The sequence below is a fragment of the Glutamicibacter sp. St.4D3 genome (assembly GCF_059728615.1).
In genome coordinates, this window is sequence record NZ_AP039380.1 from 684,169 (window position 1) to 799,511 (window position 115,343).

Here is a 115,343-nt window from a genome sequence, read left to right on the forward strand (position 1 = left end):
GCCATATGTCAATCATCGAAAGCTCCCAGAAGCGTCCACGCATTCTCGTTGTCGGCGGCGGCTATGTCGGTCTGTACGTCGCGAAGAAGCTCCAGAAGAAGGTCAAGGCCCACGGCGGCATTGTGACCGTGGTGGACCCCAACCCCTACATGACTTACCTTCCGTTCCTGCCCGAGGTGGCCGGCGGCGGCATCGAACCACGCCACATCGTGGTCTCGCACCGCCAGCACCTGAAGGACTCGGAACTGATCAACGGTCGGGTCACCAGCATCGACCACGCCAGCAAGAAGGCCGTCATCGACCCGGTCAACGGCGAAAGCTTCGAACTGGAATACACCGACGTGGTGATGAGCGCCGGTTCGGTCACCCGTACCTTCCCCATCCCGGGCCTGGCCGAAGAGGGCATCGGGCTGAAGACCATCGAGGAAGCCACCGCGCTGCGCAACCAGGTTTCCGAGCGCATCGAATCGGCCTCCAACATGACCGACCCGGCCGAGCGCAAGCGTGCGCTGACCTTCGTGGTCGTCGGCGGCGGCTTCGCCGGCATCGAGACGATCACCGAAATCGAGGACATGGCCCGCTACGCCATCTCCTTGAACGACCGCATCGGCCAGGACGAAGCCCGCTTCGTGCTGATCGAGGCCATGGGCCGCATCATGCCCGAGGTCACCGAGGACCAGGCCGTCTGGGTTGTCGAGCACCTGCGCAGCCGCGGCATCGAGGTGCTGCTGAACACCTCGCTGGCCGACGCCACCGATGGCACCCTGAAGCTGATCAACATGGGCGACAAGTCCCCGGCCGGCGAATTCGACGCCGACACCCTGATCTGGTGCGCCGGCGTGATGGCCAACCCGATGGTTCGCTCCACCGACTTCCAGATCGAACAGCGCGGCCGCATCGAGACCCGCACCGACCTGCGCATCAAGGACGCCAACGGCGACCCGGTGGAGGGCGCCTGGGCGGCCGGTGACGTCTCGGCCGTGCCGGATGTGACCGGCGGGCTGCCCGACGGCACCTGCGTGCCCAACGCACAGCACGCCGTGCGCCAGGCCAAGCTGTTGGCCAAGAACCTGTACGCCGCCCGCTACGGCGTGGGCACCATCAAGGAGTACAAGCACAAGAACCTTGGTGCCGTTGCCGGTTTCGGCCGCAACAAGGGCGTGGCGCGCATCAAGTCGATCAAGCTGCGCGGCTGGCTGGCCTGGATGGCGCACCGCGGCTACCACGGCATGGCAATGCCGACCTTCGAGCGCAAGTTCCGCGTGCTCGGCGACTGGATGGTTGCCCTGTTCTTCAACCGCGATTCGCTGCAGCTGAACAACATGCAGAATCCGCGCAAGGCCTTCGAGGAGTCGGCCAAGCCGAAGAAGTAGCCTGCCGGCCGAAGAAGGCTGCATCAAGCGATGATTGACCCGACGGTGGGCCGACGCCACAGGCGCCGGCCCACCGATCCTTGCCGTTCCGGCGAAATTTCAGAAAATGGGAAAACATCGCGTAGGATTTTTCAAGCTGGCCCCTATGGTGGAATTGGCATACACGGCTGACTTAAAATCAGCTGCCGCAAGGCTTGTGGGTTCGAGTCCCACTGGGGGCACCAAAAGATACGCCGCTACATCCCCGGTTTTCGCGGGGCGGTAGCGGCGTTGTTGTTTTCTGTGGCAGGTTCAGGAGCATGCCGGTGCACGCTGCCAGGTACTTCGATCCGGCATCCGGGCGCCGCAGCCCGAGCCTCTGCGGCCGGGGCTGTGTTGGTGGTGGGCTAGAAGTCCTGCGCCTTGGCCCATGTCGTCCTGTCATAGTAGGCCCGGTGTTGACCGTTGCCGGTGGCCACTTCAACGGTCTTCAGCTCAGGGCTGGCAGGTGCCAGATTTTCCATGAAATCCCGCGCAATGTCCTCAAGGATCGCACTTGCCGCTGGTCCCGGCCACGCGGCGAAGACCGCCGCGTCCTCCACGCGAATCCGCAGCGTTCCAAGCTCACCTGCGGACCAGGAGTCAACGAAATAGTGCGGGATGGTGATCGCATCAGGGCACCGGGCCCGGTGAGCCTCGAGCCACTGCTGGCCCATCCGGTTCGCCCAGCGTTGCGGATCCGTAGCCGCCTGCGGGACCTGCCAGGCAATGCACTGCTTGTCCCACGCGGCCTCGGACCGTCCCTCGGCCAGCGCCCGGGAACGAGCTCGCTCCAGCTCGCTCGCGGTCCGTGGCACCGCCGATGCGGGGGCCGAAGCCGCGGCGGTGTTGCGTGTAGGGACAATGGGGGTCCCGGCGTTCGCCTCGGCGGTGAGCGCGGGATCGTTGCGCAGGAATTCGTCGGACATGGTGCTTGATATCAATAGCAGGAGGATCGCGGTCAGCGACGCAAGGACGGCGATGTTTCCTGCGATGCGCTTGACGCGACGAGACAAGGAACCCTCCAACCAGTGACGTACCGGCTGCTCACGGGTCCCTGCCGACCGGCAGCTGGCAACCGCGCGGCACGAGGAAGTGATCCACCCACCACGACGCCGCTGCCAGCGGATTTGCGAGCCAGCCGGTGAGAACGCGTGAGCCTGTGAATCCATTATGTGGCACCTGCAAGTGAACTGCCATTTCAGGGTTCCGATGGTGATCTCATCCGTAGGAATGAGCGCCGGGAACACGAACTGACGTAGTCTTAAAGCAACTGTCGTTAAGTAGCAACGAGGCACCCTCGCCGACGCTTCGCGACTTGACCTAATTGAGGGGAAAAGACCTTGAACGGAAACCCGATCTTCGACTCCAAGAACCAGGCCCAGGCCTGGGGCACCAAGCAGTCCCAGAATCCTGTGGGCTTCCAGAACGCTCCGCAGATGAGCGCTAGCCAGCTGGAGGATATGTACCGCCAGCCATCGGCCACCGGTGCCGATACCGGCCGGATGACCATCGGCGATGTCATTAACAAGACCATCCTGACCCTGGCCCTGGTGGCTGTGGGTGCTGGCATCGGCTGGATGTTCCCGGCCCTGATGCTTGTTGGCGCGATCGTCGGGCTGGTGCTCGGCCTGGTCAACGCCTTCAAGAAGATGCCCTCCCCGCCGCTGATCCTGGCCTACGCGCTGGCAGAGGGTCTGTTCTTGGGTGGTCTCTCGCAGGCCCTGAACTCGCTCTACCCGGGCGTGGCCGTGCAGGCGCTGGTCGCCTCCATTGCCGTGGCCGCCACCACCCTGGCGCTGTACCGTTCGGGCAAGTACCGGATGACCCCGAAGCTGAACAAGATGTTCTTCGTCGCGATGATCGGCATGCTGGTCTTCTCGCTGCTGAACTTCGTGCTGATGCTCACCGGCGCGGTTGATGGAATGTTCGGCCTGCGCAGCGCCGGCGGCGGCATGCTGGGCCTAGCCATTGGCGTGCTGGCGGTGCTGCTGGCGACCTACGCCCTGGTCTCCGACTTCACCATGATCGAGGACCTGTCCAACCGCGGCGCCCCGGCCATCATGGCCTGGCGCGGTGCGTTCGGGCTGACCATGACCCTCATCTGGATGTACGTGGAGATCCTGCGCATTCTGTCTATTCTGCGCGAACAGTAATAATCATATTGAGCGCTCAAACCGGAAGCGGTATCAAATTTGGATACTGCTTCCGGTTTTTTGTCACAATCGGTTCATAGACCACGGAAGCCGTGAAACGAAAGGGTAGCTTAGAGCCATGAAGAGCAGGATGTTTTCGTGGGCGCGCCGTTTGAGGGTGGCTCCACCGTCCGCTCCTACCTCCGCCATTGAGGAATTGGCGCCGGGACCGGCGGCCTTCCGTGATAGTGAGGACCTGCCCTACGGCATGCGCATCGCCGCGTCCTGGGCGTGGCGGTTCCTGGTCGTGGTGCTCGCCGTCGGCGTGGTCATCTGGCTGCTGTCGAAGATTTCGCTGCTGCTGATCCCGTTGATGGTCGCCGCGCTCCTCACTGGCCTGCTCGGGCCGGTGGTTGAGTTCATGCACGGCCGTCTGGCCGTGCCGCGGGGGCTGGCGGTGGGCATCACCGTGATCGGCTTCCTGGCGGTGATCACCGCCGGGCTGACGATGGTCGGCCAGCGGCTGAGCACCGGGTTCAGCGCCCTGTGGAACCAGGCCGTCATCGGCATCTACCAGGTGCAGGACTGGCTGTTCAACGGGCCGCTGCAGCTGAGCAACGACGACCTGGCCAATGTGGTCAACGACGCGCTGCTGCAGCTGCGCTCGAACGCCTCAAACATCCTGAGCGAGGCGCTGAGCTGGGGATCGGTGCTGGGCCAGATCCTGACCGGGATCCTGCTGGCGATCTTCGCGCTGATCTTCCTGCTGTTGGACGGGCGCAAGATCGGCACGTTCATGATCAACCTGCTGCCGCGCCGGGCCCGCCCGGCCATGGACGGGGCGGCGACCCGCGGGTGGAACTCGATGATCCGCTACGTGCGGGTCCAGGTGCTGGTGGCGTTCATTGACGCGGTCGGCATCGGCTTCGGGGCCTTCTTCCTGGGCGTTCCGCTGGCCCTGCCGCTGGGCGTGCTGGTGTTCCTGGGCTCGTTCATCCCGATTCTCGGCGCGCTGTTCACCGGCGCCGTCGCGGTGCTGCTGGCCCTGGTGGCCAACGGCTGGGTGAACGCGCTGATCATGCTGGCCGTGGTGCTGGCGGTGCAGCAGGCCGAGTCCAACATTCTGCAGCCGCTGATCATGGGCAAGGCCGTGAGCCTGCACCCGCTGGCCGTGGTGATGGCCGTGGCCGGAGGCACCATGGTGGCGCAGATCCCCGGGGCGCTGTTCGCGGTGCCGCTGATGGCGGTGCTGAACTCGATGGTCAAGTACATCGCCCACCGGTCGTGGGAACACGACCCGTTCGTGACCGAACACTACGGGCCGCAGCAACCCGCGCCCCGGCCGACGGAACCCGAACGTGAACCCACCGCAGGCATCGGCTCTTCAGACACCGCAACCCCCGTCCCGGCCGTGCAGCCGCCGCCCGGGGAACGGAATGAACCCGAACCGAACGAGGACCAACCGTGAGTACAGTGCAACAGCTACCCGTCACCCTGGAGGACATCGAGGCCGCCCGCAAGGTGCTGGCCCCGATCATTTCGCTGACCCCGGTGGAACACTCCCGGATGCTTTCCCGCCAGGTCGGCTCGGAGGTCTACCTCAAGTGCGAGAACATGCAGCGCGCCGGCTCCTTCAAGGTGCGTGGGGCGTATGTGCGCATGAGCAAGCTCAGCGACGCCGAGAAGGCGCGCGGCGTGGTGGCGGCCTCGGCCGGCAACCACGCCCAGGGGGTGGCCCAGGCCGCCAGCCACCTGGGCATCAAGGCGCGAATCTACATGCCGGTGGGGGTGGCGCTGCCCAAGCTGACCGCCACCCGCGACCACGGGGCCGATGTGGTGCTGCACGGCACCACCGTCGATGAGGCGCTGGCCGAGGCGCAGCGCTACGCCGATGAGACCGGGGCGGTATTAGTGCACCCCTTCGACCACCCCGACATCATCGCCGGGCAGGGGACCATTGGGCTGGAGCTGCTGGAGCAGCTGCCGGAGGTGGACACCGTGCTGATGGGCGTGGGCGGCGGCGGGCTGCTGGCCGGGGTGGCGGTGGCGCTGAAGGAAAAGGCGCGCCAGCTGGGCCGGCAGATCAAGGTGATCGGGGTGCAGGCGGAGAATGCGGCCGCCTACCCTCCCTCGCTGGCCGCCGACGCGCTGGTGCCGCTGGACACGGTGCACACCATCGCCGACGGCATCGCGGTGGGCCGCCCCGGGCAGCTGCCCTTCCAGATCGTCAAGGCGCTGGTCGATGACGTGGTCACCGTCTCCGAGGATGCGCTGGCCCAGGCGCTGGTGGTGCTGCTGGAGCGCAACAAGCTGGTGGTGGAGCCGGCCGGCGCGGTCGGGGTGGCGGCGCTGATGGAAAACCTGCTGGCCAAGCACGGCATTGAATCAAAGAACTGCGCGGTGATCCTCTCCGGGGGAAACATCGACCCGCTGCTGATGCTCAAGGTGATCCAGCGCGGCCTGGCCGCCGGTGGCCGCTACCTGACCATCCGGATGATGCTGCCCGACCGCCCCGGCGCGCTGGCCAGCATCTCGCGGATCATCGCTGAATCCGATGCGAACGTCACCCGGCTGGACCACACCCGCATCGGCGGGGCGCTGTCCATGGGGGACGTGGCGATCACCATCGACATGGAAACCCGCGGCCACGAGCACTCGGAGATGGTGCTGAACAACCTGCGCGCCGAGGGCTTCGAACCGGTGATAACCAGTTCGGCCGGCGGCTCGGTGGCCTAGCTGTAGTCTCCAGTGAGGTTGGGTACGCGGCTGGCTGGTGGTCGACCTTTGAGCGAGGTGTGGCCTCTGTGGTGATTGTAGCCGTGCAGCCATCCATGGAACGCTTCAACCCGCTCGGTTTCCGAGGCGTAGGGCCTGGCGTAGGCCCATTCTTCGAGCATCGTGCGGTTGAACCGTTCGACTTTGCCGTTGGTCTGCGGACGGTACGGCCGGATCCGCTGGTGTTTGATGGCCTGGCCCAACGCTTCGGCAAACATCTTTGAGCGGTAACAGGAGCCGTTATCGGTCATCACGCGTTTGACCGTGACCCCTACCGAGTCAAAGTATGCGTTGGCCCGCCTCCAGAACCCGGCCGCGGTTTCCTGCTTCTCATCAGTGAGGATCTCAGTGTAGGCCAGCCGAGAATGGTCATCGACCGCGTTGTGCAGGTACGCGTAACCAGGACGCCGGTTGGAGGGGGTGCCAGCCTTGTTCTTCTTCCCTGCCGGCCGGCCAAGGACCTTATGGCCACCGCCGTCAGGAATCCGCCCAAGTTTCTTGATGTCCACGTGGATCAGGTCCCCCGGGTTGGCGTGTTCGTAACGGCGTACTGTGCGTCCCGTGGCCCGGTCCTGCCAGGTGAGCTTCGATAGCCCGTAGCGCGAGAGCACACGATGAACTGTCGAGGGATGCAGGCCCAGTTTGTAACCGATGCGGTCCGGCCCCCACCGGTAATTCACTCGTAGGGAGATGATCCGACGTTCACGCCGTAGCGGGGTGCGTGCCGGACTGGTGTGCGGGCGGCTGGAGCGATCCTGCATGCCAGCTTCGCCCTCGAGCCGGTAGCGTTCGGCCCATCGTCTGGCCGTGCTGACCGCGACTTGGAACCGCTCAGCGGCCCGACGGTAGCTCCAACCATCGGTAACGATGCACTTAGCTAGTTCCAAACGTCCTTTGGGCGCAAGGAAGGCGTTAGAGTGGGACATGAAGACCTCCGGGTGAGAAGTGAACTCTTAGACAAGCTCCACCTCACCCGGAGGTCTTCTTTATGTCACCTAGCCACGCCGTGTGTACCTAACGTCCGTGGAGATTACACCTAGCCACGCCCGGACGCCGGAGCTTGCCACAGCGGCAAGCCGACTCAAAGACCGCACCCCCGGGCCCGCGCCGAAGCGCAGGCACCGGGGGTGCGGCTTGTTTTCGCGGGGCGGGGCCGGGACCGTGGTCCTGGGCCTCGCTGCCCTTGCGTGGCTAGAAGGGCTTGGCGGAGACAATCTCCACGGCGATGTCACGGCCGTTGGGGGCCAGGTAGCTCAGTTTGTCGCCGACCTTGGCACCATGGATGGCCTGCCCGATGGGGGACTGCTCCGAGTAAACTTCCAGTTCGCTGTCGCCAGCGACCTCGCGGCTGCCGAACAGGAAGGTGGTCTCGTCGCCGGCGATCTTGGCGACCACCAGCATGCCCGGCTCAACCACCCCGTCATCGGCGGGAGGCTCCCCGACATGGGCGCGACGCAGCAGGTCGGTCAGGTACACGATGCGGGCCTCGGCCTTGCCCTGCTCCTCGCGGGCGGCGTGGTATCCGCCATTTTCCTTCAAATCGCCCTCGGACCGGGCCTGCTCGATGCGGGCGACGATCTCAGCACGCCCCGGGCCGGAGAGGTAATCCAGTTCCTCTTTCAGGCGGTCGTAGGCTTCCTGAGTCAGCCACACGACAGGTTCGCTACTGTTGGTGCTCACGTTGTACTCCCTCATGATCAGTGAAAGACTTCGCCCTGCCGGCGCTCCACCCGGTAGGGGAGAACACCGACGGCGTCCACCGCATGCACGGAAGGACGCCGGGCGAAGTCTATGTTGTTACGTTTCTGCCGGCTCGACGCCAGGGGCGCCACAAGCAAAAGACCCCGCAGACGCAATGGAGCGAACCAGCGTGGTCCACTCCCTGGGCCGTTGCGGGGCGAATCGTACTTTCATCGATGATAGTCGCGATCGGGCAATAAACCCAATAGATCGACTGCCGTGCAAGAAACTTTCAGGAAATGTTACCGCCCCTAAAACCCCCTGGAACCGGGGCCGGGCGGCGCTAGAAGTCCTTGGGCACCTTGTAGCAGTCCTCGATGCCGGCGGTGGTGGCCAGGTTGTCCGTACGCAGCGGGACGTCGAGCTTCAGCTGCACGTGGCGCGGGTTCTCCTCGGCCTCCAGGACCACCGTCTTGAACCCGACCACCGCGTAGCTGTCGTTCATCGCCCGCACTTCGCACTGCACCCGGTTCTTCGAGTCGTAGGAGACCTCCACGGTGGCCACGGCCTGGGTGGGTGAGATGATCTCAAAGCCCACGTCCTGGGAGGAGATCGGGGTGAAGTTGTTGATCCCGGCGTATGCCGCACCCACCACGCCCACGCCCAGGGCCCCGGCAATCAGCCAATTGCGGGTCTTGGGCGACAGTCGTTTCTTGGGTGTGTGGTAACGACCCATTAAGCTGGGATCAGACATGCAGCGCCTCTTGGTACTCTCTCAACAATCCGAATGGGACCAGTCTCCAGTCTACTGGCCAACGCGCGGAAGGAATATTCCGCGGCCGGTGAGAGTTGTCATGACGGGGTGCCGCGCCGGGCTTTGCCCCGGCCCGAGGCACCAGAGAACGCAAAAGGAAAGAGCTTAGTGGAGAGTCACGACGTGAAGAAGATGGCCCCGTCCCAGGGACTGCGGCTGCTGGCAGTCCATGCCCACCCCGATGACGAGTCCTCCAAGGGCGCGGCCACCATGGCCGCCTATGTCGACGCCGGCGCCGAGGTGATGGTGGTGACCTGCACCGGCGGTGAACGCGGAGACATCCTCAATGCCGCCGCCGGGGAGCTGGCCCACGCCCACCGCGACCTGCCCGGGGTGCGCCGCGGGGAGATGGCCGAGGCCGCCGCCGTGCTGGGCATCGAACACCGCTGGCTGGGCTACGTGGATTCGGGGCTGCCCGAGGGCGACCCGGTGCCCGAACTGCCCTTCGGCGCGTTCGCGCTGCAGCCGGTGGAGGTTGCCGCGGCCGGGCTGATCAAGCTGATCCGCGAATTCCGTCCCCACGTGATCACCACCTACGACGAAAACGGCGGCTACCCGCATCCGGATCACATCCACTCCCACCGGGTGGCGCTGTTTGCCTTTGAGCACGCCAACAACCCGGACATGTACCCGGAACTGGGGCAGCCGTGGGAGGTGCGCAAGCTGTACTACGACCGCGCCTTTGCCCCCGAGCGCTTCCGCACCCTGCACTACGCCATGCTCGACGCCGGCTACGACTCGCCCTACACCGAACGGGTGCAGCGCTGGGAGGAGGACCAGCAGGACCAGATGTTCAGCTGGGTCTCCCCGCACACCACGACGACCCAGGTGTACTGCGCGGACTACTTCACGAAGCGTGACCAGGCGCTTTTGGCCCACCGCACGCAGATCGACCCTGAGGGCTTCTTCTTCGCCGTGCCCGAGTACCTCTATGCCGAACACTGGCCGTGGGAGGACTACACGCTGATCACCTCCAAGGTACCCACCGAGTTGCCTGAGTCCGACCTGTTCGCCGGGCTCAGATAGCGACCCGCCACGCTAAGATAGTAGTAGGGCACTAACGCTGTAGAAATGAGTTGTACTAACCCGTGAACCATCTGACCTTGCTGTTGGCCAGCGCACCGGCCAACGAGTCGACCTCCAGTTACAACGCGGTCAGCCAGACCGGGCCGGGCTTCCTTGGCTTCGTGTTCACCGCGCTGATGGTGATCGCCGCGATCTTCCTGATCCGCGACATGATCCGCCGGGTGCGCCGCGTGCGCTACACCTCCGAAGCCGAATCCCGCCAGCAGCGCCTGGTGGCCCGCGGGGAATCGCAGCCGCTGCAGAAGCCCGCCGGGAAGATCGACCCGAAAACCCGGGAAAAGTGATCTGACCCCAACCAGCGATCCGGTCACCGGGCGGCGGGCTTCGGCCCGCCCCCGGTGATCGTGCATTTAACGCCACCGGCGACCCGGGACGGTGGCGCCGGAACATTCCAGGGGTCGCAGAACGGGGCGGGGAGGAACAACATGAAACAGGTGCTGCTGTGGCTGCTGGCCGCGGCGGCGGTGGCCCTGGGCATCGCCGCGTTCATCTACGGCGGCTTTGACGATTCACCGGGGCTGCAGGGACTCGGTGCCCTGCTGGTACTCGGCACGCTGATCTGGCTGGCGCGCCGCCGACGCCGTTCCCGTGCGGGCGTCGGGCCCGGAGGCGACGGGCCCTGAGCCGACGGCCCCGGAGACGACGGTGGGTGCGGCGGGCTGGGTGAACCCTGGTGGCTGGCGCCCAACCCCCTGCGGCCGGCCCGCCGGCGGTAGCATGCCGGTATGGCCAATCGACTAGAGAACGCATCCAGCCGCTACCTCAGGCAGCACGCCCACCAGCTGGTGGACTGGTGGTCCTACTCGGCCGAGCCCTTCGCCGAAGCCCGGCGCCGGGACCGCCCGGTGATGCTCTCCATCGGGTACGCCGCCTGCCACTGGTGCCACGTCATGTCCCGCGAGTCGTTCGACGACCCGCAGGTTGCCGCCTACCTGAACGAACATTTCGTCTCAATCAAGGTCGACCGGGAACAGCATCCGCTGGTCGATGACACCTACATGCTCGCCACCCAGGCCCTGACCGGGGCCGGCGGCTGGCCAATGACCGTGTTCACGCTGCCCGACGGGCGCACCTTCCACGCCGGCACCTACTTCCCGCCCCGGCAGCGCGGCCGGGTGCCCTCCTTCATGCAGGTGCTCACCGCCGTCACCGAGGCCTACACCCAGCGCCGTGAGGGGGTCGAGCAGCAGGCCGCGGCGCTGGCCGAGCACCTGGTGGAACTCAGCCGCGGACAACACCAGATGATGAAGTTCTCCGCCGATCCCGCCACGGTCCAGGACGGGAACCAGGCCGAGGGGCAAGCCCTGGATGTTGCGGTGCACCAGTGGATCGAGACCACCCGCAGCGAGGGCGGGTTCACCCCCGCCCCCAAATTCCCGCCCACCCAGTCACTGGTGGTGCTCTGGCAGCAGGTGCTCACCCACCCCGAGCCGGTCCCGCTGTTCGACGCGGCCGCCACCACCACCGAGGCGATCGTGCTCGGCGGTTTGCAGGACCACGTGGGGGGAGGCTTCGCCCGCTACTGCGTGGATGAGCATTGGGCGGTGCCGCACTTTGAGAAGATGCTCTACGACAACGCCCAGCTGCTGCGGCTGCTGGGACTGTGCCAGCTGGCCTGCACCCAGCTGGCGGCCACCGGCACGGACCCCGCCCGGACCCAGCGCGCGACAGCGCTGGCCGAGGCCTGCACCCGCGCCGCCGCCGGCACCGCCACCTGGCTGCGGGATTCGATGCTCACCGGGCAGAGCGGGGACCGGCACCGGGCCCTGGCCGCCTCCCGGGACGCGGACTCGCTGCGCGACGGGCAGCACGTCGAGGGCGGGGCCTACACGCTGACCCGCGAGGAGTTCGACCAGGCAGCCGCCGGCCTGGACAGTCCGCTGCCCGAAGACCTGATCCGGCTGGCCGAGGTCGCCGAGGACCCGGGCCACTACTGCCTGTCCCTGCTGCGCATGCCCCGCGGGAGCGAGCGCGAAACCTGGCAGCGGCTGCTGCAGGCGGTGCGCGAGCTGGTGGCTGAGCGCCCGGCCCCCGCCCGGGACAGCAAGGTGGTGGCCGGGTGGAACGGGCTGGCCATCGAGGCGCTGTGCCAGGCCGCGATCGTGTTTGAGAACCCGGGGCACCGGCAGCTGGCCGAACAGGTGGCCCACACGGTGTGGGAGATCCACGTTGCCGCCGCCACCGGCACCCTGGCCCGGGTGAGCTTTGAAAACCAGGCCGAGCAGGGCAACGAGGGAACCCTGGAGGATTACGCGGGGATGGCCCTGGGCTTCGCGGCCCTGGCGCTCGCCGAGCCCTCCGGCCCCTGGGCCCTGCGCCGTGACCGGCTGCTGGAACAGGCGCTGGGCTTCATCGACGAACAAGGCCTGGCCCGGGACACCCGCGAACTGGACCCGGCGCTGGCCGCCCAGCGCGGGCAGCAGCCGGCGGCCACCGCCTTGGATGACGCGGTGCCCGCCGCCTCCTCCCTGCTGGCCCGGGCGCTGCTGCTGCGCGCCCAGCACACCATGGCCGTGCCGGACCAGGACGGCGCCGGGCCTGACAACGAAGAGCGGGTGGACCGGGACATGCAGGCCGCCCAGGCCCTGGTGGGGCACAGCCCTGTGGTGGCCGCGCGCTTCCCCTCCGCGGTGGCCGGCGCGCTGGAGGTGCAGGGGCTGCTGCACTCGCCCATCCAGTACCTGCGCATTTCCGGCGGCGAACCCCGCCAGCTTGGCGCCCTGCGCAGGCTGGCCACGGTGCTCGGCCTGCCGGTCGGGGCCGGCGACGAGCAGCAGCCGGCCGGGCCGGGCAACGCCCTGCGCATCTACCCGTGCCGGCACACCACCTGCCAGGCGCCGGTGGCCGACGCGGCCGCCCTGCTCCAGACGCTGCGCCGGGGGTAGAGGGAGAACAGGGACGGCGCGGTGGCGATGTGTGGCGGCGCGGATGCACGCCCCGGGGCGGTAAGGCGGTAAATTTAGACACAGTGCCGCACGGCACGGCGCGCATGCCGCCAGGTTTCACGCCATATGGACAAGAGGACACGTCAGGAGGAGCAGGTGGGCCTACCGTCCCTTGCCTATCGACTCTACGAGCGCCGGCTAGCCAGGTCGCTGCCGGGGGACAAGCTGCCGCACCACATCGGTGTGATGGTCGATGGGAACCGCCGGTGGGCGAAGCTGGCCGGAAGCACCACCGCCGCCGGCCACCAGGCCGGGGCGGAGAAGATCCTGGAGTTCCTGGAATGGTGTGAGGACCTGGGCATCAAGGTCGTGACCCTGTACATGCTCTCCACCGACAACCTGAACCGGGAACCGGCCGAACTGCGTGACCTGCTGGACATCATCGGCAACCTGCTCGACGAGTTGGGACACACCAACCGGGTGCAGGTGCAGCAGGTGGGGGCCCGGGACCTGCTGCCGGCGGACCTGGCCCAGAAGCTGACCGACCTGGAGGCTGCCACCGCCAACCGCAATGGCGTGCACGTGAACGTGGCCATCGGCTACGGGGGCCGGCGCGAAATCATCGACGCGGTCAAATCGCTGCTGAACGACGCGGCCAGCCGCGGCCAGTCCCTGAAGGACGTCGCGGACAACCTGGACGTGGACTCGCTGGGCGCCTACCTGTACACCAAGGGCCAGCCGGACCCGGACCTGGTGATCCGCACCAGCGGGGAACAGCGCCTGTCCGGGTTCCTGACCTGGCAGAGCGCCTACTCGGAGTTCTACTTCTGCGAGGCCCTGTGGCCGGACTTCCGGCGGGTCGACTTCCTGCGGGCGCTGCGGGACTTCGCCGACCGGCAGCGCCGCTTCGGGGCCTGACTCGGCCCATCTCCTTTTTTCGACCGGCCCCCACCGCCGCGAAGACCGCTCCGGCGGGCCGGGGTGGTGGCAAACCCGCGGCTGACAGCGCCATCTGCGTGAGCTTCGGGCCCAGAACCTGATCGATACCCAAAAGAAACCTGGTGTTGGCTTTTTCGACTCCCCGCCGGGGATAGGCTGGGCACACAGGCCCAGCCAGGACGGCCGGGCCGAACGAAAGGTTCGACACTGGATGGTTGCCCGCGCGTTTGACGGGGCCGCCTGCCGGCGGCCCAGCGGAATTCCGGTGCGGGCTTTTCCCACTGATGCGTGGGGAGAGCCCCCACGCTGAATTCGAGAACGGGTGGATCGTCATGGCCCAACAGACCGAACTAACCCCCAGGACCTATGTGCTGGACACCTCGGTGCTGCTCTCTGACCCGCATGCCATCTTCAACTTTGCCGAGCATCCGGTGGTGATCCCGCTGACCGTGGTCACCGAACTGGAGCATAAGCGCAAGGACCTGGAGCTGGGATACTTCGCCCGACAGGCGCTGCGGAACCTCGACGATCTGATTCAGGAGCACGGTGGACTGGGCACGGCGGTGCCGGTGGGGGAATCCGGCGGGAGCCTGCGCATCGAACTGAACAACATCGCCCAGGAAGTGCTGCCGGTGGGGATGCGCAGCACCGACAACGACAGCCGGATCCTGGCGGTGGCCAAGAACATCCTGGATGCCGGGCTTGAGGTGGCGCTGGTGACCAAGGACCTGCCGATGCGCATCAAGGCCTCGGCGATCGGCATCCACGCGGAGGTGTACCGCAGTGAACTGACCCGCTCCTCGGGCTGGAGCGGGATCCAGGAGCTGGAGCTGGACGCGCAGGCGATGGCCGAACTCTATGAATCCGAGCGGCTCGACGCCCCACCCGAGGTGGCCGACGCGCCGGTGAACACCGGGTTGGTGATCACCTCGGTGCGAGGTTCGGCGCTGGGACGCAAGGTGCACGACGGATCGATCCGGCTGGTGCGCGGGGACCGGGAGGCGTTCGGGCTGCACGGGCGCAGCGCCGAACAGCGCATCGCCCTGGACCTGCTGCTCGATGAGTCGGTGGGCATCGTCTCGCTGGGCGGGCGGGCCGGCACCGGCAAGTCGGCGCTGGCCCTGTGCGCGGGCATGGAGGCGGTGCTGGAGCGGCGCGAACACCGCAAGATCACCGTGTTCCGCCCGCTGTACGCCGTTGGCGGTCAGGAGCTGGGTTACCTGCCCGGCTCGGAAGGGGAGAAGATGAACCCCTGGGCGCAGGCCGTGTTCGACACGCTCAGCTCGGTGGTCTCCAAGAACGTGATCGATGAGGTCGTGGAACGCGGAATGCTGGAGGTGCTGCCGCTGACCCACATCCGCGGCCGCTCGCTGCATGACACGTTCGTGATCGTGGACGAGGCGCAGTCCCTGGAACGCAATGTGCTGCTCACGGTGCTTTCGCGCATCGGGCAGCATTCCAAGGTGGTGCTCACCCACGACGTGGCCCAACGCGACAACCTGCATGTGGGCCGGCACGACGGGGTGGCGGCCGTGGTGGAGCAGCTCAAGGGCCACGACCTGTTTGGGCACGTGACCCTCACCCGCTCGGAACGCTCGGCAATCGCGGCACTGGTCACCGAGATGCTCGACGCGAAGGTGCGCTAACGCCGCTTCGGCCCGGTCCCGCCGGGATCCTGCGCCGTTCGCGGGCGCAGGGTCCAGGGCCTGGGGGCGCGCACATCGACCAGGGTTGGGGTGGGGGCGGTGAACAGCGAGTCGATGTAGTACTCGTTGTGCGCCAGCACCCGCACCCGCAGGGTGGGCGCCGGCTCACCGTCCAGCACCTCGCGGCGCAGCAGGATCCCGGTCTGCCGGTCCAACTCCACCAGGGTGCGCGTTCCGGCGGGAACCAGCGGATGGCCGGGCACCGCGGGCCGGTAGTTGTGCCCGGCGCTGAGTACCGCCGCCAGGACGGGGCGGCCCTGGGCATCGGTTGATTCACGCAGCTCGTGGATGAAGGTCGGGTGGTTGAACGCCAGCTCCAGGCTCGCCGGTTCCTCCCCGGCCAACTCATAGGGGTCCAGTACCGCCTGCAGGAACGGCAGCGGCAACAGATCCCCAAATCCCTGGATGGCCGGGCGCCGGTACACCAGGTGGTCATCCCCGAACACCGGGGTGACCAGGGACGCTGGCAACTGCCAGGAGGCCGCGGTGGCGGCCACATAGTCCAGCCCCCGGTCCTGGGTGAAGCGTTCGCGCTGGAAGACCAACTGGTCCCGGTCGTTGGAGATTGCCACCGCCTCCCGGGAACGCAGTAGCACCGTAAGTTCACCTTCCAGCCCCAGCTCTTCGCGGGTGTAGGCCGGCGGGAGGTCGACGCTCAAGCGCAGGCTGCTGGAGAGCCAGGGGGCCGAGCGCGCCAGGGCGCGCAGGTGCCGGCGGGCCGCGGAATCCGGCAGCCGGCCACCGGGAAAGTACTGATCGCGCGCTGGGGAGCTCATACACCCAGTCTAGGAGCCCCGCGCCACGGGACAAGGGCGCCGGTGGACGGGGCGGGGATTCGCACCGGGAGGGCTGGTCCCGTGCTCGGCCGGATTGTGCACAGCCCCCGGCCGGCTGCCCCGCGAATGCCGAATGCGGCCTATGCTCTGTACATGGTGGGTCTGCTGCTGGGTGAAGCGTCCCGGGCCGGGTTCGTCCCGGCCGGGGTGTCGCTGGCCGCGCTGTGGACCGACGGGCCGTGGCTGTGGATGGCCGGCGTCGCCTATGTGCTGTGCTTCCTGTATTTCGGTACTCGCTTGAGCCTGAGCGACATTGCGGTGCACCGGCTGCCGAACCGGCTGGTGGCGCGGTGGGCCGGGGCCAGCGCCGCGCTGCTGCTGCTGATCAGCGTTTTGCGTGGGAACGTTGTCGACCTGCTGTGGGCGGGACTGGGTTTGCTGCTGTTGGGCGGGGGCTACCTGCTGGTTGCGGTGCTCGGACGCGGGGCCATGGGAATGGGGGATGTGAAGCTGGCCGGCGTGCTGGGACTGAACCTGGGCTACTTTTCGCTCGGCTCCTTGCTGCTGGCTACCCTGTTCGCCTTTGTCACCGCCAGCCTGGTGGTGCTTGGCGGGATGCTGCTGCGCAAACTGAGCATGAAGTCCCATGTGCCCTTCGGCCCGTTCATGATCCTGGGTGCGGCGATCGCCCTGGGTATGACACCATGAACGGATGGCTACCCCCGAATTCATCACGGCACTGCGCCACCATGTCGGCACCGCACCGCTCTGGCTGTCAGGGGTGAAAGTGGTGGTGCTCGATCAGCGTGGTGTGCTGCTGGTGCGCCGCTCGGACAACGGGCTGTGGACGCTGCCAGCCGGAATCATCGAGCCGGGGGAGGAGCCGGCAGTGACCGCGGTGCGCGAGGTGCAGGAGGAAACCGGGGTGCGCTGTGCGGTGACGCACCTGATCGGGGTGGGGGTAACCGCACCCACCCAGTACCCGAATGGGGACCAGGCCCAGTACGTGGACATCGTCTTCCGGGCCGAGGCCCTGGATGAGCTCCAGCCCCGGCCGTTGGACGGGGAGAACCTGGAAACCGCGTACTTCGCGCTGGACGCCTACCCCCAGCTGCCGCCGCTGCACGAGCGGGCGCTGCGCTGGGCCCTGGCGCCCCGGGTGGGTGGCTACTTCGGCTAAGCCCTCCTTACCGGGCCGGAACGTGAAACGGCGGCGGGCCGTCGGTGACGACCCGCCGCCGGGAGACGAAGCGGCGAAGGCTAGTGCTTGCCGGTCATCGTGGAGACATCCAGCAGCTCATCGAGCTGCTTCTCAGAAATCTCCCCGCGCTGCACAAAGCCCAGGGCGATGGTGGCCTCGCGGACGGTCAGCTTTTCGGCCACGGCCTTCTTGGCGATCTTCGCCGCGTTCTCGTAGCCAATCAGCTTGTTCAGCGGGGTCACGATCGAGGGGGACGCCTCGGCCAGGAAACGGGCGCGCTCCTCGTTCGCGGTAATCCCGTCGATCATCTTCTCGGCCATCACCTGGCTGACGTTGGTCAGCAGGCGGATGGATTCAAGCAGGTTCGCAGCCATCACCGGGATGCCCACGTTCAGCTCGAACATGCCGTTGGCGCCGGACCACGCGATGGTGGTGTCATTGCCGATGACTTGGGCGGCGGCCTGGATGGCGGCCTCGGAAATTACCGGGTTGACCTTGCCGGGCATGATCGAGGAACCGGGCTGCAGGTCCGGGATCGCGATTTCGCCCAGCCCGGTGTTCGGGCCCGAACCCATCCAGCGCAGGTCGTTGTTGATCTTCATGTAGGAAATCGCGATCGAACGCAGCACCGCGGAGGCCTCGACCAAGCCGTCGCGGTTGGCCTGGGCCTCGAAATGGTTGCGGGCCTCGGTGATCGGCAGCCCGGTGTCCTCGCTCAGGAACTTCAGCACGTGCTGCGGGAAGCCCTCCGGGGTGTTGATGCCGGTGCCGACGGCGGTGCCGCCCAGCGGGACCTCGGCCACGCGCGGAAGGGCGGCCTGGATCCGTTCGATGCCGTAGCGCACCTGGGCGGCGTAACCGCCGAATTCCTGGCCCAGGGTGACCGGGGTGGCGTCCATCAGGTGGGTGCGTCCGGACTTGACGATGTCCTTGAACTCCTCGGCCTTGGCCTCCAGCGAGGCGGCGAGCACCTCCAGCGCCGGGATCAGCTTGCCGGTCAGCGCCGCGGTCGCGGCCACGTGCACCGAGGTGGGGAACACGTCATTGGAGGACTGTGACGCGTTTACATGGTCGTTGGGGTGCACGGTGGTGGAGGAGCCGGCCTCGGCCAGGTGGCGGCTGGCCAGCTCGGCGATGACCTCGTTGGTGTTCATGTTCGAGCTGGTGCCTGAACCGGTCTGGAACACGTCAATGGGGAAGTGCCCGTCATACTCGCCGCTGGCCACGGCGTCGGCGGCGGCGATGATCGCCTCGGCACGTTCCCCGTCGATGACACCCAATTCGAGGTTGGCGCGCGCGGCCGCCTTCTTTACCTGCGCCAGGGCCTTGATGTGCTCGGACTCCAGGCGCTTGCCGGAGATCGGGAAGTTTTCCACGGCACGCTGGGTCTGGGCGCGGTACAGCGCGTCCTTCGGGACCCGGACTTCGCCCATGGTGTCGTGTTCAATGCGGAAATCATCACTACTGGTCATGGCTTAACGCTACGTGCGAGGTGCATTAGGAAACAACTGTGTAGTCTAAAAATCACCCATGGTGGTGACGCGGGTCACTGTGTGGCGTGGGGTGCTTCCGCGGAACCGGGTTCGACTAGGAGATGCCGAAGCCGGAGACGATCTGCGCCTTGCCTTCGGCCAGCCGGTAGGTCACGCCCACCACCGCGGTGCGTCCGCTGTGGACCGCGTCCCCGATGATGCGCGAGCGCTCCACGAGTCGTTCGGAGGTTTGCTGGACATGCTCGACGACGGTGGAGTTCACATCAAACAGGTTGTGGCTTTCGGCGGCGAACACCGAGGGGGTGATGTGCTCGACCAGATCACGGATGAACCCCTGGGGCATGTTGCCGGTCTGGCGGGATTCCATGGCACTGGTCACCGCTCCGCAGTTGTCGTGGCCCAGGATCACTATCAGCGGGATGTTCAGCAGCTGCACCGCGTACTCCAGGGAGCCAAGGCTCGCGGTGTCGATGACGTGCCCGGCGGTGCGCACCACGAACATGTCACCGAGCCCGACATCGAAGATGATCTCCGCGGCCAGCCGGGAATCGGAGCAGCCGAAGATCACCGCAAACGGTTCCTGGGAGTGGATCAGCGACTGGCGCCGGGCCCCGTCCTGGTTCGGGTGGCGGGTCTGCCCGTTGACAAAGCGGAAGTTGCCTTCGCGCAGCAGGTGCCAGGCCTGGCGCGGGCTCAGGCGCGGTGCAAGGTGGTGTTCGAGCATGGGTGTGGTCCTTGGTGGCGTACCGGGCGGAGTCGGTGGGTGGAGTGCGGCCGGCGGGCCTGGGCTGGCGGTGCTACTTGACCTGCTGGGTGGCTACCTGGGCCAGGTTGAACAGCTGTTCGGGGGAGGTGTCGCTGGAGAGGATGAGCGTGGAGTCGCTGCGCTGGGAGATCAGGTAGCTCTGATCGTCCTTGGTCCGCTGCTCCCATTCGGCCCCACCAATGTTCAGCTTGTCGGTGGGCGTCGCGTTGTCCGTGATGGTCGCCAGCCAGCTGGCGTTGAACTGCTCATTGGAGATCTGGCGGACCCACACGAAGTCCTTCTCCTGCATCACCAGGCCAAATTCCCAGTACGAAACCTCCTGCACCTGGGAGGTCTTCCAGCGGGCAAAGTTCGCGTACTCGCCCTCACCCAGCTGCGGTGTCCATGGCTCGAAGCTCGCCTCGGGGGCCGCCTGTTCGGCGACCTGCTGCAGGTTCACTGCCCGGTCGGCCTCATCGGCCTTCTGCAGCGGGTTCAGCAGCAGGATTGGGATGACCGCCGCCACCGTGAACAGCAGTGAGAGCACCATCCCCTTGAACGTCTGGTTCGCCCGCTTGGCCTGGCTCTGGGTGAGCTGCGGCTTGTAGGGCAAATCCTCGAACGTCGCCTCGGGGTCGTTCAGGTCACGGCGCGCCGCCGGGGCGTCCGTGGGAGTGGTTTCAGGCTGCTGGTCATTGCTTGGCTGCACCCCACCATTCTCCCCGAAGCCGGCGCACAAATCGAACCAAGGTGGCCGAGGACACGCCCACCGCCCCGGCGGGGGAGGCCCCAATCCGCCCGCACGGTTCTCCCGGCGGACGGGTGTGTCAGGTGATGTCGTGTGATTCAGCCTAAAGACGGCCAAGCGATATGATGGGGATGTTTGCATAGGCGCAATACCTTACGACCGAAGCGATGGGAATTTTCGTGACCGAAAAGAACAACTTTGCCCAACTCTCTCCACGACTGTCGGTATCCGAGGCCGAACCGGACCGTAACCTGGCGCTGGAATTGGTGCGTGCCACCGAGGCCGCGGCCATCGCCTCCTCCCCGTGGGTGGGCTTCGGTGACAAGAATGCCGCCGACGGCGCGGCCGTGGACGCCATGCGCGGCCTGCTGTCCACCGTGAACTTCAACGGCGTGGTCGTCATCGGCGAGGGCGAGAAGGACGAAGCCCCGATGCTGTTCAACGGCGAGAAGCTGGGCACCGGCACCGGCGCGGAATGCGACGTCGCGGTGGACCCGATCGACGGCACCCGGCTGACCGCCCTGGGCCTGAACAACGCCCTGTCCGTGCTGGCGGTGGCCGACCGCGGTTCCATGTTTGACCCGTCGGCCGTGTTCTACATGGAGAAGCTGGTCACCGGGCCCGAAGCGGCCGAGCTGGTGGACCTGCGTCTGCCGGTGAAGCAGAACCTGCACCTGATGGCCAAGGCCAAGGGCAAGAAGATGAGCCAGATTACCGTAACCGTGCTGGACCGTCCCCGCCACGAGAAGCTGATCAACGAGATCCGTGAGGCCGGCGCCCGCGTGAAGCTGATCATGGACGGCGACGTGGCCGGCGCGATTGCCGCCACCCGTGAGGGGACCGGCGTGGATGCGCTGATGGGCATCGGCGGAACTCCGGAGGGCATCGTCACCGCGTGCGCGATCAAGGCGCTGGGCGGGGTCATCCAGGGTCGGCTGTGGCCCACCGATGAGGCCGAACGCAACAAGGCCCTGGAGGCCGGCCACGACCTGGATCGCGTGCTGACCACCAACGACCTGGTCACCTCCGACAACTGCTACTTTGCCGCTACCGGCATTACCGACGGTGACCTGCTGCGCGGGGTGCGGTACAAGCACAACCGCATCCACACCCAGTCGATCGTGATGCGTTCGAAGTCCGGCACCATCCGCTTCGTCGAGGGCGAGCACGCCCAGGACAAGTGGGAAGCCTACACCCGCTAGGCTTTCCCGCCACCATCAAAGGCTTCGGCCGTTGCCCCCGGATGTTTCCGGAAGGCAACGGCCGAAGCCTTTTGCATTATGCGGGGAATGGCCCCTAGCCCTGAGGGCGGGGCCGCCCTCAGGTTTAGTCTCCTGGGGTCTGGGCGCTGGCCAGGAACAGGGTCGCGTCCGTCCCATCCAGCACCTGGGCCAGCACGGGGGAGCCGGCCGGCAGGAACACCGAGTCCCCGCGGTGCAGCTGAAGCTGCCGGCCGTCGCGCTGCAGAGTGAAGCTGCCGCCGGTGCACAGCGCGATCCCGGCCCCGTGGCAGGCCAGCTGCTGAGCCCGGCCCTCGGCAGACAGCTGCAGCACCTGCAGCTGGAATTCGTCGAAGTCCGGGGTGTACAGGGTGTTGCCCGGCCCGAGGGTCGCGCCGGACAGCGCGGTGGCCTGACCCGGCTGGGTGTGGGTGATGGCCAGCAGCTCGGGGACGTCGATGTGCTTGCTGGTCAGCCCGCCGCGCAGCACATTGTCCGAGTTGGCCATCACCTCGATGCCCACCCCGCGCAAATAGGCGTGCAGGTAGCCAGCCTGCATGCAGATGACCTCACCGGCCTTGAGGTCGACCACGTTCATCAGCAGGGTGACCAGCACCCCGGGATCCGCCGGGTAGTAGCCGGCCGCCCAGGCCAGTTCATCCAGCTGCCGGTCTTGGCGCAGCTGCGGGTGAGCGGTGATGGCGGTGACCATCTCATCGACCAGTTTCCCGATACGCTGATCCCCGCCCAGGACCAGGGCCAGCGCCTGGCCCAGCGGGTCCTCCTCCCGGTCCAGCACGTCGACCAGCTCCCGGCTGATGGCTGCGGCCGGCTCGGAGAGGCATGGCTGCAGGCGCTGCAGGTCGGCAATGATCTGGGCCGGGGCCCGGAAGCCGCTGAGCGCCACGAAGTCGCCCAGCGCGTAGAGCATCTCAGGTTTGTGGTTTGCGTCCTTGTAGTTGCGGTGGGCGGCATCCCGCCCGATCCCGGCCTGCTCTTCACGCTCGAATCCCGCCGCGGCCTGCTCCAGGGACGGGTGCACCTGAATGGACAGCGGCTGGTCGGCGGCGAGCACCTTCATCAGGAACGGCAGCTGGCCATAGCGATCGCTGACCGCCTGGCCCAGCAGCTGCGGGGTGTCGGCCAGCAGCTCATCAAGCCCCTGGCCGGTCTCGCGCAGCCGGCTGGGGTTGCCCGGGTGGGCGCCCAACCAGAGCTCGGCCTGCGGGGTCGCGTCGGTCTGCAGACCCAGCAGCGAGGAAATAGCGTCCGGCGAACCCCAATGGTAAGTGCGGATGCTGTTGTGCAGGTGAAACATGTACGTCAGCTGACCTTTCATCACGGAGAAACAAACATGTTCGGGGTTCGGTTTGGGGTGGAGGGAAATTTCTTAGGGAACCCGGCACTCGTCGTTGTTCGCCGCGATCTGGCTGATGCGCGTGGTGTAGCCGTAGCGTTCGAGCTGCACCAGGTACTCCTCGGTGATCGGGTCCCCGTTGGGCTGGGTGAATTCCTGGTCGCCGGTGGTGGACAGGGCCCGGTCGTCGCTCGGGCTGGCCGATGCGGAGGACTCGGTGGGGGTCGTGGAGGACTTCTCCTCCTTCTTGTCGTCCTTCTTCTCGTCCTTCTTCGGGTCCTTGGAGGCTTCCTTCGGCTTCTCCGGCTCGCCCTGCTTGGCGATCATCTCGTCGATGCGCTGGTGGATCTTGTCGAAGTCCGGGTAGGTGGAGAAGGTGCGCTCAAAGTCAGGGGCCCCCAAGGTCAGCCGGTCAAAGGGGGTCTTGCGGGCCTTTTCGGCCAGCGAGATGAACGATCCGAGCTGGCTGGCGGGGATGTCGGTCTCCACCAGCTCCTCGCCGGCGTCCATGATCGTGGTGAAGCGTGAGAGCACGTTCTGCGGGGTGATCTGGGCGATGATCGCCTGCTGCAGGCACTGCTGGCGCTTGATGCGGTGGTAGTCATCGGTGAAGTCGCGCGAGCGGGCGAACCACAGGGCCTGCTTGCCGTTGAAGTGCTTCTCGCCGGGGGAGAACCAGTGGGTGTTGATGTTGGTGCCTTCCCACTTCTTCCCGTTGTAGGGCACCCAGCCCCCGGAAATCACCTTCACGCCGCCCACCGCGTCAACGAAGGACTCGAAGCCGGCCATGTCGACCATGACGTAGCCCTGCACCTGCAGGCCGGTGGTGCCTTCCATGGCATCCATGACCGCCTGGGCGCCCACGTTCTTCACCGAGGCGGGGAAGGCGTCGGCGTGATGGTCCACCGCGTCGCGGTAGATGGCGTTGAACAGGCACTCGTTGCCGCAGTCATAGCCCTTCGGCCAGGCCTTCTTCATCGGCGAGTCCGCCGCGAACTGAGCCTTTTGGAAGTTGCGGGGGATGGAGATCATCAGCGACTTGCCGGTCTTGGCGTCCACCGAGAGCAGCGCCATCGAGTCGGTGCGCACCCCGTCACGGTTATCGCCCGAGTCCGCGCCGAGGATGGCGATGTTGTAGCGCCCGTCGACCGGGTCGAAGGCCGGGCCCTCGTCGAAGACCTTGGTGATGGTCTCACGCCCGGTGTTCAGCAGCGAGGCGCCGTAGATGAAGATGCCGCTGGTGCCGGCGACCGCCAGCACCAGGAACAGCGCCACGATCCCGCGCATGCCCGGGGCCAGCAGCTTCGGGCGGATGATTACCAGCGTGTTGATGAACATGATCAGCCAGCCCACGGCGAGCACCGAGAGCACGATGATCAGGAACAGCTGGAAGTTCGGATGCCCGGCCCAGTTCAGCAGGATCGAGTAGTCGATGAAGTAGATCGCCACGAGGGCGAGGATTGCCAGCCAGCACAGCATGGTCAGGCTCACCACGAAGCGGCCCAGGCGGCGGTTGCCGGCGATCAGCTGGGCGCTTCCGGGGAACACGATGGTCAGCAGGACCAGGATCAGGGCGCGCTTGGAGCGCGCCGGCGAGGACAGTGTTTCCGGTTGGCGCAGCAGGCCGGGTGCACGATGGCTGGCAGAACCCATATAGCTAGAGACTTTCCTTGATCAGGACGCGAAATTTTCGTCGGCGACTTCAGCACGCAGGGCGGCACCCTTGGCGTGCGCTGAATCGCGCAGGGAGTCCGCGAATTCAAGCAATTTATTTTGTAACGTGCGGGCGTGTTCGTCGGTTCCCGCTGCGAGCATGCGCACGGCCAGCAGCCCGGCGTTGCGGGCCCCACCGATGGAGACGGTGGCCACCGGCACGCCGGCGGGCATCTGCACGATGGACAGCAGCGAGTCCATCCCGTCCAGTTTGGCCAGCGGGACCGGCACGCCGATCACCGGCAGCGGGGTCACCGAGGCGAGCATGCCCGGCAGGTGGGCGGCGCCGCCGGCGCCGGCGATGACGATGCGCAGGCCGCGTTCGTGGGCCTTCTTTCCGTACTCGATCATCTCGGTGGGCATGCGGTGCGCGGAGACCACGTCGGCTTCGAAGGGGATGCCGAACTCGGTCAGGGCCTGGGCGGCCAGGCGCATGACCGGCCAGTCGGAGTCCGAACCCATCACGAGGCCGACCACGGGGGCAGAGGTTGTCATTCGTTGCTTCCTTGAACTTGTCTTGGGGTGGCGCAGGCCACCACCACTAGGCATAGGCTATGCGTTTTGCTTCACGCCGTCACGGATCAACGCGGCCACCATCTCGGCGCGCTGACGCAGTTCATCAACTGTTTGCCCGGTGTTGGCCACCACGTTCACGTGCCCGATCTTGCGTCCGGGGCGCACGGACTTGCCGTAGGCATGCACCTTGACCTCTGGCGCAGCACCCAGTGCGGCGGAGAAGGCGGAGTACAGGTCCTGGTTTTCTCCACCGAGGTAGTTTTTCATCACGGTCAGGCCCAGTTCGCGGGTTTCGCCCAGCGGCAGGTCCAGCACGGCGCGCAGGTGCTGCTCAAACTGGCTGGTGACCGAGCCGTTCATGGTCCAGTGCCCGGTGTTGTGCGGGCGCATCGCCAGCTCGTTGATCACAAAGCCGGCCCCGCTGCCGGGGGTCTCGAACAGCTCCGCGGCCATCACGCCGGTGACGCCGAACTGTTCGGCGATGCGCAGCGCCGCGGCGGCTGCGGCCTCGGCCACGGCCGGATCGATGTCCTGGGCCGGGGCGATGACCTCATCGCACACCCCGTCCACCTGGATGGTGTGCACCACCGGCCACGCTTTGGCCTGGCCGGAGGGGGTGCGGGCCACCAGTGCGGAAAGCTCGCGGGAGAAGTTGACCTTGTCCTCGGCCAGCAGCGCGCCGTTGGCGAACCAGTCGGCCGCATCGCGGGCGGCCTGGGCATCGTCCAGGATACGCACGCCCTTGCCGTCGTAACCGCCGCGCGGGGTCTTCAGCACGATCGGCCAGCCGATCTCGTCGCCGAAGGCGATCAGTTCCGCAACGTTCTTTACCTTGGCCCAACGCGGGTTGGGCAGGCCCAGCTGCTCGATGGCCTGGCGCATCACGAGCTTGTCCTGCGCATGGATCAGGGCCTCGGGGCGGGGCTGAATGTTCACCCCTTCGCTGATCAATGTGCTCAGGTGTTCATTGGGCACGTGTTCGTGGTCGAAGGTGACCACGTCCAGGCCCTTGGCGAAGTGACGCAGCGTATCCAGGTCCTTGTAATCACCCACGGGGGCGTCGGGGACGCTGCGGGCCGCCGAGACGTCCTCGGCCTCGGCCAGCACATGTAGTTCGAAGCCAAGATTCAGGGCCTCGGGGGCCATCATGCGGGCCAACTGCCCGCCACCAATTACACCAATTTTCGGAAAGCTCACCCCTCTAGGGTAGCGAAACTCTGGCTCCCGCCCGTTCCCCCGAGCCCCGGCAAGCGCCCATCCACGGTCATTTATCAGGAAAAGCCGATATTATGAACTGTTTGTATCAAGGGATAAGACAGCTAAATCTGCCAGAATCGCCATCTGTGTGATGTAGGTTCTGGCCCGTGGCAGCGCACCGAGAACGGTGGAGGCGGGCCGCGGCACGTCTGGAGGAAAATGTTCGAACGCATCAGCGTCAAGATCCGTGGACTGGTTTCCACGCTTTGGCGGGAAGTGGCGAAATTCGGTGTCGTCGGCGGGGCCGCTTTTGTGGTCGACTCCGCGATCTATTTGTGGATGCTCTCGGGCCCCATGAGCGATTCGCCGGTGAAGGCCAAGATTGTTGCTGGTGTGGTCGCGACGTTGTTCTCCTGGGTGGCCAACCGCTACTGGACCTTCCGCCACCGCCGCCAGGCGAACGTGGTGCGGGAACTGGTGATGTTCCTGGTCATGAACGCCATCGGCCTGGGCATCGCGGCCGCCTGTGTGTGGGTGACCAAGTACATGCTCGGCTTGACCGACACCACCAGCGTATTCATCGCCGGTTCGGTGGTCGGGCTGATCCTGGGCACCATCTTCCGCTTTTTCGCCTATAAGTTCTGGGTCTTCGGCGGGGAACGCACCGAAATCCTGCCCGACACCGAGCCGGCCCTGGTGGGTGCCGCCTCCTCCGAACCGGAAGTCATTGCCGTTCGTTCGCAGGGCGCGCCATCCAGCACCGTGGGGCCGGACACCGGAAGCATCGGGCTGAGCCGACCAGAATCGGCCTAGCGTCCTCTGTCACCATCCACGTGATGATGGGCAAGGTGCCCGCCCCGCAGTACGCGGCGGCGGGCACCTTGCTTTCAACCGTTTCGGGTCTCGTGGCCGGCCGTAGCCCTAGTGTTCGGGGTGGCGGGCGGTGACGCGTTCACCCTCCAGCAGCCGCGGGGTGATTTCAACTCCCGGCCCGACCAACACCAGCGCGTCCCCGGCCTGCCACTGGCCGATGGCAAAGGGCAGCAGCCTTTCCATGCCCAGCTCGCTGGAGACCAGGATCGTTCCCTGCGCCCGGCCCGGGTGGGAGAAGAGCTGCTCGTAGCTGAGCTCGGCGTTGGCGGTGCGCAGCGCGCTCAGGCCGCCGTCGACCGGTTGCGGGTAGTAGTCGTCGGCAAAGGCGCGTACCTCGGCGTTGTAGTCCTCGGCCGGTCCCAGATCCCCGGTGAAGGACAGGGCCAGTGCGGCCAGGTCCACACCCAGCACGTCCGCGCTTGCCGGAATGTGCTCCCCGGCCGGACGGTCGCTGATCCACAAGGCGGCGGTGGCGGATTGCGGGTCGTCGGGGGTGATGACGGTCGCCCCGTGGTGCCAGGCCGCGACGGCCAGCACCAGGCTCTTCCAGTGGACGGGCAGGTCGAAGACCAGCTCGTTGGCTTCCTGGACGTCGAACAGCTCGGCGAGCAGGTTCGCCGTTTTCGCCACCCAGTTGTCGAAGACCCGTCCGCTCAGTTCAATGCGCTCACCGTCGGCCGAATGCCAGATCAGCCAGGGGGTTGCGTCGGCGCGGCGGGGGCCAAGTAACTTTTCGACGAAAGGTAACGAATTGGTATCGATTGTCATGCTGAACCTCAATCGCTTGCTGGGAATTCACCGGGAATGCGCGGAAGTGGCGACTCGCCCGGATTGGCGGGGGATTTCTCCGGCGTGTTGTGAAGACACAATGCCGAGATCTGTCCATAGAATAACCTCCCCGCTTGACTCTCGAGGAGTTACACCGATGTAATTAGATGGTGCGCCGGACGCCGGTAAGAGTTTTTCGATATTTCGATGGACTAACCGGAGTCGGGGCGTGTGGCATCGTCAGAATGCCTGAGACGAGACGTGTAGCGAAAGGGTCAACATCACCATGGCGAAGATGGAGCAGGGGTACTCCGAGTATTCGACATCGGCTGTTGCGTCCGCCCAGTATGGGGTTCAGGGCGCTCCGTCCGATTGGTTTGTCGATCCGCAGGCCGACGGGGCATCGCAGTCCTCCGTCGCCGCTGATTTGGAGAATGCCGCGGATGCATTCCTGCGTGAACACCAGACCCAGTCGCAGCCGGACGAGGACAACACCGGCTCCTGGGCTCCGGAACTGGATGAAAACGACCAGATGCGTGAGAGCATTAAGGCTGTCTGGCTGGGAATCGGTGGGGAAGTCGACGAGGGTGAACTCGGTTGGCAGGCCCGTGCGCTGTGTGCGCAGACCGACCCGGAGGCCTTCTTCCCGGAGAAGGGCGGCTCGACCCGCGACGCCAAGCGTGTCTGCGGGGCCTGCGTGGTCCGCTCCGAATGCCTGGAGTACGCATTGAGCAATGATGAGCGCTTCGGCATCTGGGGAGGCCTGTCCGAGCGTGAACGTCGTCGTCTACGGAAACGAGCAATCTAATTCGCCCGCAAGTTCATGTCACCGCCATCGTTGCCACGCACGATGGCGCTGACTTTTTACCACGCACTTTAGCCGCGCTGCGCAACCAGTCCCGGCCCATTGAACGGTTCATCGGGGTTGATGCCAGCTCCACCGACGGCTCCGCCCAGGTGTTGAGCGCCAACCTGCCGTCCAATGCGCTGATCGTCAGGGCGGACAAGCACTCGCTGGGCCTGTCGGTGGCCGAAGCCGTGGCCAGCCTGCCCGATGCCCGCGCGGATCGCGATGAATGGCTGTGGATCATCCACGACGACTCGATGCCGGCCCCCGACGCCCTGGAGGCGCTGACCACGGTGGTTGAGGCCAGTGAGTCGGTGACGATCGCCGGGTGCAAGCTGCTGGACATCGACTCCCCGCGACGGCTGATCGACGTGGGGCTGAGCACCGACCGCAAGGCGCAGCGGCTGACCATGGTCGACATCGACGAGGTGGACCAGGGCCAGTACGACGCGCGCAGCGACTACTTTGCGGTCTCCTCCGCCGGCATGTTCATCCGCCGCGACGTGTTCGAGGAGCTGGGCGGCTTTGATCCGGCCCTGCCCGGACGCGGGGACGACATCGACCTGTGCTGGCGCAACCGTCTGGCCGGTCACCGCGTGGTGGTGGTCCCGGCGGCGAAGATGTACCACCGCACGGACGTGCATGCGGCGCTGGCCGGGCCGAAGGAGGCCCGCCGCTCCGAGGTCTACCTGCGCCTGAAGCACGCCTCGGCGCCGGCGCTGCCGTTTGTGTGGCTGGGGATCCTGCTGGCCGGGATCGGGCATTTCTTCCTCTCGCTGCTGGCCAAGGATCCGGGCCATGCGTTCAACCACCTCGGTGCCACGCTGCGCGGGTTGTTCAGCCCGGTGAAGCTGGCCGCCTCCCGGCGCCAGGCCAAGGCCAGCCGGCGGGTCTCCCGCCACCAGGCGACCCGGCTGATGGTTCCGGCGGTGGAGGTGCGCGAATACCGGCGCAACCTCAGCGCCAAGGCCGAGGAGCACCAGGTGTTCGGCGACGGCACCGGCGCGGAGCCCGCAGCCGAGCCCAGCGGGGACAACTTCTCCGACTTTGTGCGCATCGCGGGGCCGCCGAAGACCACCGCGGTCTTCTCCCTGATTCTTTCCCTGCTGCTGACCACCGGCGTCTCGCTGGTGGCGTGGCGTTCGCTGCTCGGCGCCCAGGCCCTGGGCGGCGGGGCGCTCAAGCCGTTGTCGCTGAGCCTGAGCGAGATTTCCCGCAACGCCTTTGGCTGGTGGCAGCCGGCCGGCAGCGGCCTGGGGGCCGCACCGGATAACACCGACCTGCTGTACTGGCTGCTTTCCGCGCTCAGCTTCGACCACGCCAACCAGGCCAGCGCGGTGCTGCTGCTGGCCGCGATGCCGCTAGCCGCCCTGTTCGCCTGGTTCGGCGCCGGGGCGCTTTCCCGCTCCCGGGCGGTGCGCTTTGTGCTCAGCCTGTTCTGGGGCCTGTCCCCGGTGCTGTTCTCCGCCCTGGCCTCCGGCCGGGTGGGCGCGGCGCTGATCCATGTGCTGTTGCCGCTGCTGTTCCTGGCGGTGCTGCGCGCGCTGAAGGCCGGGATCGGGCATGAGCCCACGATTGGTGCCGCCGGGATTTCCAACGCCTCGGCGTGGACCGCCTCGGCGTGGACCGCCTCGGCCTGCGCGGCCCTGCTGCTGTTCGTGATTTCGGCCGGGTCCTTCCCGTTCTTCCTCCTGTTGTGCGTGCTGCTGTACCTGGTGGCCATCACCCGCGCCCGCCAGGCGCGCACCCTGTGGTGGGTGCCGCTGCCGGCGCTGGTGTGGAACCTGCCGCTGCTGTTGGAGGCGCTGGGCAACCCGCGCCTGCTGTTCACCGAGCCGGGCGTGCCTTCCGCGTTCACCCCGGCCGCCCCGTGGCAGCAGCTGCTGGGCTTCCCGGAGGCGTTTGACGCCGCCGGCACCCCGCTGGGCTTCGGCTTCCTGCCCGAGGGCCCGTGGGCGCTGGTGCTGGCCCTGCTGGTCGGCGCCCCACTGGTGGCGCTGGCCGTGGTGGGCACCATCGGCAGCGCCGCCACCGGCCAGCGCACCCTGCGTTCGAACTGCCGGATGATGGTGCTCGGTGCCCTGCTGTCACTCGTCGCCGGGTGGGGGATTGGCTTCATCCCGGTGGGCATCGACTCGCAGCAGGCAGTCAGCGCCTACACCGGCCCGTTTGTCTCACTGACAGTGTTCGCCCTGCTGGCTGCGGCGGCCAACGCGGTCGCCGCATTGCGCGCCGAACACCACACCCACGGGCAACGGGTCCGCGGCGCCGCGCCGACCCTGAAGCTGCTGGCCGTGTGCTCCGCGGTGAGCGTGGTGGCCTGCGGTGCGGTGGCCGTGGCCGCCACCCTGGATGTGCCGGCCCCACACCAGTCCCCGACCGCCCTGGTGGCCGGGCAGCAGGTGCACGCGTCGGCTGAACGCAGCATCCCGGCCACGGCCGCCGATGCCGGACGCGGCCCGCTGCAGGAGCGCACCCTGGTGCTGCGCCAGCGGGCGGATGGCAGCATCGACAGTGAACTGGTCTCCGGAGCCGGACAAAGCCTGGACTCGCTCAGCCGCAGCTCCCAGGTGGCGCAGCTGACCGGTTCGCTGCTGCACCCTGAACGCAATGAGAATTCGGTGCCGCAGGACCTGCAGCGCCAGGCCGTGGCGATGCTGCTGGCCGATTCGACCGTGGACGCCCGGGAAAACCTGCGCCAGCTCGGCGTCGGTTATGTGGTGCTGGACCAGGCCGGGGAACCCTCGGCCATGGTGCGCACCCTGGACGCCGCCAGCGGCCTGGCCGCCATCGGGCAGACCGACAGCGGCTGGCTGTGGCGGGTGACCTACGATGACGCGGTGGACGCCGGTACCGGATTCGCCCGCCTGGTCGCCGAGGACGGCAGCGTGCAGGTGCTCGACAGCCGCCGCGGCACCCTGCGCGACGTGCAGATTCCGGCCGCGCAGCAGCCGCGCACCCTGGTGCTGGCCACCGGTGTGGACAGCCGCTTCAACGCCAGCCTGGACGGGCAGCAGCTGCGCCCGGTGACCTACCCGCAGGACGGGGAACAACGCTGGGCGCAGGCGTTCGAGGTGCCCGCCCAGGGCGGGGCACTGAACGTCGGCTACCAGCAGCTGCTGGCCGTGCCGCTGCTGGTGCTCGGCGCGGTGGTGCTGCTGGTGACCGGGCTGCTGGCCATCCCGGTCCCGGCCGGGCGCCGGCTCTCCGGATACCGGGATGCCGACTTCCGTTTCCGTGAGGAACCGGTATCGGTGGGCACCGCGCACGGTGCCACCGTGGCCCCGCAGCGCCCGGAGCCGACGACGCACGCCGAGCAGCTGGAGGAACCGGCCCCGCAGCTGGTGCCCGACACCCCGCTCAGCCGACGCCAGGCCCGGGAGCGCCAGCGTGAGCTGCGCGACCAGCTGGCCCCGAAGGCCAGTGACCGGTTGTCCGATCCCAGCGTTGAGCAGGAGAAGAAGTAGTGGCTGACGAATCGAAGAAGCCGATGGACGACCAGCCGAACACCGGGCGGCAGGACAACGCCAAGGGAACGCAGGGAACCCCGGCCCCGAAGCCGGCTTCCGGCGCGCTGCCCGAACCCAAGCCGGCGGCCCCCCAACCGGTCACCGAGGCCAGCGGGTCGCACCGCGCCGCCGAGCCCGGTGCGGGTGCCGGCGCACCCAAGGGCGCCGCGCCGAGCCCCGCCGAACTCAAGCGCCGGGCCAAGGTGGAGGCCAAGGCCGAGAAGAAGGCGCAGAAGCTGCGCCAGAAGCGGGAGAAGGCGCGCGGGCGCACCCGGGGCAACGAGCCGAACGAGGCATCTGCCGCCGGCAGCGCAGCAGAACCCGCGAAGAAGCCCGCGCAGCGCCAGCCACAGGCCACGGATCCGGCTTCGGCACCCGCAAAGCCCTCCGGCCCACAGCCCGGGACCGCCCAGCCGGGCACGGATCGCCCCCAGGCCAGTACGCCCGAGGGCGCCGGACCCGGGGCCGCGGGCACACCCGCGAACCCGGTGCCCAAGCCGGCCGACGCCTCTGACGCCTCCCCGGCCCAGCCCGGCTGGCCGGCGCGGGCCACGGAGCACGCGCACAAGCCGGCGTCCAACGATGCAGCGTCCGCTCCGGAGCGGCCCGCCACGGCCAAGGACGCGGGCAGCACCGCGGGGTCCGGTGCCGCCGCGGGCGGTGCCGCCGGGGCCCAGGCCGCCAGCGGCGCCGCCGCCCAACAGAAGCCGACCGCTTCGGACACCCGGGGCGAAAGCGCCGGCACGACTGGCGCCCAGCCCGGAACCCCGGCCCCGCAGGCGACGGCGGCCGGTGCCGCCGCCACCGACCTGGATTCGAAGGCGGCCAAGCGCCGCCGCAAGCGGGAGAAGGCGCAGGCCGCCGCGGCCCGCGACAGCCGGCACTCCGGACGGCGCAAGGCCGGAGCGGTGGCCGGCAGCACCCTGGTGGTGCTCCTGGCCGGCGGCGCCGTCGCGGCGGGATCGCTGTTCGCACCGCAGGCCGAACCGGGCAAACTGCCCAGCGCGGTCACCAGCCTGCCGGCGGGGGACAGCGTGTACACCTGCCCGCAGGTGCCGCAGCTGCTCAAGGGCGTGGACGGCACCGACCCGCAGTTCGCCCCGGGCGCCAAGGACGTGTCCACCACCATCCGCAGCGCCGTGGTCTCCGATCTGGCCAAGCGCATCCCGGGATCCGGGCTCGGTGAGCTGGGCCAGGACGAATCCCGCCAGCTGACCAAGCGCATCCCGGACGAGCAGGCCCGCGAGGCCCGCGGTTCGGATGACCAGGGCCTGACCGGGCGCACCGCCCAGGTGGGCAACACCGCGAACCTGGACCCGCTGCAGGTGCTGCGCATCCAGCCGCTGGGGGATCTGCCCTCCATCGGCAGCGGGCTGCGCAGCTACCAGGCCAAGGACGGGGACCTGGCCGGGTTGGCCGCGGGCAACTGTGTTGCCGCCGCGTCGAACTGGCGGTTCACCGGCCTGCAGACCACCACTGGCAGCTCCTCGGTGCTGCACCTGGCCAACCCGACCTCCACCGCCGCCCAGGTCTCCATTGAGCTGCGCGGTCCGCAGGGGCTGGTCGACACCTCCACGCTGCAGGAAATCGTGCTGGCCCCCGGTGCGAGCCGGGCCATCGTGCTCGGCGGCTACGCGCAGGGCCAGGAGTCGGTCTCCGCGAACATCCGCTCGCTGGGCGGGAAGATCACCGCCAGCATCCAGCAGTCCGCGCTGCGCGGGCTGACCCCCTCGGGGGTGGACTTCGTCGCGGCCAGCGCCCCGGCGGCCAACACCCAGGTGATCCCCGGGGTGTGGATCGATGAGAAGTCGAACATCGACGAACTGACCGCGGATGCTGCGGCGAAGAACCTGGTGCCGCAGCTGCACGTGTCCGCCACCGGCGCCGCCGGGGCCGGGTTCAGCGTCAAGGTGCTCGACGAGCGCGGCGAGGTCGCCGCGAAGTTCGATGACCACCTGGCCGTCGCCTCGAACGCCACCTCGATCGTGGATCTGCGCCAGCTGGACTCCGGGTACTACACCGTGGTGGTGGAGGCCGATGACCCGGTGACCGCCGCGGTGCGCATGGTGCGCGGAAAGAACCCCAAGGACTCCTCGGACACCGCCTGGGCCAGCAGCTCCCAGCCGCTGGTGGGCAACCAGGTGACCCCGCTTTCGGCCCACGGCAACGCGACCTTCACGATCGCCGCCCCGCAGGGTGAAGCCACCGTCAACGCTGTGGTGATCTCCAAGGACGGGTCGATGGCCGAAGGCCAGGAGCTGAAGGTGCCGGCCGGCACCTCACGCACCTTCAAGCCCACCGACGTTTCCGAAGACGCCCAGGCGGTGCTGTTCCAGGCCGACGCGGACGCCTACATTGCCCAGACCCTGCTCGGCTCGGACCGTTCGGTCAGCTGGGTGAAGATGCCGCCGGCCAGCGTCGGCAGCGAAGGCATCGTGGTGAACGTCGGGGGCTAGCCGCCACCACCGATTGGACCCCGGCCGGCAGGACCCCACACGGTCGCTGCCGGCCGGGGTTCTGTGTATTGTGCCCCGCCCGGACGCACTGCCGGTGGCGCGGACCCCGGTTCCAAGGCTACTGACAGGAAAACTCCGCGCACCGCCCACGGTGGCATAAGCTGGCCGCCGAAAGGTGGTAGACATGGCCGATGTAGCCGAACTCAAGCGCCTGGCCCGCGAGGTCTTCGGGTGGGAATCCTTCCGCGCGGACCAGCTGAAGGCCATCAAGGCCGCCGTGGATGGACGGGATGTGCTGGCGGTGATGCCCACCGGCTACGGCAAGTCCGCGATCTACCAGGTGGCCGGGATGGCGTTGGAGGGACTGGTGGTGGTCGTCTCCCCGCTGATCGCGCTGCAGTCCGACCAGCTGGAGGACATCAACGCCCTGCCCGGCAGCGTGCGGGCGTTGGCGGTGAACTCCGCGGCCACCGAGAAGCAGCAGCGCCAGGCCTGGCAGGACGCGGCCGAGGCGAAGATCAAGTTCCTCTTCCTGGCCCCCGAACAGCTGGCCAAGGACGAGGTGATCGACCGGCTGAAGAAGCTGAAGCCGGCATTGTTCGTGGTTGACGAGGCGCACTGCGTCTCCGCCTGGGGCTATGACTTCCGGCCCGACTACCTGCGCCTGGGGACGCTGAAGGATTCGATCGGCGGGCCGGGCACCGTGGCGCTGACCGCCACCGCCTCCGCCCCGGTGCGTGAGGAAATCGTGGAACGGCTGCGGCTGAAGGACGCCCTGGTGATCGCCGAGGGCTTCGACCGTCCCAACCTGCGCCTGGAGGTCAACCGGCACCACGAGGACGGGCAGAAGCGGGCGGCGGTGCTTGAGCAGGTTGCAGCGCTGCCGCGCCCCGGACTGGTGTACGTCTCCACCCGGAAGGACACCGAGCTGTACGCCGCGGAACTAAACGACCGGGGCCTGCGCGCGGCCGCCTACCATGCCGGGCGCAACCGGGGGGACCGGCAGGCGGTGCACAACGACTTTTTGGACGGGAACCTGGACGTGGTGGTGGCGACCACCGCCTTCGGGATGGGAATCGACAAGCCCAACGTGCGTTTCGTGGTGCACGGGGACATCCCCGGCTCCCTGGACAGCTACTACCAGGAGATCGGCCGGGCCGGCCGGGACGGGGAAGCGGCGCGGGCGATCCTGCACTACCGCTCCGAGGACCTGGGGCTGCAGACCTTCTTCGGGGCCCACCACGCAGACCCGGAGGAGGTGCGCCGGGTGCTCACCGCCCTGCATGGGGCCGGGCGGCGGGTCAAGCCCTCAACCCTGAAGCGGGAGCTGGCCGGGCAGTTCTCCGCCCGGAAGGTCACCAATCTGGTGAACCTGCTCGAATCGGCCGGGGTGGTGCGCACCCGGCGCAACCTGGTGATCGCCGAACCGGGCCCGGAGGTGGACCAGGCGGTCAAGCAGGCGGTGGAGTCGGCCGAGACCCGGATCCGGATCGAGCGTTCCCGCCTGGAGATGATGCGCGGCTACGCGGAAACCGAGGGGTGCCGGCGCCAGTACCTGCTGGGTTACTTCGGCGATGAGCTGGAAAACCCGTGCGGCAACTGCGACAACTGCCTGGCCGGCACGGCGCAGGACCTGAGCGAGGCCGATGAGAGCTTCCCGCTGAACGAACCGGTCATCCACGAGCAGTGGGGCAGCGGGATCGTGATGAGCAGCGAACAGGACCGGCTAACCGTGCTGTTCGAGGAGGAAGGCTACAAGACGCTGTCCAAGGATGTCATCGACGAGACCGGGGTGCTGCGCCGGCAATAGGCCGGGGCGCTACAGGTCCGGGTCCTCGGGGAAGTACTCCGGGTCGATCTCATGCACCGACTGCATCCACAGCTGGGAGAGTTCGTGCACCACGCACTGGTGCACGATGTCCACCACCTCGGGGTAGGACTCGGCGATCTGCTCAATCGGCAGCCGGTAGATGCTGATCCTTGCCCGCCGGCCGGGGGTGGCGGTGCGCGAGGAGGCCAGCGGCACCCGGTCCCCGGAGGCCGCCGCCTTCTCCAGCAGCTTGCCGCTGGGCACCGGGCGGATCCGGAAGTCGATGGCCTCCACCGCCGTGCCCCAGCGTTCGGCCAGGCGCTGCGCGCTGGCCACCACCGCGTCGTCGAAGCGTTCCGGGCGGGTGCGGTACCCCGGCAGGTGCATGGGCACCAGCGGTCCACGCCGGCCACGCCCGTGGCGGCGCCGGCGCGCGGGCAGGGCCGGGGGTCGGGATTTCTCCTTCATGCCCGCCAGCATACAAGGAAACACCCCGGCCGTGCGGTGCCCGTGCCTGCCGGGTTTGTGGGCCGGCGGCGAGTAGACTTAGCACCGTGGAAGGTCTTCGTTTATGCTCTCGTCCCGCGTGCCGCGAACAGGCGCGGGCCACACTGACCTATGTCTACGCGGACTCCACCGCGGTGCTCGGTCCGTTGGCCACCTACCCGGAGCCGCACTGCTATGACCTGTGCGCCCAGCACGCCGACCGGCTGACCGTTCCCAGCGGCTGGAAGCTGATGCGCCTGCAGCTGCCGGACTCGCTGCAGCAGTCCGCCGCGCAGGACGATGAACTCTACGCGCTGGCCCATGCGGTGAAGGAAGAACGCCCGGCCCCAGAGAAGCCCGCCCCCGCCCAGCGCAGCGCCCGCGGCGCGAAGCTCGACGCCCGCCCGCGCCTGGCCGTGCTGCCCCAGGACCAGCAGGACACCGGCCGCTAACCGGCTGCGGCCCCGCGCCGCCGTGGACGCAAAAGTCACCCCGTCCCCGCCGCCGGCGGCCTAGCGCGCAATGCCCTGCGCCGCCTCCCACCGCGTCCAGTGCCGGTGGTGCTGAGAGAAGCCGCGATAAAACGTCACCTGATTGCCCCCGCACCGGCGAATGTGACTAGCATCAAGCACTAAGTGCTGCGCCAGGCCGGTACCCCGGCAGCGCCCAGCCACCGACGTCGCGAAAGACTGGGAGCCCATGAGTATTGACTACAAGATCGCCGACATAACCCGCCATGAGGAAGGCCGCCACCAGATCCGGCTGGCCGAACAGGAAATGCCCGGCCTGATGTCCCTGCGCGCCGAGTTCGGTGACGCCAAGCCGCTGGCCGGGGCACGCATTGCCGGCTCCCTGCACATGACCGTGCAGACCGCGGTGCTGATTGAAACCCTGGTGGCCCTGGGCGCCGAGGTGCGCTGGGCCAGCTGCAACATCTTCTCCACCCAGGATGAGGCCGCCGCCGCGGTGGTGGTCGGCACCGGCACGGCCGAACAGCCGGCCGGGGTGCCGGTATTCGCCTGGAAGAACGAATCCCTTGAGGACTACTGGTGGACCGCCGAGAAGATCCTCACCTGGCCGGGGGCCGAACAGGATCCGAGCCTGGGGGCGAACATGATCCTGGATGATGGCGGGGACGCGACCCTGCTGCTGCACCTGGGCGTGCAGTACGAGGCGGCCGGCGCGGTGCCCGGCCCGGACGCGGCGGAAAACCACGAGCACGGGATCATCCTCTCGGTGCTGCGCGAATCCCTGGCCCGCGACGCACAGAAGTTCACCCGCATCGCCGGGCAGATCCAGGGCGTCTCGGAGGAAACCACCACCGGCGTGCTGCGCCTGCACCAGCTGGCCGAACGCGGCGAACTGCTCTTCCCGGCGATCAACGTGAACGATGCGGTGACCAAATCCAAGTTCGACAACAAGTACGGGATCCGCCATTCGCTGCCCGACGGAATCATGCGCGCCACCGATGTGCTGATCGGCGGGAAGGTCGCCGTCGTGTGCGGCTACGGGGATGTGGGCAAGGGGGCCGCGGAGGCGCTGCGCGGGCAGGGCGCGCGGGTGATCATCACCGAAATCGACCCCATCTGCGCCCTGCAGGCCGCCATGGACGGTTACCAGGTCGCCCGCCTGGAATCCGTGGTCGGCCAGGGGGACATCTTCATCACCACCACCGGCGGCAAGGACATCATCCGGGTCGAGCACATGCTGGCGATGAAGGACAAGGCCATCGTGGGCAACGTCGGGCACTTCGACAACGAGATCCAGATGGCTGAGCTGGCCGCCGTGCCCGGCGTGCAGAAGATCGAAATCAAGCCGCAGGTGCACGAATGGGTGCTGGAGCCCGGCACCGGGCAGGAACGCTCGATCATCGTGCTCTCCGAAGGCCGGCTGCTGAACCTGGGCAACGCCACCGGCCACCCCTCCTTCGTGATGTCCAATTCATTCACCAACCAGGTCATGGCCCAAATCGAGTTGTTCACCAAGGCCGGTACCGGGCACTACGACAAACAGGTCTATGTGCTGCCCAAGGCACTGGATGAGAAGGTGGCGCGCCTGCACCTGGACGCCCTGGGCGTGGAGCTGACCGCCCTGAGCCCGGAACAGGCCGAGTACCTCGGCGTACCGGTGGAAGGACCCTACAAGTCCGACGCCTACCGCTACTAAAGGCGCCCGACGGCCGGGCCGGTCCTTGGCGTCCGGCCCGGCCCGGCACCCGACCGGCGAAGCTGGAGGCTAGCGGTGTGGTAATCCGGGAAAGTGCGCTGGTCACTGGTTATGCTGAAATCGCGACAGCCATCAGCAGGCTGAAGCAAATCGTCGATCGCCCAACGCGCACACCCGGGAGGACATCTCATGGCTGAAACGCCGGAGAACAACAAGCAGAACGAAGGTGCAAAGCCACAACCCGCACCGACGACTCCCGCCCCGACGGTGAAGGCCTCGCTCAGCGAGAAGGCCGAGAAGCTGGCCGCGCGCCTCGAAGAGCACAAGAACCAGCAGCCCAAGCCGACCCAGGCCGAAGCCGCAACACCGCCCGCCGCGTCCGGGCAGCAGGCCCAAAGGCCCAGCCCGAAGGCCCCGACCGGGGACAAGCCCGCCGCGGCGGATAAGGGGGCGCAAAAGCCGGCCGCACCGGGCTCGGGGGCGGCCCAGCCGGCCGCCGGCAAGCCGAAGGCCGAGCAGGCACCGGCCGCACAGCCGGCGCCGAAGACCACCGTGCAGCCGGTGACGAAGAAGCCGGCCGCCCCGGCCACCAAACCGGTCAGCAAGCTGGAACCGGCCACCGAACCGGTGGAGGATGTCATCCGGGCCATTAAGCTGCCCCATGAGATCGCGGCGGAGAAGAAGGCCAAGGCCGCCCAAAACACCGGGTCCAGCGCCGCCCGGCCCGCCAGCGTGCCGCCGGTGACGGTCGCCGGGCCCAACGCCAGCCAGAAGAGCAACGCCTCGGCCGCCGCCGTGGCCGAAGCCCGCTCCCGGGTCTTTGGCAGCTACGTCCCAGAACCCGAGCCCTCCGAGGCCGCCGTGAAGCGCCGGGTCGCCCGGGAGCGTGCCCTGAACTCCAAGCCGCCGCTGGGACGCACCGCCCAGGTGCTGCTGGCCCTGATCTTCCCGGTCCTGTCGCTGATCGCCGCGATCCGCCTGGTCGCCACCCCCGCCTTCCTGGCCCTGGCCTATGGCCGCCCCGGCTTCCCGGCCGACGCCTACGGCTTCTCCTGGCCCGAACGGCTGACCTATGGCAGCTACGGGGTGGATTACCTGAACAACTTCGCCGGCCCCGAATACCTCTCCGGGCTGCGTCAGGCGGATGATTCGGCGCTGTTCACCGACGCCGAGGTGCAGCACATGGTGGATGTGAAGAACCTGATCGGGTTCGCGTACGTGCTCGGGGCGGTGCTGGCGGTGCTGGCGATCGTGCTGATCGTCTACCTGATGCGCCGCTACGCCGGGGGAGTGCGCCGCGGGCTGTTCGCCGGGGCGCTGATTACGCTCGGGCTGATGGCCGCGCTGGTGGTCGCCGCCGTGATCGGCTGGCAGGGCTTCTTCACCAAGTTCCATGAGCTGTTCTTCTCCGAGGGCAGCTGGACGTTCTACGTCACCGACACGCTGATCCGTCTCTACCCGCAGCAGTTCTGGATTGACTCGGCGATCAGCCTGGCGGTGCTGCTGCTCTTGGTGGTCATCATCGTGCTGATCACCTGCTGGCCCACCGGCCGGCGCCGCGAAGCCTCCCGGCTGCGCCAGGATGCGCGGGTCTTCGGGCTGGGCAACAGCTAACGCCGCGAACGCGCACCGTGGCCCCAAGGCAGATCAACCTGCCTTGGGGCCACGGTGCGTTAACGGCCCCCAGTGGTGGTGCGCCGCACCGCTCACCGGTCGGGGTGGGCGACCTGACCGCCCAGCACAAAGATCCCGTCCGGGGCCCCGGGCAGCTGGCGAGCGGTGGTGGGCGCGAAGATGCTCACGCACCAGGGGGAGTCGGGGGTGAAGGGGCGCAGGTGCCAGTCGGCGTAGCGCCCCAGCAGCTGCAGCCCGGTGCCTTCCGCCGCCCGGTCCTGGTCCTCGGGCCCGCCAAAGACGGCGGCGGTGGTGCCCAGAATGAACACGCCCTGCGGATCCAGCAGCGCGCCGGCCTGCCGGAACACGCCGGCCAGTTCGCGCGCGGAGAGGAACGCGGCCACGTTGCCCGCCATCAGCAGCCCATCATAGCGCTGGATTAGTCCGGCCTGCTGCAGCTGGGCGGAGCCGATGTCGGTGACCGGCATCCGGCGGTACCAGGCGGGTTCGAAGAGCTCCGCGGCCACCTGGAGCACCTCCCCGGAGGTGTCGATGCCCCAGGCCAGATGGCCCGCGCGGCGCAGCGCGTTGACCGCGGCGCCAATCCCGCACCCCAGATCCAGCACCCGGGCCCGACGCGGCAGCAGCGCGTCCAGGAACCGGGCATCGGTTTCCAGGTCCACGCCGGCCGCGGCCAGGTCCCGCATCTTCTGGGCGTACTGCTGCAGGTCGGGGGTGATCATGGCCCCATCCTTGCACCCGCGGAGACCGGAAGGCCAGCACCGCGGTGCGTCTGCCAGCCGGCGGGCAGCTTAGCGCTGGTAGAGCCCGTCGATCACCGTGGCGTAGGTATCGAGCACCTCTTGACGCTTGAGCTTGAGCGAGCTGGTCAGGTGCCCGGAGGCCTCGGTCAGCTCATCGGGCAGGATCTGGAACTTGCGGATCGACTCGGCCTTGGAGACGGTCAGGTTGGCCGCATCCACCGCCTGCTGCACCTGGGCGATCACCTGCGGGTGGGTGGCGGCTTGGCGCAGCGAGAGCTCACCCAGGTTCCGGGCCTTGGCCCACAATGCCAGCTCCTCATGATCCAACGCCACCAGCGCGGAGATGAACGGGCGGTTGTCTCCCACCAGGATGCAGTGCGCGACGATGCGTTCGGCGCGCACGGTTTCCTCCAGCGGGCCGGGGGCGACGTTCTTGCCGCCGGCGGTGACGATCAGCTCCTTCTTCCGACCGGTCACCATCAGGTAGCCCTGCGCGTCCAGCTCCCCGGTGTCCCCGGAGGTGAAGTAGCCCTCGGGGGTGAACATCTCGGCGGTGGCCTTGGGGTTGTTGTGGTATCCGGCGAACACCCCGATGCCCTTGATCAGGATTTCCCCGTCCTCGGCGATGCGCACGCTGGTGCCCGGGATCGGGCGGCCCACGGTGCCCACCTTGGTGTGCTCGGGCTGGTTCACGGTGGCCGGGGCGGTGGTCTCGGTCAGCCCGTAGCCCTCCACCAGCTGGATGCCGGCGCCACGGAAGACGTGGGCCAGATCCTCGTTCAGGGCGCTGGCCCCGGAGATCGCGTAACCGCACTGCCCGCCAAAGACGTCGCGCAGCTTGGGGTAGAGCAGCACATCAAAGAGCCTGTGCTTGGATTTGAGCAGCAGGCCGGGCCCGCGCCCGGTGCCGTGCTGCTTGGCCTGCAGGGCCTTGGAGTAGGCGATGGCCACCTGTTCGGCCTGCGCGAAGAGCTTCGCCTTGCCGCCCTCCTCGGCCTTGGACAGCGCCGTGTTGCGGATCTTCTCAAACACCCGCGGCACCGCCAGCAGGAAGCCGGGCTTCACCGCCTGCAGGTCCTCGACCAGGGTGGCGGTGTTCGGGGAGTGGGCGATCACCGCCCCGCCGTGGATGCAGGCCTGCTGCACGGCGCGGGCCAGCACGTGGGCCAGCGGCAGGAACATCAAGGTGCGCTGGTCCTCGCCGAGCACGGTGCGCATGTAGTCGACCAGGTTGTAGGCGACCAGGGAGAAGTTCGCGTGGGTCATCATGCAGCCCTTGGGCCGCCCGGTGGTGCCGGAGGTGTAGACCAAGGTGGCCACGTCCTGCAGCCCGGCCCGGCTCCGGGCCGCCTCCAGCTGGCGCTGGCTGACCTGGTCGGGGTCGGCGAGCAGTTCGCTGAGCTTGGAGGAGGGGATGGAGCTCTCCCGGGCAGGGTTGCCGGCGTCAAAGAGGTAGACCTCCACCCGTTCGCCCAGTTGCGCGGCCGCCTGGCGGATCACCACCCGCTGGTCCGCGTTTTCGGCGAACACCACCCGGGCCCCGGAATCACGCAGGATCCATTCGATCTGGAAGGCGCTGCTGGTCTCATAGACCGGCACCGAGATGCCCCCGGCGAACCAGATGGCCTCCTCGACCAGCGCCCACTCGTAGCGGGTGCGGGACATGATCGCCACGTGGTCTCCGGGCTGCACCCCGTTGCTCATCAGCGTGGTGGCCAGGCGTTGCACATCGGTGAGGAACCGCCGGGCGCTGATGTCCCGCCAGGTGCCCTGGCGCTGCACGCTGAACAGCGGCTTGTCCGGGGCCTGCCGGACGCGTTCGAGCAATAGGTTGGTGGTGTTGTAGTTCGCATCCAGGTCATGCCGCAGCTCGACAGTCTCTTCGCGCATCAACTCAATCTTCCTGCCAGGTCGGGGAAATACCGCCAATACCTGGCAGTTACTTCACGGTAATATAACGTACTTAGCTCCAACTGGGAATCCAGACCCGGGCCCGCCAGGCGGTGTCCGGGATCATCTGCCCGGACCAGATCGGCCAGAAGAAAGCCGAGACCACCAGCAACACCGCCAGGAACAGCACCACCAGCACCAGCCGGGCCGGATAGCGCGGGGAGGCCGCCCCGCCGGGCGGGAGGAACTTGCCGATCATGAACGTCAGGGCGAGCATCAGGAACGGGGTCATCGGCAGCGTGTAGAAGAAGAACATGGTCCGCTCCGGGTACAGCAGCCAGGGCAGGAACCCGGCCGCAACGCTGGAGAGGATCGCCCCGGCCCGCCAGTCCCGGGCCCCGATCCACCACAGGATCAGCAACACCATGCTCAGGGCCGCCGCCCACCACATCACCGGGTTGGGCAGATCCGTGATCACCTCGGTGCACCGCGAGACCGTGCAGCCGTTCACCGCTTCGTCATAGCCCTCGAAGTAGAACAGCACCGGGCGCCCGGCGAACATCCAGGTCCAGGGCGGGGACTGCCAGCTGTGCGGCGAATCCAGCCCGGTATGGAAGCTGTAGGCCGAGACGTGGTACTGCCACAGCGACCGCAGCGGCGCCGGCAGCCAGCCAAGACCCTCCCCGGGATGCTCGGCCGCCCAATTGCGGTAGCGCCCCTCGCTGCCGGCCAGCCAACCGCTCCAGGTGGCCAGGTAGGTGGCCAGCACCAGCGGGATGATCTGGAAAAAGGCCAGGATCCCGTCCCGCCACAGCCCCGAGACCACCCAGTGGCGGATCCCTGCGGTGCGTCGCGCCGACAAGTCCCACAGCACGGTCAGGATCCCGAACACCGCGACGAAGGACAGGGCCGACCACTTCACGCCCACCGCGCAGCCCAGCATCAACCCGGCCACCAGGCGCCAGGGCCGGAACCAGAGCATCGGCCCGTGGCGCAGCATCCAGTAGTCCGCCCGGTTGCCCGGCGGGATGCTCAGCTTGGCGATCAGCCGCCGCCGCCCGTCGGCACGATCCAGCACCAGGGCGTAGAACCCGGCCAGGATGAAGAACATCAGGAACACGTCCAGCAGCGCCGTGCGGGACATGACAATCGAATGCCCGTCCACGGCCAGCAGCAGCCCGGCAATCCCGGCCAGTGCGTGCGAGTTGAACAGCGCCCGGGCGCACAGGGTCACCAGCAGCACCGCCAGGGTGCCAAACAGTGCGGTGGCCGTGCGCCAACCCAGCCCGTTGTACTCCCCGAAGACCAGCATCCCCAGCCCAATCAGCCATTTGCCCAAGGGTGGGTGCACCACGTAGGAGGCCCCACCCTCCAGCTGCGGGTCCCCGGCAATGAACCGGTCATTGCTCTCATCCACCCATTCCATCTCGTGTCCGAAATGCAGCAGCGCCCAGGCGTCCTTGACGTAGTAGGTCTCATCGAAGATCAGTTCGTGCGGGTGGTTCAGGTGCACGAAGCGCAGCAACCCTCCCAGGAGGGTGACGACCAGGGGGATGAGCCACGCCAGGACGCCGCCGGGGGCGGTGGCCGGCAGCAGCCGCTCGCGCAATGCGCTGGCGGTGAAGGCCTGGTACGGGGAACGGACCGGGCTGGCCGACTGGGGTTTTGACTCGGTGAGGCTCATTGTCATTCATGCTACCGGTGGGCAAAATACAAATGCCGCAGTTACACACCTAGGGATAGGCTAATAAGGTGCAACAGGCTAAAGAAAACCCAGAATCCCCAGTTTCCGCGCCGGCACCCGAGGCCCGCGCCACACGGGATCCGGAGGGCCAGGGGCAGATCGTGCTGGGGGCCACCCCGATTGGCAACCTCTCCGACGCCTCTCCGCGGCTGCGCGAGATCATGGCCAGCGCGCACTTGATCGCGGCGGAGGACACCCGCAACTTCCACCACCTGGCACAGGGCCTGGGGGTGCGGCCCACCGGCCGGGTGATGAGCCTGCATGAGCACAATGAAACGCACAAGATTTCCGAGGTGCTGGAGGCGGTGCGCGACGGGGCGACGGTGCTGGTGGTCTCCGACGCGGGGATGCCGGCGGTCTCCGACCCCGGGTTCCCGCTGGTGGCGGCGGCCCTAGACGAGGGGCTGCTGGTCACAGCGGTACCCGGTCCCAGCGCCGTGCTGACCGCGCTGGCCCTGTCTGGGCTGCCCACCGGCCGCTTCACCTTCGAGGGGTTCCTGCCGCGCAAGGCCGGGGAGCGGCGCAAGCGGCTGCAGGCGCTGGAATCCGAGGAGCGCACCATGGTGTTCTTTGAGGCCCCGCACCGCCTGGCCGCCTTCCTGCAGTCCCTGTTGGAGGTGTTCGGCGCCGAACGGCAGATCGCCGTGGCCCGGGAACTGACCAAGAAGTTCGAAGAGGTCCGGCGCGGCAGCGTGCCCGAGCTGCTGGCCTGGGCGCAGGACGGGGTGCGCGGGGAGATCGCGGTGGTGGTCTCCGGGGCCCAGGCCCCGGCTGCCGGGAAGCCGGAGGACCATGTGGGGCAGGTGCAGCAGCTGATTACGGCCGGCACCCGGATGAAGCAGGCGGTGGCCGAGGTCGCCGAGGCCCGCGGGCTGAAGAAGCGCGAACTGTATGAGGCGGTGCTGGCCGCACGGCAGCAGGGCGAAAAATAGCGCCTTTGCCCGCGCGGCGCAACAATACTTCGATCCGCACGGTTTGGTGCGTCAAAATAGTGCCGCCAAGGCCCAAAGTGCATAGTCTAAATGCACAATTGGATCGTATATCACTGGTGCAAGGTGCGGTTTACACCACAGCCGGCACCCCCTAGCGTTGGAAGCAGACCTAGATCAGTTCCCGGCGCCGCCGGCCGCGGCATGCCGCCCGGCGAAGCCACCGGGACTCGAAAGTGTCCCGGCTGGCAGCGCCCTGACTGCCGGTCGGGGTTATGACGCCAACATCAGTCCTTACTACTACAGGAGAAGCCGCTATGAGCATTACCGCCGAACGCGAAGCAGAGCTGCTAGCCAAGGTCCCCACCGGTCTGCTGATCAACGGGGAATGGCGCGATTCCTCCGATGGCGGCACCTTTGACGTGCTGGACCCGGCCACCGGTCAGAAGCTGGCCACCCTGGCCAGCGCCACCTCCCAGGACGCACTGGCCGCCCTGGACGCCGCCGACGCCGTGCAGGCCTCCTGGGCACGCACCGCCCCGCGCGAACGCGCCGAGATCCTGCGTCGCGGCTTCGACCTGGTGACCGAACGCGCCGAGGACTTCGCGCTGCTGATGAGCCTGGAAATGGGCAAGCCGCTGGCCGAGGCCCGCGGTGAGGTGACCTACGGCGCCGAGTTCCTGCGCTGGTTCTCCGAGGAGACCGTGCGCCACTACGGTCGCTACATCACCACCCCGGAGGGCAAGAACAAGGTCCTGGTGCAGCACAAGCCGGTCGGCCCGTGCCTGCTGATCACCCCCTGGAACTTCCCGCTGGCCATGGCCACGCGCAAGGTCGCCCCGGCGATCGCCGCCGGGTGCACCATGGTGCTCAAGCCCGCCAAGCTCACCCCGCTGACCTCCCAGCTGTTCGCCGCCACCATGATCGAGGCCGGCCTACCCGCGGGCGTGCTCAACGTGGTCTCCGGCGCCTCGGCCTCGAAGATCTCCGCACCGCTGATGGCCGATGACCGCCTGCGCAAGGTTTCCTTCACCGGCTCCACCCCGGTGGGCAAGCAGTTGCTGAAGGACGCCGCAGACAAGGTGCTGCGCACCTCGATGGAGCTGGGCGGCAACGCCCCGTTCATCGTGTTCGAGGACGCCGACCTGGACGCCGCAGTGGAAGGCGCCATGGCCGCGAAGATGCGCAACATGGGCGAGGCCTGCACCGCCGCGAACCGTTTCCTGGTCCACGAATCGGTGGCCAAGCAGTTCACCGAGAAGTTCGCCGCCGCCATGGGCAAGCTCAAGCCCGGACGCGGCACCGAACCGGACAGCACCGTCGGCCCGCTGGTCGAGGAGAAGGCCGTGAAGGAAGTGCACTCGCTGGTTGAATCCGCCGTGGCCGAAGGTGCCACCGCGGTGGTCGGCGGCGCCCCCGTCGATGGCCCGGGCTTCTTCTACCAGCCCACCGTGCTGGCCAACGTGCTGAATGACTCGGCGATCCTCTCCCAGGAGATCTTCGGCCCGGTCGCCCCGGTGACCACCTTCTCCACGGAGGAGCAGGCCATCAAGCAGGCCAACTCCACCGAATACGGTCTGGCCTCCTACATCTACTCGCGTGACTTCAACCGCCTGCTGCGGGTGGCCGAGCAGATCGAATTCGGCCTGGTCGGCTTCAACGCCGGGGTGATCTCCAACGCCGCGGCACCGTTTGGCGGCGTGAAGCAGTCCGGCATGGGCCGCGAGGGCGGCGCCGAGGGCCTGGACGAGTACACCTCCGTGCAGTACATCGGCATCGCCGACCCGTACGCCGCGAAGTAGTCGCACCTAAAACACCGCCGTGGCGGGTGGCCGGCCTATGGGTCCGGCCCCCCGCCACGGTTGTTTAAACCCGGATCCCTGGTGCCGGCGTGCCGCGCAGCGAGGCGGGCCACGCCAGCGCCCGCAGGCGCAGGCCCCAAGGCGAGGCGCCCCGCATTCGCTGGGCGAGGACCGCCAGGTCCTGCCCGGCCTGCACACCCTGGGCGGCGCCGGGGTGCTGGGCGGCGTAGAAGGAGCGTTCAATCAGCGCATCAAGCCGGGCCAGGGGTGGGCCGGCTGCCGGGAACTGGGCCGCGAGCCGGGCACAGTAGGCGGCCTCGGTTTCCCCGGACCGCAGTGGCTGCTGGTAGTCAGCGCCCAGGGCGCGCAGTTCTTCCCACACGGCGCCGGCGCCTGCCGCACCGCCCTGTTGCGCCACCTCCAGCCGCCGGCGGCGGACGGAGGCGCGCAGCAGCGGGGCGATGAGCAGCCCGAGCGCTGCCGCCGGCAGCAGCAGCCACGCGGTGGCGGCCGGCCAGCCGCGCTGCTCGCCCGGGCCCGGCGTTGTTTCGGTTGCCTGCCCCGTGGGCGCCGGGGTGCTGCTGGGCGGTGTCTCCTCCAGCGCCCGGTTGTCGTTGAGGGTGGGATCCGGGGCCGGTTCGGAACGGGGGACCGGGGCGTAGTCGGGGGTCACCCCGCGCCCGGGGGTCGGCTCAAAGGGGGTCCACCCCAAGCCCGGAAGGTACAGTTCGGGCCAGGCATGGGCGTCCTGGCCACTGACCCGGTACCCGTTGAGGGTGCGTTCGGTAAGGTCCGTGTCCTGGTTCATCCCGGCCAGGGAGGAGGTGTCCAGGGTGATGCTCTGTCCGGTGGCCTCTCCGGGGGCGAAGCCCACCGCAATCCGGCTGGGGATGCCGGCCTGCCGGGCCAGCAGCGCCATGGTGGAGGCGAAGTGCACGCAGTAGCCCTGGCGGCGCTCGAGGAACGCGGCGACCACCTTCATGTTCGCCCCGTCATACCCTTCACGCAGCGGGGTCTGCTCCGAGTAGCTGAACCGGGTGGAGCGCAGATAGTTCTGGATGGCCACGGCCTTGTCAAAGTCGCTGCCCGGGGTGCCGTTGGCCTCGAAGGCGCGGCGCAGGTTCTGCGCCAGCAGCTCGTGCACCGCCCCGCCCCCGTCCTCCGGCAGCCGGGTGAGCTGCTCATCCAACGGCGGGGTGCGGCTTTCGAAGAACGCGAAGTTCCGCGCCAGCTCGGGGTTCAGCTCCGGCACGCTGTGGGTGACCAGCACGCTGCCGGTCTGCTGCCGGGACTCGCGGGTGAAGGAGGCGATGGCGGTCTGCGGCTGCCAGCGCCAGGTCCCCTGCAGGCCCTGGATGAGATAGGCGTTCTGCGGCAGCGGCAGCTGCAGGTTGCGCGGCACCGGGTCCCAGGAGAGCTGGGTGACCTCCTGCTTCGCCCCGAAGGACATGTACTGATCGCGCAGCACCGTGTTCCCGCTGTACGCCAGGGCCTGCGGGTCGCGTTGCGGTTCCCAGCGTGCGGCGGACAGGTCCTGGATCACGTCGGTGCGCAGGTAGGGGGCGGCCGGCGCCGAGGTGTAGTAGCTGAGCAGGGTGCTGTTTCCGTTGCTGCGCAGGTTCCGGCCCAGGTTCAGCAGCGGGTCGATGTTGCTGGCAAACAGTTCCCCGGAGGGGCGGGTGCCTTCGGGGAACATGCCCTGGCGAAAACCGGGCATCCAGGTGCTGCTGGCCACCAGCACCACCGCGGCCACCAGGCCCAGCAGGCCGGAAAAACCCAGTTGCCGCCGCCCGGGCAGTGCCGAAGGTCGGCGGCGATACCGGTAGGGCAGGAACGTGGCGTAGCCGATCATGGCCAGGAACTGGATCAGCAGGTAGCCGGTCCCGGCCCCGCTGAGCTTGAACAGGGAGGCCAGCACCGGGGCGAAGGCCAGCGGCAACACCACCAGCAGGGCCAGGCGCCGGGAGCTGGTCAGGGCTTCGACCAGTACCGCCAGGACCAGGCCCAGCAGCAGGAACGTGAAATCCACCGCCGCGGTGTACGCCACCTGGGGCACCTGGGTGGCAAACTCCAGGTTCGCGTTGTGCACCAGCTGCCCGAAGCGCTGCCCCCGCCCGCCGCCCAGGCCCGGATCGGCCAGCGCCGGGGAGAACCAGGCGCAGCCGGCCGCGACCAGCAGGCAGGCGAGCGGCGCCAGCCAGACCGGCAACCGGCTGGCACGCACCGCCGCCCCGGTGCCGTGCACCAGCAACAGCGGGAACCACAGGTTCCACAGCCAGCCGTGGCCCTCCACCACCCCGTGCAGGCTGGCCATCCCGGCCAGCAGGGCCGCCCACAGGCACAGCGCGGTGACCAGGTGCGCCAGCGGGTGCCCGGGCCGGGGCATTGCGGCCGGTTCGGCCGGTGCCGCTGCCGCGGGGGCCGGCGGCTCACGCAGCGCGGTGCTCATGGCGACTCCCACAGCCGGGCCAGCGGATCCTGCGCCCCATGCAGGTGCACCCGCCACGGGGTGAGCGCGAACTGGGCGGCCGCCTCCCGGTGCCGTTCGGGGTGCGCGCAGATCAGGAACACGTCCACGTTGCGCACCGTGCGGGACAGCCCGGCCAGCCAGCGGGCCTGGGCGACGCCCAGCTCCCCGAGCACCAGGAACACCGGTTCATCGGCGAATCCCAACAGCAGCTTGCCCAGCGATTCGGCCAGCCCGCGCGCGTCAGCCTCCTGCCCGCCCTCGCTCAGGCCCAGGCTGGTGGTTGCGGCGTGGAAGGCCTCGAAGCGGTCCAGCGCCGAGGCGCCGGACACCGCCGCCTGCGGGAACGGGATCTCACCGGCCCGCCCGGACGGGGTCGGGCGCGGGTTGTCCAGCTCCTGCCCGGCCAGATCTCGCACCATCAGCTGGTAGCCGTGCCGGGCATAGAGCTCGCCGATGCTGCAGGACAGGGACAGGGCCTTTTCAAAGCGCAGCGTGCTGGCTAGCGGGGCGCCGGTGCCCTGCGGGATCTCATGATTCAAATCCCCGGGGCCATGCCAGGCACTGCGCCGCCGGTCCAGCACGATCAGGCTGTGCGCGGTGGCCACATAGTTTTCCTGGCGCACCATCAGCCGGCCGTGGCGGGCGGTCGCCTTCCAGTGAACCTGGCGCAGCGAATCGCCCTGCTGGTGATCACGGATCCCCACATCGTAGTAGTCCACCGAGGCGCTCCGGGTGTGCCGAGCCTCACCGGTGAGCATGCGCTCGCCGAGCGCGGTGGAGTGCTCCAGGCGCAGACAGTGGGCGCGCACCGCGACGCCGCTCGCCTCACCGGTGTCCACCAGCCCGTCCACCAGCCCGCACGGGTCCGCCAGGCGCTGCTGGGCCGGGCCGAGCAGGTGCAGACCGCGGCGGCGGAAGACCAGTTCGTAGTCGAAACGGCCCGGAGCCTGGAAACTGGGGGCGGGCGGGTAGCCCTCGGGCAGGACCTCGCGGATCACCGCCGGCTGCTCACAGTGCAGGCTCACCGGCACCACCTCGCCCACGCTGACCGGGCGTTCGGGCAACACCCGGGTGATCTGACCGGCCAGCCGGCCCAGGCGCACCACCAGCCAGGCGCACCCCACCAGGGCCAGCAGGGTCAGCCCCACGGCCATCAGCTCACGGCGCCCCAGCAGATGGGCCAGCCACAGCGCCGCCAGCCCGCTGCCGGCCACCACCCAGCCGCGCCGGGAGACCAAGTCCAGGTGCCAGCTGCGCAGCACGCCGAACCGTTCGGGCTCGCGCACCCAGGACAGCGAGTCGTTCGGGTCAAAGCGGGGAACCGGGCCCATCTCAGCCCGCCCCACCCACCGCGGTGTGCTGCAGGACCTCGCCGACCACCGTCTCGGGGTGCACGCCCTCGGCCAGGGCCCGCCGGGTCAGCAGCAGCCGGTGGCCCAGCAGCATGGGGGCGACCTCCCGCACATCCTCGGGCAGCACATGGTCCCGCCCGCAGACCGCCGCGTGGGACTTCGCGGCCCGCACCCACTGCAGCAGGGCGCGCGGCGAGGCACCGACCAGCACGTGCTGGTGCTCCCGGGTGGCCCGGCCCAAATCCACCACGTAGCCGGCCAGGCGTTCGGTCACGGTCACCCGCTGGACCTGCAACATCATCCGGCGCAGCCGCTCCAGGCCCAGCAGCGCACCGATCTCGGCCAACGGGTCGTGGCCGTGGTGGGTGCAGAGCATGGAGATTTCCGCCGCCCGGTCCGGGTAGCCCATGGAAATGCGGGCCATGAACCGGTCGCGCTGCGCCTCGGGCAGCGCAAAGGTGCCCTCCGCGTCGATCGGGTTCTGCGTGGCGATGACCATGAAGGGCCGCTGCAGCGGGTGGGTGACCGAGTCCACCGTGACCTGCAGCTCCTCCATGCACTCCAGCAGCGCTGCCTGCGTCTTGGCGTTGGCGCGGTTGATTTCGTCGGCGATCACGATGTTGGCGAACACCGGGCCGGGATGGAAGGTGAAGTCCTGGGTCTGCGGGGAGAACACCGATACCCCGGTCACGTCGCTGGGCAGCAAGTCCGGGGTGAATTGGATGCGGTTCACGGTGCCGTCCACGCTGCGGGCCAGCGCCTTGGCCAGCAGTGTCTTGCCCACTCCCGGCACGTCCTCCACCAGCAGGTGACCGCCGGCCAGGAGCACCACCAACGCCGTCTTGATGGCCTGCGGCTTGCCATCGATCACCGTGGACATGCCCTGGATGATTCGCTGGCATTGCTCACCGAAATCGGCATCAACACTTGGCAGCGTCTGGTGAACGCTCATCTGGCCCCTCCCGGTGGAAAAGTGCGGCGGTCGCCGGCTCCGGGACAGGTCCTGCCCGGTTGGCTTAACCCTACCAACGGAAGGTGAGGTACATCACGAATAGGTTCCGGCAGTCCGCGCACATCCAGCCAACCAGTGCTGCGGCGTTGCCCGGGACACTGCGCCGCGGCGGGCAGGATGGCAGAATCGTAGGCGGCGGGCACCGGTGCCGGGCACCGCAAGGAGAAGTGAAGGGAACACGGTGGGGCGAGGCAAGCAGATCAACTATCAGGCAATTCCGGAGGCCTACCGCCCCCGTGAGCAGGAGGGCGCGGCGGATGACGCCGAACGCAGCCGTTCGACCACGCAGGAGAAGGACGGAAGCAAGCGGAACCTGATCTACCCCGAGGCTCCCGAACCCCTGCCGCTGCCGGTCATCGACAACCACACCCACCTGGACTTCCGGGACGGGAAGCTGAATGTGAGCGTGGAGCAGGCGGTGCAGGCCGCCGCCCAGGTGGGAGTGGCCGGGCTGATCCAGGTCGGCTGCGATGTGCCCTCCTCGGAATTCGCGGTCCGCGCCGCCCAGCAAAACCCGGCCGTGCTGGCCGCCGTGGCCATCCACCCCAATGATGCGGCCCGGCTGGCCGAACGCGGACAGCTGGACGCGGCGATCGAGCGGATCGACGAGCTGGCCGGGCAGGAGCGGGTGCGGGCCGTGGGGGAAACCGGCCTGGACTACTTCCGCACCGGACCCGAGGGTCGGCCGGTGCAGGAGGAATCGTTCCGCCGCCACATCGAGATCGCCCGCCGCCACGGCAAGGCCCTGCAGATCCACGACCGCGACGCCCACCAGGACGTGGTGCGCGTGCTGCGTGATGAGCAGCTGCCGCCCAGGGTGGTCTTCCACTGCTTCTCCGGGGATGGCCAGCTGGCGCGCATCTGCAACGAAAACGGCTGGTACATGTCCTTCGCCGGAACCGTGAGCTTCAAGAACTCCACCGGCATCCAGGACGCCCTGGCCCTGGCCGACCCCCGGCTGATCCTGGTGGAAACCGACGCCCCGTTCCTGACCCCGCACCCCTACCGGGGCCGGCCCAACGCCAGCTACATGATCCCCTACACGCTGCGTTTCATGGCCGGGCATCGGGGTGCGGACCTGGAGCAGCTGTGCTCGCAGGTCATGGCGAACACCCTGGAGGTGTACGGCGCATTCTAAGCCCGGGCAGGTGTGTCGTGCGCCATTCACGCTTGCCTGATTATTACAATTCGGTTACGGTACTACAAGTGTCTCGCGCCGGGAGTGGCTGGAACCGCCCCCACAGCGACGCCGCGACAGCGCCGCAAAGCCCCGTACGGGGTGGCAGCGGCACGACGCATGGAAATTGTATGTACGTATTGGTGACCCACGGGTCACTGGGCCCGCCCGGGCCTCAGGCACCGGGAACCGGCGGCCCACAACCGATGGGGAACCATTCACTGTGATGCACTTGCTCAAGAAACGCTCGGTCAAGTTCCTGGCCCAGGCCGTAGCGGTCGCCGTCATCATCGCCGGCGCCGTCTTCTACATTGCCGGGCAGAAGTCCGTAACCCTGGCCATCGACGGGGACCAGCAGGTGCTGAACACCCGCGCCGCCACCGTCGAGGATCTGCTCGCCCAGCAGGACATCGCCCTGGGGGAACGCGACGAGGTCTTCCCGGCGCTGGATTCCTCGCTGGATGACGAGCAGACCGTTAAGGTCAAGCGCAACAAGTCGGTGCAGGTCTCGGTGGACGGCACCGACCGGGTCGTGCACACCACCGGGATGACCGTGGCCGACGTGGTCAAGCAGCTGGAACTGGAAAAGGGCGCCGAAGTGTCCCTCTCCGATGACATCGCCCTGATGTCACTGAGCGAAAGCATCGAAATCATCACCCCGAAGGTCGTGAACCTGAAGGTCGGCAAGGACAAGCGGCAGCAGGTGGAAACCACCGCGCAGAGCGTCGCCGAACTGCTGGACGCCGAGGGCGTGAAGCTGGATGAGAACGACGAGATCAATTTGAAGGCCGACGGCGAGACCACCAAGGACGCCAAGCCGGGCACCGAGATCAGCGACAAGATGGACGTCGACGTGATCCAGGTCGAGGTCAAGACCTGGGAAGAAACCCGCGACATCGCCTTCGGCACCGAGGAAGTCAAGGACTCCAAGCTTCAGAAGGGCAAGACCAAGGTCAAGACCAAGGGCGAAAAGGGCGAGCGCGAGCTGACCCTGCGCCAGGAAACCCGCAACGGCACGAAGGGCGAGGAAGAAGTCCTGAAGTCCAAGGTCACCAAGGAACCGGTCGCCAAGGTCATCAAGGTCGGCACCAAGAAGCCGGCCGAATCCAAGAGCGAGTCCAAGAAGAAGACCGCCACCCCCAAGAGCGTCTCCGGCGCCTGGTCGGCCCTGGCCAAGTGCGAATCCGGCGGCAACTGGTCGATCAACACCGGCAACGGCTACTACGGCGGCCTGCAGTTCTCCGCCTCCTCCTGGCGTGCCGTGGGCGGCACCAAGTACGCACCGCTGCCGCACCAGGCCACCCCGCAGGAGCAGGTGGCCGCAGCGGAGAAGCTGCGCGCCAGCGGCGGCTGGGGCCACTGGCCGGCCTGCGCCCGCAAGCTCGGCCTGCTCTAGAACCACGAATTTCCCCCCACAGCGACGCGACCACCCCACCGGGCGGTCGCGTCGCTGTTCTATGGGGCGCCGCGGCGGCGCTGAACGCGGGCCGGACGCTGAACTAGTATTGGAGGCGTGATGCCTGAAGAACCCCTGCCGCTCCTGGGAGCCACCGAGATCCGACGCCTGGCCGATGAACTGGGCATCCGTCCCACCAAAACCCTGGGCCAGAACTTCGTGATCGACGGGAACACAATCCGGCGCATCGTCGCCGCCGCGGACCTTGACCCCGGCCAGACGGTGCTGGAGGTCGGACCCGGCCTCGGCTCGCTGACCCTGGGCATCCTGGACGCCGCCGCGAAGGTGGTGGCAGTGGAAATTGACCCGCCGCTGGCCCGACGGCTGCCCGAAACCGTCGCCGAGTTCCGTCCGGGCCGCGAAGCGGATCTCACCGTGATCCTCAGCGACGCACTGAAGGTCACCGAACTGCCCAATGAGCCCACCGCGCTGGTGGCCAACCTGCCCTACAACGTGGCCGTGCCGGTCGTGCTGCACCTGCTGGAGCACTTCCCCTCCATCCGCCACGGCCTGGTCATGGTCCAGGATGAGGTGGCCGACCGGATGAGCGCCGTCCCGGGCAGCAAGATCTACGGGGTGCCCTCCGTCAAGGGCGCCTGGTACGGCACCATGCGCAAGGCCGGGGTCATCGGCATGAACGTGTTCTGGCCGGCCCCCAAAATCCACTCCGGGCTGGTCTCCTTCACCCGGGACGCGGAGCGCGGCGACGCCCCGCCGCGCACCGAGGTCTTCGCCGTCATCGACGCCGCCTTCGCCCAGCGCCGCAAGACGCTGCGCGCCGCCCTGTCCGGCTGGGCCGGCTCCGGGGCCCGGGCTGAAGCGATCCTCAACCGTGCCGGGATCGACCCGCGCGAACGCGGCGAGAAGCTGGACATCGACGGGTTCATCGCCATCGCCCGCGCCGCCGCAGAAGTCACCGACGCAGCGGATGAAACCCCATGAACGAACCCAAGAACTTCGTGATCGCCCACGCCCCGGGCAAGATCAACTGCTACTTCCGGGTCGGCCCGCCGCGTGAGGACGGGTACCACGACGTGGCCAGCCTCTACGTGGCGGTCTCCCTGTTCGAGGAGATCCGCGCAACCCTGCGCCAAGACGGCGAACTTCACCTGCGCCTGGATGAGGCCTCCACGGTGGTCGACGAACCCGAAACCTTCCCGCTGGGCCCGGGCAACCTGGTCCACCAGGCCGCACAGCTGCTGCGCGAACACGCCGGGGTGAACCTGGGGGCCGATCTGGAGATCCTCAAACGGGTGCCGATCGCCGGGGGCATGGGCGGCGGCTCCGCCGACGCCGCCGCCACCCTGGTGGCCTGCAACGAACTGTGGGGCACCGGGCTGGACCGTGAGGAACTGGGCCGGCTCGGCGCCCGGCTGGGCGCCGATGTGCCCTTTGCGCTGATGGGCGGGGCCGCCATCGGACTGGGCGTGGGGGACCAGCTGGCCCCGCTGCTGACCCGGGCGCGCACCGACTGGGTGCTGATCCCGGCCAGCTACGGGCTGTCCACCCCACGGGTCTACGCCATGCTGGACCGGCTGCGCGCCGGGCAGTCGATCCCGGTGCCCACCGAAGTGGACCCGCAGGTCATCAAGGCCCTGATGGAACCCGACGCGCAGGCGCTGGCCGACACCCTGGTCAACGATTTGACCCAGGCCTCGCTGGCGCTGGCCCCCGAACTGGGCACCGTGCGCGACCTGGCCGAGGGGGCTGGGGCGCTGCGGGCCATGGTTTCCGGCTCCGGACCCACCCTGGCGCTGCTGGTGCGCGACGCCGAGCACGCCCGCGAGGTCATGGCCCAGCTGGGCGATGAGGTCGGGGTCGCCACCCTGGCCGTGCAGGCCCCCGCGCCCGGGGCGCGGATCGTCCACAGCCAGTAGCCTCCCGCCCTTCCCATCCCCGCCCTTCCCCGGTAGGCTTGCGCGAACACCCAGCCCCCGTGGGGGCGGATCAGGAGGAGGGGATCTGATGCAAGCCTGGCCCCGCAACGCGGCTCTGACGCTGCTGCTGATCGCCCTGGCACTGCTGGCCGTCTTTCAATGGCTGCCGGCGCTGCTGCTCTTCCCCGCCGCCGGTGCCCTGCTGGTTTGGAACCAGGCACCGCCCACGGGCCAGCGGCGTGGCGAATACTGAATTCCTTGCGCCGCTCAGGCGGCGAAACGCCGCCATTGCCAGGAAGGCGCCGCCCGCCTACGCTTAGCTGCAAGTGGGCCCGTCTTCGCCGGCCCGAGGCTGCAACGGGGCGGTGCGTTAGATGATCAACGGGCAGGTTTCACACTGGTGGGAACAACTGGGCAGCCCCCAGCCGCGTCCGGCGCTGCCCGGGTACCTGTCCACCGACGTGGCCATCGTCGGCGGCGGATTCACCGGCCTGTGGAGCGCCTACTACCTGAAAAAGCTGCAGCCGCTGCTGCGCGTGGTGGTGCTTGAACAACGTCACGTCGGCTACGGGGCCTCGGGACGGAACGGAGGGTGGCTGACCAACTCCATCACCGGCGGCCGGCAACGCCACGTGGCCCGCTTTGGTCGCAGTGGCGCCGAGGCGTTCCAGCAGGCCATGAACCGCAGCGTGGATGAGGTCATCGATGTCTGCCGGGCCGAGGTGATCGACGCCGACATTCAGCGCGGCGGGGAATTCCAAGTCGCCTACACCCCGGCCCAGGAGGCCCGGCTGCGCGCGGATTTTGCGTCCGAGCGCACCTGGGCGCACACCGACGTGCAGCTGCTGCAGGCCGCAGAGGCCCGCGCCCGGATCAACGTTGCCGGAACACGGGCGGCACTGTGGCACCCGCATGCGGCGCGGATCCATCCGGCAAAGCTGGTGACCGGACTGGCCGCGGCGGTGGAACGGATCGGTGTGGAGATCTACGAAGACACCCGGGTCACCGATATCCTGCCCCACCTGCTGCACACCACCCACGGCAGCGTCGCAGCCGAACACATCGTGCGGGCCACCGAGGGGTTCACCGCCGCCCTGCCCGGGCTGCGCCGGCTGTGGCTGCCGATGAACTCCTCAATGATTGTGACCGAGCCGCTGCCGCCAGTGGTGTGGGATGAGCTGAACTGGTCCAAGGGGGAGGTGTTGGGGGACTACGCGCACGTGTACATGTACGCCCAGCGCACCGTCGATGACCGGATCGCCATCGGGGGCCGCGGGGTGCCCTACAAATATGGGTCCGGCACCGACCTTGATGGGCGCACCGCGTCATCGACCGTCGCGGCATTGAGCGGCATCCTGCACCGCTTCTTTCCCGTCACCAGTCAGGCACGCATCGAGCACGCGTGGTCCGGGGTGCTGGGCGTGCCCCGGGACTGGGCGGCAACGGTGGGCCTGGACCGGGACACCGGGCTGGCCTGGGCCGGGGGATACGTGGGTACGGGGGTGAGCGCCACCAATTTGGCCGGACGGACCCTGGCCGACTTGATCCTGGGACGCGACAGCGAGCTGGTGCACCTGCCGTGGGTGGATCGCCAGGCCCGCCGATGGGAACCCGAGCCGCTGCGCTGGCTCGCCACCACCTCACTATATGCGGCCTATCATGCCGCCGACCGGTCTGAGGCCGCCGGACGTGAACGCACCTCGCCGATTGCCCGGATCGCCGATCTCATCACCGGCAAATCTTGAGCTGTTCAATCCGCAATTCGAACATCTGAGATCCTTCCCAGTTAACGCAGAGAGCTTGTTCGCGCTATCCTCCTTAAGAACGATGGCGAACTATGAAGATCACGAGTACCGTGACCTGAAGTGATTTATTGTTCTGGGATCGGTTATTTTTAGCGACCATTGCAGTGGACGTCATGGCCTGTGTAAACCCTGGAATAAGTTATCGAACACCTGCCTAAGGAGAACTATGGAAGAGCGCGTGGCTTTGCGCCAAACTCCGTATCCAATCCCCACGCTGGTCATGATGGGCGGCGCACTTCTTGTCGCCCTGATGTCGGTGGACTGGACCGGATCCGGCCAGGAACGCCCGATCTGGGTTTTCCTGCTGCCGCCAATCTTCGGGTCCGTCGGAAGCCTGCTTGGCCTCGCTCGCCGAGACTATTCCTGGGCGACCGCTTCGGCCATCCTGGGCCTGGGGCTGCTGCCCATGCCCATCATCCTCACCCTGCTTGTTGACGGAATGTAGCGACCCTGTCAATCCAGGTCCGCCCCGCGCCGGAACTACCGGCGCGCCACGGCGTCAGCCATCTGCTGTACGGTCTGGATCAGCAGCGGACGGGGCATCGCGAAATTCATGCGGAGAAAACCCTCCAGGCCGGAACCGCACTCCGCACCGTCCACCACCGCCACCTGGGCCTGCTGCAGCATGAACTGCTGGGCATTGGGCGGCAGGCTGAGCCCGCTGGTGTTCAGCCAGGCCAGATAGGTGCCTTGCGGCGCAAGCCAGTCAATGCCCGGCAGTTGCTCGGACAGCAGTTGCCCCAGCAGATCACGGTTGCCCTGCAGGTACTGCAGCACGTCATCACGCCAGGCAGCACCATGATCATAGGCCGCCACGGTCGCCCGCATGCCCGGCAGGGAAGCGCCATGGCTGATGAAAAAACCGTACTCCTGCCAGCGCTCAAGATCTTGCGGATTTGAGAAGATCAGCTGCGCGCACTTCAGGCCGGGAATGTTGAAGGTCTTGGACGCCGCGGTCGCAGTGATCGTCTGGCGCGCCGCGGCCGAGTTAACCGAGGCGTAGGGCAGGTGATCCCGTCCGTCAAAGCTGATGGACGCGTGGATTTCATCGGAAAATACCCGTGCGTCGCGCCGGGCCACGATGGCCGAGAGCTCCTCCAGCTCGGTGCGCGAGTACATTTTCCCAATGGGGTTGTGCGGGTTGCACAGAATCACCAGGCCGCCAGCCGGGGCCAGTGCCGTGTCGATGGCGGCCAGATCCATGTGCCAGCCGTGCTCATCCCGCAACATCGGCACTTCAATCACCCGCCGCTGGCGCAGACGCGGGAACTTCAGGAACGGCATGTAGGCGGGGGTGGGCAGCACCACCGGCGCCGCGGGATCAAGGAAATAATCCAGCACGCCGCCCAGCCCGGCCAGTACGTCTCCAGTCGGCACGATGTTCTGTACGCCAGGGGCCCAACCGAAGTTCGTCGAATAGTAGTCATTGGTGGCCCGGGCCAGCTCGTGTTCCAGCCACGGGGGAGCATAACCGGTCAGTTCGGAGGAGGCATACTCCTCCAGCGCCGTGCGGATTGGCGCAGCCAGACCAAAATCCATCTCCGCCACCCAGGCGCCCATGGCGTCGGGAAAACCTGTCCACTTCAGGGACCCGCCCGATCGTAGGGACTGAACACTGCGTTGGTCCCACTGCTTCCGATGCTCCGTCATCAGTCCACCCCGTCCCTAGTTGTACACTCGGAACGCGACTTCGCCCCCGGCAGCGGGGTCGATGCCGCCCAGCACTCGATCCACCACCTGGGCCCGTGCCTGTTCCTCAATCGGGTCTTCACTCAGCCGGGTGAGGTACTCCCGGTGCTCAGACAGTGCAGCGATCGCGGCGGTGATATCGGCCTCGCCGACCGGAACATAGTGGGTGGGGCTCTCGTCGGCAAATACCGCGATCATCCGCACGCCGGTCCAGACAGGTTCCTCCAGGTCCGGAAAGATCCAGGAGTTCGCGGCATCGGAGACCGAATCCAGCACTGCCCGGCCGACCGCCTGATGGTCAGCCGAGTTGCGGTTCACTCCACCAAAGGCCCGATCGAAGTTTAGGGTGATGACGACGTCGGGACGGTAGGCCCGGATTTTCTGGGCGAATTTGCGTCGCATCTGCAGGCCGTATTCCAGGCGGCCGTCCGGCATCCCGAGGAATTCGAGGTTTTGCACCCCAACATGTCCGATGGCCCGCTGTTGTTCCGCTTCACGCAGTGGACCGGACTGTGCCGGTGCGATGCCCTCGATGCCTGCCTCGCCTGAGGTCGCCAGCACGTAGCTGACTTCCTTGCCTTGCCCGGTCCAGCGATTGACCGCCAGTGCGGTTCCGTATTCGGGGTCATCGGGGTGGGCCATCAGCACCAGGGCCCGGTTCCAGTCCTCATCAAACAGTTCTAGGCTCATGCCGCGATTCTTCCCGATAAGCGGTGACTTGCCAATACTTCAAAAAAATCGCCAGAAGCCAGAAACAGGCGCCGTCCTGCTTGGGTTCCAGGCCAAGGCCTTTGCTTTAGCGGCCCATCAGAGAGGGAGGACAGCGATTCTGGGGCACTGCATGTTAACGAGCTGCCCGTCGGGACGGAGGAATTGCGGACCGTTGGGGTAGTGTCAGCCGTGCCGAGGTTGCTGAGACTACTCCGAAGACAGCAATGAGCGCGTTTGCCGTCGCCCTGTGTGGAAGTCGTCGTTCGGTCAGTGCTCTGTCGGCTGACCAGCTATCGTTTCATGAAGTGCTCGACCCGGAGGGATCATGAAAGAAACCGACTATGACCATTTCGCCGCCGCGTATTCCACGGAAAACCAGGGTAGCCTGCTCAACGCGTACTACGAGCGACCGGCCATGCTTGAACTTGCCGGAGACGTTGAGGGGCATCAGGTACTGGATGCCGGATGCGGATCTGGCCCCCTCATGGAAGAGCTGCGCAATCGGGGCGCCAATGTTGTTGGCTTCGATGCCAGCGCAGCCATGATCGACCTCGCCCGCAGCAGGCTCGGTTCGGCGGCAGATTTGTCGGTTGCAGACCTTAGCCGGCCACTTTCCTATTCCGATGATTCATTCGACGAGGTAATGGCATCCCTGGTTCTTCATTACCTGAAAGATTGGGTGGCGCCGCTTAGGGAATTTCGTCGCGTGCTTCGGCCCGATGGGCGGTTGATCGTATCCGTCAATCACCCAATCCTTTACCCGTGGACTCGCCCGGGCCAAGACTACTTCAAGCTCACCCGGTACAGCGATGAACTCACCTTCGACGGTCAATCCGCGAAGCTCACTTACTGGCACCGCCCGCTGCACATGATGACCGACGCCTTTTCGGAAGCTGGATTTCGAATCGAGGTGCTCAGCGAGCCAGGGTATTCGCCCGAAGCTCCCGCGGAAATCATTCCGCCTCAGTTCAAGGACCGAACCGCGTTTTTGAGTTTCATCTTCTTCGTTCTACGTCCCGATGGGTAGCGAGAAAGCCGCCAGCAGCCGCCTCCGGTGCTCAACCGACGATCTCTGAAAGTTCCAGCCAGCGTTCCTCAAGTTCATCGACCTGCTCCTGCAGTTCCCGCAATTCGGCCGTGAACTTTCCCAAGGCCTCATAGTCGCTTTGATCGTGCGCGGCCATCTTCTCGTGCAGCTTGCCGATCTTCTCGTTCAGCTGGCCCACCTTGCGCTCGTTGGCGTTCATTTCCTTCTGGGCCGCACGGATCTCGGCACCCGAGGGGCCAGCGGTCTTGGGCACCTGCGCTGCCCCGGCCTCGGGCTTGGCTCCGGAGCCGGATTCCTGGGCCTCGCGCAAACGCAGGTATTCATCGACGCCGCCTGGCACGTGGCGGAAGTGCCCTTTAAGGATCGCGTACTGCTGATCCGTGACGCGCTCCAACAGGTAGCGGTCGTGGGAAACCACAATCAGGGTGCCCGGCCAGGAATCGAGCAGGTCTTCCAGGGCGGCGAGCATGTCGGTATCCACATCGTTGGTGGGCTCATCCAGGATCATCACGTTCGGTTCGTTCATGAGGATCATCAGCAGCTGCAGGCGCCGGCGCTGTCCGCCGGAGAGCTCGGCGACCTTGGTGGACAGGTGCGCCCGGGAAAAGCCCAGGCGCTCCAGCAGCTGTGCCGGGGTCAGATCCTTGCCATCGACGTTAAAAGTGGTGCTGAAGCGGGAGAGCACCTCACGAACCTTGTCCTGGCCAATTTTCTGAAGTTCCCGAAACTGCTGGTCCAGTACGGCCAGCTTCACGGTCTTGCCCCGCTTGATTCGCCCGCTGCTGGGTTCCACGGTGCCGGCAATCAGGCCCAGCAGGGTGGATTTACCCGCGCCATTGGCGCCCAGGATGCCGGTTCGTTCGCCCGGACCGATCCGCCAGGTGAACGGCTTGAGGATTTGCCGGCCGTCAAAGCTGACCGACGTGTCGATCAGGTCCACCACATCCTTGCCGAGCCGGGCGGTGGCCATCTTCTTCAGCTCGATCGGGTTGCGGACCTCTGGCACATCGGTGATCAGCTGGTTGGCCGCCTCGATGCGGAACTTTGGTTTTGAGGTGCGGGCCGGGGCGCCGCGGCGCAGCCAGGCCAGTTCCTTCTTCATCATGTTCTGGCGCTTGGATTCGGTCACCGCTGCAATCCGGTCACGCTCCACCCGCTGCAGCACATAGGCCGCATAGCCGCCCTCGAAGGGCTCGACGATCTGGTCGTGCACTTCCCACGTGGTGGTGCACACCGCATCCAGGAACCAGCGGTCGTGCGTGACCACCATCAGCCCGCCGGTGTTCTTGGCCCAGCGGTGGTTCAGGTGCTGTGCCAGCCAGGCGATGCCCTCCACGTCCAGGTGGTTGGTCGGCTCGTCGAGGATGATCACGTCCCAGTCCTCGACCAACAGCGCGGCCAGTGCCACCCGGCGACGCTGACCGCCGGAGAGCGTGGATATCTTCGCTTCCCATTCCAGGTCGGAGACCAGCCCGGCGATGATGTCGCGGATCTTGGGGTCCGAGGCCCATTCGTGTTCGGCCTGGTTGCCCACGACCGATTCGCGCACTGACAGGGCCTCGTCCAGGGTGTCGGCCTGATCCAGGACCCCCACCCGCAGCCCCGAACGCTGCGTGACCCGGCCCGAGTTGGGCTCCAGCCGTCCGGCAAGCATGCGCAGCAGCGAGGACTTGCCGTCGCCGTTGCGCCCCACCACGCCGATGCGGTCGCCGTCGGAAATGCCGATGGTTACCGAATCAAAGACGGTGTGGGTGGGATATTCCAGATGCAGGGCTTCGCCCCCGAGTAAATGTGCCACGTCTCCAGTCTACGAACCGGTACCAAATCCATGAATACCACCTCCATGACGCGATTGAGACTGTGCCGCTTGTCACAGGCTGCGGATGGGGCGAATGCCGGAATGGCCAATCTGCGCGTGTGGGCGTAAGCGGCGAAGGGGGTCTGGGAACAAGGGAACTCGGGCAGGGGAGAAGCGTGTGCTCCCCTCGTCTTAAAGACGCAGGAATCCCGTGCGGGGCACGGCGATTTGTGATTTCACTACGCGCGGTGATCATGGCAGAATAATGAACTGTGCTTGACCCGGGCAGCCGGTGCCGGAGCACGATCCGCCCTGGTGTAATGGCAACACGCCAGCCTTTGGAGCTGTGCATTCTAGGTTCGAATCCTAGGGGCGGAACTCACGGCCAGTATGGCCCTGCCCACTGCGTTCATGCGATGTTCATTCCGCGCGCTAGACTATCCCATGGGTTTCTCAATATAGGCACGAGAGCCTTGAAACGACATCGCAGGAGAACACAACTTGAGCGATCAGGTCAACGCACCAGTAGCTGTCATCGTCCTCGCCGCAGGCGCCGGTACCCGAATGAAATCGGCGAAACCCAAAATCATGCACGAGATCGCCGGTCGCTCCATGGTGGTCCATGCATTGCACGCGGCAGCGGCTCTGGAACCGAAGAACCTGGTCGCCGTGGTGCGCCACCAGCGTGATCTGGTCGCCGCGCACATCCTGGACCACTTCCCGCAGCTGACCATCGCGGATCAGGACGAGGTGCCTGGCACCGGCCGCGCCGTGCAGCAGGGACTGCAGGCCGTGGACGGATACCTGGAAGGCACTGTCGTGGTGACCTACGGGGATGTGCCGCTGCTGACCAGCGAAGTCCTCAAGGACCTGGTTGCCGTCCACGAAGCCCAGGGCAACGCGGTCACCGTGCTGACCACCGAACTGGATGACCCCACCGGCTACGGCCGAATCCTGCGCGACGCGCAGGGGGATGTCACCGCGATTCGTGAACAAAAGGATGCGACCGCCGAGGAACTGGCGGTGAAGGAAATCAATTCCGGCATCTACGCGTTCGACGCCGCCATGCTCACCAGCGCGCTGCAGGAAGTGACCACCGAGAACGCGCAGGGCGAAATGTACCTGACCGACGTGCTGGCCATCGCCCGCAACCGCGGCGGCCGGGTGGCCACCGCCCAGATTTCGGACCGCTGGCAGATCGAGGGCGCCAACGACCGCGTCCAGGTTCAGCGCCTGGGCCAGGTGCTCAACGAGCGGCTGTGCGAGCACTGGATGCGCCAGGGCGTGACCATCATCGACCCCTCCACCACCTGGATCGACACCACCGTGGTGCTCAGCCAGGACGTGACCATCAAGCCCGGCACCCAGCTGCACGGCAACACCATGATCGGCACCGGCGCGGTGATCGGCCCGGACACCACCTTGACCAACGTGGTCGTCGGCCAGAACGCCACCGTCAAGCGCACCGACGCCACCGACTCGCGCATCGGGGAAGGGGCCACCGTCGGCCCGTTCACCTACCTGCGCCCCGGCACCGAGCTCGGCTCGGACGGAAAGATCGGCGCCTTCTATGAGACGAAGAACGTCAGCATCGGGCGCGGCTCCAAACTCTCGCACCTCGGCTACGCCGGGGACGCTGAAATCGGTGAGTACACCAACATCGGGTGTGGCAACATCACCGCAAACTACGACGGCGTGAAGAAGCACTGGACCAAGATCGGTTCGCACGTGCGCACCAGCTCGAACACCGTGTTCGTGGCCCCGGTCGAAATCGGGGACGGCGCGTACACCGGTGCCGGAGCCGTCGTCCGCAAGAACGTCCCGGCCGGTGCCCTGGCACTGTCCGTGGCTCCGCAGCGCAACTCCGAAGGGTGGACCCTGGCCAAGCGCCCGGGCAGCGCCTCGGCAGACGCTGCCTTCAAGGCGGCCCTGGACACCTCGGATATCGAGTAGCCAGGCATCCCCCGGAATTTCCTCAGAAACCACCTCTACGTGATAGCGAAGCGAGCGAGAAAGCAAACCCATGAGTGAAATTAGCCATAACGTCGACAAGAAGCTGGTCTTGGCGACCGGCCGCGCCCACCCGCAGCTTGCGGAAGAAGTGGCGAAGGCACTGGACACCGAACTGCTTCCGTTGAACGCCTACGATTTCGCCAATGGTGAGATCTACGTTCGCTCGGACGAGTCGGTGCGCGGCAAGGACGTCTTTTTGATGCAGTCCTATCCGGCACCGCTGAACAACTGGCTGATGGAACAGCTGATCATGATCGACTCGATGAAGCGGGCCAGCGCCCAGCGCATCACCGTGGTCGCCCCGTTCTACCCCTACGCCCGCCAGGACAAGAAGGGCCGCGGCCGCGAGCCGATCTCGGCCCGCCTGGTGGCCGACCTGTTCAAGGCCGCCGGCGCGGACCGCATCATCTCCTGCGACCTGCACACCGCGCAGATCCAGGGCTTCTTCGACGGTCCGGTTGACCACCTCTTCGCTTTCCCGCTGCTGGCCGACTACATCCGCGACATCGTCGAGGATGACAAGATTACCGTGGTTTCCCCGGACACCGGACGCGTGCGCGTGGCAGAGCAGTGGGCCGAACGCCTGGGCGGCGCCCCGCTGGCGTTCGTGCACAAGTCCCGCGATCTGACCATGCCGAACCAGGCCGAGTCCAAGACCGTGGTCGGCCAGGTCAAGGGCCGCACAGCGGTGTTGATTGACGACATGATCGACACCGGCGGCACGATCGCCGGGGCGGTGCGCGTGCTGAAGGAAGCCGGTGCGAAGGACGTCATCATCGCCGCCACCCACGCCGTGTTCTCCGAGCCGGCCTCCCAGCGCCTGGCCGAATGCGGTGCCCGTGAGGTCGTGGTGACCAACACCCTGCCGATCCCGGAGGAAAAGCGCTTCGAGAACCTGACCGTGCTGTCCATCGCACCGCTGCTGGCCCGCGCCATCAGCGAAGTGTTCAAGGACGGTTCGGTGACCAACCTGTTCGACGGCCGCGCCTAAGCGCAGCTGAACTTCCACGACCGCTGGCCGGCCCCCGCTCCCGGGGTGCCGGCCAGCGGTCTTTGGGAAGGTGCCCGGCGGCCCGGCTCAGTTCACCGCAAAGGGGTCGGCCAGGGTTGCGGCGAGGGAAGCTTCCAGCAGTTCGCGCAGCGCCGCCTGGTCCACACCCTCAAGCCGGGTCAAATACAGGCACGCCTTGCTCGCCTTGTATTTGCCCAGTCGTTCCAGCAGCTGCGGCCACCGCTGGGCAAAGTCGCTGACCAGGTAGATGGTGTGCCGGCTCGCGCCCGGGGCAAAGGCCAGCAACGGGGCATGCCCCCCATGGCCGGTGGCGTACCGGTACTCGTACTGCCCGAAGCCGATAATGCGTCCGGCCCACACCACCGGTTCCTGCCCACTGATCTGCCCGAACAGCTCCAGCAGCTGCTCGACCTCAGCGCGGCGTGGACCGCTGGCGCGATCCAGTACCGGCCCGACGGGCAGATCCGAGGGTGACATTGCCGGTTCCTTGCCTGCCATGATCGTCCTTCCGAAAAACAGCTGATTGTTCGCCATCCTATGCGATGACGCGCACCCCTTGGACGGTGCCGGAGCGCTGGTCCACCGACTTGGCGGGCTTCCCGCCGTGTGTTTCCGGCAACAGGTTTTCATCCAGCGCGCAGGCACTGCTAGAATCATTGACTGTGCCCAGGCGAGGGGACCGGCTGTCAAAAGCCGGGACCGTTATCGACAAGGCCGGAAACGCTCGGTGAGAACCACTTCGGTGGGCTTTGTGCCGATGCTTCCCTGGTCCGCGCGAGGGCGACAACGAAGCATTGAACAACCGAAGGAGAACACCATGAGCTCTGTAAACCTCGACGCCATCGTCCGCGAAGACTTCGGCAAGGGCGCTGCCCGCCGTGCCCGCCGCGATGCCAAGATCCCTGCCGTGGTCTACGGCGCAAGCTCCCAGCCGCTGCACGTGCTGCTGCCGGCCCAGGAAACCACCTTGGCCGTCCGCGACCGCTCCGTTGAGCTGGTCCTGAACGTGGATGGCAAGGAAGTCAAGACCACCGTCAAGGAGCTGCAGATCAACGCGCTGAGCCGCAACATCGATCACATCGACCTGATGGTTGCCGCCTAACCAACGCAGCAGACCCATAGCTGATCATCATGAGTGATGAGACCTGGCTGGTAGCCGGGCTCGGGAATCCCGGGCCCGGCTACGCTGGCAATAGACACAATGTCGGGCACATGGTGCTCGACGAACTGGCCTCCCGCGTGGGCGGCAAGTTCAAATCCCATCCTTCACGCGCCCAAATCATCCAGGGCCGCATGGGAATCGGCGGGCCACGCCTCGTACTGGCCAAGCCCGGCACCTATATGAACCTATCGGGTCAACCGGTGGGCAAACTGGCGAAGTTCTTCTCCGTCAGCCCCGACCACGTGATCGTCGTGCACGACGAGGTCGACATCCCCTTCGAGCAGATCAAGCTCAAGCAGGGCGGGGGAGAGGGTGGACACAACGGCCTGCGGGATATCTCCAAGGCACTGGGCACCAAAGACTACCTGCGCGTGCGGGTTGGCGTAGGTCGTCCACCTGGCCGCATGGAGACCGCGGACTGGGTGCTGCGCGACTTTTCCAAGACCGAACGCGCCAGCCTGCCGCTGCATTTGGACCGTGCGGCCGACGCGGTGGAAAGCCTGATCACCCAGGGCCTGGAACGCACACAACTAAAATTCCACGGCTCCTAAAATACCTAGTCAACCCCGTTTGCTAAGAGTACGCGCAAGCAATCTACCAAGCAGTAATAGTCCAGTTGTGCGCCAAAAAGTATGGCTATATTCTCTCATTCGGCTTCGGTTGAGAAGCCGAATGAAGTCGCCGACAGCTGACAGGCCTCCCCCAAGTACGGCCTAACTCCCCCAAGAGTCAGTTGTCGGCGTCTTCGCGTTAACGGGCAGGGGCCGCTAACTAAGGACCGGCTTAGGTGTCAGTTCGCGGATGAGGTGGAATAATTAGCCCATGTTCGCTTTCCCTAATCATTGCGCGGGGAGAGGCCACCACCACCACCGGAGGGACACGTGCATTTGGCAAGTAGCACCACTTCGACCCTGCAGCAGCCATTGACGAGTCAGGAAGTCGCGCGGATCAAGGCAGACTTCCAGATTCTCGATCAACCGGTCTCCGGTCACGAGTTGGTCTACCTGGACTCCGGGGCCACCAGCCAAAAACCGCGCTGCGTCTACGAGGCCGAGCAGCATTTCTACGAAACCGCCAACGCGGCGGTGCACCGTGGTGCGCACAGCCTGGCTGTGGAGGCCACCGACGTCTTCGAAAACGCCCGTACGACGGTCGCCTCCTTCATTGGGGCGGCACCAAACGAGCTGGTGTGGACCTCGAATGCCACCGAGGCGTTGAACCTGCTGACCTACTCCTTCTCCAACGCCTCACTGGGCCGCGGGGGAGCGGAGGCCCGCCGCTTCGCCTTTGGCCCGGGCGACGAGATCCTGGTCACCGAACTCGAACACCACGCGAATCTGATCCCGTGGCAGGAGCTGGCCTTCCGCACCGGCGCCACGCTGCGCTACGTCCCGGTCAGTGACCAGGGGGTGCTGCGCTACGACCTGTTGGACGAGCTGGTCACCGAACGCACCAAGGTGGTCGCCTTCACCCACGTCTCGAACGTGCTGGGCACCGTGATCGACGTACCGAAGTTCGTGCAGGCCGCCCGCCGGGTCGGGGCCCTGACGGTGCTCGACGGCTGCCAATCGGTTCCACACCTGCCGGTGAACGTGAAGAACCTGGACGTGGACTTCATGGCCTTCTCCGGGCACAAGATGCTCGGCCCCACAGGCATCGGGGCCCTCTACGGCCGGGCCGAACTGCTCGACGCGATGCCCCCGTTCCTCACCGGTGGATCCATGATCACCCTGGTGGACATGGAACACGCCGAATACCTGCCCTCGCCCCAGCGCTTTGAGGCCGGAACCCAGCGGGTCTCCCAGGCCCACGGCCTGGCCACTGCGGCCAGCTACCTGGACGAAATCGGCATGCAGCGCATCGCCGAATGGGAAGAGCGCCTGGGAGGGCTGCTGCTGCAGGGCCTGGCGAACCTTGAAGGCGTGCGGGTCTTCGGTCCCACCGATGCCCCGCGCATCGGCACAGTCCCATTTGAAGTCACCGGCGTGCATCCGCACGACGTGGGCCAGTACTTGGACTCGCGGGGCATTGCGGTCCGGGTGGGTCACCATTGCGCCCAGCCGCTGCACCGGGCCCTGGGTGTCACCGCCACCACCCGCGCCAGCACCTATTTGTACAACACCGAAGAAGACATCGCCCGGCTCATCGAAGCCGTCGGCTCGGTTCGAAAGTATTTTGGAGTCTAAGTGAACGACCTCGATCAGCTCTACCAACAGGTCATCCTGGACCACGCCAAGACGCGCACCGGATCCCCGTTGCAGCAGCCCGGCCAGGGCCACCGGCACGGCGAATCCCACCAGCACAATCCCATCTGCGGGGACCAGATCAAGGTCCGTGTCGAACTGGGCGAGGACGGGGGCCTGCAGACCATCAGCTGGGAAGGGGAAGGGTGCTCGATTTCCATGGCCTCGGCCTCGGTGCTCACCGAGCTGGCCACCGGGCTGAGCCGTGATGAATTCATGGAGCGCCTGGGGCTCTTCCGTGAGATGATGCGCTCCCGCGGAATCGCCACCCCCGATGAGGAGGCCCTGGAGGACGCGGCCGCCTTTGTCGGGGTCTCCAAGTTCCCGGCACGGGTCAAATGCGCCATGCTTTCCTGGGTGGCCGCAGAGGCCGCCCTGCTGGCCGCCAACGGCCAATAGCACGCCGGCAGGCCGTAGCAACGGCGCGGTTCCCGGAGGAACACGTCAGCCCTTGGAAACCACTGGTTTCCAAGGGCTGGCGTGTTCATCAGGATAGTTGCCGTACCGGGCTCACACCCGCAGGAGGCGTGAGCAAATCAGCTGTCCTGCTGGTAGACGTCCGGGATCCCGTCCTTGTTTTCGTCCCGGGTTTCACGTTCGTGGATGACCCGGTAGCGGCGGTTACGCGGCACCAGCCACAGTGCGCCGAGGATCGCGGCGACAAACGATCCGGTAAGGATGGCCACCTTCGCGTGCTCGTAGTGCGGGGACTGCAGGCCGAAGGACAGCTCGGAGACCAGCAGCGAGACGGTGAAGCCGATGCCGGCCAGCAGCGTCACGCCCAGCAGGTCGCCCCACTTGGTGTCCTCATCCAGGGAAGCCTTGGTGAACTTGGTCAGCACCCAGGTCGAACCCATGATGCCGATCGGCTTGCCGACCACCAGGCCGATGACAATGCCCCAGAACACCGGATCCAGGAACAGTTCGCCGGCCGATTCCATGCCCACCACCGAGACGCCGGCGGAGAAGAAGGCGAACACCGGGATCGCGAACCCACTGGACAGTGGCCGGAAGCGGTGCTCGAACTCTTGGGCCAGTCCCCGTCCGCGCCCCGGGTGGCGGCGCTTGACCGGTACGCAGAAGCCCAGCACCACGCCGGCAATGGTGGCGTGGATCCCCGAACCGAAAACGAAAATCCAGGTCAGTACGCCCAACGGCAGCAACAGCAGCCAAGCCGCCCAAGCATGGTTGGCGAAGAGCTTGCCGAAGGCGTAGGCCAGGATGGTAAACGCGGCAATCGGGATCAGGGCCAGGCCCAGGTAATTCAGCTTCAGCTCGTCGGTGAAGACAAACGCGATGATCACGATCGCGATCAGGTCATCGACCACGGCCAGGGTCAGCAGGAAAATGCGCAGCGCGGTGGGCAGGGCCGAACCGATGACGGCCAGCACCGCGACTGCGAACGCAATATCGGTGGCGGTGGGAATCGCCCAGCCGCGCAGGGTTTCCTCACCGGCGGAGAAGTTGATGATCGTGTAGAACAGGGCCGGGACCAGTACGCCGCCAAACGCGGCCGTCACCGGCACAACGGCGGTCTTGAAGCGCCGCAGGTCGCCGATCACGAATTCCTTCTTCAGCTCCAACCCGGTAAGGAAGAAGAAGATGGCCAGCAAGGCATCGGCCGCCCAGTGTCCGAGGGACAGATCCAGGTTCACGCCGAAGATCTCGGGCCCGAAGTGGAAGTCGCGCAACGCGAAGTATGAATCGCTCCAGGGGGTGTTGGCCCAGATCAGGGCCAGAACCGCACCGGCGATCAGCAGCATCCCGCCGACGGTTTCCTTGCGCAGGATCTTGCCGATGCGGATGAATTCGGGATAGCTCGGGCGGGAGAACAGGCGGTGCTGTCCTGGCGAGGGTGTTTGGGGCATGAAGGGTCTCGCTTACTACTTGGATGAACATTTTCCGCCGACCAGACTTCCCGGCACACCAAAGACAACAGTATCGATTTGAGCCTCAGCTCACAAGCAAAGCCCGGCGTCCACCGACGTCGTGGTCACCGGGCTTTGGGCTGGCGGGAAGAACGGACTTACTTCGACAACCAGGCGTTGACCTGGGCTGCCTGCATGTTCAGGGCCTTGCCCAGGTACGGCTCGGCCGCCGAAGCGATCTTGCCGCCAATGAACGGAATGGAGGAGGAGACTTTTGCCTCAATGGCGAAATTGGTGCCCTCGGCGTTCGCGTCCAACGCCTCCGAGCCACTGACGCTCACCGGCACCCCGCCCACCGAGATGTCCACCGTGGCGGTGCGGCTGCCCGAGGCATCCGGGGCGCCCCACTTCTCGGTCTGGGTGACTTCCACGGAGGAGCCAACGAACTTCTTGGCCATGTCCGGCACCCGGTCGGTGGGCAACGCGCGCACGGTGATCAGGGTAAAAGCGCCAGCGGTGTCGCCCTGGACGGAGAAGTCGGTCAGGGTTCCCTTGGCCAGGGTGGTCAGGTGCTCGGCGAACTCGCGGTTCGTCAGCGTGGCGATGATGTCGGAAACCGGGTGGGGAATCTGGGTGCTAGCGTTCAGTGCCATGGATGCGTTGCCAATCCTTTGTTATTCGCTGCGGGTACCCACCGGTTAATGTTCCCGGTGAATCGATCACAATCTAGCCTACCGGCCAGCACCGGTTGGGTAGGCTAGGAGAGCATGGCGAAACACCATTTGATCTGTTGCGCGGCCCCCGGAATCCCGAAGGCCGCCCGTCGTGCTGCGCGCATGCCCGTCACCGACATGTCCGCCCCCGACATGCCCAGCGTCGAGATGCCCCACCCAGAATTGCCGCGAGAGGACCGTTGACTGTCATGACCCTGCACGGACTGCATGATTTCCTGCGCACCGAGACGTCATTCAAGAGGATCCACGAGAACGCCGCCCGACCCTATTCCACGCGCAGCACCGAGATTGAGATCGCCGCGCCCGCCGGGATGCGCGCCATCCTCAGCGCCCAAGTCAGTGACGCGCTGGTCGCCGCCGAGCACGAGGGGGTGGTGCTGGTTGTCACCGCCACCGGGCGGGAGGCCGAGGAGGTCTCCGAATCGCTGGGCGCCTACATGGACCGGGCCTCGGTCGCCGAGTTCCCCTCCTGGGAAACCCTGCCGCACGAACGGCTCTCCCCGCGCAGCGACACCGTGGGCCGGCGCCTGGAGGTGCTGCGTCGGCTGCATGACGGCGATCCGAACCTGAAGGTGATCATCGCCCCGATCCGCGCGGTCCTGCAGCCGCTGGTGCAGGGACTGGGACAGCTGCGCCCGGTGCAGCTGGTGCTGGGGGCCGAACCCGGGTTCGACCAGGTGATCAAGGACCTGGCCGCGGCGGCCTACGCCCGGGTGGACATGGTGACCCACCGCGGGGAGTTTGCGGTGCGCGGCGGCATCATCGACGTCTTCCCTCCGACCCTGGACCACCCGGTGCGCATCGACTTCTTCGGTGACGAGATCGACACCATGCGCTACTTCTCGATCGCTGACCAGCGCTCCATGAGCGACCAGGCGCCGGAGCACATCACCGCCACCCCCTGCCGCGAACTGCTGATCACCCCGAAGGTGATGAGCCGGGCCGCGAAACTGGCCGATCAGTTCCCCGCAGCCACCGAAATGCTGACGAAGATCGCCGGGGGCATCGCCGTGGAGGGCATGGAGTCCCTCGCCCCGGTGCTGGTGGACAAGATGGTGCCGCTGCTCTCGCTGCTGCCGGCCTCCTCGGTGGCGCTGGTCATGGAGCCAGAACGGGTGCGCACCCGGGCTCACGACCTGAATGAGACGAACGCCGAATTTTTGGCCGCCGCCTGGGCCTCGGCCTCCGATGGGGCCAATGCGCCGCTGGATCTGTCCACCGCGGAGGCCGGGCGCCAGCTGGCCTCGGGCGACTTCGCCTCGTTGAGCGAGACGGTGGAGCACGCCGCGGCGGCCGAGGTCTCCTGGTGGGCGGTGACCTCACTGGGCGCCGATGAGGCACTGGAGCTGGGAGCCGAAACCATCCGGGTGCACGCCCGCGAACCGCGCGGCTACCAGGGGGACATCGAGGAAATGATGGCGTTCATCTCCTCCCGGATCCGCGATGAGTGGCGCCTGGTGGTCGCCACCGAGGGCCCCGGCCCGGCCGCCCGGCTCTCCCAGCTGTTCCACGAATACCGGATCCCGGCCCACCGGGTGGAGCGGATCTCCCAGGACCCCACCCCGGGGCTGATTGAGATCACCCAGGCACAGGCCGGACGCGGGTTCGTGTTCGATGAGCTGAAGTTCGGCCTGCTCACCGAGGCCGACCTGCTGGGCCGCTCCAGCGCCTACGCCCCGCGCGCCGGCAAGAAGATGACCGCCAAGCGCAAACGCAACGCGGTGGACCCGCTGTCCCTGGTCGCCGGGGACTACATCGTGCACGAGCAGCACGGCATCGGCAAGTTCGTGGAGCTGGTGGCCCGCAAGGTCGCCGGGTCCTCCAAGGACGCCAGGCGCGAATACCTGGTGGTGGAGTACGCCCCCTCCAAGCGCGGCGCCCCCGGGGACCGCTTGTTCGTGCCCATGGACCAGCTGGACACCATCACCCGCTACGTGGGCGCCGAATCACCCAGCCTGTCCAAGATGGGCGGGTCGGACTGGTCGAACACGAAGTCCAAGGCCCGCAAGGCGGTCAAGCAGATCGCCGGGGACCTGATCAAGCTGTACTCGGCGCGCATGGCCAGCCGCGGCCACGCCTTTGGGTCCGACACCCCCTGGCAGTCGGAGCTGGAGGAGGCCTTCGCCTATGTGGAGACCCCGGACCAGCTCACCGCCATCAACGAGGTGAAGGCCGATATGGAAAAGCAGGTCCCGATGGACCGGCTGATCTCCGGGGACGTGGGCTTTGGCAAGACCGAGATCGCGGTGCGCGCCGCCTTCAAGGCGGTGCAGGACTCCAAGCAGGTGGCCCTGCTGGTGCCCACCACGCTGCTGGCTTCCCAGCACTACCAGACCTTCACCGAACGCTACTCCGGATTCCCGGTGCGGGTGAAGGCGCTCTCGCGCTTCCAGACCGCCAAGGAAGCCAAGGAGGTGCTCGCCGGGCTGAAGGACGGCAGCGTGGACATCGTCATCGGCACCCACCGGCTGCTGTCCAAGAACGTGGAGTTCAAGAACCTGGGCCTGGTGATCATCGACGAGGAGCAGCGCTTCGGCGTGGAGCACAAGGAGGAGCTGAAGAAGCTGCGCACCAACGTGGATGTGCTGGCCATGAGCGCCACCCCGATCCCGCGCACCCTGGAGATGAGCCTGACCGGGATCCGGGAAACCTCCACGCTGGCCACCCCGCCGGAGGAGCGCCACCCGGTGCTCACCTATGTGGGTCCACGCACCGACAAGCAGATCTCCGCGGCGATCCGCCGCGAGCTGATGCGTGACGGTCAGGTGTTCTTCGTGCACAACCGGGTTTCCTCGATTGAGCGGGTCGCCGCCGAACTGCGCGAGCTGGTGCCCGAGGCGCGGGTTGAGGTGGCCCACGGCAAGATGAGTGAATCCCGCCTGGAACGGATCATCCAGGACTTCTGGGAACGCAAGTTTGATGTGCTGGTTTCCACCACCATCATCGAAACCGGGCTGGACATCTCCAACGCGAACACGCTGATCGTGGACCGGGCCAACAACTACGGCCTGTCCCAGCTGCACCAGCTGCGCGGGCGCGTGGGCCGGGCCCGGGAACGGGCCTACGCCTACTTCCTGTGGGACGCCGAAAAGCCGCTGGGCGAGGTGGCCCTGGAGCGGCTGAAGGCGGTCGCGGCGCACAATGAACTCGGCTCGGGCTACCAGCTGGCGATGAAGGACCTGGAACTGCGCGGGGCGGGCAACCTGCTGGGCGGGGAACAGTCCGGGCACATCGCCGGGGTGGGCTTCGACCTGTACCTGCGCCTGGTCGGGGAGGCCGTGGCCGACTACAAGGGGGAGGGGGACACCGAGCCGGCGGAAATGAAGATCGAGCTGCCGGTCAACGCCCACCTGCCCCACGACTACGTGCCCGGCGAACGGCTGCGCCTGGAGGCGTACCGCAACATCGCCTCGGCCGAGACCCCCGAGGCGCTGGCCGAGGTGGGGGAGGAGCTGGTGGACCGCTACGGCAAGATGCCGGCCCCGGTGCAGAACCTGTTGCGGGTGGCCGGGCTGCGGATCCGGGCCCGGGCAGCGGGCCTGAGCGACATCCAGCTGATCGGCAATCACGTGAAGGTCGCCCCGGCGAAGATCGAGGACCTGCCCGCCTCCCGCCAGGTGCGCCTGGAGCGGCTGTACCCGGGGGCGGCGAACAAGCCGGCGCTGAACGCGATCTTCTTCGACCGTCCGCGCACCGCCCCGGTGGGCGGACGCCCGCTGGCCGACGAGGAGATCCTGGACTGGGCCGAACAGCTGCTCTACAACCTGTTCGAAACCCAGCCGGCCCCCTCGGCCGCCGGCACCGGGGCCTGATCCCACCAGCCCGTTCCTGCCGGCCCGCGCGCCGGCCGGACCGGGCGGTAGGCCCACGCACCGGGGAACGAAAAAGGTGGATGGATCCGTGCGGATCCATCCACCTTTTTGCCGGTGCGGTGACTAACGTCGCGGCAGGTCTTAGTCGTTCTGGTGCATGGTGACTTCGGCCGAGTCGGCGCGCCCCATCAGGTGCATTGGAATGGCGAAGCCCAAAGAGACCAGGGCGAAGCACAGGATCGAGGGGATCCAGGCGTTGTCCAGCGACCAGAACGACAGGGCGTAGATGCCACCGGCGAACATGACGAAGAAGATCACAAAGCTGATGACGTTGCCAACCAGGCGACCCTCGCCGGAGTGGGAGACGTTCTTGTCGTTCGAGTACACTATTTCTCCTTGTGGAACGAAAACCTGCGGCCGGTTAGTAGCCGGTCCCGCCTTGTCCTCCCTCTAGGATAGCAACTCCTGAGCTGGACCCAAGACGGGTGGCGCCGGCGGCGATCATGGCCCGCGCGGTTTCCAGGGTGCGCACCCCGCCGGAGGCCTTGACGCCCATCTGTTCGCCCACGGTACGGCGCATCAGCTCCACGTCCTCCACGGTGGCCCCGCCGGTGGAGAAGCCGGTGGAGGTCTTCACGAAGTCGGCGCCCGCGGACTTGGCGGAGGTGCAGGCCAGCACCTTGGCCGACTCGTCCAGCAGGGCGGTTTCAATGATGACCTTCAAGATCGCCCCGCCCTCATGCACTGCCTGGGCGACCGCGAAGATGTCGTTGACCAGCGCGTCCCCATCCCCGCGCAGCGCGGCGGCCACGTCGATGACCATGTCAATTTCGTTCGCGCCGTCGGAGATCGCCTGCTTGGCCTCAAACACCTTGGTTTCGGTGGTGGTGGCCCCCAACGGGAAGCCGATGACCGAGCAGGTGAGCACGTCACTGCCGGCCAGCTCACGGGCAACGGTGGAAACCCACAGCGGGTTCACGCACACCGACTTGAAGTGGTACTGCTTGGCCTCGGTACAGATCTGCACGATCTGCTCCCGGGAGGCGTTCTGCGCCAGCAGCGTGTGGTCGATGTACCCGGCAATGTCCTGGGCGGAGAGTTCGGTCATGATCATCCTTGCCAATCGTTGGGGCTGCGGTCCAAGGACCGCAGCCGAACACTAAAAGCGAACTGTGAAATCGTGGGGTCCCTTCAGGACCTGCGGGTGGAAGCTATCTGTCGGCGAAAAATTCGGCGAGCTCGGCCTTGATGGCCACGCACTCGGCGGTAGCCTGCTCACGCAGTGCGCCCACCGGGGCTCCTGGATCCACCGACACGATGGTCTCGATGTAGCACTTGAGTTTCGGTTCGGTGCCGGAGGGACGGATGATGACCCGGGCCCGGTTGGCGGTGTGCAGCACCACCGCATCGGTGGCCGGCAGCTCCGCGCCTGCGCGGGCCAGGTCCACCACCTCGCTGACCGGTGCCCCGGCCAGGGTGCGCGGGGCGTGCGTGCGCACCCGCTGCATCAGCACGGGGATCCGCGACAGGTCGGTGAAGCGCAATGAGAGCTGGTCGGTGACGTGCACGCCGTGGGCCGCGGCCAGTTCCTCCAGGCGCCGGGCCAGGCTCGAACCGGCGGCCTTCAGCTCGCTGGCCAGTTCGGCCAGCACCAGCCCGGCCGATATCCCGTCCTTGTCCCGCACCAGTTCCGGGGCCACGCAGTAGCCCAGGGCCTCCTCGTAGCCGAAGCCCAGGTGCGGAACCCGGGAGATCCACTTGAAACCGGTTAGCGTCTGGGCATGTGGGCGTCCGGCGGCGGCCGCGATCGAGCCCAGCATCCGGGAGGAAACAATCGAGTTGGCCAGCACCGCGCCCTCGGGCAGGCGCGGTGCCAGGTAGTCGCCCAGCAGCCATCCCACCTCGTCCCCGCGCAGCATCCGCCACCCGGACTCGGTGTGCACCGCAGCGGCGCAGCGGTCCGCGTCCGGGTCGTTGGCGATCACCAGGTCCGCCTCCAGCCGCTGGGCCAGCTGCAGGGACAGGTCGATGGCCCCGGGTTCCTCAGGGTTCGGGAACGCGACGGTGGGGAACTGCGGGTCCGGTTCGGCCTGCTCCGGCACCTGGTGCACGTCGCTGAAGCCGGCCCCGGCCAGGGCCTGGGCCATGGTGTGCCCGCCCACCCCGTGCATCGCACTGACCACGATGCGCAGCTGTTCGCGGGCCGCCGGGTGTTGTGCGCCGGCCTCGGGGATCACCTTGGCAATCGCCTTCAGGTAACGGGCCTCAATGTCCCCGGGCTGCCCGGCGGCGGGCAGCACCTGCCAGCCGGAGGGGGCCAGCAGGATGTCATCGACCGGCTGGTCGTGGTCAATCAGGGCGGCAATTTCCGCGTCGATCGGGGCGACGATCTGGGCGCCGCGCCCATGCTCGTCGCTGACCCGCCCGCCAACGTAGACCTTGTAGCCGTTGTCCTGGGGTGGGTTGTGGCTGGCGGTGACCATCACCCCGGCCTCGGCGCCCAGCTCGCGTACCGTCCAGGCCAGCACGGGGGTGGGCAGCGGGGACGGCATCAGGTGCACGTCGAATCCGGCGGCGGTGAAGATCGCCGCCGAATCCAGGGCGAACTGGTGCGAATTGTGGCGGGCGTCAAAGCCCACCACCACGCTCGGGGTGTAGGCGCGCTGGGCGCGGTGGGCCAGGAAGCGGGCGATCCCGGCGGCGGTGCGGCGCACCACCACCCGGTTCATCCGCATCGGCCCGGCCCCCAGCTCGGCCCGCAGCCCGGCCGTGCCAAAGGCCAGATTGGCGCTGAAGCGCTCGGTCAAATCCTGCAGCGCATCGGCCTGGCCGGCCTGGGCGCCCTGGATTAGCGAGGCCAGCTCGGCCTGGGTCTGCGGGTCGGGGTCACTTGCCGCCCAGGCCTGGGCCCGGTCGAGCAGCTGTGCGTTGTCGGTGCTGTCGATCAACTGTGTGCCTACCTTTGCTGGGGGCGTGAAACGCCGTGACTAGAAGCGGGAGATGATCTCGGCCAACAGCTTGGAGATCCGCGGCCCGGCCGCCTGCCCGGCTTCGATGACCTCTTCGTGGCTCAGCGCCATGTCGCTGATCCCGGCGGCCAGGTTGGTCACCAGGGAAATGCCGAAGACCTCCATCCCGGCATGGCGGGCGGCAATGGCCTCCAGGGCGGTGGACATGCCCACCAGGTTCGCCCCAATCACCTTGGCGTACTGCACCTCGGCCGGGGTTTCGTAGTGTGGGCCGGTGAACTGGGCGTACACGCCCTCATCCAGGCTCGGGTCCACCTCGCGCGCGATTCGGCGCAGGCGCGAGGAATACAGGTCGGTCAGGTCCACGAACGTGGCCCCCTCCAGCGGGGAGGCGGCGGTGAGGTTGATGTGGTCCGAGATCAGCACCGGGGTGCCCGGGGCCCAGTTCGGGTTCAGCCCGCCGCAGCCGTTGGTCAACACCAGCTGGGTGCAGCCGGCGGCCGCCGCGGTGCGGATCGGGTGCACCACCGCGCGCACCCCGCGCCCCTCATAGAAGTGGGAGCGCGCCCCCAGCACCAGCACCCGCTTGCCGTCCCGGGCGAGGATCGAGGAAATGTGGCCCTTGTGCCCGGGCACCGCCGGGGCGTGGAAACCGGGAATGGTGGCCGCGTCCAGGGTGTGGGTGGTCTCGCCGATCAGTTCGGCGGCCTGGCCCCACCCGGAGCCGAGGACCACGGCCAAATCGTGCTTGGCAACGCCGGTGGCCTCGGCGATCGCCCCGGCCGCTTCGTGGGCCAGGGTGCTGGGATCAATATCGAAAGTAGTCACGGCAATACGCTACCGCCCGGTATGCGTTTTTGTCAGTTGAACCCCGCCCGCGCGGGCGCGCACCGGGCGAATGTGCACGTGCTGGCCCAATAAGAGACAATGGGGTGCGTGAGCACAGAACGCAGGAATGAAGCAACCAGACTAGTAATCATCGGCGGCGGGCCGGGCGGCTACGAGGCGGCCATCGGCGCGGCCCAACTGGGCGCCAACGTAACCATCGTGGAACGTGCCGGCATGGGCGGTTCGGCGGTGCTGACCGACGTGGTGCCCTCCAAGACCCTGATCGCCACCGCTGACGTGGTGCGCCGGGCCAAGCACTCCTCCAGCTTCGGGGTGAAGATCGAGGGGCTGGACGACGCCGAAACCGACTTCGCGGTGGTCAACCACCGGCTGCTGGACCTGGCCAAGGAGCAGTCCGCGGACATCCGCAACGGCCTGGAGCGGGCCGGGGTGCGCATCCTGATCGGGGAGGGGCGTCTGCTGGACGCCCACACCGTGGAGGTCACCGGCACCGACGGCAGCATCCAGAAGCTGGACGCCGACGCGGTGCTGCTGGCCACCGGCGCCCACCCGCGCGAACTGCCCACCGCCAAGCCCGATGGTGAGCGGATCTTCAACTGGACCCAGATCTATAACATGAATGACGTGCCCGAGCATCTGATCGTCATCGGTTCGGGCGTCACCGGCGCCGAGTTCGCCAGCGCCTACAACCTGCTGGGCGCCAAAGTCACCCTGGTGTCCTCCCGCGACCGGGTCCTGCCCGGTGAGGACGCCGACGCCGCCGGGGTGCTGGAGGACGTGTTCAAGCGCAACGGCCTGAACGTGGTCTCCCAGGCCCGTGCCGAAGCCGTCACCCGCCAGGGCGACAAGGTGCTGGTCACCCTCGCCGACGGGCGCGTGCTGGAAGGCAGCCACTGCCTGGTCGCCGTGGGCTCGATCCCGAACACCAAGGGCCTGGGCCTGGAGGAGGCTGGGGTGCAGCTGACCGATTCGGGGCACATCCGGGTCGACGGGGTTTCGCGCACCACCGCCAACAACGTGTACGCGGCCGGGGACTGCACCGGGGTGTTCAACCTGGCCTCGGTCTCGGCCATGCAGGGACGCATCGCCGTGGCCCACCTGCTGGGCGACTCGGTCAAGCCGATCAACCTGGACCTGGTCTCCTCGAACATCTTCACCTCCCCGGAAATCGCGACCGTTGGTGTCTCCCAGCGCGCCGTGGCCGAGGGCAAGTACCAGGCGAACATCGTCAAGGTTGACCTGGCCACCAACGCCCGAGCCAAGATGATGAACATGGAGGAGGGGTTCGTCAAGATCGTCTCCCGCAAGGGCTCTGGCACCGTGATCGGCGGCGTGGTGGTTGCCCCGCGCGCCAGTGAACTGATCTACTCGCTGGCCCTGGCCGTGCAGAACAACCTACACGTGGATGACGTGGCCGAGACCTTCACCGTCTACCCGTCACTGGCCGGGTCGCTGGCCGAGGCGGCCCGCCGCCTGCACCGGCACATGTAACCCTCAATTCTGTGTTCGCCCCGTGGCGGGCTGGCGTTGCCCCGGTTGGGCCGCCAGCCCGCCACGGATCGTTAACCGAAGCCCCGTGCCGCGGCGCCGGCAGTTGCCGCCGCGGCCAAGCGGGCCCGGCCCGGAGGGTAGGCTACAACCAGGCCCGGCAGGCGTCGGTTCGGAAGCAAGTTTTAGGTGGTGGAGCGCCCGTGTACCGGCTGCAGAGTCTGGATGACCCGCGGAGTGTGCGCGATGAGGTCGTGGCGCTTTATGACGCCGTGGGCTGGGGTGCCTACACTGATCAGCCGGACATACTGCTGCAGGCGCTTGCCGCGAGCCTGCACACCGTGACGGCGTGGGACCAAACGCGGTTGGTCGGCCTGGCCCGCGTGGTCGGGGACGGACAAACGATCTGCTATCTGCAAGATGTGCTGGTGCATCCGGATCACCAGCGCCGCAGTCTGGGGCGGCGTCTGGTCCTTGAGGTGCTGCGGCCTTATGCGCGGGTGCGCCAAACCGTTCTGCTCACCGACGCGGATCCGGCGCTGGCCGCCTTCTATCGCGCACTGGGGTTTCACCGGGCTGCGGAGAATCCCGGGGCGCCATTGGAGTGCTTCGTCTCGCTGCGCTAAACCGCCTCAATGCGCCGCTGAGCCTTCTGCGGCTCCGTTTCCCTGCCTGCCGCGGGCCGTGGCTCCTTTCCTACCTCTTCCCAGTGGCGGATCTAGCGGTTATTCTCTGTAGCACGTTGCTCGAATCCGGCCACGACCAGCATTTGAGAGCACCAGCGTAAACATTGTCCAAATAATGGACACAAAATCCGCTATGTGGACTTGGCGCAGTAAGCTGGATCCATACATTTTCACTTTTCGCACCTTTGAAGGAGACGCCTCCATGTCTCAGGCAAGCCAGGTAGCGGTCCCGAAACAGAACACGCGCGGACGCGTGCTCTTTGCTTCGATGATCGGCACCACCATCGAGTTCTTCGACTTCTACGCGTACGCTACCGCGTCCGTCCTGGTCTTCCCGGCCCTGTTCTTCCCGAACGCAACCACCATCAACGCGATCCTCTCCTCGTTCGCAATCTTCGGTGTGGCCTTCCTGGCCCGTCCGCTGGGCTCAATTGTCTTCGGGCACTACGGCGACAAGCTGGGACGCAAGGGCACGCTGGTCGCCTCGCTGATGACCATGGGGATTGCCACCTTCCTGATCGGCTTCCTGCCCCCGGCCCAGGGCGGCTGGGTGGTGCTGGCTCCGCTGGCGCTGGTGCTGCTGCGTTTTGCCCAAGGCCTGGCCCTGGGTGGCGAATGGTCCGGCGCAGCCCTGCTGGCCACCGAAAACGCCCCGAAGAACAAGCGCGCCGTGTACGGCACCTTCCCGCAGCTGGGCGCCCCGGTCGGCTTCATCATAGCCAACCTGATGTTCGTTGCATTGCAGACCTGGCTGAGTCCCGAGGCGTTTTTGGCCTGGGGCTGGCGCGTACCGTTCTGGTTCTCCCTGGTCATGGTCATCGTGGGCCTGTGGGTGCGTCTGAAGCTGGTTGAATCCACCTCGTTCATGAAGGTCGTGGAACAGAAGAAGGTGGTCAAGTCCCCGTTCAGCGTCACCATGAAGCGGCACTGGCGTCCGGTGCTGGCCGGAACATTCATCATGTTCGCCACCTACGTGCTGTTCTACCTGATGACCTCCTTCACGCTTACCTACGGCACCGCGGCCGCCACCCCGGAGCAGGCGCAGGCCGCCGCCGACGCCGCCGGCAAGAGCTTTGATCCGGCCTCCTTCGTGCCGGGCCTGGGCATCGCCCGCCCCGAGTTCCTGACGATGCTGATCATCGGGGTGGTCTTCTTCGGCATCTTCACCGTCGCCTCCGGCCCGCTGGCCGAGAAGTACGGCCGCCGCAAGTTCCTGATCTACGTCACCGTGGGCATCCTGGTCTTCGGTGCCGCCTGGACCCTGTTCTTCGGACCGGGCAAGGGTGCGGCCATGGCCGGGCTGATCGTGGGGTTCACCCTGATGGGCCTGACCTTCGGGCCGATGGCGGCCTACCTGCCCGAGCTCTTCCCCTCCAATGTGCGCTACACCGGTTCGGCAGTCGCCTACAACCTGTCCTCGGTGATCGGTGCCGCCCCGGCTTCGTTTGTGGCCATTGCCCTGTGGAATGCCGGGGAAGGCAGCACCGTCGGGGTGGGCGTCTACCTGGCCATTGCGGCGGTCGCGACCTTGATCGCGCTGCTGATGACCCGTGACACCCGTGACGTGGACATCGAGAACTACGTCGATTAAACACCCTCAGCGACCAGCGGACGGGAACCCTGTAGCCGGTCAGCTCAAACAGACAATGGTGCGGTGCACCCCCGACAACCTCGGGGGCTGCGCCGCACCATTGCCATGTCAACGCATCATTTCCGCCCGGGTTTTTCGCCACCAGCCGCTACCGCTAGGATCCTAGCGACAACAGCTGGGAATGAAATTCCTGAAAGCAGACCAGGTGGCGCGCCGGCCTACGTGGTCGCCGCCGGGGGTGCGGCGCTTGATAACGGAGTCAGTGATGCGCCCGCGTTTGGACTCGAGTTCCATCTGGGTGAGAGGGCGGCCAAGAGGGTGAAGACGATGGGTCTCAGGGGTGTTTGGGTATAGGCGTCGCCGCCGCCGAAGTTCAAGACGCATAGTCCGGATTGTGACCCCTGATTGCGTTCTACGCCAGATCAGGCCGCCTGAACGGCCACCGCCGGTTCGGGACGCCCGACACCGGGGCGGCACCAAAGCGGCGGCCGGGTTCGTGCCTCATGCACCAACCCGGCCGCCGCCCAAAAAGCCCGAGGTTATTCGGAGTCGTTGATCGAGGCGATCACGGCCCCGGCCGAAAGGGTCTCACCCGGGGTGACCTTCAGCCCGCTGACCACGCCGTCGCGGTGCGCGGTGATCGGCTGCTCCATCTTCATGGCCTCCAACACCACGATCAGGTCCCCGGCGGTCACCGGGTCCCCGTCGTTCACCGCAACCTTCACGATGGTTCCCTGCATCGGGGAGAGCAGCTCGGTGCTGTTCCCGGCCCCGGCGGCCCCGCCCTTGCGGGTGCCCTTGCGCTTCTTCTTGCCGTTCTTGGCCGCGGCGCCATCGGTGACGCTGCCCAGTGATGCCGGCAGGGTCACCTCCAGGCGCTTGCCCCCGACCTCCACGGTCACGCTGGTGCGTTCGTCCGCTTCCTCGCTGTCCACCACGCCGGCCGCGAACGGCTCGATCGGGGTGTTGAACTCGGTCTCGATCCAGCGGGTGTGCACCGAGAACGCGCCGGTTTCGGGCACGAACGCCGGGTCGCTCATCACCGCACGGTGGAAGGGCAGCACCGTGGCCATCCCCTCGATCTGGAACTCCTCCAGGGCGCGGCGGGCACGGGCGGCGGCAACCTCACGGGTGGAACCGGTGACAATCAGCTTGGAGATCATCGAGTCGAAGTTGCCCGAGACGCTCTCCCCGGCCTCGATGCCCGAATCCAGGCGGACACCCGGACCGGCCGGCAGGGTCATGGAGGTGATGGTGCCGGGGGTGGGGATGAAGCCGCGTCCGGCGTCTTCCCCGTTAATCCGGAACTCGAAGGAGTGCCCGCGGATCTCGGGATCGCCATAGCCCAGCTGCTCGCCACGGGCCAGGCGGAACTGCTCGCGCACCAGATCCAGGCCGGTGACTTCCTCGGAGACCGGATGCTCAACCTGCAGGCGGGTGTTCACCTCCAGGAAGGAGATCACCCCATCCTGGCCGACCAGGAATTCGCAGGTGCCGGCACCCACGTAGCCGGCCTCCTTCAGGATCGCCTTGGAGGAATCGTACAGGCGCTGGACCTGCTCCTCGCTCAAGAACGGGGCCGGGGCCTCCTCAACCAGCTTCTGGTTGCGCCGCTGCAGCGAGCAGTCGCGGGTGGAGACGACCACCACGTTGCCCTCGGCGTCGGCCAGGCACTGGGTCTCCACGTGGCGTGGGGCGTCCAGGAAACGTTCGATGAAGCATTCGCCGCGGCCAAACGCGGCGGTCGCCTCACGCACCGCCGAGTCGTAGAGCTCGCCGATGCTTTCGCGCTCACGCACCACCTTGATGCCGCGCCCGCCGCCACCGTAGGCGGCCTTGATGGCCAGCGGCAGCCCGAACTCATCGGCGAAGGCATAGACCTCCTCGGCCGAGGCGACCGGGTCCTTGGTGCCCGGCACCAGCGGGGCGCCCACCTTCTCGGCGATGTGGCGGGCCTGCACCTTGTCACCCAGCTGTTCGATGGCAGCAGGGGGAGGCCCGATCCAGGTCAGCCCGGCGTCGATGACGGCCTGGGCGAACTCGGCGTTCTCGGCCAGGAACCCGTAGCCCGGGTGCACGGCATCCGCTCCGGAGCGCTCGGCCACATCCAGGATCTTCTCGATGCGAAGGTAGGAGTCGCCGGCCGTGGTCCCGCCCAGCGCGTAGGCTTCGTCGGCCAGTCGGACATGCAGGGCGTCGCGGTCCGAATCGGCGTACACGGCAACCGATTCGATGCCCTCGTCACGGGCGGCACGGATGATGCGCACCGCAATCTCGCCACGGTTGGCGATCAACACCTTCGTCAATGGGTTCATTGGTGGGCCTTGTCTTCAAGATTTCTAAAGTCTTCCTAGGGGAGCCTATCGGTTTTGTGGGAACTACATGTAATAACCCGCCTATCCCGGGGTGAACCTCCGAAATTTTTGGAGGGTTCCTACAAAGCCGGTTCAGTGAGGACGGTTTCTAGGAGTCAGCGAAGAATGGTTGCGGCATGAAAATGGGCGTGCCTAGCGTGGCCAGACCAGCGGCACCGGCGGCGCAGCACACCGCCACGGTTGGGCCGCGGTCCCGGGCGGGGCAGCCCGGGGGACACTGGCATGGAAGGAACGGCAATGGCTGAACGGGTGAGCGCTGAGCAGGGACACGAGGATTTGGGGAAGGTTGACCGGATCGCCAAAATCTGGGGCACCCGCACCCCGTACGGGCGCGAGGAGCGGTGGCCGGTGCGGGTGGACCAGGTGCTGGCCGAGGGGGTGGAGGAATCCGAGGTTGAGCGCTGGGTGCAGTCCGCGTGCGTGCTGTGCAGCAACGGCTGCGGAATCGACATCGCGGTCAAGGACGGGACCATGGTCGGGGTGCGCGGGCGCGCTGCGGACCGGGTCAACCACGGCCGGCTTGGACCCAAGGGGCTGTTCGCCAGCTGGCAGGCCATGAACAGTCCCGACCGGCTCACCACCCCCATGATCCGCCAGGACGGGGAACTGGTTCCCTGCGACTGGGACACCGCCATGGAGCGCATCGTGCAGCGCAGCCGCCACCTGCTGCAGACCAAGGGGCCGCTCAGCCACGGGTTCTACACCAGCGGGCAGCTGTTCCTGGAGGAGTACTATGCCCAGGCGATCGTGGGCAAGGCCGGGATCGGCACCCCACACATGGACGGCAATACCCGGCTGTGCACCGCCACCGCCGCCACCGCCTTGAAGGAATCCTTCGGCTCCGACGGGCAGCCCGGAAGCTATCGGGACATTGACGCATGCGATGCGATGTTCCTGTTCGGCCACAACATGGCCGAAACCCAGACCGTGCTCTGGGCCCGGGTGCTGGACCGGCTGGCCGGGCCGGACAAACCCCGGCTGGTGTGCGTGGATCCCCGGGACACCGACGTCGCCCGGCACGCCGAGGTGCACCTGGCGCTGAAGCCGGGGACCAACCTGGCCCTGATGCACGGGCTGGTGCGCGAACTGTTCGTTAACGGCTGGATCGACGAGGACTACATCCGCCGGCACACCATGAACGTGGAGGAACTGCGCTCCACCGTCGAACCGTGGACCCCACAGGAGGTGGCCCGCACCTGCGGGGTCGACGCCCAGGACGTGCGCCGCGCCGCGGAGATCTTTGGCACCAGTGAACGGGTGCTCTCCACCGTGCTGCAGGGCTTCTACCAGTCCTCCCAGGCCACCGCCTCCTCCTGTGCCGTGAACAACCTGCACCTGCTGCGCGGGCTGATTGGCAAACCCGGCAGCGGGATCCTGCAGATGAACGGTCAGCCCACCGCCCAGAACAATCGCGAATGCGGTGCCGACGGGGACCTGTCCGGCTTCCGAAACTGGGAAAACCCGCAGCACGTGCAGGAGTTGGCCCAACTGTGGAACGTGGATCCGGCCACGATCCCGCACTGGGCGCCGCCCACCCACGCCATGCAGATCTTCCGCTACGTGGAGCAGGGCTCTATCCAGTTCTTGTGGGTTTCGGCCACCAACCCGGCCGTGTCACTGCCCGAACTGCCCCGCATCCGCGACATCCTGGCCAGTCGGGGCCTGTTCCTGGTGGTGCAGGACTTGTACCTGACCGAAACCGCGCAGTACGCCGACGTGGTGCTGCCGGCGGCCGGATGGGGTGAGAAAACCGGGACCTTCACCAACGTGGACCGCACGGTGCACCTCTCGCAGAAGGCGGTGGACCCGCCCGGCCAGGCCCGCAGCGACCTGGAGACGTTCATCGACTATTCGCGGCGGATGGGCTTCACCCAACTGGACGGCAGCCCGCTGTTGGACTGGCAGGGGCCCGAGGAGGCGTTCGAAGCCTGGAAGCTGTGCACCCGCGGGCGGCCATGCGACTACAGTGCGTTGAGCTACCAGGCGCTGCGCGGGGGCAGCGGGGTGCCCTGGCCGTGCACCGAACAGCAGCCCGGGGGCACCGAACGGCTGTACACGGATGGGGTGTTCAACACCGACCCGGATTACTGCGAAACCTACGGGCACGACCTGCTTACCGGCGGCACCGTCGGGCCGCAGGCCTACAAGGCGATGAACCCGGCAGGGCGGGCCATCTTCAAGACCGCGCCGTACCATCCCACCCATGAAACCCCGGACACCGGCTACCCGTTCCGCTACACCACCGGGCGCACCGCCTACCACTTCCACACCCGCACCAAGACCGGGCGCAGCCCCCAGCTGAACGCCGCCGCCCCGCAGGCCTGGGTGGAGATCTCCGCGGTGGACGCCGCCACCGGGGGCCTGAACGAGGGCGACATCGTCAGCGTGGAATCCCGCCGCGGACATATCACCGCGGCCCTGCGCATCAGCGATGTGCGCGAGGGGACCATCTTCGCGCCCTTCCACTACGGCTACTGGGATGAGGGCGGCACCCCGGCCACCGAACACCGGGCCGCGAACGAGCTGACCCTGACCGAATGGGACCCGGTCTCCAAGCAGCCGGTACTGAAAAACGCGGCCGTGCGCCTGCGCAAGGTGGCCGACGCAGAGGGCCCCGCCCCGGCCCCCACCACGACCGCCTCCCACCCAACCACGCACCCCCACCACGCCGCGCGCTCCCGCCGGGTGGTGCCCACCACCGGTGGGCCGGCCGCGCTGGCCAGTGAAGAATTCCCTCCGGCAGCACCGTCGGATGACCCTGCGAGCAAGGAGCAGCCATGAACCTGTCCACCTACCTGAGTCTGCTGGAAAAATCCGAAAGCACCCTGGCCGAGTCCTTCCGCCAGGTCGCCGAAGGGCACGGCCACGAACCGGATGTGCACTTCATCTGCCAGACCCTGGCCAAGCAATGCGATGAGCACCAGCGCGCCCTGCAGCCGATCGTGCAGCGCTACGGGCAGGGCGACGTCGACGACGAACCCGAACGCCTGCACGCCGACGGGCTGAGCGAAACCCGCAAGGGGCCGCTGGGGCTGCTGCGCGATCTGCAGGACCTCTACCTGCTGGCCTCCCTGGTGGACATCACCTGGACCATGGTGAAGCAGGCCGGTCAGGGGCTGCGCGATGAGGAACTGCTCGACGTGGTACGCGCCTGCGAGGAAGAAACCGAAAAACAGCTGAAGTGGCTGAGCACCCGGATGAAGCAGGCCGCCCCGCAGGCGCTGCTGGTCGCCGAGTAAAGCCGCGCGGCCGAGAGAAGGGGACCCATGCCCAAGCAAGCGATGCACGCCCGACTGGCCGAGTCCAAAGGCCGGCTGGGCAGCAGCCTCTACGCGGCCATCCTCTGCCTGCTGGTGCTGGCCGCCAGCGGCGGGATCGGCCTGGCCCTGAAATCACCCTGGCTCTTTCCCAGCCTGGGACCCACGGTGATGCTGTTCTTCGAATCCCCGCAACTGAAATCCGCGCGCCCCGCCAACGCGCTGATCGGGCACCTGGTGGGCCTGGCCGCCGGGGCGGCCTGCCTCTACGGCTTCGGCCTGCAACATCAGGCCGCCACCCCGGTCGGGGGACTGAGCCCCACCCATGTGGCGGCCGGGGCGCTATCGGTCGCGCTGACCACGCTGGTGCTGACCTGGACGAACAAACCACACCCGCCAGCCGGGGCCACCACATTGATCATCAGCCTGGGGATTTTGAGCACCCCGGCCGAACTGCTGTCCATGCTCGGGGCGATCATCTTCATTACCATCCTTGGCTGGGGCCTGAATCTGCTGCTGGGCACCAAGCCTGCGACCGGCAAGTAGCCGGGGTGCCCCAGCTACCTCTCGGCTTGGTGGGCCCGGGGTGGGGAGGCGGTTTTTATCCAGGCCGCCACCCAGCAGGCCTGCACGGCGGCGTCAAGCAGGTAGATCCGGCTGATGCGCCCGCTGCCGCCGTAGCGAAGATCAACGCCGCCGAAGGACAGGGCAGCGCCGATGCCAATCCTGCGCGCCGTGGTCAAGCCTTGGCTCGTGGCGCGCGTGCGCAGCTGCTGGTAGGCCAGCGTAACCGCGAGCCCGCTGACGCACCTGACCAACCAGTCATCGACCTTGGGGCCCAGCACCGCTTCAAAACTCCGGTAGTGCAGCAGCGGCCACACCCCGGTCACCAGCAAGTACAGGCCCTGGGCCCTGGCCAGGGCCCTGCCCGTCCGCGCTGCCGGGCCCGGTGGGGCCGACACCTCGAACCCGGTCTCGTTGCACACCATCCTCTGCTCCCATGTCTCACGCCGTGCCAAAGACCGACACCGTCGAAAGTTCCCTGAGCATAGGCAGCCTTCCTTCCGCAGGCAACACCGAATCGGTGATTCCCAGCAGACCGGCACCCGCGGGGTGCGGCTGAAACGTTCTTTAGTATCGTGAAGGAATGGCTCGATTACTGGACCGGCTGCACGGCGCACTGACCCGGCACGTACCGCTCCAGCTCCCTGCCTGCCTGCATCGGATCCGTGAGCGGGGCGTGGGGCAACTGCGCCGGGGCCAGGGTTGGCTGCTGGACTACCTGTACGCCGGTTACTGGCAGGCCCGCGCTTTCCTGCGCCCGGTGGCCGAGCAGGAGCTGCTCAGTTACTCTGATGCCCAGGCCGCGCCCGTGCTGCTGATCCCGGGCATCTGGGAGACCTGGCAATTCCTGCTCCCGGTCGCCCGGCACCTGCACCAGGCCGGCCATCCGGTGCATGCGGTCAGCGGGATCGGGTACAACCGGGGCACCGTGCCGCAAATGTCCCGCCTGGTTTCGGACTACCTGGCCGAACATGACCTGAACGGGGTGGTCATCGTGGCGCACAGCAAGGGCGGGCTGATCGGCAAGCATGCCATGAGCGCCTCCCCGCACCCCGAGCGGATTGCCAAGATGGTGGCGATCAGCACCCCATTCTCCGGCTCGGTGTACGCCCGCTTCGCACCGATCCGTTCCCTGCGCGCCTTTTCGCCGCGCAACGCCGGACTGCTGCAGCTGGCCGCGAACCTGGCGGTGAATTCGCGGATCACCTCCATCTACAGCTCCTTTGATCCGCACATTCCCGGCGGCAGCCAGCTTCAGGGGGCCCAGAACATCAAGTTGGAGACCATGGGGCATTTCCGGCTGCTCAACGACCCGCGCTTGCTGGAAGCCGTGCGTGAACAGGTGGCCGCCCCGGTGCCGGAGGAAACCTACCTGGGGGTGGAACGGCCCGAGCAGCCGGAATAGGCCCAACACACAATGCCCCGAACGGATCACGCCGTTCGGGGCATTTCATGCTTGAGGGTTCTCAGCGGCCGGCTAGGCCCAGAGTTCGGTGATCGCCACGCCATGCTCGGCCAGCAGCCGGCGCAGCATGCTCACATCAAGGCCAACCACGCTTTGATAGTTGCCCTCGATGGATTCGATGAACGCGGAGGCCAGCCCGTCGATGGTGAACGCACCGGCGCACGGCAACGGTTCGCCGCTGGCCACATACGCCTCGATCTCCGCGTCGCCGACCTGGGCGAAGTGCACCACGGTTGCCGAGCCCAGCCCCACGGACCGGCCCCCGCCGGCGGCAATGAGCCAGTGTCCCGAATGCAGCACCCCGGCGGAGCCGCGCAACTGCTGCCAGCGCTGGCGGGCCACGTCCGCGGTGTGCGGTTTGCCGTAGGCGACCCCGTCGATCTCGAACACCGAATCACAGCCCAGCACCAAGGTGCCCGCCGGGGCCTGGGCCGCAACGTCCTCGGCCTTGGCCTTGGCCAGCAGCAGCGCGGTGGCGGCCGCGTCCTGCGGACCGTGCTGCGCCTCTGCGGCGGCCAGCACGGCGTCCTCGTCCACGGAGGACACCTGGGTGTCAAAGCGGATGCCCGCATCGGTGAGCACCCGGCGCCGGCCGGGGGAGGCCGAGGCCAGCAGCAGGCGCGGGGCCTGCGCGGGGTCCTGGTTCAGGGTCTGTTCGCTCATGCGTTCACGCTTTCGGTGTGGCTTGCCCGGTCGTGGTGGTGTTCGTCGCGTTCCTCCAGCAGGGCGGTGAGCCCCTCGCCCTCGACGTCCACGTTCGGCAGGATCCTATCCAGCCACTTGGGAAGGTACCACGCCTTGTCGCCCAGCAGGTGCATCACGGCCGGGATCAGGGTCATGCGCACCACGAACGCGTCGAACAGCACGCCGAAGGCCAGCGCGAAGCCCAGCGGGCGAATCATCGCCAGGTGGGAGAAGATGAACCCGGCGAACACCGAGATCATGATCAGCGCCGCGGCGGTGACCACCGGGGCGGTCATGGAGAAGCCCGAACGCACCGCGTCACGGGCCGATTCGCCGTGCACGAACCGTTCACGCATCGCCGAGACCAGGAACACCTGGTAGTCCATGGCCAGGCCGAACAGGATGCCGGTGAGCAGGATCGGCAGGAAGCTGAGCAGCGGGCCCGGGACGTTGACCCCGAACACCCCCGAGAGCCAGCCGAACTGGTAGACCGCGGTGCTGGCGCCGAACGCGGCGGCCAGCGAGAGCAGGAAGCCGCCGGTGGCCAGCAGCGGCACCACCAGGGAACGGAAGACCAGCAGCAGCAGGATCAGCGACAGGCCCACCACGATGCTCAGGTACGGGGCCAGCGCGTTGGTGACCACCTCGGAAACGTCGATCTGCGCGGCCACCTGACCGGTCACGGCCATGTCGGTGATGCCGGTGGCGGACTGGATCCGCTCGGCGTCATCCCGCAGTTCGTGCACCAGGTTCTCGGTGGCTTCCGAGGCCGGCCCGTCGGCCGGAATCACCTGGATCGCCACCAGCGAGCGGTCATCGGTCATGGTGGCCGGGATCGCGGCGATCACCGCATCATGGGTGCGCAGCTGATCGGCCACATCCAGGGCCAGCGAATCGGCCTGGCGCTGGTTCAGGTCCCCGGGCAGGTCGGCCAGCACCAGCAGCGGCCCGTTGTACCCGGCGCCGAACTTGTCACTGGTCTGCTGGTAGGCCTGGAACGCCATCGAATCGGCGGCCTCGGCCGAGCCATCGGGCAGGGCGGTGCGCATCTGGGTGGCCGGCAGGGCGATGGTGCCCAGCACCGCAACCACCACCAGGCTCACCGGGATCGCGGCCTTGGTCAGCAGCTGTACCCAGCGCGCCGACTTCGGCTCGGAAACCACCCCGGAGGCGGCCCGTTCACGGGCCCGCTTCGAGACGATATTGTCGCCCACCAGGGACAGCAGCGCCGGCAGCAGGGTGATTGCCAGCAGCACCGCCATCAGCACGGTGAACGCGGCCGACAGGCCCAGCACGCTCAGGAAAGGCAGGCCCGGCACGGTCAACGCGGCCAGGGCGATGATCACGGTCAGCCCGGCGAAGACCACCGCGTTGCCGCTGGTGCCCACCGCCCGGGCGATCGACTCACCGACCTGCATGCCGCCCAGCACCTGGGTGCGGTGCCGGTGGATGATGAACAGCGCGTAGTCGATTCCCACGGCCAGGCCCAGCATCAGCGCCAGGGCCGGGGTAATGGAGGCCATGTCCACCAATGAGGAGAACGCCAGGGTGGTGCCCACACCGGCGCCGACGCCCAGCAGCGCCAGCAGCAGCGGCAGCCCGGCGGCGATCAGCGTACCTAGCATCACGATCAGCACGATCGCGGCCACCACCAGGCCCACCACCTCGGCGGCCCCGAACACCTCGGAGATGTCCTGCAGGATTTCCTTGGAGAACAGCACCTCCACGCCGGCGGCCTGCGGTCCGGTGGCGATCGCGGTGATCGCCTCACGGTCGGCCGGGGTCAGCGCATCGGTCTGCCCGCGGAAGGACACCTGGGCCACGGCGGTGGAACCGTCCTCGGAGATGAAGCGCATGTCCGAGGAGGCGCCCACCTGGCGGGCGGCGAAGTCCAGTTCGGCCCGTCCACGCTCCAGTTCACGCTCGGCCTGCGGCAGCTTCGCCTCGGCCTCCTCCAGCTCCCTGGTCTTCTGCTTGACGGTGGCTTCGCCGTCCTTCAGCTGCTTCTCGGCGGCGGCCAGTTCGGCCTTGCCGGCCTCGAACTTGGCCTTCTGCTTGTCGAACTCGGCCTGCCCGGCGTTCAGCTCCGCCCGCCCGGCATTGATTTCCTGCCATCCGGCGGCCAGCTTGGCGCGGTTGGCATCCAGTTCCCTCTTGCCGGCGTCCAGCTGCTTCTTGGCCTGGGCCAGCTTGGGGCCGGCCGCCTCCAGCTCGCCGCGCTTGGATTCCAGCTGCTGGCGTCCGGCGTTCAGCTGCTGCTTGCCCGAATCCAACTGGGCGCGGGCCTGGTCAAGCTGCTTCAGCCCGGCCTGGGCCTGGGCGATCTGCTCCAGGGAAGCCTGGGATTTCTCTTGCCCGGATGCAGCTGCCGAGCGTTGTTTTTTCAGCTCTTCGATGCTCGCCTGAGTGGTGGCGATGCCTTCCTTCAGTTCGTCGAGTCCCTCGGTAGCACCGTTCTTCTCAGCTTCGGCCAATTGGCTGTTGAGTTTCTTCAACTCTGCCTCGGCTTGGCTTATCCCCGCATCAAGGGTCTTGATCCCATCCTCGGCCTGCTGCAGCCCCTGCTGGGCCTGCTTCTTGCCGGCGGCAAGTTCCTTTTCCCGTTCGGCGCGGGACTTGCCGTCCAGGATCTTGTTCAGGTTCGCCCGGTACTGCTTTTCCCCGGCGGCCAATTCCTTGGCCGACGCATCGAGCTTCTGTTCCCCGGCGGCAAACTGCTTTTGCCCGGCCGCGTACTGTGCGTACCCGGACTGGTACTCGGCCATCCCAGCCTTCCACTGGCGTTCGCCGGCATCAAACTGGGCCTGCCCCTTGCGCAGTTCGGCTTCCCCCGAGCGCAGCTCTGCCCAGCCCTGGGCGAGCTTCGCCTCGGCGGCGTTGATCTGCGGTTCGCCCTGCTTGATTTCCTTCTGCCCGTCGAACAGCTGGGCCCAGCCCTCGGTCAGCTCATCGCGCGCGTCCTCCAACTGCTGCTTGCCGTCGGCGATCTGCTGTTTGCCGTCCTCGAGCTCCTTCTGCCCGTCGTCCAGCTTCTTTTGCGCCTTGGCCAGTTCCGGCTCGGCCTCATCAAGCTGTTCCTGCAGCTCGAACGGGCGGGCCACGTTCACAACCTCACGGTGGTGCTCCAGCTGATCCAGCGCCGACTCGATGGCCTGGGACTGCTGCTCGTTGAGCGGACGGTTGCTGGATTCGCGGAAGACAATCGCCCCGGAGCCGCCAGCCAGGTCCGGAAGTTCACGTTCCATCCGGTCCAGCGTGCGCTGGGTCTCGGTGCCCGGCAGGGAGAAGGTGTTGGACAGCTGGCCCATGAACAAGGTCGCGCTGGTGCCGATGGCGATGAAGACGGCCAACCAGATGGAGATCATCCGGAAACGGTGCCGGTGGGCCCAGGAGGCCAGGCGGTAAAGGAAGGAAGCCATGGGGGTTAAAGGTCCTTGTCCGTGGAATCGGAGGTGGTCAAAAGCGCCGGGAAGCCGTCACGCAGCTGCTCCAGGGCGTGGGTGAGCAGCGAATGCAGTTCCTGGATCTGCTGCGGGGAAATGTCCAGGGGGGCGTTGGCCTCGGTACCGGTGGTGATCGCCAGCTGGCGGGTCCATTCCTCGAAGGCGGCCTGCCCGGCCCCCAGCACGACGTGGGAGAAGATCCGCACCTCGAACGGGTCGGCCTCCGGGTACTTGCGCTCAATGGTGGTGATGATGTCCCGCGAGGAGTTCTGCCACTGGTTCGGCTGGCTGCCGCCGGACTGGTGCGAGCAGTCCTCGGCGTAGATCCCCAGGTAGGCCACCGGCTCCAGCAGCTGCGGCACCCCGGCGCCCTGCAGGGCCCGGATGACGGCGGTGATCAGCGGCAGTTCCTGGGTGGATTCGGCCAGCACCTCCACCACGCGGTCCAGCAGCCGCTGCAGCGGTCCGGCCAGCACGGCGTCCACGGTGGGGAAGTAGTTGAACAGGGTGCGCCGGGAGATGCCGGCGGCCTCGGCGATGGCGGTGGCGGTCATGGCCTCGCGGCCCTGGTTGCGCAGCAGCGTCAACGCGGCGTCAACAATGGCCTGCCGGGTTGCCTGCTTGTTCATTTCACGGCGGGTGCCGCTGGAGTCAGTTGTCACGAGTTTTACACTACGTGCAATTTTGCACTCGGTGCAAACCCTTTTTCGTGTGTTCGGTCACAGCCGGAACCGGTCTGGTGCTGCAGGGCCTGTCAACACGAAAGCGGGGCCGAATCCGTGATGGATTCGGCCCCGCTCTCTAATGGCTGGCCCGTAGCCGGACCGGCCCGGGATGAGCCCGGTTAGTGCACCGGCTGCGCCTGCGGCTCCGGCTGGGAGGTGGCGGCGTGCTCATCGGCGAACGGATTACCCGCCCGCGGCGCGTCGTACAGGTCCTTATCCAAGATGCCCTCGCGCTTGGCCACGATCGTGGGCACCAGCGCCTGGCCGGCCACGTTCACCGCGGTGCGGCCCATGTCGATGATCGGGTCCACGGCCATCAGCAGGCCCACGCCGGCCAGCGGCAGGCCCAGGGTGGACAGGGTCAGGGTCAGCATCACGATCGCGCCGGTGGTGCCGGCGGTCGCGGCCGAACCGAGCACCGAGACCAGGGCGATCAGCAGGTAGTCGGTCAGCCCCAGGTCAATGTGGAAGAACTGGGCGACGAAGATCGCCGAAACCGCCGGGTAGATGGCCGCGCAGCCATCCATCTTGGTGGTCGCGCCCAGCGGCACCGCGAAGGAGGCGTAGCCGGAGGGCACACCCAGGTTGCGTTCGGTCACCCGCTGGGTCAGCGGCAGGGTGCCGATCGAGGAACGGGAAACAAAGCCCAGCTGCACCGCCGGCCACACCCCGGAGAAGTACTGCTTGATGCCCAGCCCGTGCAGGCGCACCAGCACCGGGTAGAGCGCGAACAGCACCAGCGCCAGGCCCACGTAGACCGCCAGGGTGAACTTGCCCAGCGCACCAATGGTGTCCCAGCCGTAGACGGCCACGGCGTTGCCGATCAGGCCAATGGTGCCGATCGGGGCGATGCGGATGATCCACCACAACACCTTTTGGATGATGGCCAGGAAGGAGGCGGAGAAGTCCAGGAACGGCTTGGCGGCCTCGCCCACCTTCAGTGCGGCCACGCCCACGGCGATGGCGATCACCAGGATCTGCAGCACGTTGAAGCTCAGCGACGTGCTGGCCGCCCCGTCCTCAATGCTGGTGTTGGCTCCCAGCCCCAGGAAGTTGGCCGGGATCAGCCCGGTGAGGAAGCCCAGCCAGCTGCCGGTCTTGCCGTCGTAGTTCTCCGGCATGTCCTGGCCGGTATTGGCGCCGGGCTGGAACACCAGCCCCAGGGTGATGCCGATCAGCACCGAGATCAGTGCGGTGATCCCGAACCACAGCAGGGTCTGCCAGGCCAGACGGGCGGCATTGGTGACCTTGGCGAGATTCGCGATCGAGGCGACCACGGCGAAGAAGATCAGCGGCACCACTGCGGCACGCAGCAGGGAGACGTAGCTGGAGCCGACGATCTGCAGGGCCTGGCCCAGTGCGGTGGGCTCCTCGGCGGTGCTGCCGGTGTACTTGGCAACCAGGCCGAGGATGAGCCCGAGGATCAGGGCCGCGATGATCTGCGGCCCGAAGCCGGTCACCCAGCCGGGAAGTCTTTTGGTGTTCAGTGAAGTAGCCATGATCCACCACCGTAGGGGGCGTAACGTACCAGCAAAGAACCAATATTTCTTATTATTACGAAAGCCGAATTTTTGCTGATTGTGTCACGCCCGCCTGTGCCGCGCTTCACCGAAAGGCACGGAATAAAGCGTTAACGACGCAATGGTTCGTCATACTCGCCCGGTACGTTGCCAGACGGGCCTGCGCCAGCCAATCCGTGCGGGGACGCGTGCTACTCGACCCAGGCCGCGGCTCGTACCGGGGCCCCGTCGCAGGATTCCAGGTTCAGGGGAAAGAATCCGATGCGGCAGGAATCGGGCAACCCGGTGGCGCCGCGCAGGTTCTCCACGATTAGCCGGTCGCTGCCCAGCACCAGCTCGTGCACCGGAAACCCGGTGGCGTGTTCTTCCTGCCGGGTGTGGTCCGGGTTCAGCGTGTCCACCGCCAGCACCCGCATCCCGCGCTCGATCAGCAATTGCACAAGCGCCGGCTCCAGCACCGGATGCTCCAGGTAGGAGTCGGTGCCGTAATGCCGGTCCCATCCCGTGGCGATCACCACGATCGGCGGAACCGATTCGGGAATCTGCCCGCCAAGACGCTCCCGGCCAAGAACCTCCCGCGGCCGGGCCTGGCCCACCTGGATCACCACCGCTTGCGCGCACAGCTCATCCAAGTCGATCTGCGAGGTGCTGCGCCCCGTGGCGATCACGTGGCTTGGCGCATCCAGGTGGGTTCCGCTGTGCGAACCGCAGTGAACCGCGGTGACGGCCACACCATCAGTCGCCTGCTGCAGCGCCGGCTGCAGTGAGACCTGGGGATCCTGCGGGTAGACCTGCATGCCGCTGCTGATCGGGTGCGTCAGGTCAAGGATTGGCATGCGAACTCCTTTCCGTTGAATTGGCTCTCGAACCGGTCAGCGGCGCTTCTGCTCCCGGCGCGCCCTGCTCCAGCAACCCTAGTGAACGATCAGGGGAGTGGGAAGGAGAGGCAGGCCAAACTACGATGGGGAAAACAGGTTGAGGAAAGGGCAGAACCGTGAAGATCTACATCACCAGCGTCTTTGTTGATGACCAAAGCAGGGCCCGCGATTTTTACACCCGCGTCCTGGGCTTCAAGATCAAGCACGACATCCCGATGGGCACCGACAGCTGGATCACGCTGACCGCACCCGGGGAGCTGGATGGACCGGAGCTGCTGCTTGAACCCTCCAGCCACCCGGCGGTGCTGCCCTTCAAGCAGGCCCTGGTGGCTGACGGAATACCCTTCACCTCATTCGCCGTCCAGGACGTGCAGGCCGAATACCGGCGGCTGCGGGGGTTGGGCGTGGAATTCACCCAGGAACCCACCGACATGGGGCCGGTGACCACCGCCGTCTTCGATGACACCTGCGGCAATCTGATCCAGCTGAGCAGCTACGCGGGCTAAGCGCCGCGGTGAGCGATCCCAAGCCCGCCGCTGCGGGGCAGACCGGCTCCTGGCATGTGCCCGCTCCCACCGACGGGGATCGGGTCTGGTCCCGGCTCGCCGCGTATGTGCGCTCCGGGGATTTCTTGCTGCACGGCTCCAGAACACCGGGCCTGCATCAGCTGACCCCCAGGACACCCATTGACCACAGCCCCGACAGGTTTTCCAAAACCACCGCGGTGTTCGCCACCGAGGACCCCACCTGGGCCATTGCCTACGCGGTGCGCTCGGCCAACACCCCGGGGTTTCTCAACGCCTGCTTTTATCCGGGCAGCACACCCGGACGGGAGGCCGAGCGCCGGATCTTCCTCTCCTTTGCGCACCCGGAGAACGGGCAGCCGCCAATGGACGCCGGGGTCGTGTACGTGCTCCCGGCCCAGGGCTTTAGCCGGATGCCCAGTTACCTGGATCCGCAGCTCGGGGTGATCACCGAATGCCAGTGGATCAGCACCGACCCGGTGCCGGTGAGCGCCGCAATCCCGGTGCACCCGCAGAACCTTCCGCTCCAGCCGCGACGCCATGATCATCGCGAGGCCGCCCGCCGCGCCGCCGACGAGCCCCACGGCTTTCCCTGGCTGGTCCGTTCACGCGCTGCGAAGCGCTCGCCGTAGCTGCGGCGTCGGTAGGGCGGCAGCGACCGAAGGCGTTGACCGGATTGCGGCATGCCGGTGGGGCACGGCAAGACCCGCACCGAGGACAGGTGCGGGTCTTCGCCACGGGCGGACGCTGGCTAGTCCAGCAGGGCGCGCTTGAGCGTGTCCAGGCCCACCGACCCGAGCTTCAGGGCCCGGGTGTGGAAGGCCTTCACGTCGAAGTCCTCGCCTTCGCGTGCCGAGAGCTCATCGCGGATCTGCTCCCACAGCCGCTGGCCCACCTTGTAGCTGGGTGCCTGTCCCGGCCATCCCAGGTAGCGGGTGAACTCGAAGTCCAGCTGCCCGGGGGACTCGTCAAAGTTGGCCTTGAGGAATTCGTAGCCCTTCTGCGCCGTCCAGGTGCCTTCGCCCCAGGCTTGGGGGACCTCCAGCTCCAGATGCACGCCGATGTCGAAGACCACGCGGGCCGCGCGCATCCGCTGCGCGTCCAGCATGCCCATGTGGTCGCCCGGGTCATCCAGGTACCCCAGCTGCTGCATCAGCCGCTCCGAGTACAGGGCCCACCCCTCGCCGTGGCCCGAAACCCAGCACAGGTTGCGGCGCCACTTGTTCAGCGTGTCCGCCTGCAGTTGCGCGGTGCCGATCTGCAGGTGGTGGCCCGGAACCCCCTCGTGGTAGACGGTGGTCAGCTCCGACCAGGTGGAGAACTCCTCCTCACCCGGCGGGATTGACCACCACATGCGTCCGGGACGGGAGAAGTCATCGGAGGGCCCGGTGTAGTAGATGCCGCCATCCTCGGTGGGGGCGATCATGCATTCGATGCGGTCCATGGGGGAGGGGATGTCAAAGTGGGTGCCGGCCAGGTCGGCCAGCGCCGCGTCGGCCTTCTGCTGCATCCAGGTGCGCAGCGCCTCGGTGCCCCTGAGCTTGCGCGCAGCATCCTGGTTCAGGACCTGCTTGGCCTCCTCGATCGTGGCCCCGGGCTTGATCTGCGCGGCGACGCGTTTCTGCTCGGCGATGATGCGGGCCAGTTCCTCAACGCCCCAGGCGTAGGTTTCCTCCAGGTCCACTTCCGCGCCCAGGAAGTAGCGTGAAGCCAGGGCGTAGTGTTCGCGGCCGACCGCATCCTTTTCAGGCGCCATGGGCAGCAGCTCCTCGCCCAGTACCTCGGCCAGTGACCGGTAGGCGTCCTTTGCCTGCTTCGCGCCGTCGCCGAGCGCCGGGGCCAGGGACGCGTCCACTGCGGCCCCGGCGGAGGCCAGCTCGTCGAAGAACCCGCCGTCCTTGGCGTAGTCGGTGGCCTGCTCGATCACGATCTTCACCTGCCGGCGGGCGGCGATCTGGCCCTTGGCGGCCGAGTCGCGCAGCGAGGCGATGTAGCCGTCCATGGCGGCCGGGACGTTGGCCAGGCGCTCGGCAATGAAGCGGTAGTCCTGGGAGCTGTCCTGTGGCATCAAATCGAAGATCGCGCGGATCTCCTGCGCCTGGCTGGCGATGTTGTTCAGCTCGGTGCGTCCGGTGGCGATGATTTCCAGCTCCAGGCCGAGCCGTTCGCGCATCGCGTCGAGGGTGACTTCATCGACGGCGTCCTGGGCGGTCAGTGCGTCCAGCTTCTCCAGGGTGGCGGAGGTCAGCTCCGCGTATTTCTGCGTGCCGGCCGGGGAGTAGTCCCCGTAGCGGCTTTCGTAGCCCGGCAGTCCCATCTCGGTTCCGATCTCCGGGAAGAGTTGCAGAACCTGCTCAAAGTATTCGTTGGCCACCTCATCGATGGCGGAGTCGGCGCGGGCCGATGTGTCCTTGGTCATGAGCCAAGCCTAGTGGACGTGAAATATTTGTTGAAGAGTTTTGCCGGACCAATTCCGCCGTTCGTAGCGGGCGCCGGCAATCCCTGTGACGTGGATCGGTTGAGCACATGGCAATGCCCCGCTTCCCTGCGCTGCGGGCGCAGCGCAGGGAAGCGGGGCAGGAAGCCGGTGACCGCGGTGTGAGTCTGCGGGGTTAGCGGCGGGCAATGCTCCATGGAAGCCGCGGAGTGCTCAATGCGCGGCGCTTGCGGATCCGGGTGACCCGTCCGGCCGGGGCCTGCGCGGCACCGTTCTGGTTTGGCTGGGAGCCCATGGCGCTGAGCAGTGCGGTGACCGCCGCCAGTTCCTCCGGGCTCGGATTGCCGCGGGTTACGGTGAGCGCGGCGGTGGCCTGCCGTGTGACGGTGTGCTGTTCCATATCCAGTCCTTCGAACTTTGCTCGGGGCGTCGCTGGGGGTGTAGGCGGGGCCTACAGCGGGATGTTGCCGTGCTTCTTTGGCGGCAGGCTCGCGTGCTTCTCGCGCAGGGCGCGCAGCCCGCGCACCAGCTGCAGGCGGGTGTCGCTCGGGGCGATGACCGCGTCGATGTACCCCAGCTCCGCGGCCTGGTACGGGTTGAGAAGCTCGGCCTCGTAGCCCTCGATGATTTCCCTGCGGCGGGCCTCGACGTCGCCGCCCTCGGCCTGCACCGCCGCCAGGTCGCGGCGGTAGAGGATGTTCACCGCGCCCTGGGCGCCCATCACGCCGATCTGGGCGGTGGGCCAGGCCAGGTTCAGATCCGCGCCGAGCTTCTTGGAGCCCATCACGATGTAGGCTCCGCCGTAGGCCTTGCGGGTGATGACGGTCAGCTTCGGCACGGTGGCCTCGGCGTAGGCGTACAGCAGCTTTGCGCCGCGGCGGATGATGCCCTGGAATTCCTGGTCCTTGCCGGGCAGGAAGCCGGGCACGTCCACCAGGGTCACGATCGGGATGTTGAACGCATCGCAGTTGCGCACGAAGCGGGCGGCCTTTTCCGAGGCCGCGATGTCCAGGGTGCCGGCGAACTGCAGCGGCTGGTTGGCCACGATGCCCACGGTCGCGCCCTCGATGCGTGCGTAGCCGATCATCACGTTCGGGGCGTAGAGCGCCTGCATCTCGAAGAACTGCCCGTCATCTACCACGGATTCGATCACGGTGCGCATGTCGTAGGGCTGGTTGGCGGAGTCCGGAATCAGCGTATCGAGCTGTTCGTCCTCCTCGGTCAGCTCCAGCTCTTCCTCGAATTCGGCCAGCGGCGCGTCGGTGAGGTTCGAGGAGGGCAGGAAGTCCAGCAGTTCCTTGCAGAACTCGATTGCGTCTTCCTCATCCTCGGCCAGGTAGGTGGCGGTGCCGGTGGTGGAGTTGTGCTGACGCGCCCCACCCAGGGTTTCCATGTCCACTTCCTCGCCGGTCACGGTCTTGATGACGTCCGGGCCGGTGATGAACATGTGGCTGGTCTTGTCCACCATGATCACGTAGTCGGTCAGGGCCGGGGAGTACGCGGCGCCCCCGGCGCACGGGCCCATGATCAGGGAGATCTGCGGAACCACGCCCGAGGCGTGCACGTTGTTGCGGAAGATGTCGGCGAACATCGCCAGGGAGGCCACGCCCTCCTGGATGCGCGCGCCGCCGCCGTCGTTGATTCCGACAACCGGGCAGCCGTTGCGGATCGCGAATTCCTGGACCTTGACGATCTTCTCTCCGTTCACCTGCGAGAGCGAGCCGCCGTAGACGGTGAAGTCCTGGGAGTAGACGGCAACCAGGCGGCCATCGACGGTGCCGTAGCCGCAGACCACGCCATCGCCCAGCGGCTTCTTCTTCTCCATGCCAAAGGCGGTGGAGCGGTGCACGGCCAGGGCGTCGAATTCCACGAAGGAGTTCTCATCGAGCAGCATGTCGATGCGTTCGCGGGCGGTGTGCTTGCCACGGGCGTGCTGCTTTTCCACGGCCTCGGGGCCGGAGGGCAGCTGCGCCAGGGCCTCGCGACGGCGGAACTCGGCGAGCTTGCCGGCGGTGGTGGACAGGTCGATCGCTTCATCCGCCTCGGTGCGCCCCTGCGTCATGCCTTCGACTCCCTTGGTTGCCTGGTACGTAAAGTTGTGTAGGAATGGCACAAGAAAAATGCCACCCACGTCAGTCTAACTGGGAAAATGGCGGTCCCGTTTGTAGGAAGCCTACAAAATGCGTTCGTCGAATCCGGCAACAGCGCCAGATTATGTTACTCACCAGTAGCTACGGGGGGCGTTTTCAAGTAATCTGGGTCACATGACTGAAGATTCGCGCAACACCATTAATCCCCAGCCTCAAACCCTGGCAGGCAAGACCATCGTGATGAGCGGCGGCAGCCGTGGCATCGGGCTGTCCATCGCCCTGCAGGCGGCCAAGAACGGGGCCAACCTCGTGCTGCTGTCCAAGACGGACACCCCGCATCCTTCCTTGGAGGGTACCATCCACACCGCCGTGGAGCAGATCAACCAGGCCGGCGGCACCGGGTTGGCCGTGGTCGGGGACGTGCGCAAGGACGAGGACGTGGCCCGGATGGTGGACAGCGCCGTGCAGCGCTTTGGCGGGATCGACATCGTCATCAACAACGCCAGCGCCATCAACCTGGCCAAGACCGATGACGTGGACATGAAGCGCTACGACCTGATGATGGACATCAACGTGCGCGGGGCCTTCCTGCTGTCCAAGACCGCGCTGCCGCACCTGCGCAAGTCCGCCCACCCGCACATCCTGACCCTCTCCCCGCCGTTGAACCTGGATCCGCGCTGGGCCGGGGTCCACCTGGCCTACACCATGAGCAAGTACGGGATGAGCATGACCACCCTGGGCCTGGCCGAGGAGCTGAAGGACGAGGGCATCGGGGTCAACTCCCTGTGGCCGGCCACGCTGATCGACACCGCGGCCATCCGCAACCTGCCCGGAGGCGGAACCATGATCAAGGGGGCGCGCGATGCCCGCATCGTCGCCGAGGCCGCCACCGCCATCCTGGCCAGCGACCCGCGCAGCTGCAGCGGCAACTTCTTCACCGACGAACAGGTGCTCTCCGCGGCGGGGGTCACCGACTTCGACGCCTACGCCACCGACCCGACCAGCCAGCTGGTGCCGGACATCTTCCTCTAAGCGCTGCCAACGCCCGCAGGGCCCCGGCGTGACGCCCACCGCGAAACCCGGCAGCAGCACGGGCGTGCGGGGGTGAGCGGTGGCATAGGCTGGAAGGCATGATGCCTCCCTCCCGCGCGCCACGCGCCGCCCTGGACGCGGCGCGCCTATCCCAGATTGCCCGCGACCTGGGCCTTGACCCGGTGCGGCTGGTGCCTTCCACCGGCTCGACCAACGCGGACCTGGTGCAGGCCGCGGCCGAGGACAGCGCCGGGCACCTGGCGGTGCTGAGCACCGAACACCAGCAGGCGGGCAAGGGGCGCCTGGGCCGCGGCTGGGTGGTGCCGGCCGGCGCGGCGCTGACCGTGAGCATCCTGGTGCGCCCGGTGCCGGCGCTGCCGGTGGAGGCCCTGTCCTGGTACACGATGCTGGCCGCGGCCGCCTGGTGCCAGGCCATCGCCGAACGCACCGGGCTGGCCGCCGGCATCAAATGGCCCAACGACGTGCTGGTCGATTCCCGCAAGGTCTGCGGGATCCTCGCCCAGCTGGCCACCACACCGACCGGACCGGCCGTGGTGGTGGGCACCGGGATGAACGTGGACCAGGACGCCGCCGAGCTGCCGGTGTCCACCGCCACCTCCCTGCGCCTGGCCAGCGGGGAACGGCTGGACCGCACCGAGCTGCTGGGCGCGTACCTGCGTCGCTTCGTGAACCTGGATGCGGCCTTCCGGGCGGTGGGCGGCAACGCGGGCGCACCGCTGGCCAACCAGGGCGGACGCAGCCTGTGCGAACTGGTCGCCGAGTCGCTGGCCACGCTGGGCCAGGACGTGCGCATCGACTACCCGGATGGAACCAGTCTGCAGGCCCGGGCGTTGAACCTGGCAGCGGACGGGGCGCTGCTTGTGCGCGATGAGCACGGCACCGAGCACCGGGTGCTGGCCGGGGACGTGCACCATGTGCGGCGCAGCGACGGGCAGTACGCCTAGGCGGTGCGCCGGCCCCGGAGCCAAACCGGTGGGGGCGCGGGACTAGTATGGAATACGGGACCCCCGGTTTTTCGGGGAACTGCAACCGCTGAAGGCAGGCAGCACAAGGCAAGCGAGGAGGTGCCGGCACGGCCATCATGAAGCTACCGCTACACCAGAACGAGCGCGTGATCATCAAGACCCGTGTGCACTCCCGGGTGCTGCGCCAGCCGTTCATCACCCTGCTGATCCTCACCGGAAGTTTCGCCTTTATCCTCGGCTACCTCTCGCGCCAGCAGCTTCCCGGGTGGATTGCTCCCAACGCCGGGGTGCTTTCTTGGCTGTTCGTGCTGCTGTGGTTCCTGCTGGTGGGCATCTGGTGCGTCGCCCCGTGGATCGGCTGGCTGCGCTCGCGGATCGTGCTGACCACCGAGCGGATCTTGTTCCGCACCCCGCGCAGCGGCGGCCAGCTGCAGTCGGTGGGGCTGTACACGGTGCGCGACCTGCTGGCCCATACCCGCAAGAAGAAGAACCCGGCACAGCGGCCGGGCACGTTGGACGTGGTGCTGAACCACGGCTATGTCAGGATTCCCCATGTTCCGGCGGTGACCTCCTTCCGCCGGCTGGCCATCGAGGCGCTGCAGAACATGGGTGGGAACAACCAAGTGGCCGGACCCTTTGGGACCGCGGCCGGTGAGGGGAATGATCGATGAGCTCCGAGCACACTAGCCCTTCCCGCAGCGAAACCCCGCAGGCGGCCAGTGACGCCGCCCTGGAGGCGCGCACCCAGGCGCTGCCCAAGATCCGCCTGGAGGCCGACCCGATCCAGGAGCTGGCCCAGGCCATGGAGAACCCGCTGCAGGTCCCGGCCCAGGCCCCGGCCGGCATCAAGGAAACCGTTGCCGCCCTGGAACAGCGCCTGCTGGGCGGCAAGCGTGAGTTCAAGCGCCGCGAGGTGGCCGCCGAGGCCGGGATCTCCCTGCTCTCGGCCCGCAAGCTGTGGCGGGCCATGGGCTTCCCGGAGCTGGGGGACGACGAGGTGTTCTTCACCCAGCGCGACGAGGAGGCGCTGAAGTCGATGGTCGGGCTGGTGCGCGAGGGCAAGCTCACCGAGGAAACCGCGATCTCGCTGATGCGCTCGGTGGGGCAGATGACCGACCGGATGGTGGTCTGGCAGGTCGAGGCGCTGATCGAGGACATGGTCACGAACCAGTCGATGAGCGACCGGCAGGCCCGGCGCGAACTGGTCAACATCCTGCCCCAGCTGATCGGCCCGATCGAGGACCTGCTGCTGTATTCGTGGCGGCGCCAGATGAACGCGGCCATCCACCGGCTCTCGGTGCGTGCCGAGGCCGGGGTGGCGGCCTACAACCAGCACAGCGGGGAGGACGACGACGACACCCCGCTGCCGCTGGCCCGCGCCGTCGGCTTCGCCGACCTGGTCTCCTACACCTCGCTCTCGCGCCGCATGAACGAACGCACCCTGGCCCAGCTGGTGCAGCGCTTTGAGGCCAAGAGCGCCGAGATCATCTCGGTGGGCGGCGGCCGGCTGGTGAAGACCATCGGCGACGAAGTGCTCTTCGTGGCCGAAACCCCGCAGGCCGGGGCCCGCATCTCCCTGGCCCTGGCCAAGGAGTTCGAGGCCGACGAGCTGCTGCCCAAGACCCGGGTCGCGGTGGTGTGGGGACGGCTGCTCTCCCGGCTGGGGGACATCTACGGGCCGACCGTGAACCTGGCCGCCCGGCTGACCTCCCTGGCCGAACCGGGCACGGTGCTCACCGACGCGATCACCGCCAATACGTTGCGCAACGACGAACGCTTCGTGCTCACCGCCCAGGAGATCACCTCGGTGCGCGGGTTCGGGGACATCCAGCCCTACCTGCTCTCCGCCGGTGAGGGTGGACGGCTGGTGATCGATTGATGAGCCAGGCCAAATCGGTGGCGGGCTTCGGCCTGGTCGCCGCCGGACGCACCCACGTGGGGATGCGGCGCACCGAGAACCAGGACGCCATCCTGATCACCCCGACCGTGTTCGCGGTGGCCGACGGCATGGGCGGGCACGAGGCCGGGGAGCTGGCCAGCGAACTGGCCACCGAAACCCTGGAGGAGCTGACCTTCTACACCGACCGCACCCCGGAGCACCCGCTGCCCACGGTGCTGGATGTGATCCGCCAGGTGCAGCTGGCCGATGACCGGATCCGCGACGCGCTGGACGCCCGCGGGGGCACCACCCTGTGCGCGCTGCTGCAGGTGCGCGGCAGCGACACCGCCCGGGATTCGGTGACCGCCCCGATCTCGGTGCCGCCGTGGACCGCCAGCTTCAACCGCGAGCAGGCCCGCACCGACGTGATGGAGCGCATCACCCCCGAAATGCTGGCCGAGCACCGCCGCCGCCAGGATGAGCTGAACACCGCAGTGGACAAGCCGCAGCCGGACCTGCTGCTGGTCAACGTGGGCGACTCGCGCGGCTACCGGCTGCGCGGCGGGGTGCTGCAGCAGTTGACCCGGGACCACTCGGCGGTGCAGGAAATGGTTGACGCCGGGCAGATCACCGAGCTGGAGGCCCGCAACCACCCGCACCGCAACCTGATCACCCGTGCCCTGGGCGCCGGGGCGGACAGCCAGCCGGACACCATGGTGCTCAAGGCGCATGCCGGAGACCGCTATCTGCTGTGCTCCGACGGGTTGAGCGGGGAGCTGACCGCCGAGCATCTGCAGGCGCTGCTGCTGTCCTACCAGGACCCGGAAACCGCGGTGGTCGCCCTGCTGCAGGCGGCCCTGGAGGCCGGGGGACGGGATAACATCGCCGTCATCGTCATTGACGTGCTGCCCGCCCCGGACCCGGCCGAGCTGGCCGAAGCCGCGGCGGACCGGGCGCAGCCGGCCCCGCAGGCCACCGATCCGGTACCGCCGGCCCCGGCGTCCACCGAATCGGCGGCGCGGCCCGAAGGGCAGGACGCGGGCTAAACCCGGCGGCCGCTTCCCACCGGCTCAGGCCAGTTGGCTGCGCCCCTCCGGTGTGGGGGCGGCGCCCTGCAGCAGCGCGATGGCCCGGGCGTAGTGCACGGCGTGTTCCGGGTCGGTGCTCTGCTGCAGCCGCTCCAGTAGCCGCAGGGCCGCCTTGCGCCGCTGGTAGGCCACTTCCGAATCCAGTTCCCGCATCAGGTGGCTGCGCTGCTGTTCGCTCAGATCGCTCCACTCCCGCTGCCCGACGGGGCGCCCGGGGTCCGGTCCCGGCCCGGACTGCGCAGGGGACCGGGCGGTGTCGGGCCCCTCTTCGGCGTCCTTGCCGGGCGGCAGGCCACCGGCCGGGTCGGCTTCGTGCTGCCAAACCCCGCTCCGGCGCTCGTCGTGCCCTTCACCCTCGCGTCGTGACCCCATGACACACCCCACTGCAGATCAGGCGCCGGGGCCGTGCCGGCAACGGTCATGCCCCGTCTTTGACTTGGTAGCTCCACGATACCCCGCACCACCGATCAGCAACAGGACCACCGATTCCGGCGCCCGGCTGGGGCTGGTCCCCGCGCCGCAACCGGTGTCCCCGGGATCCGGCGCCGGGGGCAAAACTCCGGGCGCGCGCAGAGCACAGGTGATCTGACTTGGCAGGTGGGGCACAATAAGGGGTGTGAGTGAAAATGCCGTTGCCCCCACCGAAACCAGTTCGGCCCCGCCGGAAGACGTGCGCGCCGCGCATGATGCCCTGGTCGAACAGATCCGCCAGCACCGCGAGGCCTACTACCAGCAGGACGCGCCGCTGATCTCGGACGCCGAATACGATGCGCTGTTTCGCGAACTGCAGCGCATCGAGGGGCAGTACCCGATCCTGGCCGGGCAGGACTCACCCACCCAGGAGGTCGGCGGGGAGGTTTCCGCGGCCTTCGCCCCGGTCACCCACGCCAGCCGGATGTACTCCCTGGAGGACGTGTTCTCCATGCCGGAGCTGGACGCCTGGCTGGAGCGGGCCGAGGCGAACGCGCTGCGCCTGCGCCCGGAGCGCAAGCCCGCCTGGCTGTGCGAGGTGAAGATCGACGGGCTGGCGCTGAACCTGACCTACCGCGACGGCAAGCTGGTGCGCGCCGCGACCCGCGGGGACGGGACCACCGGCGAGGACGTCACCCACAACGCGCTGACCATCGCCGACATCCCCCAGCAGCTCTCCGGCAGCGGCTGGCCCCACGAGTTTGAGGTGCGCGGCGAGGTGTTCATCGCCACGCAGGACTTCAACGCCTACAACGAGTCGCTGATCGAACAGGGCAAGGCCCCGCTGGCCAACCCCCGCAACGCCGCCGCCGGGTCGCTGCGCCAGAAGGACCCGGCGCAGACCGCCAAGCGCCCGCTGCGCATGTTCGTGCACGGGGTGGGGCGCAACGCCGGGCTGGGCATCGCCAACCAGTCCGAAAGCTATGAGCTGATGGCCCGCTGGGGGCTGCCGGTCTCCCCGTATTCGCAGGTGGTCTCCTCGCTGGCCGAGGTCGATGAGTTCATTGCCGAGCACGGGCGCAAGCGCCACGAGCTGGTGCACGACATCGACGGGATCGTGGTGAAGGTCGATGACCTGGCCACCCAGGAGCAGCTGGGCTACACCTCCCGGGTGCCGCGCTGGGCGGTGGCCTACAAGTACCCGCCGGAGGAGGTGCACACCAAGCTGCTGGACATTGCGGTGCAGGTGGGGCGCACCGGCCGGGTCACCCCGTTCGGGGTCATGGAGCCGGTGCTGGTGGCCGGATCCACCGTCGCCCGGGCCACCTTGCACAACCAGGAGGTCGTCAAGGCGAAGAACGTGAAGATCGGGGACACGGTCATCCTGCGCAAGGCCGGGGATGTGATCCCGGAGATCGTCGGACCGGTGCTGGCGCTGCGCGAGGGCAATGAGGAGAACCTGCGCGACTTCGTGATGCCCACCCACTGCCCCAGCTGCGGTGAACCACTGGCCCCGGCCAAGGAATCCGACGTGGACATCCGCTGCCTGAACGCCCAAAGCTGCCCGGCCCAGCTCACCGAGCGGGTGGCGTACCTGGGCAGCCGCAGCGCCCTGGACATTGAGGCGCTGGGCTATGAGGCCGCCGCGGCGCTGACCAGCGGCCCCGGCCAGGACCCGGCCACCCAGGGCGGGATGGTGATCCCGGCCGGGGAAGGGGTGATCAGCAACGAGGCGGAAATCTTCGGCCTCAAGGACCGGCTCGATGAGCTGGCCCAGGTGCGGGTGTGGCGGGAGAAGCGCTCCAAGGGGGAGGGCACCGGGGTGTTCGAACTGGTGCCGTACTTCTTCACCCGCGGCACCAAGGCCAAGCCGCCGGCCCCCACCAAGATGACGCTGAAGCTGTTCGACGAGCTGGAAAAGGCGAAGGACCAGCCGCTGTGGCGGGTGCTGGTGGCCCTGTCCATCCGGCATGTGGGACCCAACGCCTCCCGGGCCCTGGCCACCCGCTACGGGTCGATGGACGAGCTGCTGAAGGTGGTCGACGCCCCCGGCGCCCGCGAGGAGCTGGCGCAGATCGACTCGGTCGGGGCGATCATCGCCGAGGCGGTCGTGGACTGGTTCGCCGTGCCGTGGCACAGGAACATCGTCACCGCCTGGCAGCAGGCCGGGGTGAAGATGCGCGACGAGCTCGATCAGAGCATCGTCAAGCACCTGCAGGGCCAGGCCATCGTGGTCACCGGCACGCTGGAGGAATTCAGCCGCGACACCGCCAAGGAGGCGATCATCGTGCGCGGGGGCAAGGCCACCGGCAGCGTGTCGAAGAAAACCGATTTCCTGGTGGCCGGGCAGGCCGCCGGGTCGAAACTGGACAAGGCCCAGTCCCTGGGCGTCCCGGTGCTGGATGAGGCCGGGTTCAAGGTGCTGCTGGAGCAGGGCCCGGACGCGGCACGAGAAGTCGCCCAGCAGGGCGCGGAAGGTGGGGCATGAACCCGAAGAACCCCGTGGAACACGACCCGCTGGTGCTGCTGGCCCGTCAGGCCGCCGGCGCCGGCGCCCAGGTGCTGGCCCGGCGCGGCGCCCGCGTGCTGGGGGTGGATGAGAAATCCGCGGCCGGTGATTGGGTCACCGACTTTGACCGGTCCGCCGAGGAGGCGATCCGCGCCGCAATCATCACCACCCGGCCGAACGACGCGCTGACCGGGGAGGAATTCGGCTCGCACACCCCGGCCAAGCCCAGCGGCTACCGCTGGAGCATCGACCCACTGGATGGGACCGCGAACTTCGTGCGCGGCGTCCACTACTACGCCTCCTCCGTGGCCGTGTGCCACACCAGCGAGGAAGGGGAGGTGACCTGGCTGGCCGGTGCCATCCAGGCTCCGGCCCTGGGCGCGGAGTACTACGCCGGGCGTGGACTGGGGGCCTGGAAGCAGGACCTGGCCACCCGCACCACCACCCGGCTTTCCGGCCCGCAGCAAACCACCGCCAAGGTGCTGGCCACCGGGTTCGGGTATGACGCCACCCGCCGCCAGTTCCAGGCCCGGGTGCTCGCCGACCTGTTGGAGGACTACGTCAACGTGCGGCGCCTGGGGTCGGCCGCGCTGGATTTGTGCCTGGTGGCCGAGGGCGCGCTCGACGCCTACGCCGAGTACGGCACCCAGGAGTATGACTGGGCCGCCGGGGCACTGATCGCCGAGGAAGCCGGTGTGGCGGTGCACCGCCCCTCCAGCACCCCGGGCTGGCAGTACGCCGGGTACATTGACGCGCAGAAGCTGGGCGAACCCCAGCCGGCCCAGGACTAGGAGCCGCGGCGCAGCGCCACGGCAAACGGCGCCCCTTCGCGCAGGCAAGGCCCGCGGGAAGGGACGCCGTCTTGCATCGGGCGTGGAACCGGCCGAAGGCTAGATCACCAGCGCCTTGGCCGAGTCCTCATAGTATTCGCGGTGCTTCAGGTCGTTGGCCGCCTCCTCGTCAATCACCAGGATCGCGTCCTCGTGCAGCTGCAGCACCGAGGCCGGGCAGGATGCGGCCAGCGGGCCCTCGATCGCCGCGGCAATGGCGCCGGCCTTGACCCGTCCAGTGGCCACCAGGACCAGGCGGCGGGCCTCCAGCACGGTGCCCAGCCCCTGGGTGACGCTGTGGGTGGGGACCTCATCGAGCGACCCGAAGAAGCGGGCATTGTCCGAGCGGGTGCGGGCGGTCAGCCGGGTGACGTGGGTGCGGCTGCGCAGGGCGGTGCCCGGCTCGTTGAACCCGATGTGCCCGTTGGAGCCGATGCCCAGGATCTGCACATCCACCCCGCCGGCGGCGGCGATGGCCGCGTCGTAGGCGGTGGCCGCTTCCTCCAGCACATCCAGGGACTCGGCATCGCCCAGCGGCACGTTCAGGTTCTGCTCCGGCAGGCCCATCACCTGGCAGACCTCGCGGATCAGGGTCTGGCGGTAGGACTGCACGTGGTCGGAGGGCAGACCCACGTACTCATCCAGGGCGAAGCCGGTGGCCTGGGACAGGTCCAGTTCGCCCTTGGCGACGTAGTCGGCCAGTTCGCTGTACAGGCCCAGCGGAGAGGAACCGGTGGCCAGCCCGAGGACCGGTGCCCGGTCGCTGGCATAGCGCTGGAAACCCTCAAGGACGGCGGTGGCGGCGAGGCGTGCAACCTCGTCAGGGGAGGAACCGATGAGTACCTTCAATGCGTTCTTCCTTTGAAACTTGGTGACGAAAGTGTCATATCCGACGAATGATTGTGCGTCCAAGGTTCCCGAGACGACGGTGTCCCCAGCACCCTGCGTGCCTGGCACGCACTGAACCCATTACCAATAATGTTACGGGTTTTTCGGTGGTGGCGACGTCGCGTTTTCTGCCGCCAGACCCTTGTCCTGCCCGTGGGGGCACCCCATGGGGTGTGCGGGTTGCACCGTTCTTTTCCGTCCGCGCTCGGTGGTTCGGCCCGCGCCGGCGGGTGTGGCTCTGTCCAAGTTTTTCCTTGCCAGAGCCCGGTTCTTCCCGAGGTTTCGCCCCGGCCGGACGCCGCGGGGGAGCCCGGCTGCCGCCGGGGTCCGGGTGGCCGGGGCCGGGGGCCGGGGGCCGGGGCCGGGCGGTGTGCCGGTGGCCGTGGAACGCCGAACTTATTACCGGCGCAGCGCACTTTATGTCTGCGCACCGGTACCGGCCTGCCAGGTATCGGGGTGCCATGGCGCTGCGGGCCCGCGGTGCGGCAGGGCGGCGCCCAGCGCTTCTGAGAAGAAGAGCTTCATAGCGTGTTCCACACTCTGGATCACGCCAACATCCCTGCGCATCAAAGAGGTCGACGCGCTACACCGGGGGTGAAGTTGGCAACAAAGCGGGCTTGACTGGTCACCGGCAGTGCCGCGGGGCTGTCACACTGGGAAGGATGACTTGCCAAACTCTTCCCGCCGCCACCGAATTGGAGATCACCGAGGCCACCGCCGAGGATTACCAGCGCATCGGTGATATCACCGTTGACGCGTACCTGGACGCCGGGCACTTCGATGACCCGAACCACGAGTACCTGCAGTTCGTGCGCCAGGTTGCCAAGCGCCACGAGCACTGCACCATCCTGGTCGCCAAGCGCGACGGGCACGTCATCGCCAGCATGTCGCTGATGCAGCA

At 67.4% G+C, this 115,343-nt stretch carries 97 protein-coding genes and 2 tRNA genes (1 of these 99 running past the window's edge); 57 read left to right on the forward strand and 42 right to left on the reverse strand.

All coding sequences use genetic code 11. The annotated features are described in order from the left end of the window. Positions 1-5: 5 nt before the first annotated feature. Both AC6I21_RS03160 and AC6I21_RS03165 read left to right on the forward strand, forming a co-directional pair. Positions 6-1,373: an NAD(P)/FAD-dependent oxidoreductase gene (locus tag AC6I21_RS03160; protein ID WP_446754726.1), complete on the forward strand. Its 1,368-nt coding sequence runs from the start codon at positions 6-8 to the stop codon at positions 1,371-1,373. A gap of 139 nt (positions 1,374-1,512) precedes the next feature. Continuing rightward, positions 1,513-1,597: transfer RNA gene (locus AC6I21_RS03165), tRNA-Leu, on the forward strand. 162 nt (positions 1,598-1,759) lie between these two features. Here AC6I21_RS03165 and AC6I21_RS03170 read toward each other — a convergent pair. Beyond that, positions 1,760-2,407 carry a hypothetical protein gene (locus AC6I21_RS03170; protein ID WP_497763097.1) on the reverse strand — a complete coding sequence of 216 codons (648 nt, stop codon included), beginning with the start codon at positions 2,405-2,407 and terminating at the stop codon, positions 1,760-1,762. A 327-nt stretch (positions 2,408-2,734) separates the two neighbouring features. Between AC6I21_RS03170 and AC6I21_RS03175 the strand changes: the two genes are divergently transcribed. The 3 genes from AC6I21_RS03175 to ilvA all read left to right on the forward strand — a co-directional run bounded on the left by AC6I21_RS03175 (position 2,735) and on the right by ilvA (position 6,262). Then, positions 2,735-3,547 (forward strand): Bax inhibitor-1/YccA family protein, encoded by an 813-nt coding sequence (locus tag AC6I21_RS03175; protein WP_138173592.1) that lies wholly within the window; start codon positions 2,735-2,737, stop codon positions 3,545-3,547. A 118-nt stretch (positions 3,548-3,665) separates the two neighbouring features. Then, on the forward strand, positions 3,666-4,994 hold the full coding sequence (locus AC6I21_RS03180; protein WP_497763098.1) for an AI-2E family transporter: 1,329 nt from the start codon (positions 3,666-3,668) through the stop codon (positions 4,992-4,994). Continuing rightward, positions 4,991-6,262 carry a threonine ammonia-lyase gene (ilvA, locus tag AC6I21_RS03185; RefSeq protein WP_360028488.1) on the forward strand — a complete coding sequence of 424 codons (1,272 nt, stop codon included), beginning with the start codon at positions 4,991-4,993 and terminating at the stop codon, positions 6,260-6,262. Before AC6I21_RS03180 ends, ilvA begins: the two co-directional genes overlap by 4 nt. Here ilvA and AC6I21_RS03190 read toward each other — a convergent pair. The 3 genes from AC6I21_RS03190 to AC6I21_RS03200 all read right to left on the reverse strand — a co-directional run bounded on the left by AC6I21_RS03190 (position 6,259) and on the right by AC6I21_RS03200 (position 8,735). Then, positions 6,259-7,227, reverse strand: a complete 969-nt coding sequence (locus AC6I21_RS03190; protein ID WP_497763099.1) for an IS481 family transposase — start codon at positions 7,225-7,227, stop codon at positions 6,259-6,261. The genes ilvA and AC6I21_RS03190 overlap by 4 nt on opposite strands. 265 nt (positions 7,228-7,492) lie before the next feature. Next, positions 7,493-7,996 carry a transcription elongation factor GreA gene (gene greA / locus AC6I21_RS03195; RefSeq protein WP_396277975.1) on the reverse strand — a complete coding sequence of 168 codons (504 nt, stop codon included), beginning with the start codon at positions 7,994-7,996 and terminating at the stop codon, positions 7,493-7,495. Positions 7,997-8,324: 328 nt separating this feature from the next. After that, entirely contained in the window at positions 8,325-8,735 is a 411-nt protein-coding gene (locus tag AC6I21_RS03200; RefSeq protein WP_138173598.1) for a DUF4307 domain-containing protein, read from the reverse strand. Positions 8,736-8,927: 192 nt separating this feature from the next. On the opposite strand from AC6I21_RS03200, the gene mca reads away from it, so the two are divergent. The 6 genes from mca (at position 8,928) to phoH2 (ending at position 15,351) form a co-directional block, all read left to right on the forward strand. Beyond that, positions 8,928-9,821 carry a mycothiol conjugate amidase Mca gene (gene mca, locus AC6I21_RS03205; protein ID WP_138173658.1) on the forward strand — a complete coding sequence of 298 codons (894 nt, stop codon included), beginning with the start codon at positions 8,928-8,930 and terminating at the stop codon, positions 9,819-9,821. A 62-nt stretch (positions 9,822-9,883) separates the two neighbouring features. Then, positions 9,884-10,165 (forward strand): hypothetical protein, encoded by a 282-nt coding sequence (locus tag AC6I21_RS03210; protein WP_138173600.1) that lies wholly within the window; start codon positions 9,884-9,886, stop codon positions 10,163-10,165. Positions 10,166-10,306: 141 nt separating this feature from the next. Continuing rightward, on the forward strand, positions 10,307-10,504 hold the full coding sequence (locus AC6I21_RS03215; protein ID WP_138925724.1) for an LPXTG cell wall anchor domain-containing protein: 198 nt from the start codon (positions 10,307-10,309) through the stop codon (positions 10,502-10,504). A 102-nt stretch (positions 10,505-10,606) separates the two neighbouring features. After that, positions 10,607-12,766: a thioredoxin domain-containing protein gene (locus AC6I21_RS03220; RefSeq protein ID WP_497763100.1), complete on the forward strand. Its 2,160-nt coding sequence runs from the start codon at positions 10,607-10,609 to the stop codon at positions 12,764-12,766. A gap of 126 nt (positions 12,767-12,892) precedes the next feature. Next, entirely contained in the window at positions 12,893-13,684 is a 792-nt protein-coding gene (locus tag AC6I21_RS03225; protein ID WP_138173604.1) for an isoprenyl transferase, read from the forward strand. 353 nt (positions 13,685-14,037) lie between these two features. Continuing rightward, a complete protein-coding gene (gene phoH2, locus AC6I21_RS03230; RefSeq protein WP_249354215.1) occupies positions 14,038-15,351 on the forward strand; it encodes an RNA 5'-3' helicase PhoH2 in 1,314 nt (437 codons plus the stop codon). Here the strand turns inward: phoH2 and AC6I21_RS03235 are convergent. Continuing rightward, positions 15,348-16,187, reverse strand: coding sequence for a hypothetical protein (locus AC6I21_RS03235; RefSeq protein ID WP_138173608.1), 840 nt, complete (start codon positions 16,185-16,187; stop codon positions 15,348-15,350). The two genes, phoH2 and AC6I21_RS03235, sit on opposite strands and share 4 nt — an antisense overlap. Before the next feature lie 153 nt (positions 16,188-16,340). Here AC6I21_RS03235 and AC6I21_RS03240 point away from each other — a divergent pair, with 153 nt between their 5' ends. After that, positions 16,341-16,895 carry a prepilin peptidase gene (locus AC6I21_RS03240; protein WP_171021096.1) on the forward strand — a complete coding sequence of 185 codons (555 nt, stop codon included), beginning with the start codon at positions 16,341-16,343 and terminating at the stop codon, positions 16,893-16,895. 4 nt (positions 16,896-16,899) lie between these two features. Continuing rightward, positions 16,900-17,367 carry an NUDIX hydrolase gene (locus AC6I21_RS03245; protein WP_054821268.1) on the forward strand — a complete coding sequence of 156 codons (468 nt, stop codon included), beginning with the start codon at positions 16,900-16,902 and terminating at the stop codon, positions 17,365-17,367. Between the two features lie 80 nt (positions 17,368-17,447). Here AC6I21_RS03245 and AC6I21_RS03250 read toward each other — a convergent pair whose 3' ends face one another. From AC6I21_RS03250 to AC6I21_RS03260, 3 genes are all read right to left on the reverse strand, one after another. Continuing rightward, positions 17,448-18,860: a class II fumarate hydratase gene (locus tag AC6I21_RS03250; RefSeq protein ID WP_138173612.1), complete on the reverse strand. Its 1,413-nt coding sequence runs from the start codon at positions 18,858-18,860 to the stop codon at positions 17,448-17,450. A 115-nt stretch (positions 18,861-18,975) separates the two neighbouring features. Beyond that, a complete protein-coding gene (locus tag AC6I21_RS03255; RefSeq protein ID WP_138173614.1) occupies positions 18,976-19,605 on the reverse strand; it encodes a carbonic anhydrase in 630 nt (209 codons plus the stop codon). Positions 19,606-19,678: 73 nt separating this feature from the next. Continuing rightward, positions 19,679-20,335: a DUF4245 domain-containing protein gene (locus tag AC6I21_RS03260; RefSeq protein ID WP_054821267.1), complete on the reverse strand. Its 657-nt coding sequence runs from the start codon at positions 20,333-20,335 to the stop codon at positions 19,679-19,681. Between the two features lie 206 nt (positions 20,336-20,541). On the opposite strand from AC6I21_RS03260, the gene glpX reads away from it, so the two are divergent. Then, on the forward strand, positions 20,542-21,576 hold the full coding sequence (gene glpX, locus AC6I21_RS03265) for a class II fructose-bisphosphatase (RefSeq protein WP_138173619.1): 1,035 nt from the start codon (positions 20,542-20,544) through the stop codon (positions 21,574-21,576). Positions 21,577-21,700: 124 nt separating this feature from the next. Here glpX and manA read toward each other — a convergent pair whose 3' ends face one another. The 4 genes from manA to AC6I21_RS03285 all read right to left on the reverse strand — a co-directional run bounded on the left by manA (position 21,701) and on the right by AC6I21_RS03285 (position 26,377). Beyond that, positions 21,701-22,912, reverse strand: a complete 1,212-nt coding sequence (manA, locus tag AC6I21_RS03270) for a mannose-6-phosphate isomerase, class I (protein ID WP_497763101.1) — start codon at positions 22,910-22,912, stop codon at positions 21,701-21,703. Positions 22,913-22,984: 72 nt separating this feature from the next. Further along, complete coding sequence (locus AC6I21_RS03275; protein ID WP_138925733.1) at positions 22,985-24,604, reverse strand: LCP family protein; 1,620 nt, start codon at positions 24,602-24,604, stop codon at positions 22,985-22,987. A gap of 21 nt (positions 24,605-24,625) precedes the next feature. Next, complete coding sequence (gene purE, locus AC6I21_RS03280) at positions 24,626-25,159, reverse strand: 5-(carboxyamino)imidazole ribonucleotide mutase (RefSeq protein WP_497763102.1); 534 nt, start codon at positions 25,157-25,159, stop codon at positions 24,626-24,628. Positions 25,160-25,216: 57 nt separating this feature from the next. Next, the gene (locus AC6I21_RS03285) at positions 25,217-26,377 is read right to left on the reverse strand and encodes a 5-(carboxyamino)imidazole ribonucleotide synthase (protein ID WP_138925735.1); all 1,161 of its coding nucleotides are present in this window, start codon (positions 26,375-26,377) and stop codon (positions 25,217-25,219) included. Positions 26,378-26,596: 219 nt separating this feature from the next. Between AC6I21_RS03285 and AC6I21_RS03290 the strand changes: the two genes are divergently transcribed. Next, positions 26,597-27,190, forward strand: coding sequence for a GtrA family protein (locus tag AC6I21_RS03290; protein WP_343830893.1), 594 nt, complete (start codon positions 26,597-26,599; stop codon positions 27,188-27,190). A 108-nt stretch (positions 27,191-27,298) separates the two neighbouring features. Here the strand turns inward: AC6I21_RS03290 and AC6I21_RS03295 are convergent, their stop codons facing one another. Continuing rightward, positions 27,299-28,018 (reverse strand): TIGR03089 family protein, encoded by a 720-nt coding sequence (locus AC6I21_RS03295; protein WP_497763103.1) that lies wholly within the window; start codon positions 28,016-28,018, stop codon positions 27,299-27,301. Positions 28,019-28,304: 286 nt separating this feature from the next. On the opposite strand from AC6I21_RS03295, the gene AC6I21_RS03300 reads away from it, so the two are divergent. The 4 genes from AC6I21_RS03300 to AC6I21_RS03315 all read left to right on the forward strand — a co-directional run bounded on the left by AC6I21_RS03300 (position 28,305) and on the right by AC6I21_RS03315 (position 36,640). Beyond that, on the forward strand, positions 28,305-28,826 hold the full coding sequence (locus AC6I21_RS03300; protein ID WP_138175411.1) for a WhiB family transcriptional regulator: 522 nt from the start codon (positions 28,305-28,307) through the stop codon (positions 28,824-28,826). After that, positions 28,826-32,332: a glycosyltransferase gene (locus tag AC6I21_RS03305; protein ID WP_497763400.1), complete on the forward strand. Its 3,507-nt coding sequence runs from the start codon at positions 28,826-28,828 to the stop codon at positions 32,330-32,332. Before AC6I21_RS03300 ends, AC6I21_RS03305 begins: the two co-directional genes overlap by 1 nt. Then, a complete protein-coding gene (locus tag AC6I21_RS03310) occupies positions 32,332-34,830 on the forward strand; it encodes a DUF5719 family protein (RefSeq protein ID WP_497763104.1) in 2,499 nt (832 codons plus the stop codon). Before AC6I21_RS03305 ends, AC6I21_RS03310 begins: the two co-directional genes overlap by 1 nt. 184 nt (positions 34,831-35,014) lie before the next feature. Next, the gene (locus AC6I21_RS03315) at positions 35,015-36,640 is read left to right on the forward strand and encodes a RecQ family ATP-dependent DNA helicase (RefSeq protein ID WP_497763105.1); all 1,626 of its coding nucleotides are present in this window, start codon (positions 35,015-35,017) and stop codon (positions 36,638-36,640) included. Between the two features lie 9 nt (positions 36,641-36,649). On the opposite strand, the gene AC6I21_RS03320 is transcribed toward AC6I21_RS03315, so the two are convergent. Next, complete coding sequence (locus AC6I21_RS03320; RefSeq protein WP_175419307.1) at positions 36,650-37,108, reverse strand: metallopeptidase family protein; 459 nt, start codon at positions 37,106-37,108, stop codon at positions 36,650-36,652. An 86-nt stretch (positions 37,109-37,194) separates the two neighbouring features. Between AC6I21_RS03320 and AC6I21_RS03325 the strand changes: the two genes are divergently transcribed. The 3 genes from AC6I21_RS03325 to AC6I21_RS03335 all read left to right on the forward strand — a co-directional run bounded on the left by AC6I21_RS03325 (position 37,195) and on the right by AC6I21_RS03335 (position 40,906). Continuing rightward, positions 37,195-37,578 (forward strand): DUF3499 domain-containing protein, encoded by a 384-nt coding sequence (locus AC6I21_RS03325; protein ID WP_138175401.1) that lies wholly within the window; start codon positions 37,195-37,197, stop codon positions 37,576-37,578. Positions 37,579-37,825: 247 nt separating this feature from the next. Then, positions 37,826-39,292 (forward strand): adenosylhomocysteinase, encoded by a 1,467-nt coding sequence (ahcY, locus tag AC6I21_RS03330; RefSeq protein ID WP_343830903.1) that lies wholly within the window; start codon positions 37,826-37,828, stop codon positions 39,290-39,292. A gap of 189 nt (positions 39,293-39,481) precedes the next feature. After that, positions 39,482-40,906 carry a TIGR01906 family membrane protein gene (locus AC6I21_RS03335; protein WP_346922887.1) on the forward strand — a complete coding sequence of 475 codons (1,425 nt, stop codon included), beginning with the start codon at positions 39,482-39,484 and terminating at the stop codon, positions 40,904-40,906. Between the two features lie 92 nt (positions 40,907-40,998). On the opposite strand, the gene AC6I21_RS03340 is transcribed toward AC6I21_RS03335, so the two are convergent. The 3 genes from AC6I21_RS03340 to AC6I21_RS03350 all read right to left on the reverse strand — a co-directional run bounded on the left by AC6I21_RS03340 (position 40,999) and on the right by AC6I21_RS03350 (position 45,244). Further along, positions 40,999-41,649 (reverse strand): class I SAM-dependent methyltransferase, encoded by a 651-nt coding sequence (locus AC6I21_RS03340; RefSeq protein ID WP_138925744.1) that lies wholly within the window; start codon positions 41,647-41,649, stop codon positions 40,999-41,001. Between the two features lie 69 nt (positions 41,650-41,718). Then, complete coding sequence (locus AC6I21_RS03345) at positions 41,719-43,560, reverse strand: AMP-dependent synthetase/ligase (protein WP_497763106.1); 1,842 nt, start codon at positions 43,558-43,560, stop codon at positions 41,719-41,721. Between the two features lie 73 nt (positions 43,561-43,633). Then, positions 43,634-45,244: a dolichyl-phosphate-mannose--protein mannosyltransferase gene (locus AC6I21_RS03350; RefSeq protein WP_138925746.1), complete on the reverse strand. Its 1,611-nt coding sequence runs from the start codon at positions 45,242-45,244 to the stop codon at positions 43,634-43,636. A 68-nt stretch (positions 45,245-45,312) separates the two neighbouring features. On the opposite strand from AC6I21_RS03350, the gene rsmI reads away from it, so the two are divergent. Then, the gene (rsmI, locus tag AC6I21_RS03355; protein ID WP_138175389.1) at positions 45,313-46,236 is read left to right on the forward strand and encodes a 16S rRNA (cytidine(1402)-2'-O)-methyltransferase; all 924 of its coding nucleotides are present in this window, start codon (positions 45,313-45,315) and stop codon (positions 46,234-46,236) included. A 314-nt stretch (positions 46,237-46,550) separates the two neighbouring features. Continuing rightward, a complete protein-coding gene (locus tag AC6I21_RS03360) occupies positions 46,551-48,035 on the forward strand; it encodes an NAD-dependent succinate-semialdehyde dehydrogenase (RefSeq protein WP_138175387.1) in 1,485 nt (494 codons plus the stop codon). Between the two features lie 64 nt (positions 48,036-48,099). On the opposite strand, the gene AC6I21_RS03365 is transcribed toward AC6I21_RS03360, so the two are convergent. Genes AC6I21_RS03365 through AC6I21_RS03375 form a run of 3 tightly spaced genes read right to left on the reverse strand, consistent with a single transcriptional unit; the run spans position 48,100 to position 52,809 of the window. Beyond that, a complete protein-coding gene (locus AC6I21_RS03365) occupies positions 48,100-50,484 on the reverse strand; it encodes a transglutaminase TgpA family protein (RefSeq protein ID WP_497763107.1) in 2,385 nt (794 codons plus the stop codon). Beyond that, complete coding sequence (locus tag AC6I21_RS03370; RefSeq protein ID WP_497763108.1) at positions 50,481-51,836, reverse strand: DUF58 domain-containing protein; 1,356 nt, start codon at positions 51,834-51,836, stop codon at positions 50,481-50,483. Before AC6I21_RS03370 ends, AC6I21_RS03365 begins: the two co-directional genes overlap by 4 nt. Before the next feature lies 1 nt (position 51,837). Next, complete coding sequence (locus AC6I21_RS03375) at positions 51,838-52,809, reverse strand: AAA family ATPase (protein ID WP_138175381.1); 972 nt, start codon at positions 52,807-52,809, stop codon at positions 51,838-51,840. A 241-nt stretch (positions 52,810-53,050) separates the two neighbouring features. On the opposite strand from AC6I21_RS03375, the gene AC6I21_RS03380 reads away from it, so the two are divergent. From AC6I21_RS03380 to AC6I21_RS03410, 7 genes are all read left to right on the forward strand, one after another. Continuing rightward, on the forward strand, positions 53,051-54,007 hold the full coding sequence (locus AC6I21_RS03380) for a TatD family hydrolase (RefSeq protein ID WP_249354397.1): 957 nt from the start codon (positions 53,051-53,053) through the stop codon (positions 54,005-54,007). Positions 54,008-54,272: 265 nt separating this feature from the next. Continuing rightward, positions 54,273-55,442, forward strand: a complete 1,170-nt coding sequence (locus tag AC6I21_RS03385) for a resuscitation-promoting factor (RefSeq protein WP_171021159.1) — start codon at positions 54,273-54,275, stop codon at positions 55,440-55,442. A 120-nt stretch (positions 55,443-55,562) separates the two neighbouring features. Further along, positions 55,563-56,444, forward strand: a complete 882-nt coding sequence (gene rsmA, locus AC6I21_RS03390; RefSeq protein WP_138175377.1) for a 16S rRNA (adenine(1518)-N(6)/adenine(1519)-N(6))-dimethyltransferase RsmA — start codon at positions 55,563-55,565, stop codon at positions 56,442-56,444. Then, the gene (locus tag AC6I21_RS03395; protein ID WP_138175375.1) at positions 56,441-57,379 is read left to right on the forward strand and encodes a 4-(cytidine 5'-diphospho)-2-C-methyl-D-erythritol kinase; all 939 of its coding nucleotides are present in this window, start codon (positions 56,441-56,443) and stop codon (positions 57,377-57,379) included. The genes rsmA and AC6I21_RS03395 overlap by 4 nt, the downstream gene beginning before the upstream one ends. Before the next feature lie 88 nt (positions 57,380-57,467). Continuing rightward, positions 57,468-57,632: a hypothetical protein gene (locus AC6I21_RS03400; protein WP_171021155.1), complete on the forward strand. Its 165-nt coding sequence runs from the start codon at positions 57,468-57,470 to the stop codon at positions 57,630-57,632. 121 nt (positions 57,633-57,753) lie between these two features. Further along, positions 57,754-59,124 (forward strand): NAD(P)/FAD-dependent oxidoreductase, encoded by a 1,371-nt coding sequence (locus tag AC6I21_RS03405; protein ID WP_497763109.1) that lies wholly within the window; start codon positions 57,754-57,756, stop codon positions 59,122-59,124. 226 nt (positions 59,125-59,350) lie between these two features. Continuing rightward, positions 59,351-59,629, forward strand: coding sequence for a hypothetical protein (locus AC6I21_RS03410; RefSeq protein WP_054820608.1), 279 nt, complete (start codon positions 59,351-59,353; stop codon positions 59,627-59,629). Between the two features lie 35 nt (positions 59,630-59,664). Here the strand turns inward: AC6I21_RS03410 and AC6I21_RS03415 are convergent, their stop codons facing one another. Then, on the reverse strand, positions 59,665-60,723 hold the full coding sequence (locus AC6I21_RS03415; protein ID WP_171021154.1) for a MalY/PatB family protein: 1,059 nt from the start codon (positions 60,721-60,723) through the stop codon (positions 59,665-59,667). A 126-nt stretch (positions 60,724-60,849) separates the two neighbouring features. Further along, entirely contained in the window at positions 60,850-61,563 is a 714-nt protein-coding gene (locus tag AC6I21_RS03420; protein ID WP_138175369.1) for a PIG-L deacetylase family protein, read from the reverse strand. A 346-nt stretch (positions 61,564-61,909) separates the two neighbouring features. Between AC6I21_RS03420 and AC6I21_RS03425 the strand changes: the two genes are divergently transcribed. Next, on the forward strand, positions 61,910-62,611 hold the full coding sequence (locus tag AC6I21_RS03425) for a class I SAM-dependent methyltransferase (protein ID WP_138175367.1): 702 nt from the start codon (positions 61,910-61,912) through the stop codon (positions 62,609-62,611). A 31-nt stretch (positions 62,612-62,642) separates the two neighbouring features. Here AC6I21_RS03425 and AC6I21_RS03430 read toward each other — a convergent pair whose 3' ends face one another. Beyond that, positions 62,643-64,430, reverse strand: a complete 1,788-nt coding sequence (locus AC6I21_RS03430) for an ABC-F family ATP-binding cassette domain-containing protein (protein ID WP_138175365.1) — start codon at positions 64,428-64,430, stop codon at positions 62,643-62,645. Positions 64,431-64,736: 306 nt separating this feature from the next. Between AC6I21_RS03430 and AC6I21_RS03435 the strand changes: the two genes are divergently transcribed. The 3 genes from AC6I21_RS03435 to AC6I21_RS03445 all read left to right on the forward strand — a co-directional run bounded on the left by AC6I21_RS03435 (position 64,737) and on the right by AC6I21_RS03445 (position 67,434). Beyond that, positions 64,737-64,808 (forward strand) — tRNA-Gln (locus tag AC6I21_RS03435). A 123-nt stretch (positions 64,809-64,931) separates the two neighbouring features. Next, on the forward strand, positions 64,932-66,383 hold the full coding sequence (glmU, locus tag AC6I21_RS03440; protein WP_138175363.1) for a bifunctional UDP-N-acetylglucosamine diphosphorylase/glucosamine-1-phosphate N-acetyltransferase GlmU: 1,452 nt from the start codon (positions 64,932-64,934) through the stop codon (positions 66,381-66,383). A 70-nt stretch (positions 66,384-66,453) separates the two neighbouring features. Continuing rightward, positions 66,454-67,434 (forward strand): ribose-phosphate diphosphokinase, encoded by a 981-nt coding sequence (locus tag AC6I21_RS03445; protein ID WP_138175361.1) that lies wholly within the window; start codon positions 66,454-66,456, stop codon positions 67,432-67,434. An 87-nt stretch (positions 67,435-67,521) separates the two neighbouring features. On the opposite strand, the gene AC6I21_RS03450 is transcribed toward AC6I21_RS03445, so the two are convergent. After that, positions 67,522-67,932, reverse strand: coding sequence for a DUF1801 domain-containing protein (locus AC6I21_RS03450; RefSeq protein WP_249354395.1), 411 nt, complete (start codon positions 67,930-67,932; stop codon positions 67,522-67,524). Positions 67,933-68,272: 340 nt separating this feature from the next. On the opposite strand from AC6I21_RS03450, the gene AC6I21_RS03455 reads away from it, so the two are divergent. From AC6I21_RS03455 to sufU, 4 genes are all read left to right on the forward strand, one after another. Further along, positions 68,273-68,557 (forward strand): 50S ribosomal protein L25, encoded by a 285-nt coding sequence (locus AC6I21_RS03455; RefSeq protein ID WP_138175357.1) that lies wholly within the window; start codon positions 68,273-68,275, stop codon positions 68,555-68,557. Positions 68,558-68,586: 29 nt separating this feature from the next. Further along, positions 68,587-69,168, forward strand: a complete 582-nt coding sequence (pth, locus tag AC6I21_RS03460) for an aminoacyl-tRNA hydrolase (protein WP_138175355.1) — start codon at positions 68,587-68,589, stop codon at positions 69,166-69,168. 336 nt (positions 69,169-69,504) lie between these two features. Continuing rightward, positions 69,505-70,803, forward strand: coding sequence for a SufS family cysteine desulfurase (locus AC6I21_RS03465; RefSeq protein WP_138175353.1), 1,299 nt, complete (start codon positions 69,505-69,507; stop codon positions 70,801-70,803). Then, positions 70,804-71,259 (forward strand): Fe-S cluster assembly sulfur transfer protein SufU, encoded by a 456-nt coding sequence (sufU, locus tag AC6I21_RS03470; RefSeq protein ID WP_138175351.1) that lies wholly within the window; start codon positions 70,804-70,806, stop codon positions 71,257-71,259. A 137-nt stretch (positions 71,260-71,396) separates the two neighbouring features. On the opposite strand, the gene nhaA is transcribed toward sufU, so the two are convergent. After that, positions 71,397-72,728, reverse strand: coding sequence for a Na+/H+ antiporter NhaA (gene nhaA / locus AC6I21_RS03475; protein WP_138175349.1), 1,332 nt, complete (start codon positions 72,726-72,728; stop codon positions 71,397-71,399). A 158-nt stretch (positions 72,729-72,886) separates the two neighbouring features. After that, a complete protein-coding gene (locus tag AC6I21_RS03480) occupies positions 72,887-73,381 on the reverse strand; it encodes a DUF2505 domain-containing protein (RefSeq protein ID WP_138175347.1) in 495 nt (164 codons plus the stop codon). Between the two features lie 269 nt (positions 73,382-73,650). On the opposite strand from AC6I21_RS03480, the gene mfd reads away from it, so the two are divergent. Continuing rightward, positions 73,651-77,274 (forward strand): transcription-repair coupling factor, encoded by a 3,624-nt coding sequence (mfd, locus tag AC6I21_RS03485; RefSeq protein WP_138175345.1) that lies wholly within the window; start codon positions 73,651-73,653, stop codon positions 77,272-77,274. 141 nt (positions 77,275-77,415) lie between these two features. Here the strand turns inward: mfd and AC6I21_RS03490 are convergent, their stop codons facing one another. The 4 genes from AC6I21_RS03490 to AC6I21_RS03505 form a co-directional block, all read right to left on the reverse strand. Continuing rightward, positions 77,416-77,661: a hypothetical protein gene (locus tag AC6I21_RS03490; RefSeq protein ID WP_138175343.1), complete on the reverse strand. Its 246-nt coding sequence runs from the start codon at positions 77,659-77,661 to the stop codon at positions 77,416-77,418. A 34-nt stretch (positions 77,662-77,695) separates the two neighbouring features. Then, positions 77,696-78,382, reverse strand: coding sequence for a deoxyribose-phosphate aldolase (gene deoC / locus AC6I21_RS03495; RefSeq protein WP_138175341.1), 687 nt, complete (start codon positions 78,380-78,382; stop codon positions 77,696-77,698). Between the two features lie 103 nt (positions 78,383-78,485). Beyond that, positions 78,486-80,219 carry a phospho-sugar mutase gene (locus AC6I21_RS03500; protein WP_138175433.1) on the reverse strand — a complete coding sequence of 578 codons (1,734 nt, stop codon included), beginning with the start codon at positions 80,217-80,219 and terminating at the stop codon, positions 78,486-78,488. A gap of 42 nt (positions 80,220-80,261) precedes the next feature. After that, positions 80,262-81,071: a purine-nucleoside phosphorylase gene (locus tag AC6I21_RS03505; protein ID WP_497763110.1), complete on the reverse strand. Its 810-nt coding sequence runs from the start codon at positions 81,069-81,071 to the stop codon at positions 80,262-80,264. A gap of 99 nt (positions 81,072-81,170) precedes the next feature. Here AC6I21_RS03505 and AC6I21_RS03510 point away from each other — a divergent pair, with 99 nt between their 5' ends. The 3 genes from AC6I21_RS03510 to AC6I21_RS03520 all read left to right on the forward strand — a co-directional run bounded on the left by AC6I21_RS03510 (position 81,171) and on the right by AC6I21_RS03520 (position 84,857). Further along, positions 81,171-82,583: an NAD(P)H-quinone dehydrogenase gene (locus AC6I21_RS03510; RefSeq protein WP_054821787.1), complete on the forward strand. Its 1,413-nt coding sequence runs from the start codon at positions 81,171-81,173 to the stop codon at positions 82,581-82,583. A gap of 200 nt (positions 82,584-82,783) precedes the next feature. After that, positions 82,784-83,206 (forward strand): GNAT family N-acetyltransferase, encoded by a 423-nt coding sequence (locus AC6I21_RS03515; RefSeq protein ID WP_138175337.1) that lies wholly within the window; start codon positions 82,784-82,786, stop codon positions 83,204-83,206. Between the two features lie 262 nt (positions 83,207-83,468). Beyond that, positions 83,469-84,857: an MFS transporter gene (locus AC6I21_RS03520; protein WP_138175335.1), complete on the forward strand. Its 1,389-nt coding sequence runs from the start codon at positions 83,469-83,471 to the stop codon at positions 84,855-84,857. A 539-nt stretch (positions 84,858-85,396) separates the two neighbouring features. On the opposite strand, the gene AC6I21_RS03525 is transcribed toward AC6I21_RS03520, so the two are convergent. Beyond that, positions 85,397-87,172 (reverse strand): acetyl/propionyl/methylcrotonyl-CoA carboxylase subunit alpha, encoded by a 1,776-nt coding sequence (locus tag AC6I21_RS03525; protein WP_138175333.1) that lies wholly within the window; start codon positions 87,170-87,172, stop codon positions 85,397-85,399. A gap of 297 nt (positions 87,173-87,469) precedes the next feature. On the opposite strand from AC6I21_RS03525, the gene AC6I21_RS03530 reads away from it, so the two are divergent. Genes AC6I21_RS03530 through AC6I21_RS03540 form a run of 3 tightly spaced genes read left to right on the forward strand, consistent with a single transcriptional unit; the run spans position 87,470 to position 91,035 of the window. Beyond that, positions 87,470-90,013 carry a molybdopterin oxidoreductase family protein gene (locus AC6I21_RS03530; RefSeq protein ID WP_138175331.1) on the forward strand — a complete coding sequence of 848 codons (2,544 nt, stop codon included), beginning with the start codon at positions 87,470-87,472 and terminating at the stop codon, positions 90,011-90,013. Next, the gene (locus AC6I21_RS03535; protein ID WP_138175329.1) at positions 90,010-90,471 is read left to right on the forward strand and encodes a hypothetical protein; all 462 of its coding nucleotides are present in this window, start codon (positions 90,010-90,012) and stop codon (positions 90,469-90,471) included. Before AC6I21_RS03530 ends, AC6I21_RS03535 begins: the two co-directional genes overlap by 4 nt. A 27-nt stretch (positions 90,472-90,498) precedes the next feature. Continuing rightward, on the forward strand, positions 90,499-91,035 hold the full coding sequence (locus AC6I21_RS03540; protein WP_138175327.1) for an HPP family protein: 537 nt from the start codon (positions 90,499-90,501) through the stop codon (positions 91,033-91,035). A gap of 14 nt (positions 91,036-91,049) precedes the next feature. Here AC6I21_RS03540 and AC6I21_RS03545 read toward each other — a convergent pair whose 3' ends face one another. Next, a complete protein-coding gene (locus AC6I21_RS03545) occupies positions 91,050-91,478 on the reverse strand; it encodes a hypothetical protein (RefSeq protein ID WP_249354391.1) in 429 nt (142 codons plus the stop codon). Between the two features lie 158 nt (positions 91,479-91,636). Here AC6I21_RS03545 and AC6I21_RS03550 point away from each other — a divergent pair, with 158 nt between their 5' ends. Then, positions 91,637-92,458: an esterase/lipase family protein gene (locus AC6I21_RS03550; RefSeq protein WP_175419313.1), complete on the forward strand. Its 822-nt coding sequence runs from the start codon at positions 91,637-91,639 to the stop codon at positions 92,456-92,458. A gap of 72 nt (positions 92,459-92,530) precedes the next feature. On the opposite strand, the gene AC6I21_RS03555 is transcribed toward AC6I21_RS03550, so the two are convergent. The 5 genes from AC6I21_RS03555 to AC6I21_RS03575 form a co-directional block, all read right to left on the reverse strand. After that, entirely contained in the window at positions 92,531-93,181 is a 651-nt protein-coding gene (locus tag AC6I21_RS03555) for a Maf family protein (RefSeq protein ID WP_138175325.1), read from the reverse strand. Beyond that, positions 93,178-96,621 carry an MMPL family transporter gene (locus tag AC6I21_RS03560; protein ID WP_138175323.1) on the reverse strand — a complete coding sequence of 1,148 codons (3,444 nt, stop codon included), beginning with the start codon at positions 96,619-96,621 and terminating at the stop codon, positions 93,178-93,180. Before AC6I21_RS03560 ends, AC6I21_RS03555 begins: the two co-directional genes overlap by 4 nt. Positions 96,622-96,626: 5 nt before the next feature. After that, positions 96,627-97,307 (reverse strand): TetR family transcriptional regulator, encoded by a 681-nt coding sequence (locus tag AC6I21_RS03565; RefSeq protein ID WP_497763111.1) that lies wholly within the window; start codon positions 97,305-97,307, stop codon positions 96,627-96,629. Between the two features lie 182 nt (positions 97,308-97,489). Next, positions 97,490-98,869 carry a dicarboxylate/amino acid:cation symporter gene (locus AC6I21_RS03570; protein ID WP_138175321.1) on the reverse strand — a complete coding sequence of 460 codons (1,380 nt, stop codon included), beginning with the start codon at positions 98,867-98,869 and terminating at the stop codon, positions 97,490-97,492. Positions 98,870-99,081: 212 nt separating this feature from the next. Beyond that, a complete protein-coding gene (locus AC6I21_RS03575; protein WP_138175319.1) occupies positions 99,082-99,726 on the reverse strand; it encodes a cyclase family protein in 645 nt (214 codons plus the stop codon). A 158-nt stretch (positions 99,727-99,884) separates the two neighbouring features. On the opposite strand from AC6I21_RS03575, the gene AC6I21_RS03580 reads away from it, so the two are divergent. Both AC6I21_RS03580 and AC6I21_RS03585 read left to right on the forward strand, forming a co-directional pair. After that, positions 99,885-100,274, forward strand: coding sequence for a VOC family protein (locus tag AC6I21_RS03580; protein ID WP_138175317.1), 390 nt, complete (start codon positions 99,885-99,887; stop codon positions 100,272-100,274). A gap of 8 nt (positions 100,275-100,282) precedes the next feature. After that, on the forward strand, positions 100,283-100,924 hold the full coding sequence (locus tag AC6I21_RS03585) for a hypothetical protein (protein WP_138175315.1): 642 nt from the start codon (positions 100,283-100,285) through the stop codon (positions 100,922-100,924). Positions 100,925-101,043: 119 nt separating this feature from the next. On the opposite strand, the gene AC6I21_RS03590 is transcribed toward AC6I21_RS03585, so the two are convergent. From AC6I21_RS03590 to AC6I21_RS03600, 3 genes are all read right to left on the reverse strand, one after another. Next, entirely contained in the window at positions 101,044-102,711 is a 1,668-nt protein-coding gene (locus AC6I21_RS03590; protein ID WP_138175313.1) for a DUF885 domain-containing protein, read from the reverse strand. Positions 102,712-102,904: 193 nt separating this feature from the next. Continuing rightward, positions 102,905-103,129, reverse strand: coding sequence for an acyl-CoA carboxylase subunit epsilon (locus AC6I21_RS03595; protein WP_138175311.1), 225 nt, complete (start codon positions 103,127-103,129; stop codon positions 102,905-102,907). Positions 103,130-103,180: 51 nt separating this feature from the next. After that, the gene (locus AC6I21_RS03600; RefSeq protein ID WP_138175309.1) at positions 103,181-104,791 is read right to left on the reverse strand and encodes an acyl-CoA carboxylase subunit beta; all 1,611 of its coding nucleotides are present in this window, start codon (positions 104,789-104,791) and stop codon (positions 103,181-103,183) included. 202 nt (positions 104,792-104,993) lie between these two features. Between AC6I21_RS03600 and AC6I21_RS03605 the strand changes: the two genes are divergently transcribed. The 5 genes from AC6I21_RS03605 (at position 104,994) to AC6I21_RS03625 (ending at position 109,762) form a co-directional block, all read left to right on the forward strand. Then, positions 104,994-105,851, forward strand: coding sequence for an SDR family oxidoreductase (locus tag AC6I21_RS03605; RefSeq protein ID WP_497763112.1), 858 nt, complete (start codon positions 104,994-104,996; stop codon positions 105,849-105,851). A 98-nt stretch (positions 105,852-105,949) separates the two neighbouring features. Beyond that, complete coding sequence (locus AC6I21_RS03610) at positions 105,950-106,816, forward strand: biotin--[acetyl-CoA-carboxylase] ligase (protein ID WP_138175305.1); 867 nt, start codon at positions 105,950-105,952, stop codon at positions 106,814-106,816. 137 nt (positions 106,817-106,953) lie between these two features. Next, positions 106,954-107,508: a hypothetical protein gene (locus AC6I21_RS03615; protein WP_054821906.1), complete on the forward strand. Its 555-nt coding sequence runs from the start codon at positions 106,954-106,956 to the stop codon at positions 107,506-107,508. Further along, the gene (locus AC6I21_RS03620) at positions 107,505-108,716 is read left to right on the forward strand and encodes an adenylate/guanylate cyclase domain-containing protein (RefSeq protein WP_138175303.1); all 1,212 of its coding nucleotides are present in this window, start codon (positions 107,505-107,507) and stop codon (positions 108,714-108,716) included. The genes AC6I21_RS03615 and AC6I21_RS03620 overlap by 4 nt, the downstream gene beginning before the upstream one ends. After that, positions 108,716-109,762 carry a PP2C family protein-serine/threonine phosphatase gene (locus AC6I21_RS03625; protein ID WP_138175301.1) on the forward strand — a complete coding sequence of 349 codons (1,047 nt, stop codon included), beginning with the start codon at positions 108,716-108,718 and terminating at the stop codon, positions 109,760-109,762. The genes AC6I21_RS03620 and AC6I21_RS03625 overlap by 1 nt, the downstream gene beginning before the upstream one ends. A 24-nt stretch (positions 109,763-109,786) precedes the next feature. Here AC6I21_RS03625 and AC6I21_RS03630 read toward each other — a convergent pair whose 3' ends face one another. Then, positions 109,787-110,176, reverse strand: a complete 390-nt coding sequence (locus AC6I21_RS03630; protein WP_138175299.1) for a hypothetical protein — start codon at positions 110,174-110,176, stop codon at positions 109,787-109,789. 244 nt (positions 110,177-110,420) lie between these two features. On the opposite strand from AC6I21_RS03630, the gene ligA reads away from it, so the two are divergent. Next, positions 110,421-112,703, forward strand: a complete 2,283-nt coding sequence (gene ligA / locus AC6I21_RS03635; RefSeq protein WP_138175297.1) for an NAD-dependent DNA ligase LigA — start codon at positions 110,421-110,423, stop codon at positions 112,701-112,703. Then, positions 112,700-113,515 carry an inositol monophosphatase family protein gene (locus AC6I21_RS03640; protein WP_138175295.1) on the forward strand — a complete coding sequence of 272 codons (816 nt, stop codon included), beginning with the start codon at positions 112,700-112,702 and terminating at the stop codon, positions 113,513-113,515. The genes ligA and AC6I21_RS03640 overlap by 4 nt, the downstream gene beginning before the upstream one ends. Positions 113,516-113,614: 99 nt before the next feature. Here the strand turns inward: AC6I21_RS03640 and AC6I21_RS03645 are convergent, their stop codons facing one another. Next, positions 113,615-114,403, reverse strand: a complete 789-nt coding sequence (locus tag AC6I21_RS03645) for a glucosamine-6-phosphate deaminase (RefSeq protein ID WP_138175293.1) — start codon at positions 114,401-114,403, stop codon at positions 113,615-113,617. 701 nt (positions 114,404-115,104) lie between these two features. On the opposite strand from AC6I21_RS03645, the gene AC6I21_RS03650 reads away from it, so the two are divergent. Next, positions 115,105-115,343, forward strand: the 5' portion of a protein-coding gene (locus tag AC6I21_RS03650; protein ID WP_138175291.1) for a GNAT family N-acetyltransferase. 286 nt of this gene lie beyond the right edge of the window; 239 of the gene's 525 nt are visible here — the first part of the coding sequence; its start codon is at positions 115,105-115,107; its stop codon lies off the right edge, out of view.

Coding starts and splice junctions, on each gene's coding strand:
- AC6I21_RS03160 (WP_446754726.1), top strand. CDS start 6: ATGTCAATCATCGAAAGCTCCCAGAAGCGTCCACGCATTCTCGTTGTC.
- AC6I21_RS03180 (WP_497763098.1), top strand. CDS start 3,666: ATGAAGAGCAGGATGTTTTCGTGGGCGCGCCGTTTGAGGGTGGCTCCA.
- AC6I21_RS03190 (WP_497763099.1), bottom strand. CDS start 7,227: ATGTCCCACTCTAACGCCTTCCTTGCGCCCAAAGGACGTTTGGAACTA.
- greA (WP_396277975.1), bottom strand. CDS start 7,996: ATGAGGGAGTACAACGTGAGCACCAACAGTAGCGAACCTGTCGTGTGG.
- AC6I21_RS03200 (WP_138173598.1), bottom strand. CDS start 8,735: ATGTCTGATCCCAGCTTAATGGGTCGTTACCACACACCCAAGAAACGA.
- mca (WP_138173658.1), top strand. CDS start 8,928: ATGGCCCCGTCCCAGGGACTGCGGCTGCTGGCAGTCCATGCCCACCCC.
- AC6I21_RS03215 (WP_138925724.1), top strand. CDS start 10,307: ATGAAACAGGTGCTGCTGTGGCTGCTGGCCGCGGCGGCGGTGGCCCTG.
- AC6I21_RS03220 (WP_497763100.1), top strand. CDS start 10,607: ATGGCCAATCGACTAGAGAACGCATCCAGCCGCTACCTCAGGCAGCAC.
- AC6I21_RS03225 (WP_138173604.1), top strand. CDS start 12,893: ATGGACAAGAGGACACGTCAGGAGGAGCAGGTGGGCCTACCGTCCCTT.
- phoH2 (WP_249354215.1), top strand. CDS start 14,038: ATGGCCCAACAGACCGAACTAACCCCCAGGACCTATGTGCTGGACACC.
- AC6I21_RS03235 (WP_138173608.1), bottom strand. CDS start 16,187: ATGAGCTCCCCAGCGCGCGATCAGTACTTTCCCGGTGGCCGGCTGCCG.
- AC6I21_RS03240 (WP_171021096.1), top strand. CDS start 16,341: ATGGTGGGTCTGCTGCTGGGTGAAGCGTCCCGGGCCGGGTTCGTCCCG.
- AC6I21_RS03245 (WP_054821268.1), top strand. CDS start 16,900: ATGGCTACCCCCGAATTCATCACGGCACTGCGCCACCATGTCGGCACC.
- AC6I21_RS03250 (WP_138173612.1), bottom strand. CDS start 18,860: ATGACCAGTAGTGATGATTTCCGCATTGAACACGACACCATGGGCGAA.
- AC6I21_RS03255 (WP_138173614.1), bottom strand. CDS start 19,605: ATGCTCGAACACCACCTTGCACCGCGCCTGAGCCCGCGCCAGGCCTGG.
- glpX (WP_138173619.1), top strand. CDS start 20,542: ATGGGAATTTTCGTGACCGAAAAGAACAACTTTGCCCAACTCTCTCCA.
- manA (WP_497763101.1), bottom strand. CDS start 22,912: ATGTTTCACCTGCACAACAGCATCCGCACTTACCATTGGGGTTCGCCG.
- AC6I21_RS03275 (WP_138925733.1), bottom strand. CDS start 24,604: ATGGGTTCTGCCAGCCATCGTGCACCCGGCCTGCTGCGCCAACCGGAA.
- purE (WP_497763102.1), bottom strand. CDS start 25,159: ATGACAACCTCTGCCCCCGTGGTCGGCCTCGTGATGGGTTCGGACTCC.
- AC6I21_RS03290 (WP_343830893.1), top strand. CDS start 26,597: ATGTTCGAACGCATCAGCGTCAAGATCCGTGGACTGGTTTCCACGCTT.
- AC6I21_RS03295 (WP_497763103.1), bottom strand. CDS start 28,018: ATGACAATCGATACCAATTCGTTACCTTTCGTCGAAAAGTTACTTGGC.
- AC6I21_RS03300 (WP_138175411.1), top strand. CDS start 28,305: ATGGCGAAGATGGAGCAGGGGTACTCCGAGTATTCGACATCGGCTGTT.
- AC6I21_RS03315 (WP_497763105.1), top strand. CDS start 35,015: ATGGCCGATGTAGCCGAACTCAAGCGCCTGGCCCGCGAGGTCTTCGGG.
- AC6I21_RS03320 (WP_175419307.1), bottom strand. CDS start 37,108: ATGAAGGAGAAATCCCGACCCCCGGCCCTGCCCGCGCGCCGGCGCCGC.
- ahcY (WP_343830903.1), top strand. CDS start 37,826: ATGAGTATTGACTACAAGATCGCCGACATAACCCGCCATGAGGAAGGC.
- AC6I21_RS03335 (WP_346922887.1), top strand. CDS start 39,482: ATGGCTGAAACGCCGGAGAACAACAAGCAGAACGAAGGTGCAAAGCCA.
- AC6I21_RS03340 (WP_138925744.1), bottom strand. CDS start 41,649: ATGATCACCCCCGACCTGCAGCAGTACGCCCAGAAGATGCGGGACCTG.
- AC6I21_RS03345 (WP_497763106.1), bottom strand. CDS start 43,560: ATGCGCGAAGAGACTGTCGAGCTGCGGCATGACCTGGATGCGAACTAC.
- AC6I21_RS03350 (WP_138925746.1), bottom strand. CDS start 45,244: ATGAGCCTCACCGAGTCAAAACCCCAGTCGGCCAGCCCGGTCCGTTCC.
- AC6I21_RS03360 (WP_138175387.1), top strand. CDS start 46,551: ATGAGCATTACCGCCGAACGCGAAGCAGAGCTGCTAGCCAAGGTCCCC.
- AC6I21_RS03365 (WP_497763107.1), bottom strand. CDS start 50,484: ATGAGCACCGCGCTGCGTGAGCCGCCGGCCCCCGCGGCAGCGGCACCG.
- AC6I21_RS03370 (WP_497763108.1), bottom strand. CDS start 51,836: ATGGGCCCGGTTCCCCGCTTTGACCCGAACGACTCGCTGTCCTGGGTG.
- AC6I21_RS03375 (WP_138175381.1), bottom strand. CDS start 52,809: ATGAGCGTTCACCAGACGCTGCCAAGTGTTGATGCCGATTTCGGTGAG.
- AC6I21_RS03385 (WP_171021159.1), top strand. CDS start 54,273: ATGCACTTGCTCAAGAAACGCTCGGTCAAGTTCCTGGCCCAGGCCGTA.
- rsmA (WP_138175377.1), top strand. CDS start 55,563: ATGCCTGAAGAACCCCTGCCGCTCCTGGGAGCCACCGAGATCCGACGC.
- AC6I21_RS03395 (WP_138175375.1), top strand. CDS start 56,441: ATGAACGAACCCAAGAACTTCGTGATCGCCCACGCCCCGGGCAAGATC.
- AC6I21_RS03400 (WP_171021155.1), top strand. CDS start 57,468: ATGCAAGCCTGGCCCCGCAACGCGGCTCTGACGCTGCTGCTGATCGCC.
- AC6I21_RS03405 (WP_497763109.1), top strand. CDS start 57,754: ATGATCAACGGGCAGGTTTCACACTGGTGGGAACAACTGGGCAGCCCC.
- AC6I21_RS03410 (WP_054820608.1), top strand. CDS start 59,351: ATGGAAGAGCGCGTGGCTTTGCGCCAAACTCCGTATCCAATCCCCACG.
- AC6I21_RS03415 (WP_171021154.1), bottom strand. CDS start 60,723: ATGGATTTTGGTCTGGCTGCGCCAATCCGCACGGCGCTGGAGGAGTAT.
- AC6I21_RS03420 (WP_138175369.1), bottom strand. CDS start 61,563: ATGAGCCTAGAACTGTTTGATGAGGACTGGAACCGGGCCCTGGTGCTG.
- AC6I21_RS03425 (WP_138175367.1), top strand. CDS start 61,910: ATGAAAGAAACCGACTATGACCATTTCGCCGCCGCGTATTCCACGGAA.
- AC6I21_RS03445 (WP_138175361.1), top strand. CDS start 66,454: ATGAGTGAAATTAGCCATAACGTCGACAAGAAGCTGGTCTTGGCGACC.
- AC6I21_RS03450 (WP_249354395.1), bottom strand. CDS start 67,932: ATGTCACCCTCGGATCTGCCCGTCGGGCCGGTACTGGATCGCGCCAGC.
- AC6I21_RS03455 (WP_138175357.1), top strand. CDS start 68,273: ATGAGCTCTGTAAACCTCGACGCCATCGTCCGCGAAGACTTCGGCAAG.
- pth (WP_138175355.1), top strand. CDS start 68,587: ATGAGTGATGAGACCTGGCTGGTAGCCGGGCTCGGGAATCCCGGGCCC.
- nhaA (WP_138175349.1), bottom strand. CDS start 72,728: ATGCCCCAAACACCCTCGCCAGGACAGCACCGCCTGTTCTCCCGCCCG.
- AC6I21_RS03480 (WP_138175347.1), bottom strand. CDS start 73,381: ATGGCACTGAACGCTAGCACCCAGATTCCCCACCCGGTTTCCGACATC.
- mfd (WP_138175345.1), top strand. CDS start 73,651: ATGACCCTGCACGGACTGCATGATTTCCTGCGCACCGAGACGTCATTC.
- deoC (WP_138175341.1), bottom strand. CDS start 78,382: ATGACCGAACTCTCCGCCCAGGACATTGCCGGGTACATCGACCACACG.
- AC6I21_RS03510 (WP_054821787.1), top strand. CDS start 81,171: ATGGGGTGCGTGAGCACAGAACGCAGGAATGAAGCAACCAGACTAGTA.
- AC6I21_RS03520 (WP_138175335.1), top strand. CDS start 83,469: ATGTCTCAGGCAAGCCAGGTAGCGGTCCCGAAACAGAACACGCGCGGA.
- AC6I21_RS03525 (WP_138175333.1), bottom strand. CDS start 87,172: ATGAACCCATTGACGAAGGTGTTGATCGCCAACCGTGGCGAGATTGCG.
- AC6I21_RS03530 (WP_138175331.1), top strand. CDS start 87,470: ATGGCTGAACGGGTGAGCGCTGAGCAGGGACACGAGGATTTGGGGAAG.
- AC6I21_RS03535 (WP_138175329.1), top strand. CDS start 90,010: ATGAACCTGTCCACCTACCTGAGTCTGCTGGAAAAATCCGAAAGCACC.
- AC6I21_RS03540 (WP_138175327.1), top strand. CDS start 90,499: ATGCCCAAGCAAGCGATGCACGCCCGACTGGCCGAGTCCAAAGGCCGG.
- AC6I21_RS03545 (WP_249354391.1), bottom strand. CDS start 91,478: ATGGTGTGCAACGAGACCGGGTTCGAGGTGTCGGCCCCACCGGGCCCG.
- AC6I21_RS03550 (WP_175419313.1), top strand. CDS start 91,637: ATGGCTCGATTACTGGACCGGCTGCACGGCGCACTGACCCGGCACGTA.
- AC6I21_RS03555 (WP_138175325.1), bottom strand. CDS start 93,181: ATGAGCGAACAGACCCTGAACCAGGACCCCGCGCAGGCCCCGCGCCTG.
- AC6I21_RS03560 (WP_138175323.1), bottom strand. CDS start 96,621: ATGGCTTCCTTCCTTTACCGCCTGGCCTCCTGGGCCCACCGGCACCGT.
- AC6I21_RS03570 (WP_138175321.1), bottom strand. CDS start 98,869: ATGGCTACTTCACTGAACACCAAAAGACTTCCCGGCTGGGTGACCGGC.
- AC6I21_RS03575 (WP_138175319.1), bottom strand. CDS start 99,726: ATGCCAATCCTTGACCTGACGCACCCGATCAGCAGCGGCATGCAGGTC.
- AC6I21_RS03590 (WP_138175313.1), bottom strand. CDS start 102,711: ATGACCAAGGACACATCGGCCCGCGCCGACTCCGCCATCGATGAGGTG.
- AC6I21_RS03595 (WP_138175311.1), bottom strand. CDS start 103,129: ATGGAACAGCACACCGTCACACGGCAGGCCACCGCCGCGCTCACCGTA.
- AC6I21_RS03600 (WP_138175309.1), bottom strand. CDS start 104,791: ATGACGCAGGGGCGCACCGAGGCGGATGAAGCGATCGACCTGTCCACC.
- AC6I21_RS03605 (WP_497763112.1), top strand. CDS start 104,994: ATGACTGAAGATTCGCGCAACACCATTAATCCCCAGCCTCAAACCCTG.
- AC6I21_RS03610 (WP_138175305.1), top strand. CDS start 105,950: ATGATGCCTCCCTCCCGCGCGCCACGCGCCGCCCTGGACGCGGCGCGC.
- AC6I21_RS03615 (WP_054821906.1), top strand. CDS start 106,954: ATGAAGCTACCGCTACACCAGAACGAGCGCGTGATCATCAAGACCCGT.
- AC6I21_RS03620 (WP_138175303.1), top strand. CDS start 107,505: ATGAGCTCCGAGCACACTAGCCCTTCCCGCAGCGAAACCCCGCAGGCG.
- AC6I21_RS03625 (WP_138175301.1), top strand. CDS start 108,716: ATGAGCCAGGCCAAATCGGTGGCGGGCTTCGGCCTGGTCGCCGCCGGA.
- AC6I21_RS03630 (WP_138175299.1), bottom strand. CDS start 110,176: ATGGGGTCACGACGCGAGGGTGAAGGGCACGACGAGCGCCGGAGCGGG.
- AC6I21_RS03640 (WP_138175295.1), top strand. CDS start 112,700: ATGAACCCGAAGAACCCCGTGGAACACGACCCGCTGGTGCTGCTGGCC.